Raw genomic sequence first — 113,616 nt, forward strand, 5'->3', positions numbered from 1 at the left:
AGACCAGCAAGGACCTGCCGCCGCAGATCGGCGTCGTCGTGGCCTACACCGGCGACGACGCAGAGACTGCGCGCAGCATCGCGCAGCACATCTCGTTCGCGAACCCGAGCTACCTGTCGCGCGACGACGTGCCCGAGGCCGACGTCGAGAAGGAGCGCGAGATCGTCACCGAGATCTCCCGCAACGAAGGCAAGCCCGAGGCCGCTCTGCCGAAGATCGTGGAGGGGCGCGTGGGCGCCTTCTTCAAGCAGGTCGCCCTGCTCGATCAGGACTACGCGAAGGACAACAAGCTGTCGGTCGCGAAGGTCGCCGCAGACGCCGGCATCACCATCACCGACTTCGCCCGCTTCAAGGTCGGCGCGTAATCATGCAGGGGGTCCGCATCTTCGGATGCGGGCCCTTTCGCATGCCATTCGATAGTCTGCATTCGCGACGAGAGGAAACTCAGTGATCGATGAGACCACCGGACGCCGCCGCGTCCTCCTGAAGCTGTCCGGTGAAGCGTTCGGCGGTGGCAGCCTCGGGGTCAACCCCGACGTGGTCAGCCAGATCGCTCAGGAGATCGCTGCCGCAGCGGACCGCGTAGAGATCTCCATCGTCGTCGGCGGAGGGAACTTCTTCCGCGGTGCCGAGCTCAGCCAGCGGGGCATGGACCGCGGCCGCGCCGACTACATGGGCATGCTTGGCACGGTCATGAACGCGCTCGCCCTGCAGGACTTCCTCGAGCAGGCCGGTGCTGCCACGCGCGTGCAGTCGGCGATCGCGATGACCCAGGTCGCCGAGCCCTACATCCCGCGTCGCGCCGAGCGTCACATGGAGAAGGGCCGCGTCGTGATCTTCGGTGCCGGCGCCGGGCTGCCGTACTTCTCCACGGACACGGTGGCCGCCCAGCGGGCGCTGGAGATCGGCGCGGACGAGGTGCTGGTCGCCAAGAACGGCGTCGACGGCGTCTACACCGCTGATCCGAAGAAGGATGCCACGGCAGAGCGCATCGACACGATCACCTACCAGGAGGCGCTGCAGCGAGGTCTGAAGGTCGTCGACTCGACCGCCTTCAGCCTGTGCATGGACAACGGCATCGACATGCGCGTGTTCGGCATGGAACCGGCCGGCAACGTCACGCGTGCGCTGCTCGGAGAGCGGATGGGCACCCTCGTCACGGTCTGAGCCCGCGCACCATCGCGCACTAGACTTGACCGGACGCAACGACGAATGGAGTGACCGTGATCGCCGAGATCCTGGCAGACACGACCGCACGTATGGACCGTGCCGTAGAAGCCGCGAAGGAAGACTTCGCGACCGTTCGCACCGGCCGCGCGAACCCGCAGCTGTTCCAGAAGGTGCTCGTCGACTATTACGGCACGCCTACACCGCTCGCACAGCTGGCTTCGCTGAACAGCAGCGATGCGCGCACCCTCGTCATCACGCCCTACGACAAGTCCGCGCTCAAGGCCATCGAGCAGGCCGTTCGGGAGATGCCGAACCTGGGCGCGAACCCCACCAACGACGGCACACTCGTCCGGGTGACGATGCCCGAACTGACCGCCGAGCGCCGCAAGGAGTACGTCAAGCTCGTGCGCACCAAGGGCGAGGACTCGAAGGTGCAGCTGCGCGGCATCCGTCGCAAGTCCAAGGACGAACTGGATGCGCTCAAGAGCGAGGTCGGCGAAGACGACCTGGTGCGCGCGGAGAAGGAACTCGACGCTGTGACGCGTGCCCACGTCGACGCCATCGACGAGGCGCTCAAGCGCAAAGAAGCCGAACTCCTCGAGGTCTGAGCCAGATGTCCGACCCCGCCGACGAACGTGCGTCGGACGATCAGCCGCAGACCCGGGCCGAAGCCCGGCGTGCAATGGACGGGGTCGGCTTCCAAGAGCACGTGAGGGAGGCGCGGTCGGACTTCGAGCAGCAGATCGGGAAGGCGAGAGCCGACTTCGAGCAGGCCAATGAGCGTATCAATGCGCGCACCGGCCGCAACCTGCTCATGGCGATCCTCATCGGGCTGGCTCTTGGTGCCGCGGTCCTGGGCTCGCTGCTGTTCGTGAAGTGGCTGTTCATCCTGTTCGCACTGCCGGTGGCGCTGCTGGGCGTTTTCGAATTCTGCCGGGCACTGCAAGCGCACGGCCGCCGCGTCGACGTCATCCCGCAGCTCGTGCTGGGCGGCGTCGTCGTGCTGGCCGGCTTCTTCGTCGGCCACTGGACGCACTGGGTGATCACCTTCACCGCCGTCGCCGCTCTGATCGTCTGGCGACTGCTCGCGCAGATGGCGGCCCGCGACGGGCGCCGGTACGGCGAGGTCGTGACCGATGCGCTCGTGGCCGGCCTGCTTCTCCTGTACGTGTCCTTCCTCGCGAGCCTCTTGCTCGTGCTGCTGCGAGAAGATCAGGGCGAGCTCTGGGTGCTCACCATGATCGCGATCGCCGTGGCATCCGACACCGGCGCGTACGCGAGCGGCCTCGCCTTCGGCAGCCACCCGATGGCGCCGCGGATCAGCCCCAAGAAGACCTGGGAGGGGTTCGCCGGCGCGGTCGTCGCCGCGGTGGCCGCAGGGGTGCTCATGGGCATCTTCGTCCTTCAGGTGCCATTCTGGGTCGGTCTGCTCTTCGGCGTCGGTGTACTCATCTCGGCGACGATCGGCGACCTGGGGGAGTCGATGATCAAACGTGACCTCGGCATCAAGGACATGAGCTCCTGGCTGCCCGGTCACGGCGGTGTTCTCGACCGGCTGGACTCGATCCTCCCCTCGACGGTGGTCGCCCTGGCGATGTACTTCCTCTTCTTCCCCCTGGTGAGCGCATGACCTCTGACACAACCGTCGAACCCGCACCGTTCGAGCGGACCACCGGGCGGACCAAGGGCTACGATCCTGCGTCCGTCGACGCGTTCCTCGAGGCCGCGCGGGTCGCGTTCGAACACGATGACAGCGCTGAGCTCGACGCCGCCGACGTCCGGCACGCGGCCTTCCGGCTTGTCCGGCGTGGCTACGAGATCGCCGCGGTCGACGCGGCGCTCGGGCGCGTCGAGGACGCATTCGCCGCACGCGAACGCGACCGTGCGCTCTCACGCGCGGGGGCTCGCGCCTGGGTCGGGCGGTCGCGCAAGACCGGCCAGGAGATCCTCGATCGGCTGACCCGTCCTCACCGGTCCCGGTTCGCGCGGGTGGGTTGGCTGCACTACGGCTACCGTGTGGACGAGGTGGACCTGGTCGCCGACAAGATCGCGCACTACCTCGAGGCCGGCGAAGGAGTCTCGGTCGACCAGGTGCGCGCGGTCGCGTTCCGGATGCAGCGCGGCGGGTATCGCGAAGACCAGGTGGATGCCGTTCTGGATGCCGTGGTCGAGGTCATGCTGGCGGTCGGCTGACGGCATGACAGGCGGGCGCACACGGGATAGACTCGGTCGCACTGTGACTTCCGGCAACGAGTTGACCCCCACGACACCGCGCCCGGTGGCGATCCGGTCGACGTCCGCCACCCGCGTGCCTGCTCCGGCCCCCAGATGGTCGCGGCGACGCGGTGTCCTCGGGGTCTTCTCGGCGGTGGCGATCGTCGGTTTCATGGGGGCGTACATCGGACCGCTCAGTTCCACCGTCCCGCGCGCGGACGCGAGCCAGATCGAGCCGATCTCGCTGTACGCCGACACGGTCGCCGACGCGCAGCAGTATGTGGCGGCCGCGGACGCCGCGGGACTGGATCTGGACCGCGACGACATCGTCTACACCGTCTACGTCAAGCCCAAGCCGACGCCGACGCCGGTGGTGAGCGCCCCCAAGAGCGGCAGCTCCGCCTCGTCGGGCTGGGCTCCGCCCTTCGTGACGCCCGACCCCGGCAGCGCCCAGGCGATCGCGTACGATATGGTGACCGCGCGCGGTTGGGGCGACAAGGAGTTCGCGTGCCTGGTGGCGCTGTGGAAGAAGGAATCCGGCTGGCGCGTCAACGCCTACAACAAGGGCAGCGGGGCCTATGGCATCCCGCAGGCATTGCCCGGCAAGAAGATGGCCTCCGCCGGATCCGATTGGGAGACCAACCCGGCGACCCAGATCAAGTGGGGCCTCGGCTACATCAGCGGCCGGTACGACACCCCCTGCGGAGCGTGGAACTTCTCGCAGCGCAAAGGCTGGTATTGATCGGATGCCGCGGTCGCATCGTCGCCGGCCGGAACGGCAGGACGACTCCTTCGAGCGCCTGCTGAACGGATTCAAGCGCACCGAGACACGGCGGGGCGTCGAGTGGACCGTGCAGCCGGTGTCGGCGGCGCAGGCTCAGAAGACCTATTCCTGCCCGGGGTGCACGCACGACGTGACGCCCGGAGTCGCGCACGTCGTGGTGTGGCGCGCCGACGGCATCCTCGGCGATGCCGCAGACCTCGCCGCACGGCGGCACTGGCACACCGCCTGCTGGAGGATCGGCTGACATGGAGATTCGGGGCCCCGTCATGCTGCCCGCGCGCCGCGAGGACATCGAGCTGCACACGCTCGACGACCTCACGCTCGTCGGCGAGCTCGCGCTCCCGGCGGGTGACCCCGTCGCCACTCTCGTGACCCTGCATCCGCTGCCCACGGCCGGCGGCTTCATGGACTCGCACATCCTGCGCAAGGCGGCCGGTCGCCTGCCCGCCCTGGCCGATCTCGCCGTCCTGCGGTTCAACACCCGGGGCACCTCGTCCCCGCGCGGCAGGAGCGAGGGCGCGTTCGACGGCGGCGCGGGTGAAGCCTTCGACGTCGCTGCGGCCATGGACTTCGTCCATGAGCGGGCGCTACCGCGGCCCTGGCTGCTGGGCTGGTCGTTCGGCACCGAGCTGGCGTTGAAGTACGGCCGTGATCACGATGTCGAGGGCGTGATCCTGCTGTCCCCGCCCCTGCACCGGGCGACCGACGACGACATCGCCGGCTGGGCGGGCGATCATCGGCAGATGATCGTGGTCGTACCCGAGCTGGACGACTATCTGCGCCCCGCCGAGGCGCGAGCGCGCTTCGCTGCGGTTCCGGATGCCACGGTCATCGCCGTCGAGGGCGGCAAGCACCTCTGGGTGGGCGAGTCCCAGACCCGGCGCGTGCTCACCGAGATCGTCGCCGCCGTCAACCCCGATGCGCTGCCGTTGCCGACCGAATGGACCGACGCGACCGTCGCTCCCGGCTAGAGCTCGTTCTGCCGGGGGATGATGACCTGACGGTAGATGATCAGCACGCTCGCTGCGACGGGAATCGCAATCAGCGCCCCCAGCAGGCCGAGCAGTGAGCCACCCGCCAGCGCGGCGATGACGACGACCGCACCCGGCACCGACACCGCACGGTTCATGATGCGCGGCGACAGCACGTATGCCTCCACCTGCATGTAGATGACGTAGTAGATGAGGGCGACGAGCGCGGTGAGCGGTGAACCCAGGCCGGGGATGAGACAGGTCAAGACGATGATCGCCGAACCGGTGAGCGTTCCCACCAGGGGGATCAGCGAGAAGAAGAACGCCACGACGGCGAGGACGGCCGGGAAGGGTGCGTTGATGATCGTCAGGAAGATCGCACTGAGGACACCGTTGATGAAGCCGAGCGTCACCTGCCCCATGACGTAGAAGCCGACCGAGGCGGTGATCTGCTCGGACAGGTCGATGAAGCGCTCTCGGCGCGATGCCGGCACGAGCTGGTACATCGCCGCCTTCAACGACGGCGTGGACGCGGTGAAGTAGATGGTCAGGATCAGCACGATGATCGCACCGGTGAAACCGGCGATGACCGCTCCGCCGATGCCGATGACCGTGGTGCCCACCCCGGCGCCGATCTCGCCCATATCGAGGGTCTCGTACCAGTCCGACACGTACTGGAACACCTGGTCGACGTTCAGCAGCGGGAAGGTGTCGCCGAGCCATTGCCTCGTGGCGGCAACCGGGTCCCAGCTTCCGTCGATCACGTTCTCGACGAGATCCTGAATCTGGACGACCAACTGCGTGATCTGTTCCACGATGATGGGCACGACCATCAGGATGATGCCCGCGAAGGCGGCCAGGACGGCGGCGAACGTGACCACGAGCGCCCCCCAGCGGGGGAGGCCGCGCCGCTCGAGCCAGGAGACCAGCGGGTCGAGACCGAGCGAGAGGAACAGCGCGGTGCCCACGTACAGCAGCACGGTGGACAGGGTCGTGATCCCGGTGAGGATCACGATGCCGACGCCCACGCCCAGTGTGGCGATCAGGGCGGTGCGGAATGGATGCTGGATCTTCACGCGCGACTTTCTGTTCGGCAACGGTGCTGTGGTGTCGTCAGAATAGCCGCGGTGAGCCGACATAGGCGGTACCCGGGCCGCTCCCGGGCGACATTCAGGTCGTTTTCGCTAGTCTGGGATGTCGATTGTCACGCCGGGCGGATCCGAGCTCGGGTGCAGAGAGGTGTCGTTTCGTGCGTTTCGTGTGGGCAGTGGTCGCCTTCGTGCTGGCCACCGTCATGATCGGTGCCGGCATCGCCCAGCGCACCGTCCTGCATGCTCCCAAGACCGCGAGCCAGGCGATCGAGATCGACCAGGAGGTGCCGTTCATCCTCATCGACGGCGCCGTCTTCAACACCCACGACGGCTCGCAGACGCTGCGCGCGCAGGGCGAGGGCACCATCTTCGGCGCCTATGGCCGCACCGCCGACATGACCGCGTGGCTTTCCACGAGCGATTACGTCCACGTCACGGTGGACGACGGCGACGTCGTCGCGACCACCGTCTCCGCGCCGATCCCGGAGACACCGACGGACGACTCGGCCGCAGAGGACGCACCCGCGGCCGATGCCGACGCAGCCGCCGGCGGCGAGGCCGCCGGACTGAGCCCGGTGGACTCCGATCTCTGGCTCGCCCAGTTCCAGCAGGAGGACGTGCTGATCGAGGCGCTGCAGCTGCCCGAGGACGTCAGCATGCTGGTGGCCTCGGACGGCACCGCCCCCGCGCCCACCGAACTGTCCCTGACCTGGCCGACCGGCGCCACCACGCCATGGGCCGGGCCGCTCATGGTCGGCGGCGGGATCCTCATGGCGCTGGGCATCGTGCTCTACCTCCTCGGCCTGCGCCATGTGCGACGATCCCGGGGGCCTCGGCGCAAGGGCCTTCCGCTTGCGGAGACCGAGCCGATCGATCTCTCGGTGGTCGAGGCAGACAAGGGCGTCATCAGTGCGGCCCCCACCCGGCGGCAGATATCCTCTGGCAAGCGCGCCTTCGCGCTCGTGCCGGTGGTGGCCGTCTCCGCGCTGCTGCTCAGCGGTTGCAGCGCCGACGCGTGGCCTCGGTTCGACTCGACTCCGACCCCCACGCCGAGCGACACGATCATCGTTCCCGAGGGGCAGGGCCAGCCTGCCGTCACCGAGACACAGGCCGAGCGCATCCTCGCGCGCATCTCACAGCAGGTGGCCGACGCCGACGAGGCGCTGGACGCCGACGCCGCGGCTGTGCGCCTCACCGGCCCGGCACTTGCCGCACGACAGACCAACTACTCCCTGCGGGCGAAGCTCGACACGGAGGCCCCCCTCGACCCCGTTCCCGCGACACCGCTGACCACACTCCTGCCGCAGGCCTACGACGGCTGGCCGCGCACGTTCATGGCTGTGGTCGAGGCAGAAGACGGCCACGCCACCGTCATGATGGCTGCACAGGACGATGCCTGGTCGGACTACAAACTCGTCTACACCGCGAGTCTCACCGCGGGCGCGAGCATGAACCTCGCACCGCCGTATGTCGGCGCGATCGCCATCGAGCCGAGCTCGCCCTTCCTCGTCCTGCCACCGGATCAGGTGTCCGCGGCGTATGCGGACGTGCTCGACAAGGGCGAAGCGAGCGAGTATTCCCAGTACTTCGACCTCGAGTCCGACGCGTTCCTCGCGCAGATGGCCTCGAATCGCGCCGACCGGCTCAAGACCTTCGAAGAGACGGGCAAGGAGACGGGAACCCTCACGTTCTCGGCGGCCGCGGGCGCGCAGGCGCCGGTGTCCCTGGCGACTCTCGACAGCGGCGCGATCGTGGCCGTCACCGTCAACGACAGTGATACGGTGATGGCGACCGACGAGGACGCGGTGATCAAGCTGGATGACAGCCCGAGGGTCCAGACCCTCACGGGAGCGACGCAGTCAGCCGTCGGCTTCACGACGGTCTTCGCGGATCAGCTCTTCTTCTTCGTCCCGGCACAGAGTTCGAGCGAGCGCATCCAGGTCTTGGGATACACGTCCAACATCCTTTCGGCGAAAGTGGAGAAAGAGTGACCGACACGACTCCCGGCGCCGTGCTGCGTGGCGCGGTGGACCTGTCCAGTCTGCGTTCCCGCGCGGCGGCACCGGCCGCACCCGCTGAAGGTGCCCCGGCACGCTCAGCGGCACCCGGGCTCGTGTTCGATGCCACCGACGAGAGCTTCGGCGACGTCCTCGAACTCTCCCAGCGCGTGCCCGTGGTCGTCGACCTCTGGGCCGAGTGGTGCGGGCCGTGCAAGCAGCTCAGCCCCGTGCTCGAGAAGGTCGTCACCGAACTGGCCGGTCGCGTCGTGCTGGCCAAGGTCGACGTGGACGCCAACCCGCAACTCGCGCAGGGATTCCGCGCCCAGTCGATTCCGATGGTGGTCGCTCTCGTCGCGGGTCAGCCGGTGCCGCTGTTCACCGGCGCCGTGCCCGAGCAGCAGGTGCGAGAGGTGTTCGGGCAGCTGCTGCAGCTCGCGGCCCAGCACGGCGTGACCGGCACGGTCCCGGTCGACGGCGCACCCGATGCGGACGCCGACCCCGAACCCGCCGAACCTGAGCTCCCGCCGCTGCACCAGGAGGCGTTCGACGCCATCGAGGCCGGTGACTACGCCCGCGCCGCGGACGCCTACGAACGTGCCCTCGCCGCCGATCCGCGCGATGAGGATGCGCGCGCCGGGCTCGGTCAGGTGCGCCTGCTCGCGCGCGTACAGGGCGCCGATCTGCCGGCGGCACGTGCCGCCGCAGCGGCAGACCCGACGGATGTCGACGCGCAGTTCGCCGTCGCCGACCTCGACGTCGCCGGCGGTCACGTGGAAGACGCGTTCGCGCGCCTCCTCGATCTGTTCGCGGCGCTCTCCGATGATGACCGCGCCCCTGTGCGCGAGCGTCTGCTCGAGCTTTTCGGCCTCGTGGGCGACACTGATCCGCGTGTGATAAGCGCCCGCGGCCGGCTGTCATCGCTCCTGTTCTAACCTCGTCCGGCCGCCCTCAGCGCCGGTGGCTCAGCCACAGTGCCCCGAGCGGCGGCAGCACCAGCGTCGCGCGTCCCGCGGCATCCGCATGCACGGAGCCGAAGTTGCCGACGCCGGACCCGCCGTACTCCTGCGCGTCGCTGTTGAGCATTTCGGTCCACTCACCGGTCGCCGGCAGCTCCAGCTCGTAGTCGTACACGGGCGCGCCCGAGAAGTTGCATACGACGACCACGGTGCCACCGTCGTGGTCGCGCCGGGCGAACGCCGAGACGTTCGGGTTCCAACTCGGTGCCCCGAGCCGGGTGAACGCGGTGCCGTCGCTGTCGCGCGCCCACAGCGGCGGGTGGTCGCGGTAGGTCCGGTTGAGGACGCCGACGAACGACTGCAGCTGACGGTGTGGGGGCTGGTCGAGGATCCACCAGTCCAGGCTCCGTCCTTCCGACCATTCCGACATCTGCCCGAACTCCTGCCCCATGAACAGCAGCTGCTTGCCGGGGTGGCCCCACATGTACGCGAGGAACAGCCGCATGTTCGCGAGCTTCTGCCAATGGTCTCCCGGCATCCGCGTGAACAGGGTCCCCTTGCCGTGGACGACCTCGTCGTGGCTGATGGGCAGCACGAAGTTCTCGCTGAACGCATACACGAACGAGAACGACAGCTCTCCCTCGTGATTCGAGCGGTACATCGGATCGCGCTTGATGTACTCGAGCGAGTCGTTCATCCACCCCATGTTCCACTTGAACCCGAACCCGAGCCCGCCGTGGTCGGTCGGGGTGGTGACGCCGGTGTAGCTGGTGGATTCCTCCGCGATCATCGCTACCCCGGGGAAGCGCTTGTAGACGGTCGCGTTGACCTCCTGCAGGAAGCCGATCGCCTCGAGGTTCTCCCGTCCGCCGTGGATGTTGGGCTCCCACTCACCCTCCTCGCGGGAGTAGTCGAGATAGAGCATGGATGCCACGGCATCCACCCGCAGCCCATCGACGTGGAACTCCTCGAACCAGTACAGCGCGTTCGCGACGAGGAAGTTGCGCACTTCGCGACGACCGTAGTCGAAGATGTACGTGCCCCAGTCCTTGTGCTCGCCGCGACGGGGATCGCCGTGCTCGTAGAGCGGGCGCCCGTCGAAGCGGGCCAGGGCGAAGTCGTCCTTCGGAAAGTGGCCCGGCACCCAGTCCATGATCACGCCGATGCCGGCCTGGTGCAGCCGGTCGATCAGGTACCGCAGGTCGTCGGGTGTGCCGAACCGGCTGGTCGGGGCGTAATAGCCGGTGACCTGGTACCCCCAGGAGCCGCCGAACGGGTGCTCGGCGAGGGGCATGAACTCGACATGGGTGAAACCCTGATCCTGCACGTACGCGATGAGCGGGTCGGCGGCGTCGCGGTACGACAGCCCCGGCCGCCAGGACCCGAAGTGCAGTTCGTAGGTCGACATGGGGCGATCGAGCGGGTTCTGCGCGGCGCGCGCGGAGATCCACGCGTCGTCGGCCCACTCGTGGCCGCTCTCGGTGACGACCGAGGCGGTGGCCGGCGGGACCTCTGCCCATCGCGCCATCGGATCGGCCTTCATCACCCAGCCGCCTTCGGGCGTGCGCAGTTCGTACTTGTACGACGCGCCGGCCTGCAGGCCGGGAACGAACAGCTCCCAGACGCCGCTGGATCCGAGCGACCGCATCGCATGACCGGCGCCGTCCCAGCCGTTGAAGTCCCCGACGACACGGGCGGCGCGCGCATTGGGCGCCCACACCGCGAACGAGACTCCGTCGACGCCCGGGAACCGGCGGACGTGGGCGCCGAGCACATGCCAGAGCTGCTCATGCCGGCCCTCGCCGATCAGGTGCATGTCGAACTCACCGAGAGTCGGGAGGTGCCGGTAGGGATCGTCGGCCCGGTGATCGGGTCCGCCCTCGTACGTGGCGAGCAGTTCGTATGAGGGCGGCTGGATGCCGGTGCGACCCTCCCAGATGCCCGATCGAACGTGCTCCAGTTCGACGGTGCTGCCGTCGTGGGCGACCGCGGTGACCGTCGCCGCCAGTGGGCGCCTCGCGCGGATCACCCACTCATCGCCGTCTGGGTGCAGGCCGAGGACATCGTGCGGGGCGTGATACGAGCCGTCCGCGATCTGGTCGAGCACGGCGTCGGAGGGACGGGTCATCGTGAGCCTTTCACGTGCAGGATGTGGACGGGTTCGACGAACGCGTCCAGCCGGACGAAGTTGTCCTGGTTCCAGGTCCACCGGGCGCCGGTGACCAGGTCCTCGACTTCGTAGTCGTGCCCGCGGGGGATGCCGAATGCCGAGGAGTCGACGTGGACCGTGGTCTGGCGCATCGAGTGCGGGTCGACGTTGGCGACGACGATGATCGTGTCGGCCTCGCCCGTCTCGCTCAGTGCGGCCGGCAGATGCTTGACGTACACGAGGATCGCCTCGTCATCGCTCCAGTGGATGCTGAGGTCGCGCAGCTGTCGCAGCGCGGGGTGTGCGCGGCGGATCTCATTGAGCCGGCGCAGATACGGGGCGAGGGAGTCACCGGTCGCTTCGGCACCGCCCCAGTCGCGGATCTTGTACTCGTACTTCTCGTTGTCGATGTTCTCCTCGGAACCCGGCCGTGCGACGTTCTCATACAGCTCGTATCCGGCGTAGACCCCATAGCTCGCCCCGCCGGTGGCGGCGATGGCGGCGCGGATCTTGTACGCGGGGCGTCCGCCGTACTGCAGGTACTCGGTCAGGATGTCGGGGGTGTTGACGAACAGGTTGGGTCGCATGAAATCGGCGGTCGAATCCGAGATCCAGCCGAGGAACTCCTCGAGCTCGGCCTTCGTGTTGCGCCAGGTGAAGTACGAGTAGCTCTGCTGGAATCCGGCCTGGGCGAGTGCCTGCAGGGGAGTGGGCCGGGTGAACGCCTCGGCGAGGAAAACGACGTCGGGGTCTTCTGCGTTGACGGCCGCGATGAGCCACTCCCAGAACCAGAGCGGCTTGGTGTGCGGGTTGTCGACCCGGAAGATCCTCACACCCTGCGCGATCCAGTGCCGCACGATGCGGAGGACTTCGGCCCGGATGCCGTCGGGGTCGTTGTCGAAGTTGATCGGGTAGATGTCCTGGTACTTCTTCGGCGGGTTCTCGGCATACGCGATCGTCCCGTCCGGGAGCGTCGTGAACCACTCCGGGTGGGTCGTGACCCAGGGGTGGTCGGGCGCGGCCTGGAGCGCGAGGTCGAGGGCGACCTCGAGGCCCGCGTCGCGGGCTGCGGCGACGAACCGGCGGAAGTCGGCGAGGGTGCCGAGGTCGGGGTGGACGCTGTCATGTCCGCCGTCGGCGGACCCGATCGCCCACGGCGAACCGGGGTCGCCGGGGCCGGCGGTCAGGGTGTTGTTGGGACCCTTCCGGTTCCGGTGCCCGATCGGGTGGATCGGCGGCAGATAGATGACCTCGAAGCCCATGTCGGCCACGGCGGGCAGGCGCTTCGCGGCGCTGCGGAAGGTGCCGCTGACGATCGTGCCGTCCTTGCGGCGCTTCGCGCCTTCGGAGCGGGGGAAGAACTCGTACCAGGCGCCGACGCCGGCGCGCTCGCGCTCGACGAGGAGCTCGTGCGACTCACCGAGGGTGAGCAGCGACTGCAGGGGGCGGTCGGCGAAGAACGCGGCGATCGTGGGGTCTCGGACGAGCACCAGGGCGCCCTCATCCGTGGTCGCGGGGTCGCGCAGCGCCGCCGCCGCGGTCGCCAGTGCGCGGCGCTGGGCGGCCGGCCGCGTCGTGTCGGTGCCGGCACGGTCGAACAGGAGGGCGCCCATCTCGCGCATGAGGGCGGAGTCGACGCCGGCGGCGATCTTGAGCTCGGCCGCATGCTCCCAGGTGGCGAAATCATCGCCGAAGGACTCGAAGCGGTAGGTCCAGACGCCCTGCTCGAGTGGTGCGATGACCGTTCGCCAGCGGTCGAATCCGTCGCCGAGCGCCGTCAGCCGGTGCAGTGTCTCCGCGCCGCCGGGCGCGGTGAGGCGTACGTGGACGCCGATGAGATCGTGGCCCTCGCGGAATGCTGCGATCTCGAACGGGACGGCTTCGCCGGCAAACGCCTTCGGGCGGAAGCCGGGCGTCGGGGTGGCGGGGCGCGGTCCTGTCATCGGCACGCGCCCCGACACGCGGTCGTGCGTGTCGGTGGGCCTGCCGGCGGGACGGAGCGGTATCTGCGTGCTGCTCCGGACGGAGACGGGGGATGCTGTTCGCGTCGTGGTGGCCACGTCTCGAACCTACCGCCGATGCGGCGGGTCGACTATGCGGACGCCTGCTCTGCGCGGAACAGCCGCATCGATGTCCCCGGCATCCGGATCTCCGTCCCCGGGGCGAACGCCTCCTCGTCGTCATCGGGCACCTCGTCGGCGCTGGACCAGAGCGAGACGAAGCCGGCGACGCCGTCGACGCGCGGAAGCGTCACATCGATGGGCTGCTCATTGCCGTGCACGATCAGCAGCACCCGGTTGGCCGGCTCGCCGTTCGGTGTCGAGCGCGCGTCGTACTGCAGGGTGCGGTGGTCGGGGCTGGTCCAGCGCTCGTTCGACATCGTGTCACCGTGCGCGTCGTACCAGTCGATCACCGAGGCGTCGGGCACTTCGACCACCGCATGGTCGAAGCGCCGGGGCCGCAGGGCCGGGTTCTCCGCGCGCAGACGGATCAGCCGCCGCACATGCGCCGCGAGGTCGCGCTGCCAGTCCGCGTGCTCCCAGGACAGCCAGGTCAGCGGCGAGTCGTGGCAGTAGGCGTTGTTGTTGCCGTGCTGGGTGCGCCCGAACTCGTCACCGGCCGTGAGCATGGGCACGCCCGCCGACAGCAGCAGGGTGCCGAGGAGGTTGCGCATCGCCTTGCGGCGCGTGGCGAGCACGCCTTCGTCGCCGGTCGCGCCCTCCGGGCCGTGGTTGAACGACCGATTGGTGTCGGCGCCGTCACGATTGTGCTCGCCGTTGGCGTCGTTGTGCTTGACCTCGTACGAGACGAGGTCGTGGAGGGTGAATCCGTCGTGCGCCGTGACGAAGTTGACCCCGGCGAGCGGGCCGCGGGCGCGAGTGAAGGTCCGCGCCGACCCGGCCAGCCTGGTGGCGAATCCGCCGATGCCGACCGGTGACACCGACGCGCGGCGGGCGTAGTCGATATCGCTCAGCCAGAAGTTGCGCACCCGGTCGCGGTACCGGTCGTTCCACTCGAGCCAGCCGTCCGGGAAGGCACCGGTCTGCCAGCCACCCTGCCCCACGTCCCAGGGCTCGGCGATCTTCTTCACGCCGGCCAGGGCGGGGTCGTCGACGATCGCGCGCAGCAGGGGATGGTCGGCAGTGAACGCGTGGGAGTCGTCGCGGCCGAGCGTGACGGCGAGGTCGAACCGGAATCCGTCGACCTGCACGTCATTTGCCCAGTACCGGAGCGAGTCGAGGATGAGCCGCGACACCGCGGGGGTGGCCGTGTTGACGGCGTTGCCGCAGCCGGTCTCGTCGATGTACGCGCCGTCCGGGTCCTGCCGGTAGTACGCGCGGTTGTCGATACCCCGCAGACTCGTTCGAGGGCCGCCGATCTCGAGCTCTGCGGTGTGGTTGTACACCACGTCGAGAATCACCTCGAGGCCGGCTTCGTGCAGCGCCTTGACCATGTCCTTGAATTCGCGGAGCACGGCGGTCGGCCCGGCGATGCGGCTCGCGGCGGTCGCATAGGGCGAGTGGGGCGCGAAGAATCCGACGCTGTTGTACCCCCAGTAGTTGGTCAGCCCCAGCGAGCGGAGGCGGGGCTCGGTGGCGAACGCGTGCACGGGGAGCAGTTCGACGGCGGTGATCCCGAGAGTGAGCAGGTGATCGATCGCGGCCGGGTGTGCCAGCCCGGCGTAGGTGCCGTGCAGCGCCGGCGGCACACCGGGGTGACGCTTGGTGAGACCCTTCAGGTGGGCCTCATAGATGACGGTGCGGTCCAGCGGCGTGGCAGGCTTGGCGACCCCGCCCCACTCGAAGGCGGTGTCCACGACCGACGACCGCCAGTTCTCGGACTCCACGCCGACGAGGCCACGTGCGTACGGATCGAGCAGCAGCGTCAGCGGGTTGAACATGTTGCCCGGGCCGAGCGGGCCGGCCACCCGCAGCGCATAGTGCGCGCCGGGACGCAGCCCGGGCGAGGTGGCCTGCCAGACACCGTCACCGACCGGAGTCAGAGGCACGGTGTCGACGATCCAGTCGATGTCGGTCTCGTCGAACAGCACGAGTTCGACCGCTTCCGCCCGGTGCGACCACACCCGCAGGGTGCCGCCGCCGTCGTGCAGCGTGACGCCCAGCTCGTTCCACCCGGGTGAGTTCAGGTCCGGGCGGACGGCGGACGGCGACAGGGAGTGCTCGGGAAGCATGCGCTCTACAGTAGTAAGCGCGCGGCGTGACGCGGGGAGGAGCAGCGATGACCGTCTACCTCGACCACGCGGCGACCACGCCGCTGCGGTCCGAAGCGCGGGACGCGTGGCTGGCCGCAACCGAGATCCTCGGCAACGCCTCGTCCGTCCACGGCGCCGGCCAGGCCGCGCGCCGCGCGCTCGAAGACGCCCGCGAGCGCATCGCGCGGGCACTGGGCTGCGACCCGATCGAGGTGGTCCTCACCTCGGGCGGCACCGAGTCGATCAACCTGGCGCTCAAGGGGCTGTGGTGGTCGCGCCCAGCGGGGACGGATGCCGTCGTGCTGCCGGACGGCGAGCATCACGCGACGATGGAGGCCGTCGCCTGGCTGGTCGCGCACGAGCGGGCGCAGGTGCGCCACGTGGGACTCGACGCGCACGGCGCGATCCTCGGGCCCGCCTTCGCCGATGCGCTGCCCGGGGCCGCCGCGGCCACCGCGGTCGTGGCCAACAACGAGGTCGGCACGGTGAACGACGTCGCCGCTGTCGCCCAGGCGGCGGCGGACGCCCGGACCGCCCTGCACCTCGACGCGGTGGGCGCCGTCGGGTGCCTGGACATCTCGTTCTCACGTCTGCGCGGCCGGGCGGTCGGGCCGACGGGACTGGTCGCGCTCAGCGTCTCGGGCCACAAGGTCGGCGCACCGGTCGGCACCGGCGCTCTCGTCGTGTCGCGCCACGCGCAGCTCGCCCCGCTCATCCACGGCGGCGGGCAGCAGCGCGGGCTGCGCGCGGGCACCCAGGATGTGGCCGGCGCGGCGGCCCTGGCGGTGGCGCTGGAATGTGCGGTCGACGAACGGGAGACCGAGGCGGCACGGCTCGTGGACCTGCGCGAGCGGCTCATCGCCGGCATCCATCGCGATCTTCCCGGCGCCCACCTGCTGGGTGACCCGGTCCGCCGCCTGCCCGGCAACGTGCACATCCTGCTGCCCGGGATCGTGGGGGAGTCGATGCTGTTCCTGCTCGATCAGGAGGGCATCGCCGCGTCCACCGGCTCGGCGTGCCAGGCCGGTGTCGCCGAGCCGTCGCACGTCGTGCGCGCACTCGGTTTCGACGAGCGCGCGGCCCGCTCCGTCCTGCGACTGACGCTGGGTCGCACCACGACGGTGCAGGATGTGGATGCCGTGGTCGCCGCACTGCCGGATGCGTACGCCCGCGCGGTCGCGGCGTCGAGCCTGTAGCGGGCACAGCCCGCGCAGAGGTACCGGCCCGTAGAATCGTGGCATGCGGATCCTGGCGGCGATGAGCGGTGGCGTCGATTCCGCCGTCGCGGCCGCTCGTGCCGTGGAGGCGGGTCACGACGTGGTCGGCGTGCACCTGGCGCTCTCGCGCGCGGGCGGAACCCTGCGCACCGGCAGCCGCGGCTGCTGCACGATCGAAGACGCCATGGACGCCCGTCGCGCGGCAGACAAGCTGGGCATCCCGTTCTACGTGTGGGACTTCTCCGAGCGGTTCCGTGACGATGTGATCGAGGATTTCGTCTCCGAGTATCGCGCCGGACGCACACCCAACCCCTGCATGCGGTGCAACGAGAAGATCAAGTTCGCGGCGCTGCTCGACCGCGCCCTCGAGCTCGGCTTCGACGCCGTGTGCACCGGCCACTACGCCCTGCTGGTCGACGGCCCCGCCGGTCGCGAGCTGCATCGCGCGGCCGATGATGCGAAAGACCAGTCGTACGTGCTCGGCGTGCTCACCGCCCCGCAGCTGGCGCACACCTACTTCCCGCTGGGCGACACGCCCTCGAAGGCGATCGTGCGGGCCGAGGCGGCCGAGCGCGGACTGACGGTCGCCCAGAAGCCGGACAGCCACGACATCTGCTTCATCCCCGACGGCGACACCCGCGGCTGGCTGGCAGAGCGGGTCGGCGCCACCACGGGTGACATCGTCGACCGCACCGGCGCAGTCGTCGGCTCGCACGAGGGCGCGCACGCCTTCACCGTGGGCCAGCGTCGCGGACTGCAGCTGGGCACGCCGGCACCCGACGGCAAACCGCGGTTCGTGCTCGAGGTGCGCCCGGTGAACAACACCGTCGTCGTCGGCCCGAAGGAGGCCCTCGCCACCGCCCAGATCGCCGGCGAACGGTTCACATGGGCCGGGCGGGCGCCCGAGCAGCCCGAATTCGGCTGCCACGTGCAGATCCGCGCGCACGCGGAGCCGGTGCCGGCACGCGCCGAGCTGCGGGGCGGCGTGGTGACGGTCACCCCGGATGAGCCGTTCGACGGCGTCGCCCCGGGCCAGACCGCGGTGCTCTACGACGGCACGCGCGTCATGGGGCAGTTCACAGTCGACCGGACGACCTCGGCGGTGCCGGTCTCGGCGTGAGCGCGCGCACGGGACGCCGTCTTCCCGGCCCGCGTTCGGTATCCCACGCCCGCGCGATGTCCGGGCCCGGACATACACTTGCCGGGTGACGGATGCCGCTGACTCCCCGCTCCCGACCCTCGACTCCGCGCGGGCCGAAGCCGAGGCCCTGACCGGTCAGATCCTCGACGCGCGCGACGCCTATTACGGCCGCGACGCGGAACTGGTCGACGATGCCACGTACGACGGCTGGATGCACCGCCTGGAAGAGCTCGAACGGCTCTACCCCGAACTGCAGGGGCAGGACTCGCCGACGCTCACAGTGGGTGCGGCGGAGAGCACCATGTTCGCCCCCGTGGAGCACGCCGAGCGGATGCTGAGCCTCGACAACGTGTTCAGCCCGGAGGAGCTCGCCGAGTGGTGCGTGAAGGCGCAGGCGTCCGCCGGCCGGGCCGTGCGCTGGCTGACCGAACTGAAGATCGACGGGCTCGCGATCAGCCTCCGCTACGAGAACGGTGTGCTGACCTCGGCCGCTACGCGCGGTGACGGCCGCGTCGGCGAAGATGTCACGTTCAACGCCGTGCGCGTCACCGGCATCCCGCAGCGACTTTCGGGCACCGGGCACCCTGCTGTGGTCGAGGTGCGCGGCGAGGTGTTCATCCCGGTCGCGGCCTTCGCCGAGCTCAATGCGCTGCAGTCACGGCTGCGCGACCAGGTGGTCGCCGACAGCACCGCGCGCGGCGTCGACGAAGAGAAGGCGACCCGCAGCGCGCAGCGCCGGTTCCCGGCATTCGCGAACCCACGCAATGCCGCGAGCGGGGGACTCCGGCAGCAGCTCGACAAGAAGTCCGGACTCGAGCATGAAGCCGGTCTGGCGCGCCTGCAGTCGCTCCGCCTCTATGTGCACGGCATCGGCGCCTGGCAGGATCCCCCGGTCGCCGCACAGAGCGAGGTCTACGCGCTCCTGGCCGAATGGGGGCTGCCGACGAGCCCGAGCTTCAGGACCGCCGACGACGTGGGCGGCGTCCTCGACTTCGTCGCCCATCACGGTGAGCACCGGCACAGCGTCGAGCACGAGATCGACGGGGTCGTCGTCAAAGTGGACGAGCTCGCCCTGCACGATGAGCTGGGCGCGACCAGCCGCGCACCGCGCTGGGCGATCGCGTACAAGTACCCGCCCGAACAGGTCAACACCACGCTGCTCGACATCGTCGTATCCGTCGGGCGCACCGGGCGCGCGACGCCGTTCGCGGTGATGGCGCCCGCCCGGGTCGCCGGCAGCGTCGTCCGGCAGGCGACGCTGCATAACCAGGACGTGGTGAAGGCCAAGGGCGTGCTCATCGGCGACACCGTCGTGCTGCGCAAGGCCGGCGACGTGATTCCCGAGGTGCTCGGCCCCGTCGTCGAGCTGCGCGACGGCAGCGAGCGCGCCTTCGTCATGCCCACCCACTGTCCCGAGTGCGGGGCCGCGCTCGCTCCCGCGAAAGAGGGCGACATCGACCTGCGGTGCCCCAACACGCGCACCTGCCCCGCGCAGGTGCGTGGACGCGTCGAGCACATCGGCTCACGCGGTGCGCTCGACATCGAGGCTCTCGGTGAAGTCACCGCCGCCGCCCTGACCCAGCCGTCGTCTCCACAGGCGCCTCCGCTCGAGAGCGAAGCCGCCCTGTTCGAGCTGACGCTGGAGCAGCTGGTGCCGATCGAGGTCGTCGTGCGCAACGCCGAGACCGGTGAGCCGCGGATCGATCAGACCACCGGTGAGATCGTGCGACGGGCGCCGTTCCGCCGCAATCCTTCCGCGGCCGAGAAGCGCGAAGGGCTGACCGGTCCGCAGCCGTCCGCCCAGGCGCTCACGCTGCTCGACGAGCTCGAGAAGGCGAAGACGAAGGAGCTCTGGCGCTTCCTGGTCGCCCTCAACATCCGTCACGTCGGCCCGGTGGCCGCCCGCGCGCTCGCCCAGTGGTTCGGCTCGGTCGCCGCCATCCGGGGCGCGGGCCGCGATCAGCTCGCCGCCGTCGAGGGCGTCGGCGGGATCATCGCCGACTCGCTCATCGAGTGGTTCGAGACCGACTGGCACGCCGACATCGTCGCCCGGTGGGAGGCCGCCGGCGCCCGCCTGGAGATCCCCGGCCACCCCGGGCCGGGTGCGGCGGCCGCGGCCGGGGGAGTCCTCGACGGCGTCACGGTCGTCGCGACCGGGTCGCTCGAGGGCTACACACGCGAAGGCGCACAGGAGGCCATCATCGCGGCCGGTGGCAAGGCGGCATCCAGCGTCTCGAAGAAGACCGACTTCGTCGCCGCCGGCCCCGGGGCGGGATCGAAGCTCGCGAAAGCCGAGGTTCTCGGTCTGCGCATCATCGACGCCGCGCAGTTCAAGGTTCTCGTGGAGCAGGGCCCCGCTGCCCTCGAGGCGCCTGACGCCGACGCGGTATGAGGTCGGCATGAGCGTGCAGTGGCTCTACCGCATCGTGCCGGTTCGCCCGGGAATGGTGGACACCATCACGCCCGACGAGCAGTCGGCGGTCGCCGCGCATTTCGGCTACCTGGTCGACCTCCGCAACCGCGGCGTGCTGATCCTCGCGGGCCGCACGCAGGAGGCCGACCCCTTCGGGATCGTGATCTTCGAGGCCGATGACGAGGACGCCGCGCGGGGGATCGCCGAGGCCGACCCCGCCGTCGCCGCAGGGGTGTTCGCGATGACGCTGCACCCCTACGCCGTCGCGGTCGCCCGCCCCGGGTTCGACCTTCCCGGCTGACTCGGCGCGTCAGCGGCGCGGAGTTCAGCGGCGCGAGGTCACGCCCCGCTGTTGAGCTGAAGCAGCGATTCGCGCACCTGGCGCCGGAGCACCTTGCCGATCAGGGACTTCGGCAGCTCGTCGACGACGAAGACCCGTCGCGGGACCTTGTAGGGGGTCAGGATGCCGCGGGCCCACTCCCGGAGCTCTTCGACGTCGAGATCTCCCTCGCCGTCGGCGACGACCGCCGCGACGACCTCCTCGCCGGAGTGCTCGCTGGGCAGCCCGACCACTGCGACATCGGCGACCCGTGGGTGCTGACGCAGGGTGTTCTCGACCTCGGTGGGTGCGACGTTGAACCCGCCGGTGATGATGAGCTCTTTGATCCGGTCGACGATGCGCACGAAGCCGCCCTCGTCGATCGTCACGATGTCCCCGGTGCGGAACCAGCCGTCCACGAAGACGCGCTCGGTCTCCTCGGGCTTGCCGTAGTAACCCGCGAACACCTGCGGTCCTCGGACGAGGAGCTCGCCGCGTTCGCCCGGTGCGACATCCTTCGTCGGCTCGTCAGGATCCACGACACGACACTCCGTGCCCGGCAGCGGCAGCCCCACGGTGCCGGGCACGCGGTGGGTGGCGACGGGGTTGGCCATCAGCACGGGCGAGCACTCCGACAGACCGTAACCCTCGACGAGGTAGCCGCCCGACGCCTCCTCGAACGGCACGACCAGCTCGTGCGGCAGCGCCATGGCCCCCGAGATCGCGACCTCGGTACCCTGCAGCGAGACCCCCTGGGCACGGGCCGCAGCCAGCAGCCGGTCTGCGATCGGCGGGACGAGCGGCAGCAGGGTCGCCGGATGCTTCTTGGTCACCTCCAGCACCATCTCGGGCTCGAACTTGGGGAACAGGACCAGCCGCGCGCCCATGGACATCGCGAAGGTGAGGCACAGCGTGAGGCCGTAGGCGTGGAACATCGGCAGTACCGCGTAAACCACGCAGCCGTGACCGCGCTGGATCGCGGGCACCCACACCTGCGCCTGGCGCGCGTTGGAGAGCAGGTTCCGATGGGTGAGGGCCGCGCCCTTGGGCGTGCCGGTGGTTCCGCTGGTGTACTGGATGATCGCGAGGTCGTCGGTGGCCGGCTGCGGGAACGTCGCCGGCAGTGGTGGTGACGTGAGCAGCCTCTCCCACGTCACCGTGCCCGAGACACGGTCGGTGAGCGCTTCGCGCGACTCGCGCGCCTTCGCGATCGGGAGCTTCAGCGCGAGCCGCAGGGATGCCGGCATCGCGCGGGTGATGTCGACCGAGACGAGGGAGTCCACGGCAAGGTCGGCCGGGAAGGCCTGCACGGTGGCGACGACCTTGTTCCACACGATGGCGGTCTTGGCGCCGTGATCCTCGAACTGCTTGCGCATCTCGCGGGGCGTGTACAGCGGGTTGTGCTCGACGACGACAGCTCCGAGCCGCAGCACGGCGTAGAACGCGACGATGTGCTGCGGGCAGTTGGGCAGCACGATCGCCACGGGGTCGCCGGCGCCCACTCCGAGGGCCTTGAGACCGGCGGCGGCGCGGTCCACGGCATCCGACAGCTCGCGGTAGGACGTCGTGCGTCCGAAGAACTGCAGCGCCGGGGCGTCGGGGTAGTCGCGGACCGACGCGGCCAGGATGTCGCCGAGGTTGCCGGTCACCGGATCCAGATCGGCCGGCACCCCCTCGGCGTAGCTGGCGATCCAGGGACGAGGCGGGTCGTATGTCTCCACCGCTCCACCCTACGCCGGGGCGGCGAGGCGGCGCCGGTGGCGACCGTAGACTGGTGGGGTGTCTGAAATCACCCCTGATCTCGTGCGCCATCTCGGCGTCCTCGCCCGGATCCAGCTGAGCGACGAGGAGGTGGAGCGTCTCACCGGCCAGCTCGACGTGATCGTCGACAACATCGCCAAGGTCTCTGAGGTCGCCACCCCCGACGTTCCGGCCACGAGCCACCCGATCGCCCTGTCGAACGTGTTCCGGCCCGACACCGTCGGCGACATGCTGACGGTGGAGCAGGTGCTGCAGAATGCTCCGGATGCCGCGGACAGCCGTTTCCGGGTGACCGCGATCCTCGGTGAAGAGCAGTGAGCGGCGCGGACATGACAGACCTGACCCGGCTCACCGCCGCCGACCTCGCCGTGAAGCTCGCCGCCGGCGACGTGTCGAGCGTCGAGGCGACGCGTGCCCACCTCGACCGCATCGCCGCCGTCGACGGCGATGTGCATGCGTTCCTCCACGTGAGCGACCAAGCCCTCGACGTGGCGGCCGACATCGACGCGCGACGGGCCGCCGGCGAGCAGCTCGGCGCGCTGGCCGGCGTTCCGCTGGCCATCAAGGATGTGCTCGTCACGACCGACATGCCCTCCACGAGCGGATCGAAGATCCTCGAGGGCTTCATGTCGCCGTACGACGCGACCGTCGTCGCCCGGTCCCGTGCTGCCGGCCTCGTTCCCCTCGGCAAGACCAACATGGACGAATTCGCGATGGGCTCGTCCACCGAGCACTCCGCGTACGGTCCGACGCGCAACCCGTGGGACCTCGGCCGTATCCCCGGCGGTTCCGGCGGTGGCTCCGCTGCGGCCGTGGCCGCGTTCGAGGCCCCGATCGCGCTCGGTTCCGACACCGGTGGGTCGATCCGCCAGCCGGCCCACGTGACGGGGACGGTCGGCATGAAGCCCACCTACGGCGGCGTGAGCCGCTACGGCGCGATCGCCCTGGCATCCAGCCTCGATCAGGTCGGCCCCGTCTCACGCACCGTGCTCGACTCGGCGCTGCTGCACGATGTCATCGCCGGACACGACCCGCACGATGCGACGTCGCTGACCGATCGGTGGCCCTCGTTCACCGCGGCGGCCCGAGAGGGCGCGAACGGCGACGTGCTCAAGGGACTGCGTATCGGCGTCATCAACGAGCTGCCCGACAGCGGGTTCCAGCCCGGCGTGGCGAGCTCGTTCCGCGCCTCGCTGGCCGTGATGGAGGCTGCCGGGGCGGAGATCGTGGACATCAGCGCACCGCACTTCGAGTACGGCGTCGCCGCGTACTACCTGATCCTGCCTGCCGAGGCCTCGAGCAACCTCGCCAAGTTCGACTCGGTGCGCTTCGGCCTGCGTGTCGACGTGCCCGGAGGGACGGTCGAGGACGTCATGGCGGCGACCCGCGACGCCGGGTTCGGCGATGAGGTCAAGCGCCGCATCATCCTGGGCACTTACGCGCTGTCGGCCGGCTACTACGACGCCTACTACGGCAGCGCTCAGAAGGTGCGGACGCTGATCCAGCGTGACTTCGACGAGGCGTTCGCCCGGGTCGATGTCATCGCGACCCCCTCCGCGCCGACGACGGCGTTCCGGTTCGGCGAGAAGATCGACGACCCGCTGCAGATGTACCTCAATGACGTCACCACGATTCCGGCCAACCTCGCCGGCGTCCCGGGGATCTCGATCCCCTCGGGTCTCGCGGAGGACGACGGGCTGCCCGTCGGCATCCAGTTCCTCGCCCCCGCGCGCGAGGACGCCAGGCTCTACCGCGTCGGTGCCGCTCTGGAGGCGGCACTGGTCGCCGAGTGGGGCGGATTCCTGCTGGATCGCGCCCCCGCGCTGGGCGGTTCGACACCCGGCGGTTCGAACGGAGGGGCCCGCTGATGGCCAAGGTCGCACTGATGGACTTCGACAAGGCGCTCGAGCAGTTCGAGCCGGTGCTCGGCTTCGAGGTGCACGTCGAGCTGAACACCCGGACCAAGATGTTCTCCGCGTCGGGCAACCCTGCGTTCGAGGGCAACCACGACGCCGCGCCCAACACCCTGGTCTCGCCGGTCGACATGGGTCTGCCCGGTTCGATGCCGGTGGTCAACGAGACGGCCGTGCGGTACTCGATCAGCCTGGGGCTCGCCCTCGGCTGCTCGATCGCGCCGTCGAGCCGGTTCGCACGGAAGAACTATTTCTACCCGGACCTCGGGAAGAACTATCAGATCTCTCAGTACGACGAGCCGATCGCCTTCGAGGGCATGGTCGAGATCGAGCTGTCCGACGGTACGCGTGTCGAGGTGCCCATCGAGCGGGCGCATATGGAGGAGGATGCCGGCAAGCTCACCCACATGGGCGGTGCGACCGGACGCATCCAGGGTGCGGAGTACTCGCTGGTCGACTACAACCGCGCCGGCGTACCGCTGGTGGAGATCGTGACCAAGCCGATCTTCGGCGCGGAGCACCGCGCGCCCGAGATCGCGAAGGCGTATGTCGCCGCCATCCGCGACATCGTGATCGCGCTGGGCATCTCCGAGGCGCGCATGGAGCGCGGCAACCTGCGCTGCGACGCGAACGTGTCGCTGCGCCCACGGGGTCAGGAGAAGCTGGGCACCCGCACCGAGACCAAGAACGTCAACTCCATGCGCTCGGTGGAGCGTGCGGTGCGCTACGAGATCCAGCGTCAGGCCGCGATTCTCGCCGCCGGCGGCACGATCACCCAGGAGACCCGGCACTGGCACGAGGACACCGGCACGACCTCACCGGGCCGGCCGAAGTCCGACGCCGACGACTACCGGTACTTCCCCGAGCCCGACCTGCTGCCCGTGGAGCCGTCGCTCGAGCTGATCGAAGAGCTCCGCGCCGCGCTGCCCGAAGCCCCCTCGCTGCGGCGTCGCCGGCTGAAGGCAGACTGGGGGTTCACCGACCTCGAGTTCCAGGACGTCGCCAACGGCGGTCTGCTGAGCGAGGTCGAGGCGACGGTGGCCCTGGGCGCGAGTCCCGCTGCAGCGCGGAAGTGGTGGACGGGCGAGGTCACCCGCATCGCCAATGCGACGGGCGTCGAGGCGACCTCGCTGGTCTCGCCGTGGACCGTCGCCGAAGTGCAGAAGCTGGTGGATGCCGGCACTCTGACCGACAAGCTCGCCCGCCAGGTCTTGGAGGGCGTCATCGCCGGGGAAGGTACGCCGCAGGAGGTCGTGGACGCCCGGGGCCTTGCAGTGGTATCGGACGACGGCGCCCTGATCGCCGCGATCGACGAGGCACTGGCGGCACAGCCCGACGTGCTTGCGAAGATCCGCGACGGCAAGGTGCAGGCCGCCGGCGCGGTGATCGGCGCGGTCATGAAGGCGATGCGCGGTCAGGCCGACGCCGCACGGGTGCGCGAGTTGATCCTGATCCGCGCCGCGGAGTAGCGCCGGGCCCCGTGCGGCGCTCGACGTCGGCGGGGGAGCGGACAATAGATCCATGGGACGCGGTGACGGGACGGGGCGGGTGGTCTCCGCCGACGAAGCCGACGACACAGGTACCCGTATCCTCCACGTCGACATGGATGCCTTCTACGCGGCCGTCGAGGTCCTCGATGACCCCACCCTGGCCGGCAAGCCGTTGATCGTGGGCGGTGCCGAAGGCCGTGGCGTCGTGTCCAGCGCGTCGTACGAGGCCCGACGGTTCGGTGTGCGATCTGCGATGTCCGTCGGTGTCGCACTGCGGCTGTGCCCGCAGGCGATCGTGGTCGTCCCCCACTTCGATCGCTACTCGGCGCTGTCTCGACAGGTGATGCAGCTCTTCCACGACGTCACCCCGCTGGTCGAGCCTCTCTCGATCGACGAGGCATTCCTGGACGTGGGCGGCGTGCGGCGCCTCTGGGGGACCCCGGGCGAGATCGCACGGAAGCTGCGCCGCACCGTGAAGGAGCAGACCGGCCTCACCTGCAGCATCGGCGTCGCCTCGACCAAGCACGTCGCCAAGATCGCCTCCACCCTCTCGAAGCCGGATGGCCTGCTCATCGTGAGCGCCGCCGACACAGCACGGTTCCTGGCCGAGCGGCCGGTGCGGGCGCTCTGGGGCATCGGCCCGAAGGCCGCCGAGGCGCTGGAGGGGCGCGGCATCCGGATGGTCTCGGACATCCTCGACACGCCCCGCTCGGTCCTCGATCGCGCGCTCGGGCCCGCCGGGAGCAGCCGCATATGGGAGCTCGCGCGCGGTCACGATCCGCGCGAGGTCGACCCGGTGCACATCGAGAAGAGCGTGGGGCACGAAGAGACGTTCCTCGAGGACATCACCGACCCCGCGGTCCTGCGCTCAGAGCTTCGCCGGCTCGCCGATCGCGTCGCCGCGCGGCTGCGCGAAGGCGGCTGGGAAGCGGGCACGATCGCGCTCAAACTCCGGTTCGCGGACTTCACGACGATCTCGCGATCGCAGTCGCTTCCTGAAGCCACCCATGTCGGGCAGCGCATCGGTGACATCGCCATCGACCTGTTCGGCCGGGTCGACCTCGCGCAGCCGGTGCGCCTCATCGGTGTGCGCGGCGAGAAGCTGCGCGGTGCGGGCGGCGGGTTGCTCGCGCTGTGGGACGACGACGAGCACTGGCGCCGCGTGGACGAGGCGCTCGACGGCGCCCGCGCGCGATTCGGTCGCGCCGCCGTCACCCGTGCGAGTGTGCTGGGCGGACGCCGCGATGTGAACGCGCTGCCGACCAACCCCCGCCCCGAGCACCGACCGGACGCGTGACCGTTCCGCGATGTGCCGCAGCGCAGTACGGTGGAGACATGGCCAAACTCGCAGTTGAACTCGGCAAGCAAGCCGCCGCACTCGGCGTCACCAGCGTCTACGGTGAGCAGCAGGATGTCGACGGCGTGCGGATCATCCCCGTCGCCCTGTCCTGGTCCGCGTTCGGTGCCGGTGAGGACACCGCCGAGAACGGCGGGGGCGGTGGCGCCGGCCTCGCGATTCCGGTCGGCGCGTACATCCGGAAGGGCGACGATCTGCGCTTCGAGCCGAACCTGATCTCGCTGCTCGCGGTGGCCACTCCGTTCGTCTGGGTCGCAGGACGCGCGCTCAGTCGCTTCATCCGTGCCCTCAAGCGGTGACCGGCTCGACCCGGTCGGATCGGCGCTGAGGCGCGCAGCAGACTGGGTCTGCGAGGCGGTGGCCGGTTCGCCCACGCCGGCACCGGTCGTGCTCATCGACGGACGCTCCGGATCGGGAAAGTCGTCGCTGGCCCGAACCATCGCGCAGGACTGGCCGGGGCCGGGCACCGTTCAGGTGCTCGCCCTCGATTCCCTGTACCCGGGCTGGGACGGTCTCGCCTCCGCCGGCGTCATGCTGCGCGACGACGTCCTCGCTCCGCGCTCGGCGGGGGAGCCGGGCCGATGGCGTCGCTGGGACTGGGTGCACGATGTGCCCGCTGAGGAGCATCGGGTCGATCCCGGTGCCGCACTGATCGTCGAGGGCGCCGGCGCACTCACCGCCGGGACCGCTGCACATGCGGATATCCGCGTATGGCTCGAATCGCCGGCGGCGTCTCGTCGCGAGCGCGCGCTCAGCCGCGATGGCGACGGCTACCGCCCGCATTGGGATCGCTGGGCGGTGCAGGAGAGGACGCACATCCTCGAGAACACCCCCGCTCGCCGCGCGACCCACGTGTTCGTGGTGCCCTGATCGGGTCTGGCTATCAGGCGTCCAGCGCCTGTACCAGGCCGTCGAGCCGGTATCCGAGCCAGTCGTAGATCGCGTAACGCTGGTCGTCCGCGTCGTGGTCGTCCTCGGTCTCGATGCCCAGACGCGAGGCGAGGACGAGCCGCAGAGCCGAGAGGGTTCGCAGCCAGGCGCCGGAGTGGTCCGCATCGAGCGCGACGGCGAACTCCTGCTGCGCGTCCCCGGCATCCATCTGTGCCGGGTCCAGTGTCTCGCCGTCGGCGAGAAGGGATGCCAGAACGAGTGCCGCGTCGTCGGCACGACGGTGCAGCAGGTCGGCTTCGGTGAGGGAGCGGAACTCCTGGGCGGCGTCGGCGTCGTCGCGGTACGCGTCGGGCACGAGGCGCGCCACGGCAGGGTCCGCGGTCGCGTCGACCGTGTCCGCGACCAGGTCGGTGAACTGCGTCGTGAGCGCCGTCAGATGGGCCGCTTCGAGGCGGCTCAAGACGATCACTGCGACGGGCCCGCTCATGGTGCCTCCCGCACGGTCGCCCAGAGCCCGTAGTCATGCATCGCCGCCGCGTGCAGTTCCATCTGCTCGCGGGCGCCCTCGGCCACGATGGCATGTCCCTCGTGATGCACGGCAAGCATCAGCGTGTGCGCGCGTTCGGACGTGAACCCGAAGTATTCGCGGAAGACGTGCACGACGTAGCTCATCAGGTTGACGGGGTCGTTCCACACCACGGTCTGCCAGGGACCGGCCGTCGAGGCCGTCAGCTCGACATCGAGGTCTTCGAGGGGGAGTGTCACCATCACGCCCACCCCAGTTCGTGCAGTCGCGCGTCGTCGATGCCGTAGAAGTGGGCGATCTCGTGCACGAGTGTCGTGTGCACCTCGTCGCGCAGGTGATCCTCGTCGTCGCACACGTCGAGGTGCGGCTCGCGGTACACGATGATCCGGTCAGGCAGGTCGCCCATGCCGTACTGGGCTCGCTCGGTCAGGGCCAGTCCGTCGTACAGTCCGAGCAGATCGAGGCTGCCGTCTTCGGGGCGGTCTTCGATGACGAAGACGACGTTGTCGAGCCCGCCGACCATGTCGTCGGGAAGACGGTCGAGCTCGTCCGAGACCAGGGTCTCGAACGCCTCGGCATCCATCTCGATCACACGAACCTCCCGAAGGGGGTATTGGGGTGAGTAACGGGGCTCGAACCCGCGACATCGGCCACCACAAGGCCGCGCTCTACCAACTGAGCTATACCCACCATGTGCCCTCGCAGGCAACCCCGACAGTCTATTACAGTCCGGCCGCAAACGACGAAACGGCCGCCGCCGCGGCGCCCCGAGCCGTCTCGCTCGTAGGCCCCGGCTGCGGGACGAACACCGCCTCGCGGTAGTAGGCGAGCTCGCGGATCGACTCGCGGATGTCGGCGAGCGCGCGATGACCGCCGTTCTTCTCGGGAGCGTTGAAGTAGGCACGCGGGTACCAGCGGCGTGACAGCTCCTTGATCGTCGACACGTCGACGTTGCGGTAGTGCAGCCAGCGGTCGATGCGCGGCATGTACTTCGCCAGGAACATCCGGTCGGTGCCGATCGTGTTGCCTGCCAGCGGCGCCTTGCCCTCGGGCACGAACCGCTGGATGTACTCGAGCACCTCGAGCTCGGCCTCGGCCAGGCTCACCCCGTTCGGGATCTCCTCGAGCAGCCCCGAGGTGCGGTGCATGTTCGTCACGAAGTCGTTCATCTGGTCGAGTGCGGACGGGTCGGGCCTGATAACGACCTGGAACCCGGCATCGAGCACCTTCAACTCGAAGTCCGTCACGACGACGGCGATCTCGACGAGTTCGTCGACCGCGAGATCAAGCCCCGTCATCTCGCAGTCGATCCAGACGAGACGATCGTTCTCAGCGGCAGAAACCATGCCGTCCATCCTAATCGCCACCTCCGACGCGACCCGGCGCGGCCGGTAATGTGGGACTGCGCCTCCGTAGCTCAGTGGATAGAGCAGCGGCCTTCTAATCCGTTTGTCACAGGTTCGAATCCTGTCGGGGGCACCAGCGGGTCTGGCTTTGCCCGGCGTGGCGGCGTAGCGTCAGTCGCATCGGAAGGAGTCGAAGTGAGCATCACGTCACCGACATCAACGCTCTGGGTCGCCTACGGCTCGCAGGGCAGGGTTGCGGGAACCGTGCGCAGGACCGAAGACGGCTACATCGTCACGATGGCCGCCGCCGACGCGTCCGTGGGCACCTACCCCTCGATGGAGATCGCCAAGAGCGCGTTGCACAGCCATATGCCGCCCGGTTCGGACTGGCCGATGTTCCGGGAGCATTGACCGTCACGCCACAGCGTCACGCCGCCGTCTGCGCCATCCGTGCACGGGCGGCGGTCGCACGCCGGCGGTGATCGAACACGGGCAATGCGAGGTGCACCAGCGGGCCGATGAGCGCGGCGAACAGGATCGTGCCCAGACCCACTGTCCCGCCGAGCAGCCAGCCTGCGCCGAGCACCGCGATCTCGACGCCCAGTCGGCTCGCCCAGATCGGCCAGCCGAAGCGCTGGTTGAGGCCGGTCATCAGGCCGTCTCGCGGTCCGGGCCCGAAGTTCGCGCCGATGTAGAGGCCCGAGGCGATGGCCACCACGATCACGCCGAGCACGAACACCGTCAGCTGAAGCCACCAGCCATCGACCGCAGGCACGATCGCGAGCGTGCCCTGCATGCTCGTCCCGACCAGCAGGATGTTGGCGACGGTGCCGACGCCGGGCTTCTGCCGCAGCGGGATCCACAGCAGCAGCACGAGGAAGCCGACGATGTTCGTCACCCAGCCGATGCCGATCCCGGTCTGCTTCGACAGTCCCTCGGCGAACACGGTCCACGGGTCCAGCCCGATGCCGGCCCGCACCATGATGGCGCAGCCGGCGCCGAACAGGGCCAGTCCGATGAGCAGTTGCACGAATCGTAGAAGCACACTCACATCCAAGCGTATTATTGGACTCTTGCCTGCAGTCCAATTCGGGTAGCGTGGCCCCATGGACTCCCGTATCACCGCTCGTGCACTCTCGCATGCGCTCGGAGGCTGGCGCACGCGCGAGCCCGCGTACGAAGCGCTTGCCGATGGCATCCGTCTGCTGTGCCTCGACAATCGGCTGGCCCCTCGCACTGCCCTGCCGGCCGAACGGGAGCTCGCCGCAGCATTGCACGTGAGCCGGACCACCGTGGCCGCGGCCTACCGGAGTCTGCGCGAGACAGCGCACATCGAGAGCCTGCGCGGTTCGGGCAGCGTGACCCTTCCGCTGGGGCGCCGTGAGCCCGGCCGGATCGCCGTCGCCGACGATGACATCGACCTCCAGCAGGCCAGTCCGGCGGCGTGGCCCGGCCTCGCGGGCATCATGAGCGAGGTGGCTCAGGATGCCGCCGCTCTGGTCGCGCGCCCCGGATACGACATCGTGGGCAGCCGCGCCCTGCGTGCAGCGATCGCTCAGCGGTACTGCGAGCGGGGGCTCGAGACCACTGCTGATCAGGTGATGGTGACCAGCGGCGCTCAGAGTGCCATCCACCTGCTCGCCCGGGTACTGATCCGGCGCGGCGAGCGGGCGATGATCGAGACCCCGACGTATCCGCATGCCGCGGAAGCGCTGCGGGGAGCGGGGGCTCGACTGGTCGGCGTACCCGTGACGGTCGAAGACGGCTGGGATCTCGACCGCGCCGTCCAGGCGTTCGCCCGCACACAGTCGACGATGGCGTATCTCATGCCCGGCTACCAGAATCCGACGGGCGGCTGCATGACGGTGCATGAGCAGACGGTCGTCGCCGACGCCGCCGCCCGCGCCGGCGCCACGCTCGTCATCGATGAGACGATCAGCGAACTGGCCATCGACGCGGAGCCGCCTTCGGTGCCGTTCGCCGGCGAAGACGTCGTGCGCCTCGGCTCGCTCGGCAAGACGGTGTGGGGCGGACTTCGCGTCGGGTGGATCCGCGCGGATCCGCCGCTCATCCGCCGACTCGTCGCGGCGCGCCCGCAGCACGACCTCGGCACCCCGGAGTTCGAACAGGCCGTGGCCGCGCGAACCCTTCCGCTCATGCCGGAGATCCTCGCCCAGCGCGCCGGACTGCTGGGATCCGGGCGCGACGAGCTGTGCGCGGCCCTGGCTGCCGGGCTGCCGGAGTGGCGCGTTCCATCGGTCGCAGGAGGCGTCGCCCTGTGGGTCGAGCTCGACGCGCCGCTGAGCTCGAGCCTGGTGCTGGCGGCGCGTGCGCAGGGCGTCTATCTGTCTGCCGGGTCGCGCTTCGCGGTGGACGGCGGTCACGATCGCCACCTCCGCCTGCCGTTCACCGCGCCCGCCGAGCAACTGCACCGAGCCGCCGACGTGCTCATCCGCTGCTGGCCGATCGTGCGCGCCGCCGCGCCGGCCGAACACACTGACCTGCTCGACGCCGTGGTCTAGCGCGAGAGCCGCAAGCACTCGACGGCCTCCGCCGCCGACCAGAAGATGCCGATCTGCCGGAACGATCGACTGGGTACATGGAACCGGCGGGCCTCCCACCCTCCACCGGCATGGATGGAACGCTCCGCGAGATGCCCGACGGCGCGCCCTGATCGGTCGACGACGCGCCACAGACCCGGTCCGACGGGCAGCAACGCGACGGTGTGCGGCACGACGGGCGTCGTCACGCCGGTCCTCGCTCGTACAGCAGTCATGATTCTCTCCCTCCGCTGTCGAACATAACTACGGCCACCGACATGGATGCGGCCGTGCCTCCTCACGCCCACGCTTCAGCGCCTCCTCCCCAACGGTGTGTTCGGGCGCGCTGTCCACAGATGTCGCCGCTCGCATCCGGACGACAGGCCCGGTCGGTCACGCTGGTGGTGCTTCGGCACCCGTGGGGCACGCGGGTGCCGAAGCGGGGCGAGGGAACACCGTCGCCCCCGTCTGAGAGGAGACCGCAATGAAGGACCGCATCACCGTCATCGGAAACATCGCCAACAGCCCGGAACAACGTCGAACCGCGGCGGGCGACACCGTCGTGAACTTCCGCCTGGCCACCAACCAGAGCCACTACGACACCCGGACCGGCAAATGGGTCGAGGGTGAGACGAACTGGTACAAGGTCTCCGCTTTCAGAGCACTGGCGGAGCACGCACTCGCCTCCCTGCACGTGGGTGAGCGGGTGATCGTGACCGGCACCTTCCGGCTGCGGCAGTGGGACAACGGCGAGAAGAAGGGCACGGATGCGGAGATCGACGCCGACGCCGTCGGACACGACCTCCGGTGGGGGACGACCGTGTTCCGGCGGGACCAGTCGAACGTCGACGCGGGTCGCGATCCCGGCGCCACCGGCGCCGAACCGTCGAACGGCAATGACGCAGGAGCGGGGGATCCTCCGGTGCAGACGTGGCCGACCCCGCCGATCGCGGGGGAGTCGCAGGACGCGGCGAACGGCGACCACCGTGCGCTGGTCGGTGCGAACGCCGACGCCTCCCCGGCCTGGCGCACGCCCGGAGTCGACGACGACACGCCGTACTGAGAGTGGGTGTCAACCCTGACACCTAGAATCACTGGGTGCCCCGATACGACGTCCGCCCGCCCCGTCGCTACCGGGCCCGGCTGCTGGCGCTGATCGCGGGTGCGTCCCTGGCTGTGGCGGCCTTGGCCGGCTGCACGCCCGTAGCCCCTGCTCCGACCGCACCGCCCAGCACGAGTCCCCCGCCGGCGGCGACGCCGACCCCGACTCCGACGGGGCCGGTCCTGTTCCCCGATGGCACGGCTGACGACAACCTTCCCCTGTTCGCCCACGTGGTCGAGACGGTGGCTGCGGGCGAGGACGCGGTCGCGGGCCGGGCGTACGTCGATGCGCTCGTGGCCGCCGGCTTCGACAAGACGGCGATGCAAGTCACGAACGACCGTACGACGGTGGGCAACCCCGCCGACAGCATCCAGTTCTCGGTGCTGTGGGACGGCGAATGCCTCGTCGGCCAGGTCGGGCCGTCGACGCCCGCACCCACCGCCGTCGTCCTTCCCGAGCTGCCCGAGGGCGGCTGCCTCGTCGGGGTCACCCGCGACATCGACTGGTGAGTCGGCGCCCCGGCACGCCGGAGACGGCTCTCATGGTTGCGCCGGTAGGCTGGAGGGCGAACTTCCGCCGCATTCGGCGATACCACCCACACCGTGAGCAGTAAGGGGCGTGCATACGCATGGCCGAGTACATCTACCAGATGGTCCGTGCCCGCAAGGCGGTCGGCGAGAAGCTGATCCTCGATGACGTGACGATGGCGTTCCTCCCGGGCGCGAAGATCGGCATGGTCGGCCCGAACGGCGCGGGCAAGTCGACGATCCTCAAGATCATGGCGGGACTCGATCACCCCTCAAACGGCGAGGCGAAGCTGACCCCGGGCTTCAGCGTCGGCATCCTGATGCAAGAGCCGGTGCTGGACGAGACGAAGACGGTCCTGGAGAACGTCCAGGACGGCGTCGCGATCAAGGCCAAGCTCGACCGCTTCAACGAGATCTCGGCGCTCATGGCCGACCCGGACGCCGACTTCGACGCGCTCCTGGCCGAGATGGGCATCCTGCAGGAGGAGATCGACGCCGCCGACGGCTGGGATCTCGACTCCCAGCTCGAACAGGCGATGGACGCCCTGCGCACGCCCCCGGGCGACGCCGAGATCGCGCCGCTCTCGGGCGGTGAGAAGCGTCGCGTGGCCCTTGCGAAACTGCTCCTGCAGAAGCCCGACCTCCTGCTCCTCGACGAGCCCACCAACCACCTCGATGCCGAGAGCGTGCAGTGGCTCGAGCAGCACCTGCAGTCCTACAAGGGCGCGGTCATCGCGATCACCCACGACCGGTACTTCCTCGACAACGTCGCGGAGTGGATCGCGGAGGTCGACCGCGGTCGCCTCATCGGCTACGAGGGCAACTACTCCACGTACCTCGAGAAGAAGGCCGAGCGCCTCGACGTCCAGGGCAAGAAGGACGCCAAGCTCGCCAAGCGGCTCAAGGACGAACTCGAGTGGGTGCGCTCCAGCGCGAAGGGCCGCCAGACCAAGTCGAAGGCGCGTCTGGCCCGCTATGAGGAGATGGCCGCCGAGGCGGAGCGCACCAAGAAGCTCGACTTCGAAGAGATCCAGATCCCGGCCGGACCCCGCCTGGGCAGCGTCGTCATCGAGGCGAAGAACCTCCAGAAGGGGTTCGGCGACCGCACCCTCATCGACGGTCTCAGCTTCAGCCTGCCCCCCAACGGCATCGTCGGCATCATCGGCGCGAACGGCGTCGGAAAGACGACGTTGTTCAAGACGATCGTGGGCATCGAGCCGCTGGACGGCGGCACGCTGAAGATCGGCGAGACCGTCAAGATCAGCTACGTCGACCAGACCCGCTCGAACATCGACCCCAGCAAGAGCCTGTGGGAGGTCGTGTCCGACGGGCTGGACATCATCACCGTCGGCAAGACCGAGATCCCCTCCCGCGCCTACGTCTCGAAGTTCGGCTTCAAGGGACCCGACCAGCAGAAGAAGGCGGGAGTGCTCTCCGGTGGCGAGCGCAACCGGCTGAACCTCGCGCTGACGCTCAAAGAGGGCGGCAACCTGCTGCTCCTCGACGAGCCGACCAACGACCTGGACGTCGAGACCCTGAGTTCCCTCGAGAACGCGCTGCTCGAGTTCCCCGGCTGCGCCGTGGTCATCACGCACGACCGCTGGTTCCTCGACCGCATCGCCACGCACATCCTCGCTTACGAGGGCACAGACGAGAACCCGGCCAAGTGGTACTGGTTCGAGGGCAACTTCGAGGCGTACGAGGCGAACAAGATCGAGCGCCTCGGCCCGGACGCCGCCAACCCGCACCGGTCCACGCACCGGAAGCTCACACGCGATTGAGCCGAGCGCAGCCGGGCATGCTCGGCTGCCGAGGCGATTGAAGCGTGGTGACGAACGACGTGAGGATCACCCATGACTGACACCCGCGCAGGCGATGCGCCGGCGCGCATGCATGTGCCCATCCATCTGCGGTGGGGCGATCTCGACGCGTTCAACCACGTGAACAACACGTCGATGCTGAAACTGCTCGAAGAGGCCCGTGTGCGGGTGTTCTGGCTGCCGCAGGCCGGCGAGGCGGCGCCCGCGACGGCAGTGGTCGACTCGAGCCTGGCCGCGGGCACGGTGACGCTCATCGCCCGGCAGGAGATCGAGTACCTCGCGCCTGTGCCCTACCGCCGCGAGCCTCTCGACGTGCAGATGTGGTTCGGCAAGATCGGCGGCTCGAGCGTGGAGGTCTGCTACGAGGTGTTCAGCCCCCACGGCGAGTCGCCGCAGGTGCTGTACGCCCGGGCCACCTCGGTCGTCGTGATGGTCGATGTCGCCACCGGCCGGCCCACGCGCCTGACCGCCGAGATGCGCCGGGTGTGGGAGCCGTACCAGGGCCCGCCGATCGTGTACGGGCACCGTCGCTGAGCGCTACTGGCCCGGGATCCGCGCCATGATCTCCTGCGCCACCGTGGCGATCAGGACACCGTCGCGGGTGAAGATGCGGCCGGTGGCAAGACCTCGTCCGCCACGCGCGCTGGGCGACTCCTGATCGTAGAGCAGCCAGTCGTCCACGCGTCCCGGGCGGTGCCACCACATCGCATGGTCCAGGCTCGCGACCTTCAGCCCCGGGTGCGACCACGTCACCCCGTGGGCACGAAGAACGGACTCCTGGATCGACAGGTCGCTCATGTACGCCAGCGCCGCGCGGTGCAGCCGCGGGTCGTCGGGCAGTTCACGACGCGTGCGCATCCACACCGCCTGCCGCGGGGCCGGGGGGCCCTCGACCGCGCCGTAGATCGGCGACGGGATGTGACGCAGCTCGACGGGCCGGTCGGTGAAGAACCGCTTGGTCATCGGGTGCAACCCGCTCAGGTGGTCTTCGACGTTGGGCAGATCCTCCGGCTGGGGGATGCCGGTGGGCATCGCCGCCTGATGATCCAGCCCCGGGCTGTCTGTCTCGAACGACGCGATCATCGAGAAGATCGGGAGGCCATCCTGAAAGGCCTGTGTGCGCCGGGTCGAGAACGATCGGCCGTCGTGGATGCGGTCCACGGAGAAGGTGATCCCGCTGGACGCATCGCCGGGTCGCAGGAAGTACCCGTGCATCGAGTGCACCGTCCGGTCGGGCGGCATCGTGCGCTCCGCCGCGATGACGGCCTGCGCCAAGACTTGTCCGCCGAACACCCTGCCGGTCGGCATGACCTGCGAGACACCGGTGAAGATGTCCTCGGTGGTGCGGGCATCACCGGAGTCGAGCGTCAGCACCGCCAGCATCGCAGCGACGGGGTCGACATCCTCGGACACACGGTCTCCGCTCCTGCCGGCGCCGCGTGCACCGGTCCTCGATAGTCTAGAGCGGATGTCTGCCCGCCTCCTCTTCCGCGACGCCCCCGCCGCCGCGGACGCGCTCACGTTCGCGCAGCGAGCATCCCGCCTCGGCGATGGTGCGGTGCGGCTGCGCGGTGCCGAGGGAGTGCTGGCCATGACGGCCGCGCCCATTGCCCCACGCGGGCTGCTCGACTCGACCCCGACGGTCATCGGCATGCGGGTTCTGCCGGTCGATCCGGAACTCGTGTGCGACCTCATCGTGGATGCGACCGCACTGTCGCGTGACGACGACGCTCTCGTGCTGCCCGACAGCGGCGTCAGCGCGCCGTGGGCCGGCATCGCCCCGCCCCGCGCCGGGTGGGAGGTGACCGGCGAGCTGAAGGCTTCGGTGCTGGCCACCCGCGCCCAATGGGGCATTGCCGCCGTCGCGGGGAATGTGCCCCGGGATGCCGGAGATGACGCGGTGCACGCCGTGCGCGCGTCGGTGTGGGGCGTCGATGATCCCGAACTGGCAGACCTGCCCCGTGGCGTGGCGTTCGCCGCGTTCGGACTGGGCTTCATCGGCGGCGACGAGACGATCACCGTGAGGCAGTCGGGCATGTGGACACGGCTGACGCTGGTGCGCGGCCACATCCTGGTCCGCCGTCAGCAGCTGCCGGGCCTGACGCCGGTGCGGCGCACCGGCAGCTGAGTCAGACCGCGGCCGCCGCTGCCCGTCCGGCGGTGCGGCCTGTGAAGAGGCATCCGCCGAGGAACGTGCCCTCGAGAGCGCGGTACCCGTGCACGCCGCCCCCGCCGAAACCGGCGGCCTCGCCGACCGCGTACAGCCCGGGGACCGGTGCGCCGTCCGCCCCGAGCGCACGGCCCGAGAGGTCGGTCTCGATCCCGCCGAGGGACTTGCGCGTGAGCACATGGAGCTTGACCGCGATGAGGGGACCGGCCTTCGGATCGAGGATCCGGTGCGGCGCGGCGGTGCGCACGAGGCGGTCTCCGCGGAACGCGCGCGCCGAGCGGAGCATCGCGATCTGGGCGTCCTTGGTGAAGTCGTTGGCCATCTCTCGGTCGCGGGCCTCGACCTCGGTGCGCACGCGGCCCGCGTCGAGCACGTCGCCACCGGGCAGTGCCTGCATGCCCGCGATGAGCTCGTCGAGGCTGTCGCGCACCACGAAGTCCGCGCCGTGGTCGAGGAACGCCTGCACCGGGCCTGCCGCGCCCTTGCCCAGTCGCGTCTTGGCGAGCAGGGGGATGTCTTTGCCGGTCAGGTCGGGGTTCTGCTCACTGCCCGAGAGGGTGAACTCCTTCTCGATGATGCGGTGCGAGAGCACGAACCACGAGTGATCGTGGCCGGTGCGGCGCAGGTGGGCGAGCGTGCCGAGCGTGTCGAACCCGGGGAACAGCGGCACCGGCAGACGCTGCCCGGTGGCATCCAGCCACACAGATGACGGACCCGGCAGGATGCGGATGCCGTGCTGGGGCCACACCGGGTTCCAGTTCTGGATGCCTTCGACGTAGTGCCACATCCGGTCGCCGTTGATGAGCCGGGCTCCGGCGGCGGCCGAGACCGGCTGCATCGAGCCGTCGACGTATGCGGGGACGCCGGTCACCATCGACTCCGGTGCCGTCCCGAGTCGCGACGGCCACTGCGCGCGCACCAGGTCGTGGTTCCCGCCGATCCCGCCGGAGGCGACGATCACGGCGGATGCGGCGATCTTGAAGTCGCCGACCACCTCCCGCGACGATGCGACACCGCGTGCCGCGCCCGAAGGCGCGAGGATCTCGCCGGTGACACCGGTGACGGCACCGTCGGTGATCGTCAGCTCGGTGACCCGGTGGCGTGCGAGCACCGTGACCCGGCCGTTGCGCTCACCCTCTTCCACGGCGCGCTGGAAGGGGGCGACGATGCCGGGGCCGGTTCCCCACGTGATGTGGAAGCGGGGGACCGAGTTGCCGGGCCCGGTGGCGGTGTAGCCGCCGCGCTCGGCCCAGCCGACGATGGGGAAGAACGAGACGCCCATGCCGCGCAGCCACGCGCGCTTCTCCTCGTGCGCGAACTGGAGGTAGGCCTCGGCCCAGCGTCGCGGCCAGAGGTCCTCGTCACGGTCGAACCCGGCGGTGCCGAACCAGTCCTGGCGGGCGAGATCGACGGAGTCCGCGATGCCGAGGCGACGCTGCTCGGGCGAGTCCACGAAGAACAGCCCGCCGAATGACCAGTGCGCCTGCCCGCCGAGGTTCGTGCGCGGCTCCTGGTCGACGATCGTGACCCGCTTGCCGGCCGCCAGCGCCTCACCGGCGGCGACCAGCCCGGCGAGCCCCCACCCCACGATCAGGACGTCGGTGGTGCGGGGCTGCTGGTTCGGGTCGGTCATGGCTACTCCTTCGTAGGCCTTGGGTGCACTATCAGGGTGGTGGCGCCGGGTGTCTGCGCGGGACCGATGCCGGTGGGTTCGAATGTGTTGACCATCGCGTGCGCCGCGCGCTCGAAGTAGTCCCAGAGCGTGGCCTCGTGCAGCGCGGAGAGCTCGAGCGAGTCCACGGCGGCGCGCATGTGCGTGAGCCAGCGGTCGCGGGCGTCGGGGTTCACGTGGAAGGGCACGTGCCGCATGCGCAGCCGCGGGTGGCCGCGCTGCTCGCCGTACGTGGACGGCCCGCCCCAGTACTGCTCCAGGAACATCCGCAGGCGGTCGGCGGCGGGTCCGAGGTCCTCCTCCGGGTACATGGGCCGGAGGACCTCGTCGCCGGCGACGCCCTGATAGAACACCTCGACCAGGCGCGCGAAGGCGGGGTGCCCGCCGATCTCGTCGTAGAAGCTGGTCGGGGTGGCATCGGTGGTCATGACGGGGTGCTTTCGGGGGAGTCGTCGGCCGGGGGCGGGGTGGATGCCGGTGCCTCGGCGTCGGCCGGCCGACTCTTCTTCTTGGGCTTCCAGACCGGCCGCTCCGGGATGTTGGTTGCGACCGGGGTGGGCCGCGTGCGCGGCGGATTGGCGCCCCGGACGCGCTGCGCGCCCTCGAGACCCTCGAGCGTCACGGCGGCCAGCTGCGGAATCGGCAGACCCATCTCGTCCATGGCGTGCTTCAGCCGCATCCGCAGTTCGAGGGCGACATCGTCCTTGGCGTTCGCACGCGTCTTCATCACCACTCGGATGACGAGGGCCTCTTCGGCGATCGACTCGAGGCCCCAGACCTGCGGCTCCTCGAGGATGCGCGTACGCCACTTCGGATCGCCGGCGATGCTCTTCGCGGCATCCATCATGGCCTGCTCCACCGCATCGATGTCCGCGTCCACGGGCACGGACAGATCGACGATGACCCGGGCCCAGCCCTGCGACAGGTTGCCGATCCTCGTCACCTCGCCGTTGCGGACGTACCAGAGCGTGCCGTTGACGTCGCGGACATGGGTGATGCGCACGCTCACGTACTCGACGATGCCGGTCGCCAGGCCCAGGTCGACGACGTCGCCGATGCCGATCTGGTCCTCGGCGACGATGAAGATGCCGTTCAGCACGTCCTTCACGATGTTCTGCGCCCCGAAGCCCAGTCCGGCGCCGATGGCCGCGGACAGGAGCGCGAACGATCCCAGCACACTCGCGTCGATGACATTGACGACCAGGAGGAGGGCGATGATCACGATCGTCACGTTGACGATGTTCTGCAGGATGGAGCCGAGCGTCCGGGTGCGCTGGACGACACGGATCGCCGCGAGCGGCGAGCGTTCCAGCGCCTGTGTGTCGTCGACGTTCGCCTTGGTCTTGGCGCCCGACACGATGCGGCTGACGACCCGGCGGATGACCAGTCGCAGCACCCAGGACAGCAGGAACGCGCCGACGATGATTCCGGCGATGGCGAGCAGCTTCCAGCCGGTCACCGTCACGATCTCCAGCCACCACCCCCAGGACCACTGGTCGGGGGGCGCGGTGGCAAGCGGAGCGATGATCATCGCATCGATCCTAATGACCGATCCCCTTGCGTGGCCTGAATGCCGCGGGCTATTCGGCGCCGGGCGGGACGATGCCCGAGCGGTGCGCCATGATGACCGCCTGCACGCGATCACGGGCCCCGAGCTTGGCCAGGACCCGGCCGACGTGGGTCTTGACGGTCGACTCGCCGAGGAACAGCTCGGCGGCGATCTCGGTGTTGGTGAGCCCGCGCCCGATCGCCGCGAACACCTCGCGTTCGCGCTCGGTCAGCACCGCGGCGGGGTCCGGCCCATCGGCCGGCGGGGGCGGCGACTGAAGCATGGTGTCCAGCAGCCGCCGCGTGACGCTGGGCGCCAGCACCGCATCGCCGCGATGGGCCGCGCGGATCGCGCCGACCAGCTCGTGACGCTGCGCATCCTTGAGCAGGAAACCACTGGCGCCGGCGCGGAGTGCTCCCAGCGCATACTCGTCGAGGTCGAAGGTCGTCAGCACGAGCACGCGCGTCGCCGGCTGTGCCGCCACGATGCGTGCGGTCGCGGCGACGCCGTCCATGCGCGGCATCCGGACATCCATCAGCACGACGTCCGGCTGCAGGCGCGCGCTCAGTGCGATCGCCTCGTCACCGTCGCGGGCCTCTGCGACGACGTCGAGGTCGGGCTCGGCCTCGAGCACGAGGCGGAACCCGACGCGGATCAGCTCCTGATCGTCCACCAGCAGCACCCGGATCGGCAGTGTCATGAGTCCTCCCGTGCGTCGGTCATCGGCAGTGTGGCGTGTACCCGCCAGCGGCCGTCGCCCTCGGGGCCGGCCTGCAGAACACCGCCGACGTGATCGATGCGCTCGCGCAACCCGCGCAGCCCGTACCCGGCGATGGCGGCATCCGGCTCCGCGGCGGCGAGAGCCCCGTCATTGACGACGTCGACCGTGATCTGCGCGGGGGTCGCGGTGATCGTGACGTCTATCGTGCTTGCGTACGGTGAGTGGCGCATCGCGTTCGTCAGCCCCTCCTGCACGATGCGGGCGACGGCCAGCCGGACGGGCCGCGGCGCGGCAGACGCATCTCCGCGGATGTGCAGGGACACGGGGAATCCCGCCCGTCGGGCCGCGGCCACGGCATCGGGCACGGTGTCGTCGTCGACGGGGGTGAGCGGTGCATCGGGCGCCGCCGTCTCGTCGCGGAGCACACCGAGCATCGCGCGCATCTCGTGCAGGGCGGCGCGGGCCGTGGCGGCCGCCTGCCCGCTCGCCGCGCGCGCCCGGTCGCGGTCTTCGGTGGCGGTGGCACCGTCGGCAAGGGCGACGATGACCGTCAGCGAGTGCGAGACGACATCATGCATCTCCCGGGCGATGCGGGCCCGCTCGGCAACCGCCGCCAGCTGCGCCTGCTGATCGCGTTCGACCAGCAGCTGCCGCGACCGCGCGATGATCGCCTCGAGATACCGCTTCCGGTTGCCCACGTTGACGCCGATCAACGCCCCGATCAGCGCCAGGATGGCCTCGCCGACCACGGCGTTCGCGGCCACGGCAACGCTGATCGTCCCGGTCGCGGAGAGCCCGATCGCCACGGTCGTCAGGGTCGTCAGACCGATGATCAGGCCGACGACGCACGCGCGGGTCGAGCGGTAGACGGCGAGGGTGTAGCTGGTCACCAGCAGCAGCGGCCCCCCGACCGCCACCGGTGACAGGAGGTACGCGGTCGCCGCGACGAGGGAGGCGACGAAGACAGCGGTCGGCCAGCGGCGACGCCAGACCAGCAGGACGCACGCAGCCACCACCGTGGCCGTGATCACCGCCGAAGCCCATGCGCGCGCCACCGGGTCCGCACCGCCCGCGTCGGTGCCGATGGTCGTGGCCGGGACGAGCGAGAACACCAGGCAGACGAAGGCGATCAGCACATCGGCCAAGACGTGGTGCCGGGACCAGAACCGGCGGATGACCCCTGGGGGACGCGGCAGCCGCAGCTCGTCCTCCACGACGGAGGACGGGCTGCGGCTGACGTCCGACACCCGTTGAGCCTACGCGTCGCGGGTGCGCAGCACCGCCCACGCACCGAGCAGACCGGCGACGACCCAGGCGAGAAGCGCGATGAGGGCCGCGCCCATGTCCGGCGCATTCGGCGTCGTGAGGGTCTGCGAAGCCATCATCGGCAGGTACTGACCGGCATCCACCACCCACCGCCAGCCCTCGCCGGCCATCGCGAACATGCTCGTCACGATCGGCAGCACGAACAGCAGACCCACGGTCGCAGCGATGGCTCCCGAGCCGTTGCGCACGATGAAGCCCCAGCTGAGGCCGATCAGCGCGAAGGCCGTCATCGACAGCACACCTGCGGCCAGCGGCACAAGGGACCGGGACGCGTCGGACCACACGATCCCGTCGTCTCCGAGAATCGGCGCCGTCGCGACGATCGCAATCGCGTAGGTGAGGGCGGTGGCCACCGCGATCACGACGATCAGCACGACGGCTTTGGCGGCGAGGACCACGCCGCGGCGCGGCTCGGCCGTCAGAGTCGAGCGGATCATTCCGGTGGAATACTCGCCGGTGATGGCGATCGCACCGAGGACTCCCGCGACGAGCATCGTGAACTGCGTGGGGGCGAGGATGGTCATCACCGACTCGTAGCCGGGACCGAAGTCGCGTGAGGCCGCAGCCATCATGAGCGAGATCCCGACGGACAGGACCGCGGCGATGGCCAGCGACCACCAGGTCGAGCGCAGCGTGGTGATCTTGATCACTTCGCTCCGGATCACGCGGGGCAACGTCAGTCGGAAGTCGGTGGCGTGCGCCGAGGCGGGCGCGGTGAGCGCGGTCATGCGAGTTCCTTCGTCTTGTACTCGACGGACTGTTCGGTGAGGGCCAGGTAGGCGTCTTCGAGCGATCCGGACGTGGGCGTCAGTTCGTGAATCGGGATGCCGCCCTCTGCCGCGATGTCGCCGATGGTCGCCGCGGGCAGGCCCGTGACCCGCAGCCGTCCCGGCTCGTGGGTGGTGATCTCGATGTCGGGGCCGCTGATGGCCTGGGCGAGCTCGGCGGGCCTCGGAGTCGCCACCGTGACGACACTCGTCGTCCACGCCCGCACGAGTTCGGGGAGCGCCGCGTCGGCGAGCACTCGACCGCGCCCGAGCACGATGACGTGATCGGCGGTCTGGGCCATCTCGCTCATCAGGTGACTCGACAGCAGCACCGTGCGCCCCTCGGCTGCCTGACGGCGCACGAACTGCCGTACCCACCGCACGCCCTCGGGGTCGAGCCCGTTGACCGGCTCGTCGAGGATCAGCGTCTGCGGGTCGCCGAGCAGCGCTGCCGCGATGCCCAGTCGCTGACCCATGCCGAGCGAGAACTTGCCGGCGCGCTTGCGCGCCACGCTCGCGATGCCGGTCAGCTCGATGACCTCGTCGACGCGGCTGCGTGGGATGCCGTGCGTCGCGGCCATGGCGCGAAGGTGGTCGCGCGCGGAGCGGCCGGTGTGCACGGCCTTGGCATCCAGCAGCACGCCGACCTCGGTCAGCGGGGAACGGCTGGTGCGGTAGTCGTGACCGCCGACGGTGACGCTCCCGGCCGTCGGGCGGTCGAGCCCGACGATCATGCGCATGGTGGTGGACTTGCCGGCGCCGTTGGGACCGAGGAATCCGGTCACCTTGCCGGTGGGGACGGTGAAGGAGATGTCGTCGACGGCGGTCTTGTCGCCATACCGCTTCGTCAGGTTCTCTGCGAGGATCATGCTTCGAACCTACGGGCCGCCGTCACCGGCGGCGTCCCCCCGCGGTACCGTCCCGCGACGACGTCGTCCCCCTGCAGGATGATTTCACGCAGGGGGACGACGGGTGCTGCAGGTGCTACTGCGCGTCGCGCTCCTGCACCGACAGGGCGCGCTCGACGCCCGCGAGGTTCTCGGCGACCAGACGGCGCAGCGCCGGCGATGCGTCCTCGTGCTCCTTCAGCCAGGCACGGGTCGCGTCGCGGAGGGCGACATCGGCCAGGGCGGCCGGGTACAGCCCGGTGATCAGGTAGTTCGCGATCTGGTAGGTGCGGCTGTTCCACACCGGGAGCAGCATCTCGAAGTAGGGGTCGATGAACGCGGACAGCGCGTCCACGCCCGCCGGGTGCACCAGCCCGAGCGCGGCCGAGCGGATCACCGTGTTGGGCAGGTCGGCGCTGTCGACCAGCGACGACCAGGCGGTGCGCTTGGCCTCGACGCTCGGCAGGGCGGCCTTGGCCTGCGCCGCGAACTCGCCGCCCTTGGCGGTGTTGTCCTCGGCGAGGGCGGCGTCGATGTCGGCGGCGGTGACGAGTCCGCCCGCCGCGAGGGAGACCAGCAGCGCCCACGACAGGTCGGCGTCGATCTCGAGCCCGGAAAGGGTGTTCTCGCCGTCGCGCAGCGCGCGGACCTGTTCCCAATGGGTGGGGAGGGCGGCCGCCGACGCGAACGCGGTCACGAACTGCAATTGGCTGTCGCTGCCGGCATCCGCCCCCTGAGCGAGCTCCCACAGCGCATCGGCGACCTTGCTCCGGGCCGCCTCCCGACGCTCGGGTGCGACATACGAATTCGCCGTCAGCTGCAGCTGGGCGAGCGTCGTGCGCACCGTGGTCGACTCGGTCTCGGCGCCGATGTTGCGGAGCACGAGATCGATGTAGTCGGATGCCGACGCCTCGGCATCACGGGTCTGATCCCACGCCGCACCCCATACCAGCGAACGGGCCAGCGGGTCGGAGATCGTGCCGAGATGGGCGATCGCCGTGCCCAGCGACCGCTCGTCGAGGCGGATCTTCGCGTACGCGAGGTCGTCGTCGTTGAGGAGGATGAGGTCGGGCTGGGCGAATCCCTTGAGCTCGGGCACCTCGGTGAGGTCACCGTCGACGTCGATCTCGATGTGGTGGGTGCGCACGAGCGCGCCGCCGTCGAGGTCGTAGAACCCGACGCCGAGGCGGTGCGGACGGATCGTCGGATAATCCGCCGGCGCGGTCTGCACGATCGCGAAACGGGTGATGTGACCGTCGACGTCGGTCTTGAGCTCGGGGGAGAGCGTGTTCACGCCGGCGGTCTCCAGCCACTTCTTCGACCACGTGTCGAGCTCGCGGCCGCTGGTGGCTTCGAGCTCGACGAGCAGGTCGCTCAGCTCGGTGTTGCCCCACGCGTGCTTCTGGAAGTACGCCGAGACGCCCGCGAAGAACGCCTCGATGCCCACCCAGGCCGCGAGCTGCTTCAGCACCGAGCCGCCCTTGGCGTACGTGATGCCGTCGAAGTTGACCTGGACGTCCTCGAGGTCGTTGATGGTCGCGACCACCGGGTGGGTCGACGGAAGCTGGTCCTGGCGGTACGCCCAGGTCTTCTCCATGGCATTGAACGTCGTCCAGGCGGCAGTCCACTCGGTGGCCTCGGCCGTGGCGATGGTCGACGCCCATTCGGCGAACGACTCGTTGAGCCACAGGTCGTTCCACCATTTCATCGTGACCAGGTCACCGAACCACATGTGCGCGAGCTCGTGGAGGATCGTGACGACCCGCCGTTCCTTCACGGCATCGGTCACCTTCGAGCGGAACACGTAGGTCTCGGTGAAGGTGACCGCGCCCGCGTTCTCCATGGCCCCCGCGTTGAACTCGGGGACGAACAGCTGGTCATACTTCGCGAACGGGTACGGGACGCCGAACTTGTCCTCGTAGTAGGCGAAGCCCTCACGGGTCTTGTCGAAGATGTAGTCGGCATCGAGGTGCTGCCACAGGCTCTTGCGGCCGTAGACGCCCAGCGGGATGACCCGGCCGGAGGAACTGGTCAGCTCGGAGAAGGTCGACTCGTAGGGGCCGGCGACCAGCGCGGTGATGTACGACGAGATGCGCGGGGTGGGCTCGAAGGTCCACGTGGCCGTGCCCTCACCGGCGGCGACCGGGGCAGGGGTAGGCGAGTTCGACACGACCTGCCACTGCGCGGGAGCGGTGACGGTGAACTGGAACGCCGCCTTCAGATCGGGTTGCTCGAACACCGCGAACACGCGCCGCGAGTCGGGCACCTCGAACTGCGAGTAGAGGTAGACCTCGCCGTCGACGGGGTCGACGAAGCGGTGCAGGCCCTCGCCCGTGTTCGTGTAGAGGCAGTCCGCGTCCACGACCAGCTCATTGTCGGCGGCGAGCGAGTCGAGGGCGATGCGCGAGTCGGCGAAGGCCGTGGCCGGGTCGATCGCCTGGCCGTTCAGGGTGATCTCGTGCACCGTGCGGGCGATGAGGTCGATGAAGGTCGAGGCCCCCTCGGTCGCGGTGAAGCGGATCACCGCACGTGAGCGGAACACCTCCGGACCGGTGGTCAGATCGAGCGTGACCTCGTATGAGGTGGTGTCGATGATCGCGCGGCGCTCCTGCGCCTCGCTGCGGGTGAGATTCTCTCCAGGCACGTGCGTGACTCCCATGGGTTCGGGTGGATGCCGACGATCGACGCTGCTGGCGCCGACGGCAACCTGTAAAGCCTACGCTGTCCGTCCCTCGGGCTCCCGCCGGATATGACTGCGTGCGTGCTCGATCGCCGGCGGCAGTTCGGCGAAGAGGTGATTGGCATGACGCAGCGATCGCAGCACGCCCACCGTGCGCATCAGATCCTCGTGGCGCGCCTGGACCCCCTTGATGAGCACCGTGACCCCGCGCCGCTCGAGGCTCTGCACGATGTCGCCGAGGATGCGGGCGCCGGTGGCATCGAGCAGCTCCAGCTGCGACATCCGCAGGATCACCACCGAGACGCCCTTCAGGGACTGCACCTGAGCGAAGATCCGGTCGGCCCCGGCGAAGAACAGCGGACCGTCGAACCGGATGATCGCGATGCGCTCGTCCCCGGCATGCCTCTCACCGGCGATCTCTTCGCGATGGACCCCAGAGGCCCGTGACAGGCTCCGCAGCGCGAGGACGCCGGCGAACACGACGCCGATGATCACCGCGACGATCAGGTCGAACGACACCGTGATCACGGCCGTCAGGACGAAGGCGACGGCGTCGGCACGCGTGGAGCGGAGGATCGCCCGGACCGTGTCGCGGTGGACCATGCGGACCGCGGTGAGCATGAGGACACCGGCCAGTGCCGCGAGGGGGATGCTGCCGACCGGGCCGGAGGCGACGAGCACCACCAGCAGCAGCACGACCGCGTGGAAGGCCGAGGCGATGCGCGATCGGCCGCCCGAGCGGATGTTCACGGCGGTCCGGGCGATCGCCCCGGTGGCCGGCATGCCGCCGAACAGGGATGCACCGACCGACGCGAGGCCCTGCCCGAACAGCTCACGGTCCGGGTCGTAGGGACCGGTATCGGCCATGGATGCCGCGACGCGGGCCGACAGCAGCGACTCGATCGCGGCGAGGGCGGCGACGGTGACAGCGGGCAGGAGCAGGTGCGACAGCAGCGCGGGGTCGAGGTTCGGCAGTGCCGGCGCCGGGAGAGAGGAGGGCAGTGTGCCGATGGTCGCCAGCGGTGTCGGCAGCACGAGCGCGAGCACGGCGACCACGGCGATGCCGATGAGCGAGCCGGGAATCGCCGGGTGCAGGCGGGGGAGCAGCAGCATGCACGCCACCACGATCGCGGCGGCGCCCAGCGCCCAGAGGAGGTAGCCGAGGTCCGCGCCGGCGAGCGCCTGGACCGCTGCGACGAGCGCATTGGAGCTGTGCTCATCGGCCCGTGCCGTGTGAGCAGACGTGAGCAGCGGGATCTGCTGGGCGAAGATGATCACCGCGATGCCGAGAGTGAACCCCTCGATGACCGGCCAGGGGATGAAGGACACGGCGCGGCCGAGCCGCAGGACGCCCGCGGCGATCACGATGACCCCGGCCATGAGCGCCACCGTGACCACCGCACCGGGACCGTGGATCGCCACGATCGGAACGAGGACGACCACCATCGCGCCGGTCGGGCCGGAGACCTGGACGTGCGATCCTCCGAAGACCGCCGCGATGAACCCGGCCACGACCGCGGTGATCAGCCCCGCTTCGGCGCTGAGCCCCGAACTGACGCCGAATCCCAGTGCCAGCGGCAGTGCGACGATGCCGACGGTGATTCCGGCGATCAGATCGCCACGCCACGTGCGTCCGGCGTGCGCATAGTCGGCCCTGCTCGGAAAGAGCGCGGCGATGGCCGACACGAACCGGCGGCCCCGGGCCGGTGACGTCGTCACCGCGGCGCCTCCGGCAGCGCGGGCAGGTCCTGGGCGCCGCGCAGAAGGTCGCCGTCGGTGGCGAGCACGGCCCACAGCAGTTCGCGAGCGGTTGCCAGCAGCTGCGCGACCTTCGGATCGGCGAGGCGGTAGTAGACGTGGCTCGCGCGGCGTTCGGACTCTACGAGCCGGTGTCGGCGGAGCACCGCGAGGTGCTGGGACAGGTGTGACGCTTCGAGGCCCGTCTCGGCCTGCAGTTCGGCCACGCTGCATTCCGGGGTGGCCGACAGCAGCTCGAGGATGCGGATGCGGAAGGGATGAGCGAGCCCCTTGAACAGGTTGGCCTTGACTTCGTAGAGCGGTCTCTGCGTCTGGGTTAGTGGCATGATGGAAACATCATATCGCGGCATCCATCGACCGGCACTGTCAATAGGATTGAGGCATGCGCATCCACATCGCGACGGACCACGCCGGCCTCGAATTCTCCACGCAGCTGCAGCACCACCTCGCCGCGCAGGGTCACGACGTGGTCGATCACGGTCCGATCGAGTACGACGCGCTCGACGACTACCCGTCCTTCTGCATCCGGGCGGCGCAGGCGGTCGTGCGTGACCAGGCCGCGGGCATCGAGACGCTCGGCGTCGTGTTCGGCGGCTCGGGCAACGGCGAGCAGATCGCGGCGAACAAGGTCCGGGGTGTCCGCGCCGCGCTCGTCTGGAATCTCGCCACCGCCGAGCTCGCGCGTGAGCACAACGACGCGAACGTCATCTCGATCGGCGCCCGTCAGCACACCTTCGATGAGGCGGTGACCTTCATCGACCGGTTCATCGCGACGCCGTTCACCGGCGAGGAGCGTCACGCGCGCCGCATCGGCCAGCTCGCCGCGTACGAGATCGACGGGTCGCTCGAGCCCGACCCGCGCAGGAACCTCCGCGGCGGCGAGTCCGCCGACGCGATTGATCCGGAAGCGGGCTGATGCCCGAGGGTCATTCCGTCCACCGCATCGCCCGTCAGTTCGACCGGAACTTCGTGGGGCGCGCGGTGACGGCATCCAGCCCGCAGGGACGATTCGTCGAGGGCGCCTCGGTCATCGACCGGCGCACGCCCACCGAGGTCCGCGCCGTCGGCAAGCAGATGTTCCTCGAGTTCGACGACGACATCTGGCTGCGCGTGCACCTGGGCATGTACGGCGCGTGGGACTTCGCCGGTGAGATCCTCGTCGACCCGACCATCGCGTCGGCCAACGGGCGGATGGGGCAGACGAACCAGCGCGGCACCGACCTCGAGCCGGTCTTCGACACCGCCGGCGAGAACTCGCTGAGCTCGATCGGCGCGCCGCGACGCACCCGCGTGCACGTGCGCATGAGCGAGCAGACGAGGGGCCTGGCCGACGAGGGCGACCAGTGGCCGCCGCCCGTGGTCGGCCAGGTGCGACTGCGTCTGATGACGGATGCCACCTGCGCCGACCTGCGCGGTCCGACCGCCTGCCAGCTGCAGACGCCGGACGAGATGCTCGCAACGGTCGCGAAGCTCGGCCCCGATCCGCTCGTGGACGACGTCGCGGAGGGCGAGGAACGATTCGCCGCGGTCGTCCGGCGCAAGCCGACGCCCATCGGACTGCTGCTCATGGACCAGACCGTCGTCAGCGGCATCGGGAACGTGTACCGCGCCGAGATGCTGTTCCGGGCACGTCTGAACCCCCACACCCCGGGGCGGGATGTGCCGGAGGAGACGGTCCGAGGACTGTGGCGGGACTGGGTGCGACTGCTGGCCATCGGCGTGGAGACGGGCCAGATGATGACGATGGACGACCTGAACCCCGACGCCTATCGGCTCGCGATGGCGCATCGCGACGACCGGCACTGGGTCTATCACCGCGCGGGGCTGCCGTGCCGCGTGTGCGGGACGGCGATCGTGCTCGAAGAGATGGCGACGCGCAAGCTGTACTGGTGCCCGAGCTGTCAGGCGTGAGTCGCTCGTCACCGCCCTAGGCTGGTGACATGCGGCAGAACCCGAGCTTCGCGATGACCGACGTGGCGGAGCTGCGCCGTGTCATCGATGCGCACCCGTGGATGACACTGGTGAGCAACACCCCTGATGGACTGGTGGCATCGCACTACGCGGTGCTGCTGGACGAAGACCGCGACGACCTCACGATCGTGGGGCATGTCGGCAGACCTGACGACGCGATCCTGGGCCTGGGTGAGCACGAGCTGCTGGTCGTCGTGCAGGGACCGCACGGGTACGTCTCGCCCGGCTGGTACGGCGATGTGCAGGCCGTCCCCACGTGGAACTTCGTCTCGGTGCACCTGAGCGGAGTCCCTGAGCTGCTGTCCACCGAGGAGAACCTGAAGGTGCTCGACAGGCTCGTCGCGCGATTCGAATCCGCACTGCCGCAGCCGCGACTCATGTGGGAACCGCCCAACGACGAGAAGTTCGTGCGGGGTCTCGAGCGCGGGACGGTCGGTTTCCGTCTGACACCCACCAAGGTCGTGGCCAAGCGCAAGCTCAGTCAGAACAAGCCAGACGAGATGGTCGACACCATCATCGCCGAGCTCGAAGCCGGCCACGGTCCCTACACGGACCCGCGACTGCCGGCCGAGATGCGTCGTGCGCACGAGAGCATCCGTGCCGCGCGGGACATTCGATGAGCCTGCAGCGCGCCGACGGCGTCGACGTCATCGCGAACGCGCGGCTGACGGGCGGCGACCGCCTCGATCCGTTCGGCACCGAGCCGGTCGATGTGCACCTCGACGGCGGCCGGATCGCCGACATCGCGCCGGCACGAGCGCTGCCCCGCCGCGGCGCCGTCCTCGACGCCGACGGTTCCTGGGTGATCTCCGGCCTGTGGGATCACCACGTCCACACCGTCCAGTGGGCGCTGGTCGCCCAGCGGATGCCGGTGGGCGCGGCGGCGACGGCGGCCGAGGCGGCGACGATCATGTCCACCGCCCCGCTCCTCGCGGACGGGCGGCGCGTGGGCACCGGCTTCCGCGATGCTCTCTGGCCGGACACGCCTTCCCTTGCCGTGCTCGACGCGGCGACGGGCGAGGTGCCCACCTACCTGATCAGCGCGGACGTGCACTGCGTGTGGCTCAACTCGGCCGCACTCCGGCGCGAAGGGTTCCCGCCCGATGACACCGGACTGCTACGCGAGGCGCCGGCGTTCGAGATCTCACGGCGCCTCAACGCCGTCGACCCGGTCGCCGGCGACGCCCTCGTCGAGCACGCGTTGCGCGAGGCCGCCGCGCGCGGCATCGTGGGCGTCGTCGACTTCGACATGGCCTGGAACGCCGAGGCCTGGGCACGACGACTCGATGCCGGCTTCGACGCCACCCGCGTGTCGTTCGCGGTCTACCCCGAGCTTCTGGACCGCGCGATCGCCGAGGGCCTGCGCACCGGTGACGCCCTGGATGCCGCGGGCCGCGTGCGCATGGGGTCGCTGAAAGTCATCACCGACGGGTCGCTCGGCACGCGAACGGCGGCATGCTCGCACCCGTATCCGGGCGATCCGCACAACCGCGGCGTGCTGACCGTTCCGCCGCATGAACTCGTGGATCTGCTCATGCGGGCGACCGGAGCGGGCCTCGCGTGCGCGGTGCATGCGATCGGCGACCTCGCCAACACGCACGCGCTCGACGCGTTCGCCGAGACCGGCGCGTACGGCACGATCGAGCACGCGCAGCTGGTCGCACACGCCGACATCGCCCGGTTCGCGCGCCTGGGCGTCGCGGCGAGCGTGCAGCCCGAGCACGCGCTCGACGACCGCGACCTCACCGACACGATCTGGGCCGGTCAGACTGCCCTGCCGTACCCGCTGCGGTCGATGGCCGATGCCGGGGTCAACCTGCTCTTCGGCTCCGATGCACCGGTCGCGCCGCTGGACCCCTGGGCGGCGATGGCTGCCGCGGTCCTGCGCACGCGGGACGACCTGCCCGCATGGCGTCCGGATCAGGCGGTGTCACCCGCAACCGCACTGGCCGCGTCGACGGCCGGCGGCTCGGACGCCGGCTCAGCCCTCGACGTCGGCGACATCGCCGACCTCGCGCTCGTGGACCGCGACCCGCTGACGGCCGGACGGACGCTGGGTGCGACGCAGACCCGCGCAACCCTGATCGAGGGCGTCCTGACGCACGTCGCCCACTGACTGCACGACGAAGCCCCGGACCGATCGGCCGGGGCTTCGTGCTGCTCAGGAGTGGGCGCCTGCCGGCATCCACTCGTCTGCTGTCAAGAGGCGAGGTGCGCCGAGAGGAACCAGCGATCCTTCTCGAGGCTCGCCTTGATGCCGATCGCGATGTCCTGGCTGGTCAGATCGATCTCGTCGAGGCCGTCGATCGCCGCCTGCACGTCGGGCAGGACCGCGTCGATGTCGGAGACGATGGCCGCGATCTGCTGCTCCCACGGGGTGAACCCGGCAGGAACCGCCGTCGCGGCGACCTTAGCGGCCACCGTGGCGACGCGGGCATCGACAGGAAGGCCCAGAGCGACGATCCGCTCGGCGGCCTCGTCGGCAGACGCCTGCGCGTGTGCGACGACCTGGTCGAGAAGCTCGTGGATCGCGATGAAATTCGCGCCACGGACGTTCCAGTGGGCCTGCTTGCCGTTGACGGCGAGAGCCTGCAGTCCGAGAACGACCGGCGCGAGGAACTGTGCGGTGCCGGCGGCCACCTCAGGGTCGGCCGCGGTCGCTGAAATCGTGTGTGTCTTGGTCATATCTACTCGCCCTCCACTCAGCGGGAAATGCCCCGCACTGAATCCAACGCTACTCAGCACCAGGCATTCCGCAAGCAAGCAAAGGCTGGGCTAACCGGGAGTTCTCGGGTGTCCGGCTGTGTAGTGTCGGAGCCATGACCGTCGCCGCCGATGCCTCCGTTCTCGCCGTCTCGGGCCACGCGCCCACTCTCGATCCGACCTCCTTCGTCGCACCCGGTGCGCGGGTGATCGGCAACGTCACCCTCGAGGCCGGCGCGAGCGTCTGGTACAACGCCGTGGTGCGCGGCGACAGCGCCTCGATCACGCTCGGCGCCGGCAGCAACCTGCAGGACAACGTGTCGGTCCACGTCGACGACGGGCACCCCGTGATCATCGGCGAGAACGTCTCGGTCGGCCACAACGCCGTGGTGCACGGCTGCACGATCGGCGACGGCTCGCTCGTCGGCATGGGCAGTGTCGTGCTCTCCGGCGCCGTCATCGGCAGCGGGTGCCTCATCGCCGGGGGAGCGGTCGTCCTCGAGGGCTCCGTCGTGCCCGACGGCTCGCTCGTCGCAGGCGTGCCGGCCAAGGTCCGGCGTGAGCTCAGCGACGACGAGAAGGCGGGGATCCTGCGCAACGCCGAGATCTACCGGGCGCACCTGGCCGCGCACGCGGGCGCCGAAGACGCACGCTGACGGGGTTCGTGGAGGGGCTGACGAGAATCGAACTCGCATCATCTGTTTGGAAGACAGAGGCTTTACCACTAAGCTACAGCCCCGGATCCGGCGGAATCCGGCCGGGTTTTCAGTTGTCGGGCGATGCCGCCGAGAGTGTCGGTGCAGACGCCTCGAAGAGTCTACAGCGCAATGTCGGCTAGACTGACCAGCGGCCGTTTTTCGGCGTTCGCATGCGTGCGTGCGCGCCCGGGGCGTAGCTCAGCTTGGTAGAGCGCCCGCTTTGGGAGCGGGAGGTCGCAGGTTCAAATCCTGTCGCCCCGACACACGGCCCCCCAGACCCAGACATACCGAACCAGCGCCCGCGCATGCGTGCGGGACTTGAGGAGAACACAGGCATGGTCACCAGCACCGTCGAGACGCTGAGCCCCACCCGGGTGAAGCTGCACATCTCGGTCACCCCCGAGGAGCTCAAGCCGAGCATCGCGCACGCCTACGAGCACATCGCTCAGGACGTGCAGATCCCCGGCTTCCGCAAGGGCAAGGTGCCGGCGCCGATCATCGACCAGCGCATCGGCCGCGGCGCCGTGCTCGAGCACGCCGTCAACGAGGGCCTCGACCAGTTCTACCGCGCGGCCGTCAACGACAACGAGGTCCGCATCGTCGGGCGTCCGGCCGCCGAGATCGTCGAATGGCCCAACGAGAAGGACTTCTCGGGTGACCTCAAGCTCGAGGTCGAGGTCGACGTGCGTCCCGAGTTCGACCTGCCGGCGTACGACGCCGTGAAGATCGAGGTCGACGTCGTCGAGACCGACGAGTCGGCCATCGACGCCGAACTCGACAGCCTGCGCGCCCGCTTCGGCACGCTCGTGACCGTCGACCGCCCCGCCGCCACCGGCGATTTCGTCGAGCTCGACCTGGTCGCCACCATCGACGGCACCGAGATCGACCGCGCCCAGGGCGTGTCGTACGAGGTCGGCTCGGGCGAGCTCCTCGAGGGCATCGACGAGGCCGTCGAATCGCTCACCGCCGGTGAGGACACCACCTTCCGCTCGACGCTGGTCGGCGGCGACCATGCGGGTGAAGAAGCCGAGGTCGCCGTGACCGTCACCGCCGTGAAGGAACGCGAGCTTCCCGAGGCCGACGACGACTTCGCCCAGATCGCCAGCGAGTACGACACGATCGCCGAACTGCGCGAGAGCCTGGTCGAGCGCGTCTCGCAGCAGGCCGTGTTCACGCAGGGTGCCGCCGCGCGCGACAAGCTCGTCGAGACGCTCATCGAACTCGTCGACATCCCTGTGCCCGAGAAGCTCGTCGAGGACGAGGTGCACACCCACCTCGAGGGTGAGGGCCGTCTCGAGGACGACGTGCACCGCGCCGAGGTCACCGAGGCCAGCCAGAAGCAGTTCCGCACCCAGATGATCCTCGACAAGATCGTCGAGCGTCACGAGGTGCAGGTCTCGCAGGAGGAGCTGACCCAGTACCTCATCCAGTCATCGGCCCAGTACGGCATGCCGCCGCAGGAGTTCGTCGACGCGCTGCAGCAGAACGGCCAGCTGCCGCTCATGGTCGGCGAGGTCGCCCGCAACAAGGCCCTCGCGATCGCGCTGGGCAAGGTCGCCGTCGTCGACACCGCCGGCAACACGGTCGACCTGTCGGGCTTCGCCGCCGTCGAAGACGAGGACGAGTCCGCCGAGGACGCGCCGGCCGAAGCGGCCGCAGCCGAGGAGGCGCCCGTCAAGAAGGCGCCGGCCAAGAAGGCTCCCGCCAAGAAGCCGGCCGCGAAGAAGGCTGACGCCGACGAGGCCGCAGCCGAGAAGGCACCGGCCAAGAAGGCGCCGGCCAAGAAGCCGGCCGCGAAGAAGCCTGCAGCGAAGAAGTCCGACGCCGAGTAATCGACGTCTCGAGAGGGGTGGCTGCCGGAGCACCGGCATCCACCCCTCTTGTTCGTCTGCGCAGACACGACGTATGCCGACGGCGAACACGGCCGGGGCATCGTCTGAGCGTCGGTAGATTCGTTGCGTACGGATACCCGGAATCAGGAGCATTCATGGCTGAACCACTTGTCGCGACCAGCGTCTTCGACAGACTGCTGAAGGACCGCATCATATGGCTGGGGTCGGAGGTGCGCGACGACAACGCCAACGAGATCTGCGCGAAGATCCTGCTGCTGGCCGCCGAGGACTCCGAGAAGGACATCTTCCTCTACGTCAACTCGCCCGGCGGGTCGATCACCGCCGGCATGGCGATCTACGACACGATGCAGTTCGTCCCGAACGACATCGTCACCGTCGGCATCGGCATGGCCGCCTCCATGGGCCAGCTGCTGCTGACAGCCGGAACCAAGGGCAAGCGCTACATCACCCCGAACGCCCGCGTGCTGCTCCACCAGCCGCACGGCGGCTTCGGCGGCACCGCCAGCGACATCCAGACGCAGGCGCAGCTGATCCTCGACATGAAGAAGCGTCTCGCCGAGATCACCGCATCGCAGACCGGCAAGACGGTCGAGCAGATCAACGAGGACGGCGACCGCGACCGCTGGTTCAACGCCCAGGAGGCGCTGGAGTACGGCTTCGTAGACCACATCCGCGAATTGGCCACCGACGTCATCGGCGGCGGCGGAACCGACCAGTGAGCACCGGAGGACCGAACGCAATGAACACCCCCACCTTCGGCGCACCGCAGCACTCCGTGCACGGCGTGCAGATGCCCTCGAGCCGGTACATCCTGCCGCAGTTCGAAGAACGCACGGCCTACGGCTACAAGCGTCAGGACCCGTACAACAAGCTGTTCGAGGACCGTGTCATCTTCCTCGGCGTGCAGGTCGACGACGCGTCGGCCGACGACGTGATGGCCCAGCTGCTCGTGCTCGAGTCGCAGGACCCCGACCGCGACATCGTCATGTACATCAATTCGCCCGGCGGATCGTTCACGGCCATGACCGCGATCTACGACACCATGCAGTACGTGTCGCCCGAGATCCAGACCGTCGTGCTCGGCCAGGCGGCCTCGGCCGCCTCGGTGCTGCTGGCGGCCGGGGCCCCCGGAAAGCGCCTCGCGCTGCCCAACGCCCGGATCCTCATGCACCAGCCCGCGGTCGGCGAGTCGGGCCATGGCCAGGCGTCGGACATCGAGATCCAGGCGGCGGAGATCCTCCGCATGCGCACGTGGCTCGAGGAGACGATGGCGAGGCACACCAACCGCACCCAGGCGCAGGTCAACAAGGACATCGACCGCGACAAGATCCTCTCGTCCGAGGAGGCCCTCGAGTACGGGATCGTCGACCAGGTGCTGACCTCGCGCAAGCGCACCCCGGCCGCGATCACCTCCTGAGGTCCGCGTCCGAATGCCCCGCCGAGTACGTCGGCGGGGCATTCGCGTTCGCGCCCGTAAGACACCGCGCGTCGCAAATCCGCCGCGATGTCGCCGTGTGCAGTTAGGCTCGAACACGTCCCGCATGGCTCTGGAGGAGGCGCAACATGGCTCGCATCGGTGAAAGCGCCGACCTGTTCAAATGCTCCTTCTGCGGAAAGAGCCAGAAGCAGGTCCAGCAGCTCATCGCCGGTCCCGGTGTGTACATCTGCGACGAGTGCGTCGAGCTGTGCAACGAGATCATCGAAGAGCGCATGGCCGAGGCCGGCGACGGAGCCGTCGCAGACTTCGATCTGCCCAAGCCGCGTGAGATCTTCTCATTCCTCGCCGAGTACGTCGTCGGTCAGGACCCCGCCAAGAAGGCGCTGTCGGTCGCCGTGTACAACCACTACAAGCGCGTCCGCGCCCACAGCACCCTGCAGCCCGCCGAGCACCGCGCCGACGAGGTCGAGATCGCCAAGAGCAACATCCTGCTGCTGGGCCCGACCGGCTGCGGCAAGACCTATCTCGCGCAGACGCTGGCGAAGCGGCTGAACGTCCCGTTCGCGGTGGCGGATGCCACGGCGCTCACCGAGGCGGGATACGTCGGCGAAGACGTGGAGAACATCCTCCTCAAGCTCCTGCAGGCCGCCGACTTCGACGTGAAGCGCGCCGAGACCGGGATCATCTACATCGACGAGGTCGACAAGATCGCCCGCAAGGCGGAGAACCCCTCGATCACTCGCGACGTGTCGGGGGAGGGCGTGCAGCAGGCGCTGCTGAAGATCCTCGAAGGCACCGTCGCCTCCGTGCCGCCGCAGGGCGGCCGCAAGCACCCGCATCAGGAGTTCATCCAGATCGACACGACGAACGTCCTGTTCATCGTGGCCGGTGCGTTCGCCGGGCTCGAAGAGATCATCTCCGCCCGCGTCGGCAAGCACGGTGTCGGCTTCGGGGCCCCGCTGCATGAGAAGGGCAAGGACCTCGAGCTGTTCAGCGAGGTCGAGCCCGAAGACCTGCACAAGTTCGGGCTGATCCCCGAGTTCATCGGCCGGCTTCCCGTGGTCACCTCGGTCGCACCGCTCGATCAGGAGGCGCTCATCGAGATCCTCACCGGACCGAAGAACGCCTTCGTGAAGCAGTACCAGCGCATGTTCCAGCTCGACGGTGTCGAGCTGGAGTTCGACGACGACGCGCTGCGGGCCATCGCCGATCTGGCCGTGGCGCGCAAGACCGGCGCCCGTGGCCTGCGTGCGATTCTCGAGGACGTGCTCGGGCCGATCATGTTCGAGATCCCCTCGACCGAAGACGTCGAGAAGGTCATCGTCACCCAGGACGCCGTCACCACCGGCGCTGCGCCGACCCTCGTACTGAGCCAGCCGAAGCGCAAGAGCGCCTGACACGAGCTGCGTGTCGCAGGCACGCCATAGCGTCGAGGCATGACGCTTCAGCCCTTCCGCATTCAGGTCCCTGACGCCGACCTCGACGACCTCCGGGCGCGGTTGGCCCGCACCCGATTCCTCCCCGACTCTGCGGGGCGCCCGGCCTCGGGCATGTCCGCCGGCTATCTGCGGGCGCTCACGCAGTCATGGCGGGAGTTCGACTGGCGCGCACGCGAGGCGTGGCTGAACGCGCACCCGCAGTTCCTGGCCGATGTCGACGGCGTCCGGCTGCACATCACCCACCTGCGTTCGGCACGGGTCGATGCGCCGGCGCTGCTGGTCATGCACGGCTGGCCCCACACCTTCGCCCTCCAGCTGGAGTTCGCCGCGCTGCTCACCGACTTCCACGTCGTCCTGCCGAGCTTTCCCGGGTTCGGGTTCTCTCCACCGGCCGACGCCACCTTCGACGAGGCGGCGATCGCCGCCCTGATGCATCGCCTCATGACCGACACCCTGGGATACGAACGCTTCCTGACCTACGGCGAAGACATCTCGGCCAACGTGAGCGATCTCATCGCGGCCGCGTATCCGGGAGAGGTCCTCGGAATCGTCGCGACCCACGCGCACTTTCCCACGGACGCCGAGCGTGCCGCCCTCACCGCCCCGGACGAGCGTGCCTTCTTCGACAGGCTCGCCGCCGACGGCGGTGCGAACGGCGGCTATGCGCATGAGCAGGCGACCAGGCCCGACACCCTCGCCGCCGCGCTGAACGACTCGCCGGCAGGACTGCTGGCATGGATCGCGGAGAAGCTCGTCGAGTGGAGCGATACCCCGGCCGGTGACCCGGCACACCTCGAGCGGCGCATCGCGCGCGAGCGGGTTCTCACTGAGGCCACCATCTACTGGGCGACGCAGTCGATCGCGTCGTCCTTCCGGCCCTATTTCGATCGAAGGGATGCCGCGATCCCGCCTGTGGCGGTGCCCGCGGCCGTCGCGATCCAGCGTCATGAGCATGACTATCCGGAATCGGTCGCGCGAGCCTTCTACCGTGACCTGCGTTCGTTCGACCGTCTTCCGGAAGGCGGACACTTCGCTGCGGCAGAGGTACCCGGCCACCTCGCCGCCCGAGTGCGCGCCTTCGCAGAGGAGATCGGTGCGCTGCCCCGAGGGGCCTGACCGAGCGATGTCGGGACCCCTGCCTAGCCTCGCGATATGGGGCGCATCATCTTCGACACCGCGACGGCACTCAACGGGTGGATCGCCGACCGGAACAACTCTCTCGGCTGGCTGTTCGCGGTGGAGGGCGGAACGACACCGGCGCCCGAACTGCTGCCGCCCCACGCCCGCGTGCTGGTCGAAGGATCCACGACCTACGAGTGGCTGCTGGCCGAGTCAGACATGATCGCCCACCCCGAGAAGTGGCGCGAGTTCCACGGTGACCGCCCGACCTTCGTCTTCACCACCCGGGCTCTGCCCGTTCCCGAAGGCGCGAACGTCACGTTCCTGTCCGGACCGGTCGCCGATGCGCTGCCGGCGCTGCGTGCCGCAGCCGGCGGGTCCGACATCTGGGTGGTCGGCGGGGGAGACCTCGCCGGGCAGTTCCTCGACGCCGGCGCGCTCGATGTGATCGCCGTCTCGATCGCGCCCGTGCTGCTCGACGGCGGCGCACCGCTGCTGCCCCGCCGCCTCGATTCCGACCGGCTGCGTCTGATCTCCGCGAAAGCCGTCGGTCAGTTCGCCCGACTCGTCTACTCCGTCACGCCATCAGCGGATGCGACCGGGAGCGGACGCCGTCCGTGACACCCCGGTCGACGGTCAGCCCGTGAGCCCCCGTCGCTTCAGCAGCGGCTCGATGTCGGCATCCCGCCCCCGGAAATCGCGGTATGCCGCGAGCGGGTCCTTCGATCCGCCCACGCCGAGCAGCCGATCGCGGAAGCGGTCGCCGTTGGCCCGGGTGAGACCGCCGTTCTTACGGAACCACTCCACGGTGTCGGCATCGAGCACCTCGCTCCAGATGTACGAGTAGTACCCGGCGCTGTAGCCGCCCGAGAACACGTGCGCGAAGTACGTCGACGCGTATCGCGGGGGGACGGCCGGGTTGTCCAGGCCGATGTCGGCGAGGGCTTCCGCTTGGAACGCCGCGACATCGTCGACGGCTGCGGCTTCCTCGCTTGTCAGTGAGTGCCACACCTGGTCGATCCACGCGGCCGCCAGGTACTCACTCGTGGCGAAACCCTGATTGAAGGCCTCCGAGGCGGTGAGCTTGTCGACGACCTCGGCGGGCAGCGGCTCGTCGGTGTCGATGTGCCGGGCATAGGCCGCAAGGATCTCAGGCCAGTAGATCCACATCTCATTGACCTGACTCGGGAACTCGACGAAGTCGCGGAACACCGCGGTGCCCGCGAAGTGCGGGTAGGTCACCGTCGCGAACAGGCCGTGGAGCGCGTGGCCGAACTCATGGAACAGGGTCGTGACCTCGTCGAGCGTCAGCAGCGTTGGCTTGCCGGGCGCCGGCTCGGGGACGTTGAGGTTGTTGACGACGATGGGCTGCGTCCCGCGCAGGCGGGACTGCGACACGATCGAGTTCATCCACGCTCCGCCGCGTTTGGTGTCGCGCGTGTACAGATCGAGGATGAACAGTCCCAGCGGCGATCCGTCGGCGTTGTGGAGTTCGAACACGCGCGCGCCGGGGTGGTAGGCCGGCAGATCGGCGCGCTCGGTGAACCTCACCCCGTACAGTTCGGTCGCCGCGCGGAACACTCCGTCGCGGAGCACGCGCTCGGCCTCGAACCAGGGGCGCAGTGCGGTGCGGTCGAGGTCATACTCCGCCGCTCGCACCTGCTCGGTGTAGAAGGCCCAGTCGTGTGCCTCGAGTGCGAACGCGTCGTCACCGTCGTCGATGATCGACTGCAGCGCCTCCTGCTCGCGGCGGGCATTGGCCGCCGCCGGCGCAGCAAGCCGTCGCAGCAGCGCGTGCACCGCCCGGGGCGAGCCGGCCGTCTGATCACTGGTGACGTAGGCGGCATGGCTCTCGTAGCCCAGCAGTGCTGCGCGCTCGGCGCGCAACCGGACGATCTCGCGCAGAACACCGCTGTTGTCGTGCTCGTCACCGCGCGACCCTCTCTGCCGCGACGCCGCCATCAGCCGCTCGCGCGACGCCCGGCGCGTCAGCGTCGAGAGGTACGGGTGACCGGTGAACAGGGTCAGCGTCACGACGTATCTGCCCTCGAGTCCACGGTCGGCGGCGTTGCGCGCCGCTGCCGACAGTTCGCCCTCGGTGAGACCATCCAACTCGGCGGCGTCATCGAAAACGACCGCGAGATCGTTGGTGTCGGCGAGCAGGTTCTTCTCGAAGGTGGTCGTCAGCACCGACAGCCGCTGGTTCAGGTCGGTGAGCCGCTGCTTCTGCTCGTCGTCGAGACCCGCACCCGCGTGGGTCATCTCGGTGTAGTGCCGTTCGACGAGGTAGCGCGCTTCCGGGTCCAGATCGAGCTGTCCGAGCTGTTCGTGCACGCTTTTCACCCGCCAGTACAACCGACCGTCGAGCTGGATCGCGTCCTGGTGCGCCGACATGAGCGGAGCGAGCTTCTCCTCGATCTCCTGGATCGCGGGCGTCGCGTCGGCCGACGAGACCGTGTAGAACGTGCGGGCGACTCGGTCGAGCGTCTCGCCGGCACGCTCCAGCGGCACGAAAGTGTTCTCGAACGTCGGCATCGACCGAACACGCGTGATGGCGTCGATCTCGCCGCGATGCTCCGTGAACGCCGCATCGAACGCCGGCAGGTAGTGCTCCGGCAGGATCTGCCGGTAGTCCGGGAGCCCGCAGGGAAGGGCACTGGGGGAGAGCAGGGGGTTGGTCGCGGCATCCGTCATTCCCTCACCCTATTGCGGTCGGGACAGTCGATCGAGAAATATGCAAAGAAACCCTTGCATAGACTTCTTTGCAAAGGTATCTTTGCTGTTATGGACGCGAACGAGACCGAGAATCGCCCCCCGCAGACCCGCGAGATGCGCGTACTGGACACGGGGGCCCTCAAGGCGCTCGCTCACCCCGTGCGTGTCGAGATCTATGACATTCTGAGCTCCTTCGGGGCGCAGACGGCCAGCTCGCTCGCCGCGCGGCTGGGCGAGTCATCGGGAGTGACCAGCTATCACCTGCGCGCCCTCGCCAAGCACGATCTCATCCGCGAGGTGCCCGATCGAGGCACCGGTCGCGAACGGTGGTGGGAGCGCCCGCCGGGTGGCGTGTCGTTCACGAATCCCGACGCGATGAGCACTCCCGCCGGAAAGGCCGCCTCGCAGGTGGTCATGAGCGAGTACTACGAACGCAGGCATCGTCAGCTGCGCGACTTCCTGGCGACCGCCCTCGACAACGAAACCGAAGAGTGGCAGGACGCGACCATGCTGTCCACCGCCACCGCGCGGCTCACCGCCACTCAGCTGCACGAGCTCTCCGAGAAGATCATGGAGCTCGTCGACGAGGTCGTGGACAACTACCGCGACCAGCAGGGAGAGGGCGTACGTCCCGTCTCCATCCGCACCGATCTGTTTCCTCTTGATGAAGGAAGGTCATCATGACCGTCATCTCGATCCCCGTCACGACGTCCGTCCGTCCCACCCGCGTCGAAACCGTCATGCTGCGCACTGTCACCGCCGTCGGTGGGTACATCGCGTCACGCATGGCCCGCCGCGCAGCTCGTCTGGACGTGAGGGTTGCGCAGGATGCCGTCGTCGAGCACGCGCGCGACGCTGCGTCCGCCCGCGCGCTCGGACTGTATCCGCGGTGAGCGAGCCGGTGGCCAAGCGCTCGTCTCGGACAGCGCTCGGCCCCGACTTCCGCAAGCTGTGGACCGCCGCGGCGTTCAGCAACCTCGCCGACGGGCTGGGGAGGACCGCCGTCCCCCTCGCCGCGATCGCGCTGACGACGGACCCGCTCGCCATCTCGGTGATCTCCGCGCTCGCCTTCGTCCCTTGGCTGATCTTCGGGCTGCCGGCGGGAATGATCGTCGACCGGTTCGATCGCCGGATCGTGATGGCCGTCGCGAACACCATTCGCGGTGGCGTCGCATTGTGGCTGGCGACCCTCGCCGTCACCGGCACGCTCAGCCTTCCGGCTCTGTTCATCGGCACCCTGGTCTTCGGACTGGGCGAGACGATGTTCGACAACGCCACCAACGCGGTGATTCCGGCGGTGGTGCAGCGCAGTCAGCTCGACCGCGCCAACGGCTGGATGCAGGCGGCGCAGGTCACGATCGACAGCTTCATCGCGACACCGATCGCCGGTCTGCTGTTCGCGGTCGCGCTGGCTCTGCCCCTGTGGGCCGGTGCGGTCGGCTATCTCGCACCGATCGTCCTCGCCCTGCTGCTGCCGGTCTCGGCCGCGCGGGCACTGCGGGACGAGCGCGGGCCCAGCGACGCGCGTGCCGATCGTGCCGTCGCGCACCGGGTGCCGGCACGTGAGGCATTCGACTATCTCTGGCATCACCGATATCTGCGAGCCATGGTCGTGTTCACCTCGTTCACCGGGTCGGCACTGTCGTTCGCCCAGGCGACGGCGATGCTGTTCTTCCTCGAGACGATGAAGGTTCCGGTCGCGGCGGTCGGCTTCGTGACCGCCGGCATCGGGCTCGGTGCATTGGCCGGGGCGACCATCGCGCCGCGCCTGGTGGCCCGGTACGGCCGGGGCCCGGTCATGCTCGTGGCGACGATCAGCGCGGGGCTGACACTCCTGCTGACCGGCCTGGCGCCGAACGTGTGGACCACTGTGGCGGCGTACGCCGTCGCCGCCGGGTCCGTGTCGGGGTGGAATGTGCCGTGGGGCGCCCTGCGTCAGCAGATCGTTCCCGCGCACATGTTCGGGCGCGTGCTCGGCGTGATCCGCTCCTTCACCTGGGGGCTGTTCCCCCTTGCGACGCTTCTGGGCGGCTGGGTGGGGAGGGTCGATCTGCGCCTGCCGTTCGTCATCGGCGGCGCGGCGATCGTCGTCGTCACGCTCACCGCGACGCCGCTGCTGATCGGGGGCACGCGACGTGCCGGGGCCGACCTCGCCATCACGACCGACGACTGAGCCCGATCAAGCCCGACGCGTCACGCGAATCCGTCGCCGTCGTCGTGACGGACCACAACCCCACCCGATGCATCGACCTCGACCAGAATCCCGGTGTCGAGCTCGGCGATCGGACGGCCCTCGAGCCAGGTCAGCGTCCAGCGTGGGCGCGGCTGACCCAGCGCATCGCCGGGGATCGCGGCATCCACTGTCGCAATCTGCCCGCGGAGCACGTCGGGCACCGCCCGGGGCGGTTCGTCGCCACTGGTCCAGCGTGTGCCGAGCTGCATGTCAGACCTCCTGCGGTGCGAGTTCGATGGCCTCGATGACGAACTCGTCCGAGCCACCCCGCAGCTCGAGGCGATCGATGCGCCCCACGGCCTTGAGATCGCCCTCGGCCAGTCGCAGGGCGGCGATGGTCTGGTCGTTCGCGCGCAGCGTGAGCGAGGCCACCGGCGTCTTCTGCGAGGCCTTGGCTTCGGTCTTGGCCCGGCGGATGCCGATGAGGGCCTCGCTGGCCGCGATGAGCACGGCGGGGTCGCCCTCGAGCCCGAGCGGCTGCGGCCAGGCGGCCGTGTGGATCGAGCCCTCCTCGAACCACGACCACGCCTCTTCGGTGGCGAACGCGAGCACCGGCGCGAGCAGGCGCAGCATCGTCGACAGCGCGAGCCGCAGGGCCAGCGCCGCCGAGGCCTGGCCGACGTCGGCCTGGTTGTAAGCACGCTCCTTGACCAGTTCGAGGTAGTCGTCGCAGAACGTCCAGAAGAAGGCTTCGGTCAGCTCCAGCGCGCGCGCGTGGTCGTAGTCCTCGAACGCCCGGGTGGCGTCGCGCACGACCTGGTCGAGGGTCGTGAGCATCGACGCATCGAGCGCATGGGTGATCTCGGCACCCTCGGGCACCGGGAACGACAGCACGAACTTCGCGGCGTTGAGGACCTTGATCGCCAGACGCCGGCCGATCTTGACCTGCGTCGGGTTCTGCGGGTCGAATGCGGCATCGGCTCCCAGACGGCTGGAGGCCGCCCAGTAGCGCACCGCGTCGGTGCCGTGCCCGGCAAGAACGTCCGCCGGCGTCACGACGTTGCCCTTCGACTTCGACATCTTCTTACGGTCGGGGTCGACGATGAAGCCCGAGATGGCGGCATCCGTCCACGGCGCACGGTCATCTTCCAGGGCGCTGCGCAGCATTGTGGAGAACAGCCAGGTGCGGATGATGTCCTGACCCTGCGGGCGCACATCGAACGGTGCCACGAGGTTCCACAGTTCCTCGTCGCGCTGCCAGCCGCCGGCCAACTGCGGGGTGAGCGAGGACGTCGCCCAGGTGTCGAAGATGTCCTTCTCGCCCTCGAACCCGCCCGCGACGCCACGCTGCTGCTCGGTGTATCCGGGCGGGACGTCGATGGTCGGGTCGACGGGCAGGGCTGCCGAGTCGGGGGTGAGCACGCGGTCGTGATCCCGCTCGCCGTTCTCGTCGAGGCCGTACCAGACCGGGATCGGCACGCCGAAGAAGCGCTGACGAGACACGAGCCAGTCGCCGGTGAGACCGTTCGTCCAGTTCTCGAAGCGGATCCGCATGAAGTCCGGATGCCAGTTCATCGTCTGGCCGAGCGCGATCAGCTTGTCGCGCAGCTCTTCATCGCGCGCACCGTTGCGGACGTACCACTGGCGGGTCGAGACGATCTCGAGGGGACGGTCGCCCTTCTCGTAGAACTTCACGGCGTGCTGGAAGGGTGTGGACACCTCGAGCAGCTCGCCGGACTCGGTCAGAAGTTCGGCGACGCGTTTGCGGGCGCTGAACACCGTCTTGCCGGCCAGTTCCGCGTAGGCGGCACGTCCGGCCTCCGACGCGATCGCCTCGGGCGTCTCGGCCATGACGCGACCGTCCTTGCCGAGAATGGTCCGGTTCGGCAGCTGCAGCTCGCGCCACCAGATGATGTCGGTCACGTCGCCGAAGGTGCAGATCATGGCGATGCCGGTGCCCTTGTCCTGCTGGGCGAGAGGGTGCGCGAGGACTGGCACCTCCACATCGAACAGCGGTGTGCGCACCGTGGTCCCGAACAGGGGCTGGTAGCGCTCGTCGTCGGGGTTGGCCACCAGCGCGACGCACGCGGCAAGCAGCTCGGGGCGCGTCGTCTCGATGTGGATGTCACCGTCGCCATCGGTGCGGTGGAACGCGATGCGGTGGAACGACGCGGCCTGATCGCGGTCTTCGAGTTCGGCCTGCGCGATCGCCGAGCGGAAGTCGATGTCCCACAGCGTGGGCGCCAGGGACTGGTAGGCCTCGCCCCGATCGAGGTTGCGGAGGAAGGCGAGCTGACTCGTGCGCATCGTGTCGTCGGAGATGGTGCGATAGGTCTGCGTCCAGTCGACCGAGAGCCCCAGCTGACGGAACAGGCTCTCGAAATGCTTCTCGTCCTCGAACGTGAGCTCTTCGCACAGCTCGATGAAGTTTCGACGACTGATGGGCACCTGGTCGGCGGGCTTCAGGCTCTTGGCGTCGCCGTGGAACGGCGGCGTGAAGTCGGCGTCGTACGGAAGCGAGGGATCGCAGCGCACGCCGAAATAGTTCTGCACCCGGCGCTCGGTCGGCAGACCGTTGTCGTCCCACCCCATGGGGTAGAAGACGGTCTTGCCCTGCATGCGCTCGTGCCGCACCTTGATGTCGGTGTGCGTGTAGCTGAACACGTGGCCGATGTGCAACGAGCCCGACGCGGTGGGCGGGGGAGTGTCCACCGAGAAGATGCCCGCGCGTCCCTTGGCCCGTGCGGCGTCGCGGTCGAACAAGTACGTGCCCTGAGCCGCCCATGCGGCATCCCACTTCTGCTCGAGGCCTTCCAGTGCGGGCTTGTCCGGAATGTGCGCGTCGGTCATGGGTACTCCTCGAGCGATATATGCGGCACTGTGTGAGCGTGCCTGAGTGTGGGTTCCGGGCCCAGTCTACCGGGCCGGGAGATCAGGCGCCCGCGACGTCGATGCCGAGTGCGGCGGCGAAGGAGGCCGCGTGCATCTCGGCCTGACGCACGTCGAGCGTCGCGCCACGAAGGCCCGTCGGATCCGTGAAGCCCAGAGCCTCGAGACCGCGCAGATCGAGGTCGCGCGCACGCAGCTCCCGCGTGTCGACCTCGTCGACCTGACAGTCGGCGAAGGCGACCCGGGTCAGCGTCGCCTGCGGTATGTCGAGCGTCCCGATCCGGCAGCCTTCGAACCGGACATCCAGCACCCGCGCAGAGGGCAGCGAAAGGTAGTCGATGCGCACCTCGCGGAAGACGACGACGTCGAGCTCGGCGCGCAGCAGGTCGAGTGTGCCCACGCGCCCGCCGACCAGCTCGACCGTGCGCCAGCGCGCGTCCCGCGCGACGACCTCGGCGGCGCTGAGCCCATCGAACCTCGCATCGGTCACCGCCGCTCCGCTGAGATCGAGTCGGTCGACGGATGCCGTGATGACACACTCGATGAGACTGGCGTGCGCAGCGTCCACCGTGCCGCTCAGGCCGCTGATGCGCGCACCCTGCACGTCGGCGTGGCGCTGAAGGGAATGCACCTCTTCGAAGACGACCGGCAGATCGGGCGGGCTCACGCGCGGAGCGGCGGGCTGGGCGGTGCGTCGCGGCATGCTCCTCACCCTACGCCGCGCGTATGATGGGACGACCAGCATCGATCCGGCCATCACCGGGGAGCTCTCGGAAGAAACCTCAGGGGTGACCCGCGGGGAGTAGAACCGAGCGGGGCAGGCCCGTCACAGCCGCAGAAGAGAGGCCGGGAGGTGCGCCGAGAGGTTCGCCCCGGGCAACGCGGGGTGGTACCGCGGTTCTCCCGTCGGGAGGGTCGTCCTCGCAGGAAGCATCGCAACCTGCTGGAGTGACATGACCTACCCGAAGCCCTCTGCTTTCGGCCCCGCCGCCGACGTCGTCCCGAGCCCGCGCTTCCCCGAAATCGAGCGCGAGGTGCTCGATTTCTGGCAGCAGGACGACACGTTCCGCGCCTCCCTCGCGCAACGCGAGGGCGCCGCGGAGTGGGTGTTCTACGACGGCCCGCCCTTCGCGAACGGCCTGCCGCACTACGGTCACCTGCTCACCGGCTACGCGAAGGATGTGTTCCCGCGGTTCCAGACCATGCGCGGCCACAAGGTCGACCGGGTCTTCGGCTGGGACACCCACGGTCTGCCTGCCGAGCTCGAGGCGATGAAGCAGCTGGGCATCACCGAGAAGAGCGAGATCGAGGAGATGGGCATCGCCTCGTTCAACGAGAAGGCGCGCGCATCGGTGCTCGAGTACACCCACGAGTGGGAGGACTACGTCACCCGGCAGGCGCGCTGGGTCGACTTCGAACGCGGCTACAAGACGCTCGACGTCGGCTATATGGAGTCGGTTCTCTGGGCGTTCAAGAGCCTGTGGGACAAGGGTCTCGCCTACGAGGGCCACCGCGTGCTGCCGTACTGCTGGCGCGACGAGACGCCGCTGAGCAACCATGAGCTGCGCATGGACGACGACGTCTACCAGATGCGTCAGGACCCGTCCGTCACCGTCACCTTCCCGCTCGTCGGCGCCAAGGCGGAGGCGCTCGGGCTGACCGCCGTGCGCGCCCTGGCGTGGACGACCACCCCGTGGACGCTGCCCACCAACCTGGCTCTCGCCGTCGGACCCGACATCGCGTACGTCGTCCTGCCGGGCGGGCCCGACGGCGCCGCGGACGTGCACGAAGACCGCTCCGAGGCCACCGGACACCGGTACCTGCTGGCATCCGATCTGCTCGGGAACTACGCGAAGGACCTCGGATACGCCTCGGCCGACGACGCCCGTGCCGCGGTCGAGCGGACGTTCACCGGCACCGAGCTCGCCGACGTCCACTACGACGCACTGTTCGACTACTACGCGGACGCCGAGACCTGGGGCACCGAACGGGCCTGGCGCATCCTCGCCGACGACTACGTGACCACGACCGACGGCACCGGCATCGTCCACCAGGCCCCCGCCTACGGCGAGGACGATCAGCGCGTGACCGCCGCCGCCGGCATCCCGCTCATCATGAGCCTCGACGACGGCGGGCGGTTCCTCTCGCACGTCACCGATGTCGCCGGCGAGCTGTGGATGGATGCCAATCGTCCGCTCATCCGGCTGCTCAAGGCCGAGGGGCGACTGCTGCGCGAAGCCAGCTACGAGCACTCCTACCCGCACTGCTGGCGATGCCGGAACCCTCTGATCTACAAGGCGGTCTCGAGTTGGTTCGTGCGCGTCACCGAGATCAAGGACCGGATGCTGGCGAACAACGAGCAGATCACGTGGGCGCCGGAGAATGTCAAGCACGGCCAGTTCGGCAAGTGGCTCGAGGGCGCACGCGACTGGTCAATCAGCCGGAACCGCTTCTGGGGATCGCCCATCCCGGTGTGGAAGAGCGACAACCCGGCCTACCCGCGCGTGGATGTCTACGGCTCCCTGGCCGACCTCGAGCGCGACTTCGGGCGCCTGCCGCGAGGCGCGACGGGGGAGGTCGACCTGCACCGCCCGTTCATCGACGAGCTGACCCGGCCGAACCCGGACGACCCGACCGGCGCTTCCACCATGCGCCGCATCGAGGACGTCTTCGACGTCTGGTTCGACTCGGGGTCCATGCCGTACGCGCAGGTGCACTACCCGTTCGAGAACCGCGAGTGGTTCGACGAGCACGCACCGGCGGACTTCATCGTCGAGTACATCGGTCAGACCCGCGGCTGGTTCTACGTCATGCATGTGCTGTCCACGGCACTGTTCGACCGGCCGGCGTTCACCGGCGTCGCGTGCCACGGCATCGTGCTGGGCAGCGACGGCCTGAAGATGTCGAAGTCGCTGCAGAACTACCCCAGCGTCTCCGAGGTGTTCGACCGCGACGGGTCGGATGCCATGCGCTGGTTCCTCATGGCATCCTCGGTGCTGCGCGGAGGCAATCTGATCGTGACCGAGGAGGGCATCCGCGCCGGCGTGCGCGAGTTCATGCTGCCGCTGTGGAGCGCGTGGTACTTCTTCGCGACCTACGCCAACGCTGCGGGCGGGCCGGGCGGTGAGGGCTACACCGCGACGTGGCGCACGGACTCGACGCACGTCCTGGACCGCTACATCCTCGCGCTCACCGGAGACCTGGTTCGCGATGTCGCCGCCGATCTCGACGCGCTCGACTCGACGACCGCCGCGGCCAAGCTCCGCGACTTCGCCGAGGCACTCACGAACTGGTACATCCGCCGCTCCCGCGACCGGTTCTGGGTCGGCGTCGCGGACGATCCGGCCAGTCGCGAGGCGTTCGACACGCTCCACACGGTCCTCGAGACGCTGACACGCGTGGCCGCGCCGCTGATCCCGCTCGTGGCCGAGCGCGTCTGGCAGGGCCTGACCGGCGGGCGCAGCGTCCACCTCGAGGACTGGCCCGACGCTGACGCGTTCCCGCCGGCGACCGACATCCGCACGGCGATGGACACCGTGCGCACGGTCTCGTCCGTCGCCAACGCCCTGCGCAAGAAGGAGGGCAAGCGCGTGCGACTTCCGCTCGCCTCGCTCACCGTGGCCGTGTCCGGCGCAGACGGCCTGGCGCAGTTCGAGGAGATCCTGCGCGAGGAGCTCAACGTCAAGGACGTCGAGCTGGTCGAGCTGTCCGACGGCCTCGCCTCCAGCTACGGCATCAGCCAGCGGCTCAGCGTCAACGCGCGAGCGGTGGGGCCGCGACTGGGAAAGCAGGTCCAGCACGTCATCGCCGGCGCCCGGGCGGGGGTGTGGACCGTCGAGGGCGACACCGTCGTCGTCGACGGCATCGCCCTGCTGGAGGGGGAGTTCGAGCTCACCCTCGAAGCGGGGGGCGTGGCCGAGGGCACCGCGATCGCATTGCTGCCCGACACCGGGGCCGGACAGGGCGGCTTCGTCCTGCTCGACACCGTGACCACACCCGAACTCGAGGCGGAGGGCCTTGCTCGCGACGCGATCCGCATCGTGCAGGAGGCGCGCAAGAATGCCGGCCTCGAGGTCAGCGACCGCATCGTGCTCGCACTCAACGCCCGTCCGGCAGAGGCACAGGCGCTGCAGGCGCACGCCGACTTCATCGCCGCCGAAACGCTGGCCATCGGCTTCACCGTGCAGGCGACCGATGAGCTCGACCGCCTGGTCGATGAGGTATCCAGCCTCGGCGACGGAGTGTTCGTCAGCGGGGTCAGGGCGCTGGGAACGGACAAAGCGCCGATGATCGTGACGATCGACGCGACCGGAGTGGGAGAGGCGAAGGCATGAACGACCGCACACGTGCCGACGCGGTGTACGCCGCGCTGATGACCCGTCAGGGCGAGCAGTGGGTGCAGCCGCGCGTGGAACGCACCCGCCGGGTGCTCGAACTGCTCGACGACCCGCAGCGCACCTACCGCGTCGTCCACGTCACCGGCACCAACGGCAAGACGTCGACCAGCCGCATCGTGGAGAGCATCGTGCGCGCCCACGGGCTGCGGACGGGCATGTTCACGAGCCCTCACCTCGAGCGGTTCACCGAGCGCGTGATGATCGACGGCGCGCCCATCGATGACGGCCTGATCGCCGACGCCTGGGATGAGATCACGCCGTTCATCGACCTCGTCGATGCGGAGCTGGCCGCTGCCGGCGACGCCGCGCTCACGTACTTCGAGCTGCTGACCGTGCTCGCCTTCGTGGCGTTCGCCGACGCGCCCGTCGACGTGGCCATCGTCGAGGTCGGCATGGGTGGGGCGTGGGACTCGACCAACACCGCGGACGGCGACGTCGCGGTGTTCGCCCCGATCGACATCGACCACGCCGACCGCCTCGGCTCGACGATCGCCGAGATCGCCGGAATCAAGGCGGGGATCATCAAGCGGGGCGCCGCGGCGGTCTCCGCCGTCCAGCCGCCCGAGGCGAAGCCCGCGCTGATGGATGCCGCGGCCGCACAGGACGCGACACTGGCGTTCGAGGGCGAGGCGTTCGCGCTGACCGTGCAGCGGCTCGCCGTCGGCGGCCAGCAGATCTCCGTCCGAGGAGTGGCCGGCACCTACGACGACCTCTACCTGCCGCTCTACGGGGCGCACCAGGGCCACAACGCGGCACTGGCGATCGCCGCGGTGGAGTCGCTGATCGGGGCCGGCTCCCAGCCCCTGGCATCCGATGTCCTCACGGAGGGACTCGCCCAGGTGACCTCGCCGGGCAGGCTGCAGCTGCTCGGCATCGCGCCGACCGTGCTGGTGGACAGCGCGCACAACCCGCACGGCGCGAAGGCGCTCGTCCAGGCCCTGGGCGCATCGTTCGACTTCGACGAGTGGGGCGTCGTGCTCGGGGTGCTGGGCGACAAGGATGCCGCCGGCATCGTCACCGAGATCGCCCCCGCCGCCGCGCACGTGTTCGTCACGGCACCGGACTCCGAGCGCTCGAGCGACCCCGATGCCCTCGCCGACCTGGTCGAGGCGTCGGGCGTGCCGGTGTCCGTGCACATGGACCTGCGCGATGCGACGGACGAGGCCCGTCGGTGGGCGGCCGGGTCCGACCGCCGCGCCGTGGTGATCGCCGGGAGCGTCGTGCTGGCGGGCGAGGCGCTGAGCCTTGCTGCCGAAGAGGACTGGAAGGACGGTGCCGGGGCATGAACGCCCGCGCGCGACGGGCCCGCGGTGCGCGGGAGTCCCTCGCCTCGGTGGTCCTGGGCCTGGAGTCGCTCATCGTCTTCCTCGCAGGCCTCGCCCTGCACGGCCTCGACGCGTTGCCGGGCATGCCTTCCTGGTGGGGGATCATCGCCGGGGTGGTCTTCGCCCTGGCGATGCTGGCCACGATCGGCGTGCTGCGCTACCGGTGGGGCATCATCCTGGGCTGGGTGTGGCAGGTCATCATCGCGCTGGGCGGGGTCCGCGTTCCGGCGCTCATCTTCGTCGCCCTCATTTTCGGCGGCATGTACGCGTATGCGACGATCAAGGGCGGCGCGCTCGACGCGCGCAATGCCCGGATCGCCGCGGGCACGGACGACACGAATGGAGAACCCGCATGACCACCGAAGAGACCCTCGTCCTCGTCAAGCCCGACGGCGTCGCCCGTGGCCTCACCGGGGAGATCCTCGGCCGGATCGAGGCGAAGGGCTACGCCCTGGTCGACATCAAGCTCGTCGAACCCGACCGCGAGCTGCTCGAGTCGCACTACGCCGAGCACGCCGGCAAGCCGTTCTACGAGCCGCTTCTGGACTTCATGATGTCCGGTCCGTCGGTCGCGATCCGGCTGGCCGGCAACCGCGTCATCGAGGGCTTCCGGTCGTTGGCCGGGACGACCGACCCCACGACTGCCGCACCGGGCACCATCCGCGGCGACCTGGGCCGGGACTGGGGTCTGGCTGTGCAGCAGAACCTCGTCCACGGCAGCGACAGCCCCGAGTCGGCGGCACGCGAGCTCGGCATCTGGTTCGCCTGACGCCCGATCGAGCGCACCCGCCCCCAGGTGGGACGCGGGTGCGCTCATCTCATGATGTGAACAACGCAATGACCGACGTTCTCGGGCATGCGGCTCGATGCGACCATCACCGGGCGTGTCGCCGTCCCGGATGGTCGGAACGCGACTACAGCGTGCTGATCCAGTCGAGCCGGAGCTGTGCGATCAGCGCGATGATCGCATAGCTCACGATCGCGAGCAGCGGGACCCAGCCCATCAGTGTGTCGGCGACCTTGCGCACCGCGTCGGGGGCGGGCACGACACCGCTGCGCAGCAGGTGGAGGGTGACCGCGTAGAAACTCGGGATCGTCACGACCCAGGTGACCATGCACCACGGGCACAGCGTGAACAGTTCGAAGATGCTCTGGCTGATCAGCCAGAGCACGAAGCAGAACGCAAAGGCCATCCCCGCCCACAGCAGCCACCAGAACCAGCGCGCGAACCGCGCCCCGGCGAGGATGGCCACGCCCACGACGATCGGCGCCACCCAGCCGGCGAGTCCGACGATGGGGTTCGGGAAGCCGAACACCTCGCCCTGCCACGAGTTGAGATTCTTGCCGCACTGGACAAGGAAACTGATGTCGCACGAAGCGCTCGCCCCGGGGTTGGCCAGCAGGTGGAACTTCTCGACGGTGAGCTGGAAGGCGGCGAACCACCCGATCACTCCGGCGAGGATCAGCCAGATCGCCAGTCCCTTCGGGCGGGTGTGCGTCAGGCGTGTGGGCATGCGGGAATTATCCCATCCCGGGCTGTGACGACCCGCGGCGCAGCGACCGTTGACGCAATCGGAATGCGAAAGTGCGATAATGGTCCTCGATACCCCGCCGCGGCCGCGCCGTGACCAGGATCACCGAAGACTTCGGGCGATGAACGCCCTTAGCAGTCCGCGATTTCAGCCAGCGAGCGAGATGCGACTGCAGACCGAGTGAGTACGCGGCTCCTCCGAACCGGAGCAGCGCCGCCAGAGTTTCGCCGGATGGCACGCGGAGCCATCCCGCTAGGAGTAAGCCAGTGATGGCCGATGAGCACACCGAGAAGCCCACGACCGACAACGAAGAGACTGCTCAGCAGCCCGACACGGTGACCGAACCGGCCGCCGGAGCTCCCGACGCCGCAGCGGCGGATCTCGCCGAAGCGGATGCCGCGGAGCCGACGTCCGACGTGGATGCCGGTGCCGAGCAGACGCCGGATGCAGAGTCGGCGCCTGTGGCACACGCGGAGTCTTCGCCGATCGCTGCCGGTGCGCCCGAGCCTGCCGCAGAAGCAGAAGCTCCGGCATCCGATCAGCCGCTGACCGCCGTGACGCTGGGCCTGCTGCCCGAGACATTCGTGTCGGCAGTGTCGACGGACCTTCACTTCTACGCGCCGGCGGTCATCGCACTTCCCGCCCGAGAAGAGGTGCGCGACGAGCAGCCCGCCGAGTCGTCGTCGAACACGCGCCGCCGCAACCGTCGCCGCGGGGGCGGCCAGGGCGAGGGCGGCAACGACGAACCGGCCGCATCCGGCCAGCACCAGCCCCGCCGCCGCGCGGTCGAGCTCATCACCGAGCCGCAGCGCATCAAGGGGTCCACGCGACTCGAGGCGAAGAAGCAGCGCCGCCGCGACGGCCGCGAGGCCGGCCGGCGTCGTGCCGTTGTGACCGAGGCGGAGTTCCTCGCGCGCCGTGAGTCGGTCGACCGCGTCATGGTGGTCCGCTCCAAGAACGGGCGCGTGCAGATCGGCGTGCTCGAGGACAACGTGCTCGTCGAGCACTACGTCGCCCGCAACCAGGACGCGTCGCTGATCGGCAACGTGTACCTCGGCCGCGTGCAGAACGTGCTGCCCAGCATGGAAGCCGCGTTCGTCGACATCGGCCGTGGCCGCAACGCCGTGCTGTACTCCGGCGAGGTCGACTGGGACGCGGTGGAGACCGGCAACCAGCCCCGCCGCATCGAACTGGCGCTCAAGACCGGCGACCGCGTGCTCGTGCAGGTCACGAAGGACCCGGTCGGCCACAAGGGCGCCCGCCTCACCAGCCAGATCTCGCTGCCCGGGCGCTACCTCGTGTACGTGCCCGGCGGGGCCATGAACGGCATCTCGCGCAAGCTCCCCGACACCGAGCGTGCACGACTGAAGCGGATCCTCAAGGAGGTGCTGCCCGAGTCGAGCGGCGTCATCGTGCGCACCGCGGCAGAAGGTGCCACCGAGGAGCAGCTCACCCGCGACGTGCAGCGACTGACCGCACAGTGGGAGCACATCAGCGCCCAGACCGAGTCGGGCAAGGCTCCGTCGCTTCTGCACTCCGAGCCCGATCTGCTGGTCAAGATCGTCCGCGACGTCTTCAACGAGGACTTCACGAAGATGCTGATCCAGGGCGAAGAGGCGCACGAGACGATCACCTCGTACCTCACCGGCGTCGCGCCCGACCTGCTCGAGCGCGTCGAGCGCTACGAGGGCGAGGCCGACCCGTTCGACCAGTTCCGGATCACCGAGCAGATCGAGAAGGCCCTCGATCGCAAGGTATGGCTCCCGTCGGGCGGATCGCTCGTCATCGACCGCACCGAGGCCATGACCGTCGTCGACGTCAACACCGGCAAGTTCGTCGGGTCGGGCGGAAACCTCGAGGAGACCGTCACCAAGAACAACCTCGAGGCCGCCGAGGAGATCGTCCGCCAGCTGCGGCTGCGTGACATCGGAGGAATCATCGTCGTCGACTTCATCGACATGGTGCTCGAATCGAACCGTGACCTGGTCCTGCGCCGGCTCGTGGAGTGCCTGAGCCGCGACCGCACGAAGCACCAGGTCGCCGAGGTCACCTCACTGGGCCTGGTCCAGATGACCCGCAAGAAGCTGGGTCTGGGCCTGCTCGAGACCTTCAGCGAAGCCTGCGAGGTCTGTGCGGGCCGCGGCGTGATCGTGCACCACGACCCGGTCGTGAAGCACCGCTCGGCGCAGAACGGCGGAGGATCGCAGCGCCGCCCCCGTCAGAGCCCCGCCGCCTCGACGGGCAACGGCGGAACGCACGTGATCACCGAGGGCGCCAAGTCTGCGCTCGCGCAGATCGCGGCATCCACCATTCATCCGACCGTGGAGGAGCAGGCGGTTGAGCCTGCCGCAGCCGCCGAGCGCCCGAAGAAGGTCCGCAAGAAGAAGCCGGCGGCCCCGCCGGCGCCCAAGACCGAGAAGGACCTTCTGCTGGACTCGGTGCTCGACGCGCTGCCCGAGCCGAAGGCGCCGGGACAGGGACGCTCGCGTCGCCGTGTGACCACCGCGGCGCTCAGCGGCACGCCGGTGTCGGCAACTCCTGCTGCGGGCGAGGAGTGATCCTCACCGCCCGCGCCGCTGGCGGGCGGTGACCCGCAGGCCGGAGGCGATCAGCCGGCGCACGAGTTCGTGGGCGCTCACATGGTGGGCGCCGCCGGCGATCAGTCTCGCCACCGCGTCCTCCGGGACGTCGTAGTGGTCCAGATCGAAGGCGCGCGGCGGGATGCCGTGGGCCTCGGCGAACCGGTGCAGCTCGTCCAGATCGGTGTCGCTGACCAGGTGCGCCCACAGCCGGCCGTGTGCCGGCCAGCGCGCGTCGTCGACGAGAATCACCACACGCCAGATCCTACGGCGGGGCGCGGCGGGCGACACGCCCCAGGTCGCTTTTGGCGTCAGGCCCGGCATCCGGTAAAGTAGACCCTTGGTGCGTCGCGTGTCGCCAGTCTCGGCATGCTCGGACGAGGTGCAGCGGTCAGATTCGCTCGGACTTCCCGCACCAGAACTTTCCCCGTCTGACAAAGACAATTCGGAGCCGAGCGCTCCACTGAAGAAGAACAGGTGTGAAGTGGTTTACGCAGTTGTGCGCGCCGGCGGCCGCCAGGAGAAGGTCGAAGTGGGCACCATTGTGGTGCTCGACCGCCAGGCCGCGAAGATCGGCGAGAAGCTCGAGCTGGCCGCTGTGCTGCTGGTCGACGGCGACGCCGTGACCACCGACGCGGCCAAGCTCGCGAAGGTCAAGGTCACCGCCGAGGTGGTCGGCGAAGAGCGCGGCCCCAAGATCGTGATCCAGAAGTTCAAGAACAAGACCGGCTACAAGAAGCGCCAGGGGCACCGCCAGGACCTCACGCGCGTCAAGATCACCGGCATCAAGTAAGCCAGGGAGAGACGCAGATGGCACATAAGAAGGGCGCAAGCTCCACCCGTAACGGTCGCGATTCCAACGCTCAGCGACTGGGCGTCAAGCGCTTCGGCGGCCAGGCCGTCGGCGCGGGCGAGATCATCGTCCGCCAGCGCGGCACGCACTTCCACCCCGGCGCCAACGTCGGACGTGGCGGCGACGACACGCTGTTCGCCCTCGCCGCCGGCGCGGTCGAGTTCGGCACGAAGGGCGGCCGCAAGGTCGTCAACATCGTGACCGCCGCAGCGGAGTAATCACACAGCTTCCCATGGCGAGGGGCGGGCTTCGGCTCGCCCCTCGCTTATTCACATTCAGGAGAACCGCATGGTCACCTTCGTCGACCGCGTCACGCTGCATCTTCGCGCGGGCAAGGGCGGGAACGGCTGCGTCTCCGTGCGCCGCGAGAAGTTCAAGCCGCTCGCCGGCCCCGACGGCGGCAACGGCGGCAACGGCGGTGACGTCGTGCTGGTGGCCGACCCGCAGGTCACCACGCTCCTGTCGTACCACCACTCACCCCACCGGGGCGGCGGCAACGGCGGCTTCGGCATGGGCGACAACCGCTCCGGCGCGCTGGGGGAGTCGCTCGAGCTGCCCGTCCCCGTGGGCACCGTCGTGAAGGACACCGCCGGCTCGGTGCTCACCGACCTCATCATCCCCGGGACGCGCTTCGTCGTCGCCCCCGGCGGGCAGGGCGGACTCGGCAACGCCGCGCTCGCCTCACCCAAGCGCAAGGCCCCCGGTTTCGCGCTGCTGGGGACCCCCGGCTGGGAGGGCGATGTCGTCCTCGAGCTGAAGACCGTCGCCGACGTGGCGCTGGTGGGATACCCGTCGGCCGGCAAGTCCAGCCTCATCGCCGCGATCTCGGCTGCGCGGCCCAAGATCGCCGACTACCCGTTCACGACACTCCACCCCAACCTCGGCGTCGTGCAGGCCGGGGATGTCCGTTACACCGTCGCCGACGTGCCCGGACTGATCGAGGGCGCGAGCGAGGGCCGCGGACTCGGCCTCGAATTCCTGCGTCACGTCGAGCGGTGCACCGCGCTCGTCCATGTGCTCGACTGCGCGACCCTCGAGCCCGGCCGCGACCCGCTGTCCGACCTCGACGTCATCCTCGCGGAGCTCGCCGCGTACCCGGTGCCCGAGGGACAGGTGCCCCTCATGGAGCGTCCCCAGCTCATCGCGCTCAACAAGATCGACGTCCCCGAGGCTCAGGAGCTGGCCGAGCTCGTCCGCCCCGATCTCGAAGCCCGCGGCTACCGGGTCTTCGAGATCTCGACCGTCAGCCACGCCGGCCTGCGTCCGCTCACATTCGCCCTCGGCGAGGTCGTCACGCAGCATCGTGTCGCTCTCGAGGCAGAGCCGGTGGCCGAGCGCGTCATCATCCGGCCGAAGGGCTCCCAGAAGGAGTTCACCATCCGGGTCGAGGGCGGCACGTACGGCAACATCTATCGCATCCTCGGCGACAAGCCGCTGCGCTGGGTGCAGCAGACTGATTTCCAGAACGAAGAGGCCGTAGGCTTCCTCGCCGACCGGCTCGACAAGCTCGGTGTCGAGGACGAACTGTTCCGCGCCGGCGCCGAGGCGGGCTCGACCGTGGTCATCGGCGAGGGCGACGGCGTCATCTTCGACTGGCATCCCTCGCTGTCGTCGGCAGCCGAGCTGATGAACGCACCGCGCGGCACGGACCCGCGCCTCGACCTCAACCCGCGACGCACCACCGACCAGCGTCGCGAGCGGTACCACGAGCGCATGAACGCCAAGGCGGCTGCGCGTGCCGATCTCGAGGCCGAGCGGCTCAGCGGGGAGAGCGAGAGCGACCTGTGAGCTTGCGCGAGCGCGGCGAACTGCTCGGCGTCCGCCGCATCGTCGTCAAGGTCGGCTCCTCGTCCATCAGCGGTGAGCACGCGCACAACATCCAGCCGATCGTCGCCGCTCTCGCCGCTGCGCATGCGCGCGGGACCGAAGTGGTCCTCGTGTCGTCGGGTGCCATCGCGACCGGCATGCCGTTCCTCGCACTCGACTCGCGTCCCGTCGACCTCGCGACCCAGCAGGCCGCAGCGGCCGTCGGGCAGAACGTGCTCATCTACCGCTATCAGGACGCCATGCGCCCGTACGAGATCGTCGCCGGGCAGGTGCTGCTGACGGCCGGTGACCTGGAGCACCCCACGCCCCGCTCGAACGCCCGCCGGGCGATGGAACGTCTGCTGGGGCTTCGGATCCTGCCGATCGTCAACGAGAACGACACCGTGGCGACACACGAGATCCGCTTCGGCGACAATGACCGCCTGGCGGCAATGGTCGCGCAGCTGATCGGCGCAGACGCGCTCGTGCTGCTCAGCGACATCGAGTGCCTCTACACGCTCCCGCCGGACCAGCCGGGCGCGACCCCGATCCACCGCATCGAGTTCGGCGAGAACCTCGACGACTTCGAGTTCGGCTCCGTCGTGGTCAACAGCGTCGGCACCGGGGGAGCAGCCACCAAGGTGTCGGCGGCGCGACTGGCCGCGGCCACCGGCGTCGGAGTGCTCGTGACCAGCGCCGAGCGGGTCGATGATGCCCTGTCCGGCGCCGACATCGGCACCTGGTTCGCCCCGAACCCCGAGGCCGAGCCGACGTCCACGACCGCGTCGATCCGCGTCGCCGCCGATCGCTGACGCCGACGTCACGCCCCGTCGTGCCGTGCCGCCCGATCGCTAGACTGGCGCAATGACCGTGACCGCCACCACCGCCCGCGAGCGGATGCTCCTGGCGAAGGACGCCTCCCGCAGCATCGGGCTGCTCAGCGACGTAGAGAAGGCCGACGCGCTGCGGGCCATCGCCGACGCGATCGACGCCGCCGTGACCGAGATCGTGGCCGCCAACGCCGAGGACCTCGAGCGTGGTCGTGCCGACGGGCTTACCGAGGGCCTGCAGGACCGGCTGCGCCTGGACGCGTCGCGCGTTGGCTCCCTGGCATCCGCGGTCCGCGATGTCGCAGACCTCCCGGACCCCGTGGGCAGGGTGCTCGATGAGCGCACGCTGCCGGGCGGCGTGCACCTGCAGAAGGTCTCGGTGCCGTTCGGCGTCGTCGGCTCGATCTACGAGGCGCGCCCGAACGTCACGGTCGACATTGCAGCGCTGGCGCTGCGTTCGGGCAACGCGGTGGTCCTCCGGGGCGGCACCGCAGCGCAGTCGTCCAACGCAGAGCTCGTCCGGGTCATGCGCGGTGCGCTGGCCGGTCGAGGCATCGATCCCGAGGCGATCCAGACCGTCGACGACTTCGGCCGTGACGGCGCCCGTGAGCTCATGCAGGCTCGCGGCCTGGTCGACGTTCTCGTGCCGCGCGGCAGCGCCCAGCTCATCGAGACCGTCGTCACCGAGTCCAGCGTCCCCGTCATCGAGACCGGCGCGGGCATCGTGCACATCGTGATCGACAGCACCGCCCCGCTCGAGTGGGCGCGCGACATCGTCGTGAACGCCAAGGTGCAGCGGCCCAGCGTGTGCAACGCGGTCGAGACGGTCCTCGTCCTCAGAGACGCCGCCGACCGGCTCGTCCCACCCGTGGTGGAAGCCCTGCAGGACGCGGGGGTGACCGTGCACGGCGACCAGGCGACGCAGGCGCTCGCGCACGACGTCGTCCCGGCCACCGATGCGGACTGGGCGATCGAGCACATGAGCCTCGATGTGTCCGTGCGCGTCGTCGACGACCTCGACGCGGCGCTCGACCACATCCGCACCTACTCGACCCAGCACACCGAGTCGATCGTCACCGCCGACGAGGCTCGGGCCGAGCGCTTCCTCGCCGAGGTCGACTCGGCCGTGGTGATGGCCAACGCCTCCACGCGGTTCACCGACGGCGGCGAGTTCGGGTTCGGCGCCGAGGTGGGCATCTCGACCCAGAAGCTGCATGCCCGGGGTCCGATGGGCCTGCCCGAACTGACCAGTACCAAGTGGCTCGCCCGTGGTGCCGGGCAGATCCGTCGCTGACCACCTAAACTGGGGTTTGCCACCCGAGCAACGAACGGAGCACGAATGACCACCGCCACGATTGTCGCCCTCGCCGCCGCCGAGGAGCACCACGTCGGCCTCTTCGACAACGTCGGCTACGGCATCATCGCGCTCGTCGTGTTCCTGCTGCTCGGTTTCGTGACATTCTCCTACCGGAACGTCGCCAACCGTCACTCAGCGAAGGCCGAGGCCTACGCCCAGCGCCGAGGTGCCCACGTCGAGCAGGCAGGACACGGCCACCACTAGGCCGCTCGGATGCCAGACACGCGCCCTCCGCGGATCGGGGTGATGGGCGGAACCTTCGACCCCATTCACCACGGCCACCTGGTCGCCGCGAGCGAGGTCGCCCAGTCGTTCGACCTCGACGAGGTCGTGTTCGTGCCCACCGGGGTGCCGTACCAGAAGCGGGACGTCACCGAGAGCGAGCATCGCTACCTCATGACGGTGATCGCCACGGCATCCAACCCCCAGTTCACGGTCAGCCGCGTCGACATCGACCGCACGGGGGCGACGTACACGATCGACACACTGCGCGATCTGGCGAAGATATATCCCGGGGCCGAGCTCTTCTTCATCTCCGGTGCAGACGCCGTCGCGCAGATTCTCAGCTGGAGGGACCATGATGAGCTCTGGGATATGGCACACTTCGTCGCCGTCTCCCGCCCCGGCCACGTGCTCAGCACAGCCGGACTGCCCAAGGACAATGTGAGTCTGCTCGAGATCCCCGCATTGGCGATCTCGTCGACGGACTGCCGGGACCGAGTGCATCGGGGACACCCCGTCTGGTATCTCGTCCCCGACGGCGTCGTCCAATACATTGCTAAGCATCATCTCTATCGGAGCGAGGCATGAGCACACCCGAACAGCCGGAGTCTCCGCAACTGACCCGTCGGAAGCTGCGCGAACTTCGCAACACCGCCTCGACGCCGATCATCACGCCCGACTTCGAGGCGCCGGAGGACGCGCCGGCGCCGTCCGCACCGCTGCCGCGCGCGGCTGAGCCCGCGGAGGTCGCCGAGGCACCCGTCGCAGACGCGGCGGTGGACCTGAACGCCCCGGCGATGACACGTCGGCAGGCGCGGCTGCAAGAGAAGCTGCGCACCGCGTCGGTTCCCGTCATCACTGTGGGGATGGATGCCGCCACCTCGGCGTCCACCGATGCTTCGGACGCGCCCGCAGGAGCCCCCGCCGAGAGCGAACCTCCCGCTGACGAGGCCGGTGCCGCCGCGGGGGAGCCGGAGCTCATCGCCGAGGAGCTCGAGACCGGCTCCGACGCCGAAGACGCTGCTGACGACGAGGCGACCGTCGTCGTCCTCACCGACCTCGAGGTCGAACTCGACACCGGCGTTCCCGCTGCGGTCGAGACCGCCGGCGAAGAGGGGCTCTCCGTCGCGTCGGGCGCTGAAGCCGACGTGGCCGAGCCCACGGATGCCGAGTCGCCTGTCGAGACCACCGACGACGAGTCCGCGGACGCGGTGTCTGCCGTCGACCCTCACGATGAGTCCGCGGACGATGCCGAGCAGGCGGCCCCGCGGGTCCTCGGCGCGGCATTCGGAGCCGAACTGCTTGCCGGCCAGCAGCCCGCCGCCCTCGACCTGCCGCCGTCATTCGACCAGCTGCTCGCACGCGGTACGAGCGCGACCGGGTCGCTGTCGGTTCCCAACGCGCTCATCCTGTCGCAGACGCCTGAGGCGGGCTCCCTCGTCTCGCCGGTCACCGCGACCGGAGAGGTGCTCATCACCGGTGCGTTCTCGCTGCCCGACAACTACGGGTCCACCGGCCGTGCGCCCGGAACGTCGGACGGCAAGGAGATCGACGCGACGCTCGTCGACGGTGAGCTTCCGCCGGCCTCGTCGCCGACGCCGATCGCCGCCAGCGCCGCGATCAGCACGATCAAGAGCGCCGAAGACATCATCAAGCCACCGGCACCCGAGAAGGACAGTCGCCTCATGATGGCACTGGCGATCACCGCCGGCGTGCTCGCGCTGGCCCTCGCCGGGGTCCTGATCGTCGCACTCGCGACCGGAGTTTTCAGATGACGGCTGCGCCGCGCACCCACGAACTGGTCCAACTGGCCGCCGAGGCCGCCGATTCGAAGGGTGGGGAAGACCTCGTAGCCTTCGACGTGTCCGAACCGCTGCCGTTGGTGGACGCCTTCCTGCTCGTGACAGGTCGGGGTGAGCGGAACGTCGCCGCCATCGCCGACGCGGTCGAGGAGAAGATGCTCGAGGCCGGATACAAGCTCCTGCGCCGCGAGGGTCGCTCCGAGGCCCGCTGGGTACTGCTCGATTTCGGCGACCTCGTCGTCCACGCCTTCCACGAAGAGGAGCGCGCCTACTACGGTCTGGAGCGGCTGTGGAACGACTGCCCGGTCATTCCCATCACGCTGCCGGCGCCGGCTTCCTCCGAATAGCCGGACGTGGTTCGGAGCACCGTCTGGGATGTAGTAATCTGGAACGGTTGCCGCGAGCGGCGATCAAGGGCCTGTGGCGCAGCTGGTAGCGCACCTGCATGGCATGCAGGGGGTCAGGGGTTCGAGTCCCCTCAGGTCCACGAAATCCCCGGTTCTGCCGGGGATTTCGCGTTTCCGGATCACTCCGCAGGTTCGATGAGTTCCGGCGAGTTGTTGCGGACGTTGCCGACCGCCGTGCCGACGACGTACGCGTCCAGCGTGTCGGCCAGCGCCGGTGCGGCATCGATCGCGGCATCCAGCACATCGCCGACGTTGTCCGTCGTCGGGTCGAGCCAGGCGTCGGCGTAGTCCGAGTCGACGAACAGCGGCATCCGGTCATGGATCGAGCCGAGCGACCCCACCGCGTCACGGGTCAGGATCGTGAAGCTCAGCAGCCAGCGCGCCGGGTCGTCGTCGGCCTTGGCCGGGTCCTTCCACCACTCGTAGAGTCCGGCGAACAGCAGCGGCGAGCCGTCGGCGGGGTGGATGTAGTGCGGAGTCTTGACGCCCTCGTGAGTCTTCCACTCGTAGTACCCGGATGCCGGGATGACGGCGCGTCGCTTGATGAGCGCCTGCCGGAACATCGGCTTGTCCTCGACCTCCTCGGCACGCGCGTTGATGGCCCGCGCGCCAGTCGATGGGTCCTTCGCCCACGAAGGCACCAGACCCCACCGCGCGGACTCCAGTCGACGGGTCGGCGGCTCGGTCTTGATCGAGTCCAGGACGATCGCGGCACGATCGGTTGGCGCGACATTGAACGACGGCCCGGGGAGGTCATCGCCCTCGACATCGACGCGCAGCACGCCGACCAGCTCGGAACCGACATTTGCCACGACGAAGCGTCCGCACATGCCTGCCAGCGTACGCGGGGCCACCGACACCCCGTGCCGGCGTTCAGCTGGGAGGGAGCACCCCGACTTCGCCGAGCCGGTCGCGCAGCGCAGCGCCGTCGTCGCCGGTCACCCAGGGGACGGTGGCCGCAGAGTGATCGTCGACGGCGGTCCGGCCACCGGCGAGCACTGCTTCGGCAGGGGACAGCCGGCGGATCGCCACGGCCGTCACGTGCTCGGGGAAATCGACGGTGAACGAGGTGTACAGGTCGTCGTCGTGCTGCCCGTCGTCGCCGATCAGCAGCCACTTCACCTGCGGGAACTCGTGCGCCAGGCGCCGCAGGTTCTCGTGCTTGTGCGCTCTGCCGCTGCGGAACCACCGATCATGCGTCGGCCCCCAATCGGTGAGCAGCATCGCGCCCAACGGGAACAGGTGACGGCCGAGGAAGCGCTCCAGGGTGGGGGCGATGTTCCAGGCGCCGGTCGACAGATAGACCACCGGTGCGCCTGGGTTGTCGCGCACGAGTCCCTCCAGCAGCACAGCCATCCCCGGTACGGGCTGGCGGGCATGCTCATTGACCACGAAGGAGTTCCACGCCGCGACCAGGGGGCGAGGAAGCGCGGTCACCATCACGGTGTCGTCGACGTCGCACACCACGCCGAATCGGGTGTCGGACGCCACGATGAACACGCGCGTCTCGATGGGATCAGAGCCCTCTACGGTCATCGTGAGCGTCTGCCAGCCAGGCGCGAGCTTGGCCGGCAGCACGGTGTCGATCACGCCGCCGCGATCGGAGACGACCTCGTGCGTGATGCCGTCGACGGTGACCGAGACCTGTGCGAAGCCGACCGGGACGGCGGCGAAGCTGCGCCAGCCGCGCACGCCGATCTCCTTGCCGCTGCGTCGTGTGCGCACCGGCGGGACGATCAGCACGCGTCCGAGCACCCGGACCCAGTCCTCGCCGCCGTAGCCGGGGAAGGCCGCGACGGTCGGCTGATGGCCGCGGCGGCGCGCGCGACGCTCACGCCAGGCATGCAGCCGGTACTCGAGGCGCGCGAGCCAGAGCACCTTCGTGTCCGGTTCGGGGGAGGAGGACATCGCTATCAGTGTTGCATGCCGCCCTGGGAATGATCTGGCTCTGTCTGCTCGACATCCGCCGGAATCCGCAGGTGACGGGCCTCACGGGCGACGATCACGCGCTTGGCGACCCACACCAGCAGGAGGAAGACGACGATGACGCCGACGAAGAGATACCCGGCGAAATGCAGGCGGTCGGCGAGCTCTCGATACGAGCCGGCCGCGGCCGCCGCGACGCCCACGTAGGCGAACGCCCACAGTGTGCACGCCGGAGCGGTCCACAGCAGGAATCGCCGGTAGGCGAACCCGCTCATCCCGACCGTTAGAGGCACGAGCGAGTGCAACACCGGCAGGAACCGCGACAGGAAGATCGCGGGCCCGCCGCGGCGGCGCAGATACAGCTCCGCACGCGTCCAGTTATGGTCGCCGACCTTGCGTCCCAGCCACGAGAACCGGATCCGGGGCCCGAGCCACCGCCCCAGGAAGAACCCGATACTCTCGCCGATCAGCGCGCCCACGATCACGACCAGCACGAGGAGCAGTCCCTCCAGCGGCGAGGCGACGGCGGTGCCGGCGACGATCACGACGGTGTCGCCCGGCACGATGAGGCCGATCAGCACGCTCGTCTCGAGCATGATCGCGAGTCCCGCCAGCAGCGTCCGCACGACCGGGTCGACGGCCTGCACGGCGTCAAGCAGCGACGTGAGGAACTCGTTCACGCATCAAGGCTATGGCCTGCCGGTTCACCCTAACCTGTGAGGGTGCCTCCCTTTCTCGCCGCGCGCGCCCTCGACGCCTGGGCCGACCCGGAATCCGTCTACCTGGGCGGGCCGGCGGCCGCGCCGCACAGCTTCTGGCTCGACGCCGGACCGGACGCAACCGACGGCTGGAGCTGGGTGGGCGAAGGCACCCCCGGGCCCGGACCGCTGCACGTGCAGTTCCCGCGGGGGCAGCAGGCGATGGATGCCGCTGACGCGCCGCCCGGGCCGTTCCACGGCGGCTGGGTGGGCTGGCTCGGATACGACACCGCCGCCGGCCGGGCCGGCGCGCCCGCCACCGCCGAGCCCACCGGCGCTGATCTGTGGCTGGCGGTGGACCGGTTCGTCGCATTCGACCACGCCGCACGCCGGGTCTGGGCGATCGCACCGGCCGAGGACCTGGACCACCACACCGCACGTGTGACCCGGTGGGCGTCGGCACCCGCCGCCGCCGCACCGGTCGGTCACGCCGGCCTCCGCACGGTCACCGCTCGCCACTCCGCCGCCGAGTACGCGGCCCTCATCGAGCGGTGCCGCGACGCGATCCGGGCCGGTGATGCCTACCAGCTGTGCTTGACCACGCGGTTCGAGGTGACGGCATCCGGCCCCCTCGACCCGGTCGCCGCCTTCCTGACGCTGCGGCGGCACACGCCCAGCCATCACGGAGGGCTCGTGCGCAGCGGGCCGGTCGCGCTCGCCTCCGCGAGCCCCGAGCGTTTCCTCCAGATCGCCGACGGCATCGTGCGCACCCATCCCATCAAGGGGACGCGGCCACGCGGCGACGATCCGGCCTCCGACGCGGCCCTCGCCGGTGAGCTGCTGGCCAGCCCCAAGGAGCGCGCCGAGAACGTCATGATCGTCGACCTGATGCGCAACGATCTGCAGCGGGTCTGCACCCCCGGGACGGTGGCGACCGAGGCGCTGCTGCAGGTCGAGTCGTATCCCGCCGTGCACCAGCTCGTCAGCTCGGTCGGCGGCCGCCTCAGCCCCGGCATCCACTTCGCCGACATCGTCGCGGCGGCGTTCCCCGCCGGCAGCATGACCGGCGCGCCGAAGCTCTCGGCCATGACGATCCTGCACGGACTCGAGCGGGGTCCGCGCGGGGTGTTCGCCGGGACGTTCGGATGGGTGGGCGCCGACGGTGCGGCCGACCTCGCGATGGTCATCCGCTCGATCGTGACCCATCCCGGCGGCGCGTACGTCGGCGCCGGGGGAGGGATCACATGGGGGTCGGATGCCGCTGCCGAAGTGGCCGAGGTCGCACTCAAGGCCCGTGCACCACTGGCGGCGCTGGGCGCGGGACTGCCGCCGGGCTGGTGACACGCCGGGTCCGGTAATCTGGAGAGACGTGCTTTCGCACGCCACCCCAAGACGCATGATTGGTTCTCCGTGTCCTCGACCAGCAGCCCCGTGACCGCAGCCGAAGGCGATGCCTTCGACCCGTATGCCATCCAGCAGAAGTGGCAGGCGCGCTGGGCTGAGTCCGACCCATTCCGCGCGGGTGACGCCGACGACACCCGACCGCGCAAGTACGTCCTGGGCATGTTCCCGTACCCCTCGGGCGACCTGCACATGGGACACGCGGAGAGCTACGCATACGTCGACGTCGTCGCCCGGTTCTGGCGCCACCGCGGGTACAACGTGCTCAACCCCATCGGGTGGGACTCGTTCGGCCTGCCCGCCGAGAACGCCGCCATCCAGCGCGGCGCCGACCCGCGCGAATGGACCTACGCGAACATCGCGCAGCACAAGAAGAGCTTCCGCGAGTACGGCTCGTCGTACGACTGGTCGCGCATCCTCCACACGAGCGACCCCGACTACTACCGCTGGAACCAGTGGCTGTTCCTCGAGCTCTACAAGCGCGACCTCGCCTACCGCAAGGACAGCCCCGTCAACTGGTGCCCCAATGACCAGACGGTGCTCGCCAACGAGCAGGTCGTCGACGGCCACTGCGAACGCTGCGGTGCCGAGGTGGTCAAGAAGAAGCTCACCCAGTGGTATTTCAAGATCACCGACTACGCCGACCGTCTGCTCGACGATCTGAACCAGCTCGAGGGGTTCTGGCCGTCGAAGGTGATCCGGATGCAGCGCAATTGGATCGGCCGTTCGGTCGGCGCCGACATCGACTTCGAGATCGAGGGGCGCGACGAGAAGGTGACCGTGTTCTCGACGCGGCCCGACACCTTGCACGGGGCGACGTTCTTCGTCGTGGCCCCCGACAGCGACCTGGCCGCCGAGCTGGCCGCCGGTGCGTCGGCGGAGGTGCGGATGCGCTTCCAGGACTACCTCGACAGCGTCGGCCGTCAGAGCGAGATCGAGCGGCAGAGCACCGACCGTCCCAAGACGGGTGTCTTCCTCGAGCGCTTCGCGGTGAACCCGATCAACGGCGAACGGCTGCCGATCTGGGCCGCCGACTACGTGCTGGCCGACTACGGTCACGGTGCCGTCATGGCGGTGCCCGCCCACGATCAGCGCGACCTCGACTTCGCCCGCGCCTTCGATCTGCCCGTGAAGGTCGTCGTCGACACGACGGCACCGGTCACCGGCGCCATCTCGGTCATCGAGGTCGACGACGACGGCGTGCCGATCGATCCGGCCGGCGAAGCGCCGGATCTGACCGCGCTCGACCCTGCCGTGACCGGCACCGCGCTGACCGGCGAGGGCCGCCTGATCAACTCCGGCTCGCTCGACGGACTCAGCAAGCGCAACGCGATCGCGCGCAGCATCGAGCAGCTCGAATCGCTCGGCACCGGCCGCGCGGCCAAGTCGTACCGCCTGCGCGACTGGCTCATCTCGCGTCAGCGCTTCTGGGGGACGCCGATCCCGATGATCCACACGCAGGACGGGCGCATCGTCCCCGTCCCGGACGAGCAGCTCCCACTCACCCTCCCCGACGCGCAGGGGCTCGACCTTGCGCCGAAGGGGACCTCGCCCCTGGGCGGAGCGGCCGAGTGGATGCAGACCACCGACCCCGAGACCGGCGAGCCGGCTCTGCGCGACCCCGACACGATGGACACGTTCGTCGACAGCTCGTGGTACTTCCTGCGCTTCCTGTCGCCCGGCGATGAGACCGAGGCGTTCTCGACCGCCCAGGCCGACAGGTGGGCCCCGGTCGATTCGTACATCGGCGGGGTCGAGCACGCCATCCTCCACCTCCTGTACGCGCGCTTCATCACCAAGGTCCTCTTCGACATGGGACTGATCGACTTCACCGAGCCGTTCTCGAGCCTCATCAACCAGGGCATGGTGCTGCTGGACGGCTCGAAGATGTCCAAGAGCAAGGGCAACCTCGTCGAGTTCGCCGCGAGCATGGTCGACCCGGGCGCGGACGCGGTCCGTGTCGCGATCGCGTTCGCAGGACCGGTCGAGGATGACATCAACTGGGAGGACGTCTCCACGACCGGCGCGCAGAAGTTCCTCGCCCGCGCGTGGCGGGTCGCCCACGACGTGACGAGCAGCCCCGACGCGGTCTGGGCAGAGGGCGACACGGCGCTGCGCCGCGTCACCCACCGGGTGTGGGCCGACGTGCCCGGACTGGTCGAGCAGACCAAGTTCAACGTCGTCGTGGCCCGGCTCATGGAGCTCGTGAACGCCACCCGCAAGGTCATCGACACCGGCGCCGGTCCGGCCGATCCCGCCGTCCGCGAAGCGGCCGAGGCGACGGCGATGGTGCTCGATCTGTTCGCCCCGCACATGGCCGAGGAGATGTGGGAGATGCTCGGCTACGAGCCCTTCGTGGGACTCGTGCCGTGGCGTCAGCCCGACGCCACCCTGCTGGTGGACGAGACGCTGACGGCGGTCGTGCAGATCGACGGCAAGGTGCGTTCCACGCTGACCGTTCCGGCCCGCATCTCCGCTGCCGAGCTCGAAGCGCTCGCCCGCAGCGACGAGAAGGTGCTGCGATCGCTGAGCGGCCGTGAGATCGCGCGCGCGGTCGTGCGGGCTCCGAAGGTCGTGAGCTTCACCACCGCGTAGCCTCCTCCCCAGCGGGGCTTTTCGCGGACCCGTCCGCAGATTGCGCACGTGCCCGTCCACGGCGGGCGGGCGGGTGTCAGTCTTGCGCGGTGAGCGGACCTTCCGAGCCTCGACGTGCACGCCGCCGACTGGGTGTGGGCGCCGCGATCGTCGTCGTCCTGGCTGCGGTGGCGGTCACCATCGTGGTCGGGCTGGTGCGCACGACGGCGGCGTCCGTCGAAGAGGTCCCGGCACCCGACGTGGCAGTGCACGATGCCGTGATCTACGTGCATGTCTCGGGTGCCGTGCTCAGTCCGGGGCTGTACCGCCTGGCCGACGGGTCGCGCGTGGTCGACGTCATCGCCGCGGCCGGCGGGTTCGCCGACGACGCCGATCCGGCTGCCGTCAACCTTGCGCGGCTGCTGACGGACGGCGAGCAGCTCCACGTCGGCATCGCGGGGGAGTCGCCGGCAGCTCCCGCCGCCGGCGACGGGCGGATCGACCTGAACGCGGCCGATGCCGGTGCGCTCGAGACTCTCCCCGGCATCGGTCCGGCACTGGCCGGGCGGATCCTCGCGTGGCGTGAGGAGAACGGCCGGTTCACAAGCGTCGACGACCTTCTCGCCGTGCCGGGCATCGGCGAGAAGGTGCTCGCCGCGCTGCGCGAACTGGTGCGGGTGTGAGCCAGCGGTCGGCGCGCCGCCGCGACCTGCGCCTCGTCCCGGTCGCGCTGACGGCATGGCTGACAGCCGCCATCGCGATCCAGCTGCCCGGCTCGGCGGGACCGGTGGCGGCCGGATGCGGCGTGACGGGCATCGCCGCTCTCGTGATCGCGTCGCGCCGCGCTCGCTGGCGCACCGTCCTGTCGCTTGCCGCGGTGTCGCTCGCCGTCGCCGGGGCCGCGGCGGCACATGTCGCGATCGCCGAGCCCGCTCGTGCCGCGGTCGTGAGCCTGGACCATTCCGGCGGGCGCGTGCTCGAGATGCGCATGCTCGTCGTCGGCAAGGTCGAGCGCAGCGGCGACGGCTGGCGATTCGACGCGCAGGCACACCGCATCGCGTACGGGCAGCACGTGCACACCGGGGTGGTGCCCGTGGAGGTCCACGTCGACGACGCGCCTCACGGGCTCGATCTCGGCGCAACCGTCCAGACGCGCGGCACAGCGTTCCCGGCCGATGCCGGTGAGCGCGCCGTCCTGGTGGTGCGCACGGTCGAGTCGCCGGTCGTCGTGGCAGGTCCAACGGGTGCATTCGCGGTGGCATCCGCTCTGCGCGACGGTCTGCAGCAGGCGATGGACGGTCTTCCGCAGCCGGCCGCGGGCCTCGTCTCCGGTCTCGCCGTCGGCGACACGTCGGCGGTGACCGCCGAGCTGGATGCCGACATGAAGACGTCGTCGCTGTCCCACCTCACCGCCGTCTCCGGGGCGAACTGCGCGCTCGTCGTGGGCATCGCGTTCGCCCTCGCGGGCCTGGTCGGCGCGCCGCGCGGCATCCGCGTGGCCGCGGGACTGATGACACTCGCGGCGTTCGTGCTGCTGGTGTCGCCGGAGCCGAGCGTGGTGCGGGCCGCGACGATGGCCGCCGTCGCGATGCTCGGCGTCCTCCTCGGCCGGGTCGGCGCCGGCGTCTCCGTCCTCTCGCTCGCGGTCGCCGTGCTGCTGGTCGTCGACCCGTGGCTGGCGGCATCGCTCGGGTTCGCCCTGTCAGCGGCGGCGACCGGGGCGTTGCTGCTGGCGGCAGGCCCCCTGGCCGACGGCCTGACGAGATGGATGCCGGGGCCCGTCGCCCTCGCCCTGTCGGTGCCCCTCGCGGCGCAACTGGCCTGCGGGCCGCTGCTGGTGCTCATCGACGCCCGTGTGCCGCTGTACGGCGTGGTGGCGAACATCCTGGCGGCACCGGCCGCGCCGGCGGGCACGGTCGTGGGGCTGCTGGCGTGCCTGCTCGCGGGTGTGCCGGTGGTCGGCGCCGGGCTGACAGCGCTGGCCTGGGTGCCTGCGGCGTGGGTCGCCGCGACCGCGACGACCATGGCACAGCTGCCCGCGAGCAGTGTGCCGTGGCCGGAGGGATGGGTCGGTCTGCTGTTGCTCGGGCTGCTCGGTGCTGTCGTGCTGGCGCTCATCGCCCCGGCGCCCGCGCGAGTGCGGCACGCCGCGGTGCTGGTGCTCGCCGCCCTCGGCGGGCTCGGGCTGGGTGCGGGCCCCATCGCGGGTGTGGTCGACCGTGCGGCCACCCCGGGCGGATGGGCGATCGTGGCCTGCGATGTCGGGCAGGGAGACGCCGTGCTCGTGCGCTCGGCCGCCGCCGTGGCGCTCATCGACGCCGGTCCCGATCCGGGGCCGCTCAGCCGCTGCCTCGACCGCTTCGGCATCGACCGCATCGATCTGCTGGTGCTCACGCACTTCGACGCCGATCATCGTGGCGGCAGCGACGCGGTCGCCGGGCGGGTGGACCGCGTGCTGCACGGCCCGTCTTCGGGGGCGGCGGACGACCGGCTGCTGGCGCAGCTCGCCGACGCCGGCGCATCCCTCATGCCCGCGCAGGCCGGCCAGAGCGGGAACCTCGGCGACGCGCACTGGCGCGTCTTGTGGCCGCGGCCGCGGGATCGTGTCTACCCGTCCGGAAACGACGCGAGCGTCGTGATCTCGGTCGCCGGCGGCGGCGTGCCGGCGACGATCTTCCTCGGCGACCTCTCGGCGGCGTCGCAGCGCGCGCTCCTGGCCACCGGCCGGGTGCCGGCGGCGGCGATCGTGAAGGTCGCCCATCACGGCAGCGCCGATCAGGACGACGCTCTCTACCGCAGCATCGGCCCCCGCCTCGCCCTGGTGACCGTCGGGGAGAACGACTACGGCCACCCGCGGCAGGAGATCCTGAGCACGCTCACCTCGCTCGGCGCGACGATCGTCCGCACCGACGTGGCGGGAGACGTGGCGGCGTGGGTGGTCGGCGAGCGGCTCCAGGTGTGGCGATCGCGGGCGGAGGCCGGCTCGCCCGACGCTCAGATGTCTCCGACCCTCAGTAGGCTGGGACCATGACGCCCGCTCCGCGACGCCCCGCCGCGCGGAGCGCGTCCGCCATCCCGCAGCTGTCCTGGCGTGCGCCGCAGCCGGCCCCGATCGTGCTGGTGTCCGGGCCCGAAGAGGTCTGCGCCGAACGCGCGATCAGCGGTGTTCGCGACTACCTGCGCGCCGAGGACCCCAGTCTCGAGGTCTCGGACCTGCGCGCCGATGACTACGAGTCGGGCTCGCTGCTGGGGCTGACCTCGCCGTCGCTGTTCGGGGAGCCGCGTCTCGTGCGGGTGAGCGGTGTCGAGAAGTGCAGCGACACGTTCCTGACCGAGGCGATCGCGTACCTGCAGACTCCGCAAGACGGTGCGACCGTCATCTTGCGGCACACCGGGGCCAGCGTCCGCGGCAAGAAGCTGCTCGACGCCATCCGCTCGGGGTCCGGAGGCGGCGTCGAAGTGGCGTGCCCGGCGATCAAGCGCGACTCGGACAAGTACGACTTCGCCGCGGGGGAGTTCTCCGCCGCGAGCCGTCGCATCGCCCCCGCCGCGCTGCGCGCGCTCGTGTCGGCGTTCTCCGACGACGTCACAGAGCTCGCAGCGGCCTGTCAGCAGCTCATCGCCGATGTTCCCGGCGACATCGGCGAGCAGGTCGTCGAGCGCTACTACGGCGGCCGGGTCGAGGCCACCGCGTTCACCGTCGCCGATACGGCCATCGCGGGCCGGTACGGCGATGCCCTGATCGCCCTGCGGCATGCGCTGACCAGCGGCGCCGACCCGGTGCCGCTCGTCGCCGCGATCGCGTCCAAGCTGCGGACGATGGCGCGGGTCGCCGGCACACGTGAGCCCGCCCGGGAGCTGGCCGCACGGCTCGGCATGAAGGACTGGCAGATCGACCGCGCACGGCGCGACCTCGCCGGCTGGAACCAGGGTGCGCTGGCGATCGCCATCCAGGCCGCCGCGCGCGCGGACGCCGAGGTCAAGGGCGCGTCACGTGACCCGGTGTTCGCCGTTGAGCGCCTCGTCACCGTCGTCGCGACGCGCGCCCCGTACGGCGCCTGACGCGCGGGGTCCGCGCCGACCCGGCGGCACCGGCCACCGGCATCCGACGATGAAGGCCCGCCCCCGGAGGGACGGGCCTTGATCAGCGTGCGCGGCTCAGAGAGCGGCGACCTGCTTCGCGATCGACGACTTGCGGTTCGCGGCCTGGTTCTCGTGGATGACGCCCTTGCTCACGGCCTTGTCGAGCTTCTTGGTGGCCGAAGCCAGCGCCTTCTCGGCGGCGGCCTTGTCACCGGCGGCGACGGCCTCACGGGTGCGGCGCACCTCGGTCTTCAGCTGGCTCTTGACGGCCTTGTTGCGCTCGCGCGCCTTCTCGTTGGTCTTGTTGCGCTTGATCTGCGACTTGATGTTCGCCACGGTAGACGTATCTTTCGTTCGGAGTTATCAGTGGATGTGCCGAGCGACAGAAGAGGGCTGTCACACCGGCGGTCGTGTGAGGGAGGAACCCACACGCAAGCCAATGAACGAGTCTACCAGGTCCGCTCGCACCGACCGACCGCGCGTCCTCGCGCCGCAGCGCCGGGAGTGCGGCATGATCGAGGACGCCGCACCCGACGCGGCACCAGAGCGAAGGAGCTCACGTGTCCACTGGCGATCCTGCCGCACACCCGCCCCGCCGAGTGGGCGCGGGCTGGTTCACCCTCTTCACCCTCGCCTGGCTCGCGCTGTGGATGGTGCAGCTCACGCCGCTGCAGCTGCTGATCCCGTTGCAGCTCGACACCCCCGACGATGCCGGCGGGTGGATCTCGGGCGTCGTGACCTCGGGTCTGATCCTCGCCGCCGGGGGACTGGCCGGAGTGGTGGCCGGGCCGCTGTCCGGTGCCCTGTCGGACCGCACCCGCGGGGCCTTCGGCCGTCGCCGCCCGTGGGCCCTGGGCGGAGTCGTCCTGGCATCGGCATCGCTCGTCGGCATCGCCTTCGCGTCCGGCCCCTGGGGAGTCGGCGCGGCATGGATCGGGGTGTCGATCGGCACGGCCGTCGCCTCCGCCGCCTTCACGGCGCTGATCGCCGATCAGCTCACCTCGCAGCGCGGCACGGCTTCGGCGGCGGTCTCCTCGTCACAGGCCCTCGGGATCGTCGTGGGGGTGGGAGTGATCACCCTGCTCGAGCTCGGCGTGGTGACCGGATACCTCGTCCTGGCGGTCTTCCTCGCCGTCGTGGGGGTGATCGCCGCCCTCGTCCTGCCTGACCCGCCGGCGGCGGCCGCCGTGCCGCGCCCCAAGCGCACCGTCTCCGCGCGCCTGGCCACTCTGGCGCGCGGGGACTTCTCGTGGCTGCTCACCAGCCGGCTCGTGGTCAACATCGGCAACGCCCTCGGCACGAGCCTGCTGCTGTTCTTCCTCCTGTACGGGATCGGCTCCGAACCCACCGGGGCTGAGGACCAGCTGCTGCTGCTGATACTCATCTACACGCTGTTCGTCGTGATCTCCTCGATCGCAGCGGGTATGGTATCCGACCGCACCGGCCGACGCGTCCCGATCGCCGTTGGCTCGGCGGTCATTCAGGGCATCGCGGCGATCGTCCTGGCCGCCCTGCCGACACTGACGACGGCGATGCTGGCGGCGGGTCTGCTCGGTGTCGGGTACGGCGCGTACATGTCGGTCAGCCTCGCGCTGGGCACCGACCTGCTCCAGGATGAGGAGGACCATGCCCGCGATCTCGGGTTCGTCAACGTGGCCGCCAATCTCGGCCAGCTGCTGGGACCGCTGATCGGCGCCGCGCTGGTGGCTGCCGTCGGAGGATTCTGGCTGCTTTTCGCGGCTGCGGGAGTGATCTCGATCGTCGGCGGCGTGATGACGCTGGCGATCCGCGGTGCCGACTGGCGCGAACCGGTCTCAGCGCTGCGCTGAATCCAGCGTCGCGATCGCGACGCCGAGCAGTGCGTTGAACACCTGAGGCCGCATCGCGGTGACCAGGTGGGTGGTGCGCGGCACGACGAACAGCTCTGAGTCGGGGACCTGCGACACGAACAGCTTCTCGTTCACCCGCAGCTGGTCGTACTGGCCGTTGATGAACCATGTCGGCACATCGATGCGGCGCAGCGCCGCCAGCAGGTCGAGGATCGACAGGCTCGTCAGCGCCGCATCCTGCGCGTCATAGGCATAGCCGCCGGCACCGAAGTCCTGCCGGGTCTCCAGCGGCAGGGTCCCTGCGAGCACCCGGTCGGTGAACCACTGTCCACGGCCGGGAAGCCGGTTGAACCCTCGCGCGAGCGCCCGGTAGGCCCCGAGCCCCACACCGCGGGGGATCGCCGTGCACGAGGCCGCGATGAGCGCATCGACGGGCGGGCGGTTCTCGTCTCCGACATAGGCGGTGCAGAGCAGCCCGCCCATGGAGTGCCCCACAAGCAGCACCGGACCCGCGTCCGCCGCCTCGCGGACAGCCCGATCGATGGTGACGAAAGCGCCCTCGAGCGCGAAGGTCTCGCCCAGACGCGTGCCGTGCCCAGGCAGATCCACGGCCACGGCAGCGACTCCCCGGTCGCGCAGATACTCCAGCTGCGCCCGCCACATGGTCGCGGACGTCCGGATGCCGTGCACGAACACGACCTGGACCGCCATATGCGTCACCCTAACGGGCCCATGAGGGATGCCGGGACGAACGTGCCGCCCCGGCATCCCTCATCGGGATTCAGGTCAGAACAGCACCCGCACCGACACCTGGCGACTCTGCGAGCCGGCAACGTCCGTGGGGCTGGCCGGCACGAACACGGCGGTGTAGCTGTGCGTGCCCCGGCTCAGCTTGCCGAGTGTGTGCGAGGCGGTGCCGCCCTTGACGTCGACGGTGGCGATCACCGTTCCGTCGGCGCCGCCCTCATGGAACTCCACGACGCCTTGAGCCGAGCCGCCGGATATGCCGACGATGGCGACGAGCCGCGTGGGCAGCAGTCCGTTGACGTGGATGGGGAGCAGCGGCAGCAGAGTCGTGCTCGTCGTCGCCTGCGTGACCGTGAAGGTCACCGCCGCCGACGTCGAGCCCGCCACGTCATCCGAACCGGTGAACCGCGCGGTGACCTGGTACTGACCCGTGCCCCGGTCGCCCGGCAGCGGCAGGTCGGCACGCGCCGTTCCCGACCGGCCGAGCTCGGCCGTGGCCACCACCTCGTCGCCCACCAGGAACTCGACCGTGCCGCCCCGGACGGCCGCGCCGTCGCTGGTGACCTGCGCCGTCGCGCGGACCCGGGTGTTCGACCCATACGCGGCGGAGGTCCGGTTGAGCTCGAGCGTGGTGGCCGAGGCCGTCTCGCTCTCCTCCACGGTCAGCGGGACGGTGACCGTCGTGCCGCTCTCGGCGGCGACGAGCGTCAGTGCGGTCACGCCGGCGGCGAGGTCGCCGGGGAGGGTGACCGACACGGTTGCCGCGCCGGCGCTGACCGGGAAGGTTCCCAGTTCCACGTCGCCGAGGCTCGCCGTGAGGGTCGTGTTCTCCGGGGCGCCGCGGCTGGTCAGGTTGATGCCGGCCACGTCGAACGTGACCTCGGCGCCCGCGGCGACGACCTCGGGAACACCCGCGACCTCGACCGCGTGCTTCGCATAGGAAGGCTGCACCGGAGAGTTGTCGGCCAGGAAGTCCACCCATGCCTCGTAGTCCAGCAGTCCGGTGTCGACGTAGCCGGTGCCCTCGGTGAAGGCGCGGAAGTTGTCGCCACCGGTCGCGAGGAACGAGAGGGTGCCGATGCGGTATTCCGCGGCCGGGTCGAGGCGCTGCCCGTCGACGGTGACCGAGGTGACGCGCGAGCCCTCGGGCAGTGCGGGGTCGTACGTGTAGGTCACGTTGTCCGACAGCCCGAGCTGCAGGTAGGGCCGCGACGGCACGTTGCCGGCCGCGTCACGCTGCCACTGCTGCTCGAGAAGCGTCGTGAACTGCGCGCCGGTGAGCGTGATGAGCGCCATCGTGTTGTTGAACGGGAGGACGGCGTTGGCCTGCGAGAACGAGATCGTGCCGTCGGCCATGCCGGGCACCGCGTTCTCGCCGAACTCCGCCTGCGTGTCCCACAGATCCGAACGCAGCCCGCCCGGATTGGTGACACCGATGACCGCCCCGTTGGGCAGGTCGGCGAGGGTGTCACGGATCGAGTCGGCCACGAGGTTGCCGAGCGTCGACTCCGAGGCCCGGTCGTCCCGGGTGCCACCGGTCCACACGCCGTCGACGAACGAACCGCCCGAGTGCGCGGTCGTGATGTCGGTGGCGACCTCCGCGACGGCCGTGTTGCCGACCTCGGCGGCGGCGTCGAGGGCCGCGGTCACGATGCGGTCGACCTCTGCCACCCGGGGGTAGGCGGCGATGAGTGCGTCGTCGGCCGTGGTCGTGCGCGGCACGTTGCGCTCGGTGTGCGCCGTGACGGCCTGGGTCTCGGGGTCGATCGTCAGGACGATCTCGCCGATGTTCGAGCCGTACGAACCGGTCTGCACGATGGGGCGGGTCCGGTCGGTGCCGGGGATCGCCGCAGACCACGCATACTCCTTGTGCGTGTGCCCGGTGAAGATCGCATCGACCTCGGCGTTCGTGTCGTTCACGATCGCCGCGAACGCACCGCCACCGGCGATCTCCTCCTCGAGGGTCGCGCCGTCCGGCGTGCCGGCTCCGGCGCCCTCGTGGTACAGCGCGATCAGGATGTCGGCCTCGCCGTTCGCGTCGTCACCGTCGCTCAGCTGCGCGGCGACGCGGTTGACGGCCTCGACCGGGTCGCCGAAATCGAGTTCGGTGATGCCGGCGGGGGAGACGAGCGCCGGCGTCTCCTCGGTGACGGCGCCGATGACGCCGACGGTGAGGTCTCCGGCATCCAGCACGGTGTACTCCGGCAGAGCGGGGGTCTCGGTGCCCGCCAGATACACGTTGGCGCCCAGCTGGTCGTAGTCGGACGCCGGCTGCACCCGATCGCGCAGATCGGCGAACCCGCGGTCGAACTCGTGGTTGCCCACGGCACTGGTCTGCAGGCCCAGGGCGTTCAGGACATCGATCGTCGGCTGGTCCTGCGCGACCGACGAGGCGAACAGCGAGGCTCCGATGTTGTCACCCGACGAGAGGAACAGCACCGGTCCGGTCGCCTGCTCGCGCAGCTGCTCGACCGTGCCGGCGAAGCGCACCGTGTCGGTGTTGATGCGGCCGTGGAAGTCGTTGATGCCCAGCAGGGTCAGCTCGACCGGCGCCTCCTGCGCCGTCAGCCCCACCTTGACCGGGTCATGGTCGGACGACCGGTACGCGTCGGGCGCGTAGAACAGCGTGCCGTGCACGTTGTAGCGGCTGTACTCGAGGGCGACCGCCTCACCGGAGTTGATGTTCCAGATGTCGCCGCCGGTGGCGCGCGCCAGCGCGGCGTCGTTCAGGAGGATGTGGTCGAGCGACCCCGACTGTCCGTCGAAGCTGTACGACGCGGTGTCGATGCCGAGGGCCGTTGCCGCGTTCGCATACCCGGCGTCGTAGAGCACCTGCAGCGGGTCCTCGTGGGTGTACGAGTTGAAGTCGCCGGCGAGGACGACCGCGTCGACGTCACCGCGGATCTCGTCCACCCACTCGTTCAGCGCGGTGGCCTGGCGCACGCGCGACTCGTTCGACGCGCCCTGGCCGTCGCCGGCGTCCGCGTCACCGGGCCAGGGGCCGGGGGAGCCCTTGGACTTCAGGTGGTTGACGGCGAACAGGAACGGCGCGCCGCCGTCGAGGCTCTCGAAGACCTGCGCGATCGGCTCCCGGGCGTTGCCGAAGGCCTGGTCGGCGCCGCTCTGCGAGCCCAGCGCCCGCGACGCTCCGACGGTGGTGACGGCGGCCGGCTGATAGATGATGGCGTTGGTGATGACGTCCTGCTGCGCGGGATCGGGCAGCTCCGCCGACGAGGGCACGTACGCCCACCGCTCGGTGCCGGCGGCGATGTTCAGCGCGTCGACGAGCGTCGAGGTCGCCTCGTCGGGCTGCTCGCCGAGGGCCGCCGAGTTCTCGATCTCCATGAGTCCGACGACATCGGCGTCGAGGGAGTTGATCGCCTCGACGATCTTGTCCTGTTGCCGCTGGAGGTCCGCCTCGTCCCACGCACCGCGCTGGGCGCAACCGGTGCGGACTGAGATGCCGTCGCCGGTGCGGTCGCTGTAGGCCTGGCAGGTCGTGCTCTCGGTGCCGAGCGTCGTGAAGTAGTTCAGCACGTTGAACGACGCCACCGACAGGTCGCCGCCCACGGCCTCGGGTGCCGCAGTGCGGACGTCCGTGAACTGCACGCCGTCGTCGCCGCTCCCGTCGCCCACCAGCGGCGCGGTCGGGTTGAACTTCCAGTCGCCGTTGCGCCAGTCGACGATCACCGGCTCGCGGAAGGTGACGCCGGCGCCGACGACGACGGGCTCGGTGAGCGAGACGTAGTTCGGGGTGAGGGCGCTGTTGGCGGCGGCCAGGAAGTCGGTCGAGACGCCGTCGTCCAGGATGACGCCCCGGGCCTCGTTGTCGGCCGCGACCGCCGCCGCCTCGGTCGATCCCGGGCGGGCGAGATCCGTCGGCTGCCACAGCGGAGTGTCGCCGGCGGCCAGGCCGACGCTGCCGTACTGGTTCGCCTGGTAGGTGTTGCTGACGGTGAACGCCCCCTGCGGCGCCACGAGCATCGATTCGAGCGTCTCGCGGGCGGCGTCGGTCGCCGGCCAGGTGATCGTCGCCGCGACCGGGGCCTCGACGGCCTCGTCGAGCACCGTCACGTCCGCGGCTGCCGCAGCGGTGATCTCACTGAGACCGAAGTACTCGCTGACGGCACCGGTCACCTCGACGTACTCGCCGATGGCGGCCGGGGCGGATGCCGGGGTGTACACGAAGATCGCGTCCGAGGCGGTGTGGCTGCCGAGGTCGAGCCCGCCGCCGGTGCCCGGAGTCTGGATCACGAAGCCGTTGAACCCTCCGGTGGGGTAGCTCGCCGTCACGACGCCACGGGTGGTGACGGTCTGGCCCGCAAGCGCCGCGTCGGCACCGGTGCCCTGGATCTCGGCGATGCTGGCATCTGTGGGATCGGTGGGCTCCTCCGGCTCCTCCGGCTCGTCGCCGCCCGACGACGTCGGCGTCGCCGTGCCCGCGGTGAAGTCCGCCGCGTTGTCGGGGGTGTTCGTGTGCTCGGCGTCGCGCGACACGCTCGTCGAGTTGGTCGTCGCCGGGGCGGGCGCCGCGCCGGCGAAGTCGGAGGCGCTGGGGCTCCAGCCCACGAAGTCCACCACCGTGTCGGCGCCGGCGGCGTTGCCGGTCGATCCGACCAGGGCGATCGTGGACGACACGAGCGCGATCTTGCCGCCCGTTCCGCTGAGGGCGAGGGTGCCCGCGTCGTCGGGCGTCGGCAGCGGCGCAGCCGTTCCGCCGGTGTTGGCGCCCTCGGCCTGCTGCACCAGGAAGTAGCCCCCCGGCTCGATGACGCCGGTGAGGGTGTCGACGTTGCTGAAGCTGCCGGCGCTCGACGCGTACTGCAGGCTCCAGCCGTTCAGGTCGACGGCCTCGTCGCTCACGTTGAACAGTTCGATGAAGTCGTGCGTGTGCGTGGCTCCGTTGTTGCCGCCGCCGCCGTAGACCTCGTTGATCACGACGGCCGCGTCCGCGGACACCACGGCCTGCGCGGCGGTCGGCGTCAGCGCGACGCCGGCCACGACTGTCGCCGCAGCGGCGAGGGTCGCGGTCCAGCGACGCAGTGGTCGATGTGCGGACAGGGGTCCAGGTGCGGACGAGGGGCCAGCGCGATGCATCACGGTCTTCTCCCGATGCGGCTCGGGCGCGTGGGTATCGCGCAGGTGCCGGCCGCTGAGAAGAGCTTCGGCCCGCGCGCTCGGCGGGGGCAAGGGTCCAGTGGGTTAACTCTTTCTCACGCGCACAGATCCTGGCGGGTCGCTCGACCGTCCGGCTAGTATCTGCCGACGCGCCTGGCGCCGGCGGGCACGGCTCGCGCCGGTAGACTGGCCGGGACATGTCACCCCGTGCCCTCACCCCCCTTCAGCCTGCCGCGACACCGCCCGAGCTGATCCGCAATTTCTGCATCATCGCCCACATCGACCACGGCAAGTCCACCCTGGCCGATCGCATGCTGCAGACCACCGGCGTGGTCGCCGACCGCGACATGCGCGCGCAGTACCTCGACCGCATGGACATCGAGCGCGAGCGCGGCATCACGATCAAGTCGCAGGCGGTGCGGATGCCGTGGGCATCGGCCGACTCCACGTTCGCACTGAACATGATCGATACGCCGGGGCACGTCGACTTCACGTACGAGGTGAGCCGGTCACTGGCGGCCTGCGAGGGTGCGATCCTTCTCGTCGACGCCGCGCAGGGCATCGAGGCCCAGACGCTCGCGAACCTCTACCTGGCTCTCGAGAACGACCTGCACATCATCCCCGTGCTCAACAAGATCGACCTGCCGGCCGCCGACCCCGAGAAGTTCGCGCTCGAGCTCGCGAATCTGATCGGCGGCGACCCCGACGACGTGCTGCGCGTGAGCGGCAAGACCGGCCAGGGCGTCGATGAGCTGCTCGACCGCATCGTCCGTGACATCCCCGCGCCGACCGGCGATGCCGACGCACCCGCACGCGCGATGATCTTCGACTCGGTCTATGACTCGTACCGCGGCGTGGTCACCTACGTCCGCATGATCGACGGCAGCCTGCAGCCGCGTGAGCGCATCCAGATGATGTCGACGCGGGCGACGCACGACCTGCTCGAGATCGGCGTGTCCAGCCCCGAGCCGGTGCCCTCCAAGGGTCTCGGCGTCGGCGAGGTGGGCTATCTCATCACAGGCGTGAAGGACGTCCGCCAGTCGAAGGTCGGCGACACGATCACGACGCATCGGAACCCGGCATCCCTCGCTCTGGCGGGCTACACCGACCCGAAGCCGATGGTCTTCTCGGGCATCTACCCGATCGACGGCAGCGACTACGGCGACCTGCGCGAGGCGCTCGACAAGCTGAAGCTGTCGGATGCGTCGCTGCAGTACGAGCCCGAGACCTCGGTCGCGCTGGGGTTCGGCTTCCGGTGCGGGTTCCTCGGGCTGCTCCACCTGGAGATCATCACCGAGCGCCTGTCGCGCGAGTTCGACCTCGACTTGATCACGACCGCGCCGAGCGTGATCTACGAGGTCACCACAGACACCGGCGAGACGGTGACGGTCACCAACCCCAGCGAGTACCCCGACGGTCGCGTCGAGTCGGTCAGCGAGCCGATGGTCAAGGCGGCGATCCTCACGCCGAAGGACTACACCGGCACCGTCATGGAGCTGTGCCAGTCGCGGCGCGGGACCCTGCTGGGCATGGAGTACTTCAGCGAGGAGCGCGTCGAGCTGCGCTACACCATCCCGCTGGGCGAGATCGTGTTCGACTTCTTCGACCAGCTGAAGTCGCGCACCCAGGGCTACGCGAGCCTCGACTACGAGCCGGCCGGCCACCAGGTCGCCGACCTCGTGAAGGTCGACATCCTGCTGCAGGGCGACAAGGTCGATGCGTTCAGCTCCATCGTCCACCGCGACAAGGCGTACGCGTACGGCACGATGATGACCGAGCGGCTGCGCAAGCTCATCCCGCGCCAGCAGTTCGAGGTCCCCATCCAGGCCGCCATCGGTGCGCGCATCATCGCCCGCGAGAACATCCGCGCCATGCGCAAGGACGTGCTCGCCAAGTGCTACGGCGGCGACATCAGCCGCAAGCGCAAGCTCATCGAGAAGCAGAAGGAGGGCAAGAAGCGCATGAAGATGGTCGGACGCGTCGAGGTCCCCCAGGAGGCGTTCATCGCCGCCCTCTCGGGCGATGTCGAGGGCAAAGACAAGAAGTAGGCTGGAGTCCATGCGTCGCGGAACCTTCCAGGACGGCACTGTCGACTACGCCGCCGTCGGGGCCACCCAGGCGGCAGACCTCATGGGCTATCCGCCCGAGAAGTCGTTGCCTGCCGAGGCGTCCTGGCGCATCGGCAGCGGCGAGGAGCGGTTCGCCGGGTCGTCCGATGCGCTGCTGTCGTGGGCCGCGCTGCGCGGCGCGGGACTGACCGTCACCGATGTCCGGCCGGCATCCGGACCGATGTACGCCGGCGTCAGCTTCGACGCCGAGGGAAACCCGATCGAGCCCAGCCGGCTCGAGGCCGATCAGCGATTCGACGCCGACGGCACGCCGTATGCCGCCGCCGGCACCACCGTCCACCTGCACGGCCGTGTGAAGGGCCATCGCGCCGACGCCGAGCTGCGCGTGATCTACGTCGCCGAAGAGCCGCGTCGCGTCGCGTTCGCGCTCGGCACGATCCGCGGGTCGGTCGTCAGCGGTGAGGAGTCCTTCGTCATCGACTGGCGGGACAACGACGAGGTGTGGTTCACCGTCCGCGCCTTCGACCGCCCCACCTCGTTGGTCTACCGGCTGCTGCCTCCGATGGTGCGCCGCCGTCGCCGCGAGCTGTTCCAGGGGTACCTGCGGGCGATCTCGCCGCTGTACACCACCCCGTCCTGATGGGCTCCGCTCTCCCCGACGGCGACCCGGCACCCCGCAGCGGCGAACTGCCCGCCGATCTCACGGTCGCGCAGGACACCGACTTCGGCGCCTACCTGCACGTCCCGTTCTGCCGGGTGCGATGCGGCTACTGCGACTTCAACACCTACACGGCCACCGAGCTGCGCGGCGCCCGGCAGGACGCGTACGCCGACGAGGTGCTGCGCGAGATCGACCTCTCGCGTGGCGTGCTGTCCGCACACGGACCGCTGCGCCGGGCGCAGACCGTGTTCTTCGGCGGGGGCACCCCGACACTGCTGCCGCCGGGCGACCTCGCACGCATGCTCACCGGCATCCGCGACGCATTCGGTCTTGCGCCCGATGCGGAGGTGACCGTCGAGGCGAACCCCGACACGGTGACGGATACGGTGGCCGCCACCCTCGCCGACGCCGGCGTCACGCGGCTGTCGATCGGCATGCAGTCCGCGGTGCCGCATGTGCTGGCCGCCCTCGATCGCACGCACGACCCCGCGGGGGTCGCGACCGCGGTGACCGCAGCCCGACGCGCCGGGCTCGATGTGAGCGTCGACCTCATCTACGGAGCGCCGGGGGAGTCGCTCGAGGACTGGCGCCGCTCGGTCGAGACCGCCGTGACACTGGCACCCGACCACATCTCGGCCTACGCGCTGATCGTCGAGCAGGGCACCAAACTCGAACGGCAGATCCGCCGGGGTGAGGTGCCTGCGCCCGACGACGACCTCCAGGCCGACATGTACGAGCTGGTGGACGAGCGGCTCGCCGCAGCGGGGTACGACTGGTACGAGGTGTCGAACTGGGCGACCGCCGAGGCACACCGCTCGCGCCACAACCTCGCGTACTGGCGCGGGACGGACTGGTGGGGGTACGGCCCGGGCGCGCACAGCCACGTCGCGGGGCTGCGCTGGTGGAACGTGAAGCACCCGGCGGCCTACGCCCAGCGGCTGGCCGACGGGTCGTCTCCCGCCGCCGCGCGCGAACGTCCCGACGAGGCCGCCCGGCGGCTCGAGCGAGTACTGCTGGGCTCGCGTATCGCCGAGGGACTGCCCGTGGCCGAGGTCTCCGGCGAGGGGCGCCACGCCGTGGCCTCGCTCATCGCCGACGGCCTCATCGACGGCACCGCCGCGGTCCGAGGCCGCATCGTGCTGACGCGGCGCGGCCGGCTGCTGGCCGATGCCGTGGTACGCGCCCTGACCGTGTGACAGGCACACCCACCGCCGTCACACGCGCCGGGTCCGGCCCTCGCGCTAGAATTGGCACTCAGACATATCGAGTGCCAGCGAAGGAGGGCCCATGGTCTCGGAACGCGGACTCCAGGTCCTCCGCGCCATCGTGCAGGACTACGTCGACACGAAGGAGCCGGTCGGCAGCAAGGCGATCGTCGACCGCCACCGCTTCGGCGTGTCGGCGGCGACCATCCGCAACGACATGGCGCTGCTCGAAGACGAAGAGCTCATCGCGGCCCCGCACACCTCATCGGGGCGCGTTCCCACCGACAAGGGCTACCGCGTGTTCGTCGACCACCTCGCCGAGCTCCGGCCGCTGACCTCGGCCCAGCGCTCGGCGATCTCGTCGTTCCTCGAGGGCCCGGTGGACCTCGACGATCTGCTGGTGCGCACCGTCCGCTCGCTGACGCGCCTCACCGGGCAGGTCGCGATCGTCCAGTACCCCTCGTTCGCGCAGGCGAACGTCTCGCATGTCGAGGTCGTCCACCTCGGGGCGACCCGGGTCGTCATCATCGTGGTCACCGACACCGGCCGTGTGTCGCAGCGGGTGGTCTTCCTGCCGTTCGAGCCCGACGAGATCGAGTCGGCGCGGCTGAAGACCGCCATCAACACGCTCGTCACCGGCCGCAGCGTGCGCGAAAGCGCGCAGGCGATCGCCGAGCTGCTCGCCACTGCGACAGCCGCAGACCGTCACGACGACGGTCTGCGCGTGATCGCACGCATCGTGGGCGAAGAGCTGGACGAGTTCCGGCAGGACCGCATGGTCATGGCCGGCAGCGCCACGCTCGCGCGCCGCGAAGACGACTTCCGCGGGAGCATCTATCCGCTGCTGGCGGCGATCGAGGAGCAGGTCACGCTCCTTCGCCTCATGGGCGAGATGGTCGCCGACGATCAGGGGCTGGCCAGCAGCATCGGGCGCGAGAACGAGCCGTTCGGGCTGTCCGAGGCCTCCGTGCTGGCCAGCGACTACGACGTGACCGGCTCGCGTGCCCGCGTCGGGATCCTGGGTCCGACCCGCATGGACTATCCCACCAACCTCGCGGCGGTCCGCGCCGTCGCGCACTATCTCAGCCGTCTGCTCGACGAAGACGAACAGGCGCGCTGACCTCTACCGACGCACCCGACGGTGCAGATGAAAGGCGAAAGTGGCAGACCACTACGAAGTACTCGGCGTGTCGCGGGAGGCGACGCCCGATGAGATCAAGAAGGCGTACCGGCGGCTTGCGCGCGAACTCCACCCCGATGTGAACCCGGGGGAGGACGCGTCCGAGCGGTTCAAGCTCGTCACGCATGCGTACGACGTGCTCAGCGACCCCGAGCAGCGTCAGCGCTACGACATGGGTGGTGACGGCAGCGCGTTCGGCGGTGCCGGATTCGGTGGCTTCGGCGACATCTTCGAGACGTTCTTCGGCGGGGGCGGTGGAGGCCGTGCGGGCAGGCCCCGCTCACGACGCGAACGCGGCCAGGATGCCCTCGTACGCGTGAACCTCGAGCTGGGGGACGTCGTCTTCGGCGTGCACCGCGACCTCGACGTCGACACCGCCGTGGTGTGCGAGACGTGCGACGGATCATGCTGTCAGCCCGGCACGCAGCCGGTCACCTGCGACATCTGTCATGGCGCCGGCAACGTCCAGCGCACGGTGCGGAGCCTGCTGGGCAACGTCGTCACCTCGCAGCCGTGCACCACCTGTCAGGGGTACGGCACGACCATCCCGTACCCCTGCACCACGTGCCAGGGGCAGGGCCGCGTACGCGCACGCCGCACCGTCTCGGTCGACATCCCCGCCGGCGTCGAGTCGGGACTGCGCCTCCAGATGCCCGGCTCCGGCGAGGTCGGCCCTGCGGGCGGCCCCAACGGCGACCTGTACCTCGAGATCAACGTCGCCGCTCACCAGGTCTTCAGCCGCGAGGGCGACGACCTGCTCGCGACCCTCGAGGTGTCGATGCCCGATGCGATTCTCGGCACCGAGGTCACCATCGAGTCGCTCGACGGTGCGGTGCCGCTCGAGATCCGCGCCGGCGTGCAGTCCGGCGATGTGCTCACCATCAAGGGGCGCGGCATCACGCCGCTGCGCGGCACTCAGCGCGGCGACCTCCGCGTCGGCGTGCACGTGGTCACCCCGACGCGACTCGATGCCAAGCAGCGCGCGCTCATCGAGGACTTCGCCAAGAAGACGAAGGCGCCCGGCCCGCAACTGGCCGAGTTCCACCAGGGCCTGTTCTCGAAGCTGCGCGATCGGTTCCGGACCGGCTGAGCGATGGCACTGCACTTCGTGGTGACGGATGCCGGTGCCTCCCAGCCCGGCGACACCGTCGTGCTGTCGGGGCAGGAGGCGCATCATGCGGCGTCGGTGCGCCGGGTGCGCCCCGGCGAAGAGGTCACCGTCGGCGACGGTCGCGGGGTCTGGCTGACCGGCACGGTCGAGGCGGCCGCGCCGCGCGAGGTGGTGGTGCGTGTGGACAGCCGGCGCGAGGTGCCGGCATCCACCCCCCGGCTCGTGCTCGTGCAGGCGCTCGCGAAGGGCGACCGCGACGAACTGGCGATCCAGGCGGCCACCGAGCTCGGCGTCGACGAGATCGTGCCCTGGCAGGCCGCGCGCAGCGTGTCGCGATGGGACGCGCAGAAGGCGGCGAAGGGCGTGGCCCGGTGGGCCACGATCGTACGCGAGGCCGCCAAGCAGGCGCACCGCGCCTGGCTGCCCGATGTCACCGATCCCGTGACGACCCGCGTCCTCGCCGAACGCACGGCGACGTCCCAGGTGCTGGTGCTGGAGCCGGCGGCATCCACCGCACTGTCCGAGGTCGACACCGACGAGCGCGATATCGTCCTGGTCGTCGGGCCGGAGGGCGGGATCGCGCCGGAAGAGCTCGAGTCTCTCGCGGCGGCCGGCGCCCAGCCGGTCCGGCTGGGTGAGACGGTGCTGCGCACCTCGACGGCGGGCCCGGCGGCACTCGCTGTGCTCAATGCGCGTCTCGGTCGCTGGTGAGCCGTACCACCCCGCTGACTACACTGGGGACATGAGCGAACCGTCGATCTTCACGCGCATCCTCGAGGGTGAGATCCCCTCCGAGATCATCGCCGAGACCGAGAACGTCTTCGCGATCCGCGACATCAGCCCGAAGGCGCCGGTGCACCTGCTGGTGATCCCGAAGTCCGCCGAGTACCGCAACGTCGTCGAACTCGCCGCCGGCGATCCCGCTCTGCTGGCGGAGGTGGTGGCGCTGGCCGACCGGCTCGCCGCCGAGCATACGAACGGACAGTTCCGTCTGATCTTCAACACCGGCCCGGAGGCCGGGCAGACCGTATTCCACGTGCACGCACACGTGCTGGGCGGCGGGCTGTCGGAGGGGAGCATGGGTGCCTGACGATTCCGAGCGCACCGTGGAGCGCGTCTACGCCGACGGTGTGGCCATGGTGCAGCTGCTCGGCCCGCAAGACCGTCTGCTGCGCGTCGTCGAACGTGAGCACCCCGACGTAGAGGTGCATGTCCGCGGCAACGAGATCACCCTGACGGGGGAGTCGGATGCCGTGGTCTCGGCGCGCGCCCTCGTCGACGAGCTCATCGCGCTCGCGCGCTCGGGCCAGGGGCTCGACCCGGCCGACGTCAGCGCGTCGCGGCGCGTGCTCGATGCAGGCCAGCGGCCCAGCGAGGTGCTCGGCGAGGCGATCCTGTCCAGCCGCGGCAAGGTGATCCGCCCCAAGACCCTGGGACAGAAGGCCTATGTCGACGCGATCGAGGAGCACACGATCGTGTTCGGCATCGGTCCCGCCGGCACCGGAAAGACCTACCTCGCGATGGCCAAGGCCGTGCAGGCGCTGCAGCGTCGCGAGGTCAATCGCATCATCCTGACGCGTCCCGCCGTCGAGGCCGGCGAACGGCTCGGCTTCCTGCCGGGCACGCTGAACGACAAGATCGACCCGTACCTGCGCCCGCTGTACGACGCGCTCAACGAGATGATGGACCCCGAGATCGTGCCGCGGCTCATGGCTTCGGGCACGATCGAGGTGGCACCTCTGGCGTATATGCGCGGTCGCACTCTGAACGATTCGTTCGTCGTGCTCGACGAGGCGCAGAACACGACACCCGAGCAGATGAAGATGTTCCTGACCCGGCTGGGCTTCGGCACTCGCATGGTGGTCACCGGCGACATCACCCAGGTCGACCTGCCGCAGGGCGCGTCGGGGCTGCGGCTGGTCACCCGCGTGCTCAAGAACATCGACGACATCCACTTCGCCATGCTCACCAGTGACGATGTTGTACGCCACAGCCTCGTGGGCCGCATCGTCGACGCCTACACCGAGTACGACGAGCAGCGGCTCGCGGCCCGGCGCGAGCGCGATGAAGCGACCGAGTTCGCCAATCGCGCCGAACGGCGCACCGACCACCGCTCACGCGGACCCCGTGACCACCTGCCCAAGCGAGGACGCACATGACGATCGAGATCACCAACGAGTCCGGGGTCGAGATCGACGAGACCGTGCTGCTGCGCCTGACCGAGCACAACCTGGGACAGCTGAACGTGAGTCCGGAAGCCGATGTCGCGATCCTGCTGGTCGACGAGGGCGCGATGGAGTCGCTGCACGTGCAGTGGATGGACGAGCCCGGGCCCACCGACGTGCTGAGCTTCCCGATGGACGAACTGCGTCCCGGCACCGAGGAGTCGCCGACGCCGCCGGGCCTGCTGGGCGACATCGTGCTGTGCCCCCAGGTCGCCGAGACCCAGGCACAGGCCGCCCGGCACTCGACGCTGGATGAGCTCATCCTGCTGACCACGCACGGTCTGCTGCACCTGCTCGGCTTCGATCATGCCGAGCCCGCCGAGGAGCGCGAGATGTTCGGGCTGCAGCGCGAGCTCATCGTCGCATTCCATGCGGCGGAGCGTCGACGACGCGCATGACCGAGATCCTCCTGCTCGTCGCTGCCGTGCTGCTGGTCGCACTCGGCGGCCTCATGGCTGCCCTCGACGCGGCGCTGAGCGTCACCTCACGCGGCGATGTCGCCGAGCTGGCCGTCGTCGCCCGGCGCCCGGCATCCCTCGCCAGGATCGCAGCCGACCCCGACGCGCACGCCGATGCCGTCGTGTTCATCAGGATCCTCGCCGAGACGACGGCCGCGGTGCTGGTCACTGTCGCCTTCACCATCATGTTCGACAGCATCTGGTGGGCCATGCTGGCGGCCGCGATCCTCATGACGGCGGTGTCGTTCGTGCTCGTGGGCGCAAGCCCGCGCAGCGTCGGGCGCCAGCACGCCAAGACGCTGCTGCGCGTCTGCGCGCCCGTCGTGCGCGGTGCGCGGATCATCCTGGGGCCGCTGGCCCACCTGCTCGTTCTCCTCGGCAGCCGGCTGACCCCCGGCATCCAGCGCGGAGGCTCCTTCGCCTCCGAGGAGCAGCTGCTGAGCATGGTCGACGAGGCCGCCTCACAGGATCTGATCGAAGAGGACGACCGCGACCTCATCCACTCGGTGTTCGACTTCACCGACACCATCGTCCGCGCGGTCATGGTGCCGCGCACCGACATGGTGACGATGGATGCCAGCTTCACGACGCAGCAGGCCATGCGCCTGTTCCTGGACAAGGGCGTCTCCCGCGTCCCGGTCGCCGACGACGAGTCCGACGACATCACCGGTGTCGTGTACCTCAAGGATCTCGTGCAGTTCGCGTTCCGGGACGAGACCGCGTGGCGGTCGGCACCGGTCATCCAGATCGCCCGGCCGGCGGTGTTCGTGCCCGAATCGATG

General features: G+C 69.7%; 106 protein-coding genes and 5 tRNA genes (2 of these 111 running past the window's edge). 74 read left to right on the forward strand and 37 right to left on the reverse strand.

What is annotated here, in order from left to right; genetic code table 11:
* From tsf to BKA10_RS03880, 8 genes are all read left to right on the forward strand, one after another.
* Nucleotides 1–365, forward strand: partial view of a translation elongation factor Ts gene (gene tsf / locus BKA10_RS03845; RefSeq protein WP_183498675.1) — the final stretch only. Its footprint begins 463 nt before the window's first position; only the last 365 of its 828 coding nucleotides appear in the window; its start codon lies beyond the left edge, outside the window; the stop codon is at nt 363–365.
* A gap of 82 nt (nt 366–447) precedes the next feature.
* Nucleotides 448–1,167, forward strand: coding sequence for a UMP kinase (gene pyrH / locus BKA10_RS03850; RefSeq protein ID WP_183498676.1), 720 nt, complete (start codon nt 448–450; stop codon nt 1,165–1,167).
* A gap of 56 nt (nt 1,168–1,223) precedes the next feature.
* A complete protein-coding gene (gene frr / locus BKA10_RS03855) occupies nt 1,224–1,778 on the forward strand; it encodes a ribosome recycling factor (RefSeq protein WP_183501048.1) in 555 nt (184 codons plus the stop codon).
* A 5-nt stretch (nt 1,779–1,783) separates the two neighbouring features.
* Complete coding sequence (locus tag BKA10_RS03860; protein WP_183498677.1) at nt 1,784–2,800, forward strand: phosphatidate cytidylyltransferase; 1,017 nt, start codon at nt 1,784–1,786, stop codon at nt 2,798–2,800.
* Nucleotides 2,797–3,363 carry a DivIVA domain-containing protein gene (locus BKA10_RS03865; RefSeq protein ID WP_183498678.1) on the forward strand — a complete coding sequence of 189 codons (567 nt, stop codon included), beginning with the start codon at nt 2,797–2,799 and terminating at the stop codon, nt 3,361–3,363. Before BKA10_RS03860 ends, BKA10_RS03865 begins: the two co-directional genes overlap by 4 nt.
* A 43-nt stretch (nt 3,364–3,406) precedes the next feature.
* The gene (locus tag BKA10_RS03870; RefSeq protein WP_183498679.1) at nt 3,407–4,126 is read left to right on the forward strand and encodes an aggregation-promoting factor C-terminal-like domain-containing protein; all 720 of its coding nucleotides are present in this window, start codon (nt 3,407–3,409) and stop codon (nt 4,124–4,126) included.
* Between the two features lie 4 nt (nt 4,127–4,130).
* Nucleotides 4,131–4,412 (forward strand): Rv1322 family protein, encoded by a 282-nt coding sequence (locus tag BKA10_RS03875; RefSeq protein ID WP_183498680.1) that lies wholly within the window; start codon nt 4,131–4,133, stop codon nt 4,410–4,412.
* A gap of 1 nt (nt 4,413) precedes the next feature.
* Nucleotides 4,414–5,139 (forward strand): alpha/beta hydrolase, encoded by a 726-nt coding sequence (locus BKA10_RS03880; RefSeq protein ID WP_183498681.1) that lies wholly within the window; start codon nt 4,414–4,416, stop codon nt 5,137–5,139.
* Here BKA10_RS03880 and BKA10_RS03885 read toward each other — a convergent pair.
* Nucleotides 5,136–6,215, reverse strand: coding sequence for an AI-2E family transporter (locus BKA10_RS03885; RefSeq protein ID WP_183498682.1), 1,080 nt, complete (start codon nt 6,213–6,215; stop codon nt 5,136–5,138). The two genes, BKA10_RS03880 and BKA10_RS03885, sit on opposite strands and share 4 nt — an antisense overlap.
* A 173-nt stretch (nt 6,216–6,388) precedes the next feature.
* Here BKA10_RS03885 and BKA10_RS03890 point away from each other — a divergent pair, with 173 nt between their 5' ends.
* The gene (locus BKA10_RS03890) at nt 6,389–8,221 is read left to right on the forward strand and encodes a DUF8094 domain-containing protein (RefSeq protein ID WP_183498683.1); all 1,833 of its coding nucleotides are present in this window, start codon (nt 6,389–6,391) and stop codon (nt 8,219–8,221) included.
* On the forward strand, nt 8,218–9,162 hold the full coding sequence (locus tag BKA10_RS03895) for a tetratricopeptide repeat protein (protein ID WP_183498684.1): 945 nt from the start codon (nt 8,218–8,220) through the stop codon (nt 9,160–9,162). Before BKA10_RS03890 ends, BKA10_RS03895 begins: the two co-directional genes overlap by 4 nt.
* Before the next feature lie 16 nt (nt 9,163–9,178).
* On the opposite strand, the gene glgB is transcribed toward BKA10_RS03895, so the two are convergent.
* The 3 genes from glgB to glgX form a co-directional block, all read right to left on the reverse strand.
* The gene (gene glgB / locus BKA10_RS03900) at nt 9,179–11,314 is read right to left on the reverse strand and encodes a 1,4-alpha-glucan branching protein GlgB (protein ID WP_183498685.1); all 2,136 of its coding nucleotides are present in this window, start codon (nt 11,312–11,314) and stop codon (nt 9,179–9,181) included.
* On the reverse strand, nt 11,311–13,278 hold the full coding sequence (locus tag BKA10_RS03905; protein WP_183501049.1) for an alpha-1,4-glucan--maltose-1-phosphate maltosyltransferase: 1,968 nt from the start codon (nt 13,276–13,278) through the stop codon (nt 11,311–11,313). Before BKA10_RS03905 ends, glgB begins: the two co-directional genes overlap by 4 nt.
* A gap of 149 nt (nt 13,279–13,427) precedes the next feature.
* Nucleotides 13,428–15,527, reverse strand: a complete 2,100-nt coding sequence (glgX, locus tag BKA10_RS03910) for a glycogen debranching protein GlgX (RefSeq protein WP_183498686.1) — start codon at nt 15,525–15,527, stop codon at nt 13,428–13,430.
* A gap of 47 nt (nt 15,528–15,574) precedes the next feature.
* On the opposite strand from glgX, the gene BKA10_RS03915 reads away from it, so the two are divergent.
* The 4 genes from BKA10_RS03915 (at nt 15,575) to BKA10_RS03930 (ending at nt 20,620) form a co-directional block, all read left to right on the forward strand.
* Nucleotides 15,575–16,744, forward strand: coding sequence for a cysteine desulfurase family protein (locus BKA10_RS03915; RefSeq protein WP_183498687.1), 1,170 nt, complete (start codon nt 15,575–15,577; stop codon nt 16,742–16,744).
* A gap of 43 nt (nt 16,745–16,787) precedes the next feature.
* Entirely contained in the window at nt 16,788–17,885 is a 1,098-nt protein-coding gene (mnmA, locus tag BKA10_RS03920; RefSeq protein WP_183498688.1) for a tRNA 2-thiouridine(34) synthase MnmA, read from the forward strand.
* Between the two features lie 85 nt (nt 17,886–17,970).
* The gene (ligA, locus tag BKA10_RS03925; RefSeq protein WP_183498689.1) at nt 17,971–20,298 is read left to right on the forward strand and encodes an NAD-dependent DNA ligase LigA; all 2,328 of its coding nucleotides are present in this window, start codon (nt 17,971–17,973) and stop codon (nt 20,296–20,298) included.
* A 7-nt stretch (nt 20,299–20,305) separates the two neighbouring features.
* Nucleotides 20,306–20,620, forward strand: coding sequence for a YciI family protein (locus BKA10_RS03930; protein ID WP_183498690.1), 315 nt, complete (start codon nt 20,306–20,308; stop codon nt 20,618–20,620).
* 38 nt (nt 20,621–20,658) lie between these two features.
* Here BKA10_RS03930 and BKA10_RS03935 read toward each other — a convergent pair whose 3' ends face one another.
* Nucleotides 20,659–22,359, reverse strand: coding sequence for a long-chain-fatty-acid--CoA ligase (locus tag BKA10_RS03935; RefSeq protein ID WP_183498691.1), 1,701 nt, complete (start codon nt 22,357–22,359; stop codon nt 20,659–20,661).
* A 58-nt stretch (nt 22,360–22,417) separates the two neighbouring features.
* On the opposite strand from BKA10_RS03935, the gene gatC reads away from it, so the two are divergent.
* From gatC to BKA10_RS03965, 6 genes are read left to right on the forward strand one after another with little or no spacing between them, the layout of a single operon-like run.
* Nucleotides 22,418–22,717 carry an Asp-tRNA(Asn)/Glu-tRNA(Gln) amidotransferase subunit GatC gene (gene gatC, locus BKA10_RS03940; protein ID WP_183498692.1) on the forward strand — a complete coding sequence of 100 codons (300 nt, stop codon included), beginning with the start codon at nt 22,418–22,420 and terminating at the stop codon, nt 22,715–22,717.
* A gap of 11 nt (nt 22,718–22,728) precedes the next feature.
* Complete coding sequence (gene gatA / locus BKA10_RS03945) at nt 22,729–24,267, forward strand: Asp-tRNA(Asn)/Glu-tRNA(Gln) amidotransferase subunit GatA (protein ID WP_183498693.1); 1,539 nt, start codon at nt 22,729–22,731, stop codon at nt 24,265–24,267.
* Complete coding sequence (gene gatB / locus BKA10_RS03950) at nt 24,267–25,781, forward strand: Asp-tRNA(Asn)/Glu-tRNA(Gln) amidotransferase subunit GatB (protein ID WP_183498694.1); 1,515 nt, start codon at nt 24,267–24,269, stop codon at nt 25,779–25,781. Before gatA ends, gatB begins: the two co-directional genes overlap by 1 nt.
* A gap of 52 nt (nt 25,782–25,833) precedes the next feature.
* Nucleotides 25,834–27,099 carry a DNA polymerase IV gene (gene dinB / locus BKA10_RS03955; RefSeq protein WP_183498695.1) on the forward strand — a complete coding sequence of 422 codons (1,266 nt, stop codon included), beginning with the start codon at nt 25,834–25,836 and terminating at the stop codon, nt 27,097–27,099.
* Nucleotides 27,100–27,137: 38 nt separating this feature from the next.
* A complete protein-coding gene (locus tag BKA10_RS03960) occupies nt 27,138–27,458 on the forward strand; it encodes a hypothetical protein (RefSeq protein WP_183498696.1) in 321 nt (106 codons plus the stop codon).
* Nucleotides 27,442–28,029, forward strand: a complete 588-nt coding sequence (locus BKA10_RS03965; protein WP_183498697.1) for a nucleoside/nucleotide kinase family protein — start codon at nt 27,442–27,444, stop codon at nt 28,027–28,029. Before BKA10_RS03960 ends, BKA10_RS03965 begins: the two co-directional genes overlap by 17 nt.
* Nucleotides 28,030–28,042: 13 nt before the next feature.
* Here the strand turns inward: BKA10_RS03965 and BKA10_RS03970 are convergent, their stop codons facing one another.
* From BKA10_RS03970 to orn, 5 genes are all read right to left on the reverse strand, one after another.
* Nucleotides 28,043–28,537, reverse strand: a complete 495-nt coding sequence (locus BKA10_RS03970; protein ID WP_183498698.1) for a DUF2017 family protein — start codon at nt 28,535–28,537, stop codon at nt 28,043–28,045.
* Nucleotides 28,534–28,818, reverse strand: coding sequence for an ATP-dependent Clp protease adapter ClpS (gene clpS, locus BKA10_RS03975; RefSeq protein ID WP_183498699.1), 285 nt, complete (start codon nt 28,816–28,818; stop codon nt 28,534–28,536). The genes BKA10_RS03970 and clpS overlap by 4 nt, the downstream gene beginning before the upstream one ends.
* A complete protein-coding gene (locus BKA10_RS03980; protein ID WP_241740006.1) occupies nt 28,818–29,159 on the reverse strand; it encodes a metallopeptidase family protein in 342 nt (113 codons plus the stop codon). The genes clpS and BKA10_RS03980 overlap by 1 nt, the downstream gene beginning before the upstream one ends.
* A gap of 31 nt (nt 29,160–29,190) precedes the next feature.
* Nucleotides 29,191–29,266 (reverse strand) — tRNA-His (locus tag BKA10_RS03985).
* 32 nt (nt 29,267–29,298) lie between these two features.
* The gene (gene orn / locus BKA10_RS03990) at nt 29,299–29,922 is read right to left on the reverse strand and encodes an oligoribonuclease (RefSeq protein WP_183498701.1); all 624 of its coding nucleotides are present in this window, start codon (nt 29,920–29,922) and stop codon (nt 29,299–29,301) included.
* A gap of 60 nt (nt 29,923–29,982) precedes the next feature.
* Here orn and BKA10_RS03995 point away from each other — a divergent pair.
* Nucleotides 29,983–30,058 (forward strand) — tRNA-Arg (locus tag BKA10_RS03995).
* 59 nt (nt 30,059–30,117) lie between these two features.
* Nucleotides 30,118–30,333 carry a methyltransferase gene (locus BKA10_RS04000; protein WP_183498702.1) on the forward strand — a complete coding sequence of 72 codons (216 nt, stop codon included), beginning with the start codon at nt 30,118–30,120 and terminating at the stop codon, nt 30,331–30,333.
* Nucleotides 30,334–30,349: 16 nt separating this feature from the next.
* Here BKA10_RS04000 and yczE read toward each other — a convergent pair whose 3' ends face one another.
* On the reverse strand, nt 30,350–30,967 hold the full coding sequence (gene yczE / locus BKA10_RS04005; RefSeq protein WP_183498703.1) for a membrane protein YczE: 618 nt from the start codon (nt 30,965–30,967) through the stop codon (nt 30,350–30,352).
* Nucleotides 30,968–31,028: 61 nt separating this feature from the next.
* Between yczE and yczR the strand changes: the two genes are divergently transcribed.
* Complete coding sequence (yczR, locus tag BKA10_RS04010; protein ID WP_183498704.1) at nt 31,029–32,444, forward strand: MocR-like transcription factor YczR; 1,416 nt, start codon at nt 31,029–31,031, stop codon at nt 32,442–32,444.
* Here yczR and BKA10_RS04015 read toward each other — a convergent pair.
* Complete coding sequence (locus tag BKA10_RS04015) at nt 32,441–32,698, reverse strand: hypothetical protein (protein WP_183498705.1); 258 nt, start codon at nt 32,696–32,698, stop codon at nt 32,441–32,443. The two genes, yczR and BKA10_RS04015, sit on opposite strands and share 4 nt — an antisense overlap.
* A gap of 248 nt (nt 32,699–32,946) precedes the next feature.
* Between BKA10_RS04015 and BKA10_RS04020 the strand changes: the two genes are divergently transcribed.
* From BKA10_RS04020 to BKA10_RS04035, 4 genes are all read left to right on the forward strand, one after another.
* Nucleotides 32,947–33,525, forward strand: a complete 579-nt coding sequence (locus BKA10_RS04020; protein ID WP_183498706.1) for a single-stranded DNA-binding protein — start codon at nt 32,947–32,949, stop codon at nt 33,523–33,525.
* 35 nt (nt 33,526–33,560) lie between these two features.
* Nucleotides 33,561–34,073 carry a DUF6993 domain-containing protein gene (locus BKA10_RS04025; RefSeq protein WP_248198981.1) on the forward strand — a complete coding sequence of 171 codons (513 nt, stop codon included), beginning with the start codon at nt 33,561–33,563 and terminating at the stop codon, nt 34,071–34,073.
* A gap of 119 nt (nt 34,074–34,192) precedes the next feature.
* Nucleotides 34,193–35,872, forward strand: a complete 1,680-nt coding sequence (gene ettA / locus BKA10_RS04030; RefSeq protein ID WP_183498707.1) for an energy-dependent translational throttle protein EttA — start codon at nt 34,193–34,195, stop codon at nt 35,870–35,872.
* Between the two features lie 72 nt (nt 35,873–35,944).
* Nucleotides 35,945–36,445 (forward strand): acyl-CoA thioesterase, encoded by a 501-nt coding sequence (locus tag BKA10_RS04035; protein ID WP_183498708.1) that lies wholly within the window; start codon nt 35,945–35,947, stop codon nt 36,443–36,445.
* A gap of 3 nt (nt 36,446–36,448) precedes the next feature.
* On the opposite strand, the gene BKA10_RS04040 is transcribed toward BKA10_RS04035, so the two are convergent.
* On the reverse strand, nt 36,449–37,294 hold the full coding sequence (locus BKA10_RS04040) for an acyl-CoA thioesterase (protein ID WP_183501051.1): 846 nt from the start codon (nt 37,292–37,294) through the stop codon (nt 36,449–36,451).
* A gap of 85 nt (nt 37,295–37,379) precedes the next feature.
* Between BKA10_RS04040 and BKA10_RS04045 the strand changes: the two genes are divergently transcribed.
* The gene (locus BKA10_RS04045; protein WP_183498709.1) at nt 37,380–38,039 is read left to right on the forward strand and encodes a DUF8185 domain-containing protein; all 660 of its coding nucleotides are present in this window, start codon (nt 37,380–37,382) and stop codon (nt 38,037–38,039) included.
* Nucleotide 38,040: 1 nt separating this feature from the next.
* Here BKA10_RS04045 and BKA10_RS04050 read toward each other — a convergent pair whose 3' ends face one another.
* The 10 genes from BKA10_RS04050 to BKA10_RS04095 all read right to left on the reverse strand — a co-directional run bounded on the left by BKA10_RS04050 (nt 38,041) and on the right by BKA10_RS04095 (nt 49,767).
* The gene (locus BKA10_RS04050; RefSeq protein ID WP_183498710.1) at nt 38,041–39,714 is read right to left on the reverse strand and encodes an FAD-binding dehydrogenase; all 1,674 of its coding nucleotides are present in this window, start codon (nt 39,712–39,714) and stop codon (nt 38,041–38,043) included.
* A 2-nt stretch (nt 39,715–39,716) separates the two neighbouring features.
* A complete protein-coding gene (locus BKA10_RS04055) occupies nt 39,717–40,181 on the reverse strand; it encodes a globin (protein ID WP_183498711.1) in 465 nt (154 codons plus the stop codon).
* Nucleotides 40,178–41,284 carry a mechanosensitive ion channel family protein gene (locus tag BKA10_RS04060; RefSeq protein WP_183498712.1) on the reverse strand — a complete coding sequence of 369 codons (1,107 nt, stop codon included), beginning with the start codon at nt 41,282–41,284 and terminating at the stop codon, nt 40,178–40,180. Before BKA10_RS04060 ends, BKA10_RS04055 begins: the two co-directional genes overlap by 4 nt.
* Before the next feature lie 49 nt (nt 41,285–41,333).
* Nucleotides 41,334–42,002: a response regulator gene (locus BKA10_RS04065; RefSeq protein WP_183498713.1), complete on the reverse strand. Its 669-nt coding sequence runs from the start codon at nt 42,000–42,002 to the stop codon at nt 41,334–41,336.
* Entirely contained in the window at nt 41,999–43,270 is a 1,272-nt protein-coding gene (locus BKA10_RS04070) for a histidine kinase (RefSeq protein WP_183498714.1), read from the reverse strand. Before BKA10_RS04070 ends, BKA10_RS04065 begins: the two co-directional genes overlap by 4 nt.
* A gap of 9 nt (nt 43,271–43,279) precedes the next feature.
* On the reverse strand, nt 43,280–44,077 hold the full coding sequence (locus BKA10_RS04075; RefSeq protein ID WP_183498715.1) for an ABC transporter permease: 798 nt from the start codon (nt 44,075–44,077) through the stop codon (nt 43,280–43,282).
* Entirely contained in the window at nt 44,074–44,985 is a 912-nt protein-coding gene (locus BKA10_RS04080) for an ABC transporter ATP-binding protein (RefSeq protein ID WP_183498716.1), read from the reverse strand. Before BKA10_RS04080 ends, BKA10_RS04075 begins: the two co-directional genes overlap by 4 nt.
* Before the next feature lie 115 nt (nt 44,986–45,100).
* Nucleotides 45,101–47,647 carry an aminopeptidase N gene (pepN, locus tag BKA10_RS04085; protein WP_183498717.1) on the reverse strand — a complete coding sequence of 849 codons (2,547 nt, stop codon included), beginning with the start codon at nt 47,645–47,647 and terminating at the stop codon, nt 45,101–45,103.
* Nucleotides 47,648–47,719: 72 nt separating this feature from the next.
* Nucleotides 47,720–49,402, reverse strand: coding sequence for a SulP family inorganic anion transporter (locus tag BKA10_RS04090; protein WP_248198976.1), 1,683 nt, complete (start codon nt 49,400–49,402; stop codon nt 47,720–47,722).
* Nucleotides 49,399–49,767: an ArsR/SmtB family transcription factor gene (locus tag BKA10_RS04095; protein ID WP_183498718.1), complete on the reverse strand. Its 369-nt coding sequence runs from the start codon at nt 49,765–49,767 to the stop codon at nt 49,399–49,401. Before BKA10_RS04095 ends, BKA10_RS04090 begins: the two co-directional genes overlap by 4 nt.
* 56 nt (nt 49,768–49,823) lie before the next feature.
* On the opposite strand from BKA10_RS04095, the gene BKA10_RS04100 reads away from it, so the two are divergent.
* The 4 genes from BKA10_RS04100 to BKA10_RS04115 are packed head-to-tail and all read left to right on the forward strand — an operon-like array spanning nt 49,824 to nt 53,528.
* Nucleotides 49,824–50,357: a ribose-5-phosphate isomerase gene (locus BKA10_RS04100; protein WP_183498719.1), complete on the forward strand. Its 534-nt coding sequence runs from the start codon at nt 49,824–49,826 to the stop codon at nt 50,355–50,357.
* Entirely contained in the window at nt 50,357–51,352 is a 996-nt protein-coding gene (locus BKA10_RS04105; RefSeq protein ID WP_183498720.1) for an Fpg/Nei family DNA glycosylase, read from the forward strand. Before BKA10_RS04100 ends, BKA10_RS04105 begins: the two co-directional genes overlap by 1 nt.
* Nucleotides 51,353–51,381: 29 nt before the next feature.
* Entirely contained in the window at nt 51,382–52,032 is a 651-nt protein-coding gene (locus BKA10_RS04110; RefSeq protein ID WP_183498721.1) for an FMN-binding negative transcriptional regulator, read from the forward strand.
* The gene (locus BKA10_RS04115; protein WP_183498722.1) at nt 52,029–53,528 is read left to right on the forward strand and encodes an amidohydrolase; all 1,500 of its coding nucleotides are present in this window, start codon (nt 52,029–52,031) and stop codon (nt 53,526–53,528) included. The genes BKA10_RS04110 and BKA10_RS04115 overlap by 4 nt, the downstream gene beginning before the upstream one ends.
* Before the next feature lie 83 nt (nt 53,529–53,611).
* Here BKA10_RS04115 and BKA10_RS04120 read toward each other — a convergent pair whose 3' ends face one another.
* Nucleotides 53,612–54,097, reverse strand: a complete 486-nt coding sequence (locus tag BKA10_RS04120) for a Dps family protein (protein ID WP_183498723.1) — start codon at nt 54,095–54,097, stop codon at nt 53,612–53,614.
* A gap of 134 nt (nt 54,098–54,231) precedes the next feature.
* On the opposite strand from BKA10_RS04120, the gene BKA10_RS04125 reads away from it, so the two are divergent.
* A complete protein-coding gene (locus tag BKA10_RS04125) occupies nt 54,232–54,771 on the forward strand; it encodes a gamma carbonic anhydrase family protein (protein ID WP_183498724.1) in 540 nt (179 codons plus the stop codon).
* Nucleotides 54,772–54,780: 9 nt separating this feature from the next.
* On the opposite strand, the gene BKA10_RS04130 is transcribed toward BKA10_RS04125, so the two are convergent.
* A tRNA-Gly gene (locus BKA10_RS04130) sits at nt 54,781–54,854 on the reverse strand.
* A 146-nt stretch (nt 54,855–55,000) separates the two neighbouring features.
* On the opposite strand from BKA10_RS04130, the gene BKA10_RS04135 reads away from it, so the two are divergent.
* The 7 genes from BKA10_RS04135 (at nt 55,001) to BKA10_RS04165 (ending at nt 61,283) form a co-directional block, all read left to right on the forward strand.
* Nucleotides 55,001–55,074, forward strand: a tRNA-Pro gene (locus tag BKA10_RS04135).
* Between the two features lie 74 nt (nt 55,075–55,148).
* Complete coding sequence (gene tig / locus BKA10_RS04140) at nt 55,149–56,645, forward strand: trigger factor (RefSeq protein WP_183498725.1); 1,497 nt, start codon at nt 55,149–55,151, stop codon at nt 56,643–56,645.
* Between the two features lie 155 nt (nt 56,646–56,800).
* Nucleotides 56,801–57,385: an ATP-dependent Clp protease proteolytic subunit gene (locus BKA10_RS04145; protein ID WP_183498726.1), complete on the forward strand. Its 585-nt coding sequence runs from the start codon at nt 56,801–56,803 to the stop codon at nt 57,383–57,385.
* A gap of 20 nt (nt 57,386–57,405) precedes the next feature.
* Nucleotides 57,406–58,083, forward strand: a complete 678-nt coding sequence (locus BKA10_RS04150) for an ATP-dependent Clp protease proteolytic subunit (RefSeq protein WP_183498727.1) — start codon at nt 57,406–57,408, stop codon at nt 58,081–58,083.
* Nucleotides 58,084–58,229: 146 nt separating this feature from the next.
* The gene (clpX, locus tag BKA10_RS04155; protein WP_183498728.1) at nt 58,230–59,501 is read left to right on the forward strand and encodes an ATP-dependent Clp protease ATP-binding subunit ClpX; all 1,272 of its coding nucleotides are present in this window, start codon (nt 58,230–58,232) and stop codon (nt 59,499–59,501) included.
* 39 nt (nt 59,502–59,540) lie between these two features.
* On the forward strand, nt 59,541–60,659 hold the full coding sequence (locus tag BKA10_RS04160) for an epoxide hydrolase family protein (protein WP_183498729.1): 1,119 nt from the start codon (nt 59,541–59,543) through the stop codon (nt 60,657–60,659).
* A 36-nt stretch (nt 60,660–60,695) separates the two neighbouring features.
* Nucleotides 60,696–61,283 carry a dihydrofolate reductase family protein gene (locus BKA10_RS04165; RefSeq protein WP_183498730.1) on the forward strand — a complete coding sequence of 196 codons (588 nt, stop codon included), beginning with the start codon at nt 60,696–60,698 and terminating at the stop codon, nt 61,281–61,283.
* 15 nt (nt 61,284–61,298) lie between these two features.
* Here BKA10_RS04165 and BKA10_RS04170 read toward each other — a convergent pair whose 3' ends face one another.
* The gene (locus BKA10_RS04170; RefSeq protein ID WP_183498731.1) at nt 61,299–63,356 is read right to left on the reverse strand and encodes a M3 family metallopeptidase; all 2,058 of its coding nucleotides are present in this window, start codon (nt 63,354–63,356) and stop codon (nt 61,299–61,301) included.
* 90 nt (nt 63,357–63,446) lie between these two features.
* Here BKA10_RS04170 and BKA10_RS04175 point away from each other — a divergent pair, with 90 nt between their 5' ends.
* From BKA10_RS04175 to BKA10_RS04180, 3 genes are read left to right on the forward strand one after another with little or no spacing between them, the layout of a single operon-like run.
* Nucleotides 63,447–64,061: a helix-turn-helix domain-containing protein gene (locus BKA10_RS04175; RefSeq protein ID WP_183498732.1), complete on the forward strand. Its 615-nt coding sequence runs from the start codon at nt 63,447–63,449 to the stop codon at nt 64,059–64,061.
* Complete coding sequence (locus BKA10_RS16600; protein ID WP_241739912.1) at nt 64,058–64,270, forward strand: hypothetical protein; 213 nt, start codon at nt 64,058–64,060, stop codon at nt 64,268–64,270. Before BKA10_RS04175 ends, BKA10_RS16600 begins: the two co-directional genes overlap by 4 nt.
* Nucleotides 64,267–65,550: an MFS transporter gene (locus BKA10_RS04180; RefSeq protein ID WP_248198974.1), complete on the forward strand. Its 1,284-nt coding sequence runs from the start codon at nt 64,267–64,269 to the stop codon at nt 65,548–65,550. Before BKA10_RS16600 ends, BKA10_RS04180 begins: the two co-directional genes overlap by 4 nt.
* Nucleotides 65,551–65,570: 20 nt before the next feature.
* Here BKA10_RS04180 and BKA10_RS04185 read toward each other — a convergent pair whose 3' ends face one another.
* From BKA10_RS04185 to BKA10_RS04195, 3 genes are all read right to left on the reverse strand, one after another.
* Nucleotides 65,571–65,819: a hypothetical protein gene (locus BKA10_RS04185; RefSeq protein WP_183498734.1), complete on the reverse strand. Its 249-nt coding sequence runs from the start codon at nt 65,817–65,819 to the stop codon at nt 65,571–65,573.
* Between the two features lies 1 nt (nt 65,820).
* The gene (valS, locus tag BKA10_RS04190) at nt 65,821–68,400 is read right to left on the reverse strand and encodes a valine--tRNA ligase (RefSeq protein ID WP_183498735.1); all 2,580 of its coding nucleotides are present in this window, start codon (nt 68,398–68,400) and stop codon (nt 65,821–65,823) included.
* 82 nt (nt 68,401–68,482) lie between these two features.
* The gene (locus BKA10_RS04195) at nt 68,483–69,142 is read right to left on the reverse strand and encodes a pentapeptide repeat-containing protein (protein ID WP_183498736.1); all 660 of its coding nucleotides are present in this window, start codon (nt 69,140–69,142) and stop codon (nt 68,483–68,485) included.
* Between the two features lie 250 nt (nt 69,143–69,392).
* On the opposite strand from BKA10_RS04195, the gene ileS reads away from it, so the two are divergent.
* The 4 genes from ileS to ndk are packed head-to-tail and all read left to right on the forward strand — an operon-like array spanning nt 69,393 to nt 74,930.
* Nucleotides 69,393–72,773 carry an isoleucine--tRNA ligase gene (ileS, locus tag BKA10_RS04200; protein ID WP_183498737.1) on the forward strand — a complete coding sequence of 1,127 codons (3,381 nt, stop codon included), beginning with the start codon at nt 69,393–69,395 and terminating at the stop codon, nt 72,771–72,773.
* On the forward strand, nt 72,770–74,122 hold the full coding sequence (locus BKA10_RS04205) for a bifunctional folylpolyglutamate synthase/dihydrofolate synthase (RefSeq protein WP_183498738.1): 1,353 nt from the start codon (nt 72,770–72,772) through the stop codon (nt 74,120–74,122). Before ileS ends, BKA10_RS04205 begins: the two co-directional genes overlap by 4 nt.
* The gene (locus BKA10_RS04210) at nt 74,119–74,517 is read left to right on the forward strand and encodes a DUF4233 domain-containing protein (RefSeq protein ID WP_183498739.1); all 399 of its coding nucleotides are present in this window, start codon (nt 74,119–74,121) and stop codon (nt 74,515–74,517) included. Before BKA10_RS04205 ends, BKA10_RS04210 begins: the two co-directional genes overlap by 4 nt.
* A complete protein-coding gene (gene ndk, locus BKA10_RS04215; protein WP_183498740.1) occupies nt 74,514–74,930 on the forward strand; it encodes a nucleoside-diphosphate kinase in 417 nt (138 codons plus the stop codon). Before BKA10_RS04210 ends, ndk begins: the two co-directional genes overlap by 4 nt.
* A 145-nt stretch (nt 74,931–75,075) precedes the next feature.
* Here ndk and BKA10_RS04220 read toward each other — a convergent pair whose 3' ends face one another.
* The gene (locus BKA10_RS04220) at nt 75,076–75,675 is read right to left on the reverse strand and encodes a vitamin K epoxide reductase family protein (RefSeq protein WP_183498741.1); all 600 of its coding nucleotides are present in this window, start codon (nt 75,673–75,675) and stop codon (nt 75,076–75,078) included.
* Between the two features lie 287 nt (nt 75,676–75,962).
* Between BKA10_RS04220 and BKA10_RS04225 the strand changes: the two genes are divergently transcribed.
* A complete protein-coding gene (locus BKA10_RS04225; RefSeq protein WP_241739911.1) occupies nt 75,963–78,251 on the forward strand; it encodes an Rne/Rng family ribonuclease in 2,289 nt (762 codons plus the stop codon).
* A 3-nt stretch (nt 78,252–78,254) separates the two neighbouring features.
* Here the strand turns inward: BKA10_RS04225 and BKA10_RS04230 are convergent, their stop codons facing one another.
* Complete coding sequence (locus BKA10_RS04230) at nt 78,255–78,527, reverse strand: DUF4031 domain-containing protein (RefSeq protein ID WP_183498742.1); 273 nt, start codon at nt 78,525–78,527, stop codon at nt 78,255–78,257.
* Between the two features lie 229 nt (nt 78,528–78,756).
* Between BKA10_RS04230 and rplU the strand changes: the two genes are divergently transcribed.
* From rplU to BKA10_RS04280, 10 genes are all read left to right on the forward strand, one after another.
* On the forward strand, nt 78,757–79,065 hold the full coding sequence (gene rplU / locus BKA10_RS04235; protein WP_183498743.1) for a 50S ribosomal protein L21: 309 nt from the start codon (nt 78,757–78,759) through the stop codon (nt 79,063–79,065).
* 17 nt (nt 79,066–79,082) lie between these two features.
* On the forward strand, nt 79,083–79,343 hold the full coding sequence (gene rpmA / locus BKA10_RS04240) for a 50S ribosomal protein L27 (RefSeq protein ID WP_183498744.1): 261 nt from the start codon (nt 79,083–79,085) through the stop codon (nt 79,341–79,343).
* Between the two features lie 70 nt (nt 79,344–79,413).
* Nucleotides 79,414–80,913, forward strand: coding sequence for a GTPase ObgE (gene obgE, locus BKA10_RS04245; RefSeq protein WP_183498745.1), 1,500 nt, complete (start codon nt 79,414–79,416; stop codon nt 80,911–80,913).
* Entirely contained in the window at nt 80,910–81,743 is an 834-nt protein-coding gene (gene proB, locus BKA10_RS04250; protein ID WP_183498746.1) for a glutamate 5-kinase, read from the forward strand. The genes obgE and proB overlap by 4 nt, the downstream gene beginning before the upstream one ends.
* A 52-nt stretch (nt 81,744–81,795) precedes the next feature.
* A complete protein-coding gene (locus BKA10_RS04255) occupies nt 81,796–83,055 on the forward strand; it encodes a glutamate-5-semialdehyde dehydrogenase (RefSeq protein ID WP_183498747.1) in 1,260 nt (419 codons plus the stop codon).
* Nucleotides 83,056–83,100: 45 nt separating this feature from the next.
* The gene (locus tag BKA10_RS04260) at nt 83,101–83,322 is read left to right on the forward strand and encodes a hypothetical protein (protein WP_183498748.1); all 222 of its coding nucleotides are present in this window, start codon (nt 83,101–83,103) and stop codon (nt 83,320–83,322) included.
* 9 nt (nt 83,323–83,331) lie between these two features.
* Nucleotides 83,332–83,928: a nicotinate-nucleotide adenylyltransferase gene (gene nadD / locus BKA10_RS04265; RefSeq protein ID WP_183498749.1), complete on the forward strand. Its 597-nt coding sequence runs from the start codon at nt 83,332–83,334 to the stop codon at nt 83,926–83,928.
* Nucleotides 83,925–85,115 carry a hypothetical protein gene (locus BKA10_RS04270; protein WP_183498750.1) on the forward strand — a complete coding sequence of 397 codons (1,191 nt, stop codon included), beginning with the start codon at nt 83,925–83,927 and terminating at the stop codon, nt 85,113–85,115. Before nadD ends, BKA10_RS04270 begins: the two co-directional genes overlap by 4 nt.
* Nucleotides 85,112–85,489 (forward strand): ribosome silencing factor, encoded by a 378-nt coding sequence (gene rsfS / locus BKA10_RS04275; protein WP_183498751.1) that lies wholly within the window; start codon nt 85,112–85,114, stop codon nt 85,487–85,489. The genes BKA10_RS04270 and rsfS overlap by 4 nt, the downstream gene beginning before the upstream one ends.
* A 67-nt stretch (nt 85,490–85,556) precedes the next feature.
* Nucleotides 85,557–85,629, forward strand: a tRNA-Ala gene (locus tag BKA10_RS04280).
* Nucleotides 85,630–85,668: 39 nt separating this feature from the next.
* On the opposite strand, the gene BKA10_RS04285 is transcribed toward BKA10_RS04280, so the two are convergent.
* Genes BKA10_RS04285 through BKA10_RS04295 form a run of 3 tightly spaced genes read right to left on the reverse strand, consistent with a single transcriptional unit; the run spans nt 85,669 to nt 88,155 of the window.
* Nucleotides 85,669–86,379, reverse strand: coding sequence for an SOS response-associated peptidase (locus tag BKA10_RS04285; RefSeq protein ID WP_183498752.1), 711 nt, complete (start codon nt 86,377–86,379; stop codon nt 85,669–85,671).
* Between the two features lie 43 nt (nt 86,380–86,422).
* The gene (locus BKA10_RS04290; protein WP_183498753.1) at nt 86,423–87,457 is read right to left on the reverse strand and encodes an App1 family protein phosphatidate phosphatase; all 1,035 of its coding nucleotides are present in this window, start codon (nt 87,455–87,457) and stop codon (nt 86,423–86,425) included.
* A gap of 5 nt (nt 87,458–87,462) precedes the next feature.
* The gene (locus tag BKA10_RS04295; RefSeq protein WP_183498754.1) at nt 87,463–88,155 is read right to left on the reverse strand and encodes a VTT domain-containing protein; all 693 of its coding nucleotides are present in this window, start codon (nt 88,153–88,155) and stop codon (nt 87,463–87,465) included.
* Between the two features lie 42 nt (nt 88,156–88,197).
* Between BKA10_RS04295 and BKA10_RS04300 the strand changes: the two genes are divergently transcribed.
* The 5 genes from BKA10_RS04300 (at nt 88,198) to holA (ending at nt 96,210) form a co-directional block, all read left to right on the forward strand.
* Nucleotides 88,198–89,514, forward strand: coding sequence for a chorismate-binding protein (locus BKA10_RS04300; RefSeq protein WP_183498755.1), 1,317 nt, complete (start codon nt 88,198–88,200; stop codon nt 89,512–89,514).
* Nucleotides 89,515–89,604: 90 nt separating this feature from the next.
* A complete protein-coding gene (gene leuS, locus BKA10_RS04305; protein ID WP_372491415.1) occupies nt 89,605–92,169 on the forward strand; it encodes a leucine--tRNA ligase in 2,565 nt (854 codons plus the stop codon).
* 89 nt (nt 92,170–92,258) lie between these two features.
* On the forward strand, nt 92,259–92,831 hold the full coding sequence (locus BKA10_RS04310; RefSeq protein WP_248198970.1) for a helix-hairpin-helix domain-containing protein: 573 nt from the start codon (nt 92,259–92,261) through the stop codon (nt 92,829–92,831).
* Complete coding sequence (locus BKA10_RS04315; RefSeq protein ID WP_183498757.1) at nt 92,828–95,179, forward strand: ComEC/Rec2 family competence protein; 2,352 nt, start codon at nt 92,828–92,830, stop codon at nt 95,177–95,179. The genes BKA10_RS04310 and BKA10_RS04315 overlap by 4 nt, the downstream gene beginning before the upstream one ends.
* Entirely contained in the window at nt 95,176–96,210 is a 1,035-nt protein-coding gene (holA, locus tag BKA10_RS04320; RefSeq protein WP_183498758.1) for a DNA polymerase III subunit delta, read from the forward strand. The genes BKA10_RS04315 and holA overlap by 4 nt, the downstream gene beginning before the upstream one ends.
* A gap of 96 nt (nt 96,211–96,306) precedes the next feature.
* Here holA and rpsT read toward each other — a convergent pair whose 3' ends face one another.
* Nucleotides 96,307–96,567 carry a 30S ribosomal protein S20 gene (gene rpsT, locus BKA10_RS04325; protein WP_183498759.1) on the reverse strand — a complete coding sequence of 87 codons (261 nt, stop codon included), beginning with the start codon at nt 96,565–96,567 and terminating at the stop codon, nt 96,307–96,309.
* Nucleotides 96,568–96,791: 224 nt separating this feature from the next.
* Between rpsT and BKA10_RS04330 the strand changes: the two genes are divergently transcribed.
* Entirely contained in the window at nt 96,792–98,060 is a 1,269-nt protein-coding gene (locus BKA10_RS04330; RefSeq protein WP_248198968.1) for an MFS transporter, read from the forward strand.
* Here the strand turns inward: BKA10_RS04330 and BKA10_RS04335 are convergent.
* The gene (locus tag BKA10_RS04335; protein WP_183498760.1) at nt 98,046–98,771 is read right to left on the reverse strand and encodes an alpha/beta fold hydrolase; all 726 of its coding nucleotides are present in this window, start codon (nt 98,769–98,771) and stop codon (nt 98,046–98,048) included. The two genes, BKA10_RS04330 and BKA10_RS04335, sit on opposite strands and share 15 nt — an antisense overlap.
* 75 nt (nt 98,772–98,846) lie before the next feature.
* Nucleotides 98,847–103,904, reverse strand: coding sequence for an ExeM/NucH family extracellular endonuclease (locus BKA10_RS04340; protein WP_183498761.1), 5,058 nt, complete (start codon nt 103,902–103,904; stop codon nt 98,847–98,849).
* Between the two features lie 218 nt (nt 103,905–104,122).
* Here BKA10_RS04340 and lepA point away from each other — a divergent pair, with 218 nt between their 5' ends.
* The 10 genes from lepA to BKA10_RS04390 form a co-directional block, all read left to right on the forward strand.
* Complete coding sequence (gene lepA, locus BKA10_RS04345; protein WP_183498762.1) at nt 104,123–105,973, forward strand: translation elongation factor 4; 1,851 nt, start codon at nt 104,123–104,125, stop codon at nt 105,971–105,973.
* Between the two features lie 10 nt (nt 105,974–105,983).
* On the forward strand, nt 105,984–106,634 hold the full coding sequence (locus BKA10_RS04350) for a DUF1990 domain-containing protein (protein WP_183498763.1): 651 nt from the start codon (nt 105,984–105,986) through the stop codon (nt 106,632–106,634).
* A complete protein-coding gene (gene hemW, locus BKA10_RS04355; protein ID WP_183498764.1) occupies nt 106,634–107,851 on the forward strand; it encodes a radical SAM family heme chaperone HemW in 1,218 nt (405 codons plus the stop codon). The genes BKA10_RS04350 and hemW overlap by 1 nt, the downstream gene beginning before the upstream one ends.
* A 91-nt stretch (nt 107,852–107,942) precedes the next feature.
* On the forward strand, nt 107,943–108,980 hold the full coding sequence (hrcA, locus tag BKA10_RS04360) for a heat-inducible transcriptional repressor HrcA (RefSeq protein WP_183498765.1): 1,038 nt from the start codon (nt 107,943–107,945) through the stop codon (nt 108,978–108,980).
* A gap of 40 nt (nt 108,981–109,020) precedes the next feature.
* Complete coding sequence (dnaJ, locus tag BKA10_RS04365; RefSeq protein WP_183498766.1) at nt 109,021–110,130, forward strand: molecular chaperone DnaJ; 1,110 nt, start codon at nt 109,021–109,023, stop codon at nt 110,128–110,130.
* Nucleotides 110,131–110,133: 3 nt separating this feature from the next.
* Nucleotides 110,134–110,862 (forward strand): 16S rRNA (uracil(1498)-N(3))-methyltransferase, encoded by a 729-nt coding sequence (locus tag BKA10_RS04370; RefSeq protein WP_183498767.1) that lies wholly within the window; start codon nt 110,134–110,136, stop codon nt 110,860–110,862.
* Nucleotides 110,863–110,893: 31 nt separating this feature from the next.
* Nucleotides 110,894–111,241: an HIT domain-containing protein gene (locus BKA10_RS04375; protein ID WP_183498768.1), complete on the forward strand. Its 348-nt coding sequence runs from the start codon at nt 110,894–110,896 to the stop codon at nt 111,239–111,241.
* A gap of 46 nt (nt 111,242–111,287) precedes the next feature.
* A complete protein-coding gene (locus tag BKA10_RS04380; RefSeq protein WP_183501056.1) occupies nt 111,288–112,310 on the forward strand; it encodes a PhoH family protein in 1,023 nt (340 codons plus the stop codon).
* Entirely contained in the window at nt 112,307–112,774 is a 468-nt protein-coding gene (ybeY, locus tag BKA10_RS04385; protein WP_183498769.1) for an rRNA maturation RNase YbeY, read from the forward strand. The genes BKA10_RS04380 and ybeY overlap by 4 nt, the downstream gene beginning before the upstream one ends.
* Nucleotides 112,771–113,616: the 5' portion of a hemolysin family protein gene (locus tag BKA10_RS04390; RefSeq protein WP_183498770.1), read on the forward strand. It continues 510 nt past the right edge of the window; 846 of the gene's 1,356 nt are visible here — the first part of the coding sequence; its start codon is at nt 112,771–112,773; the stop codon falls past the right edge of the window. Before ybeY ends, BKA10_RS04390 begins: the two co-directional genes overlap by 4 nt.

Source organism: Microbacterium invictum, from assembly GCF_014197265.1.
Taxonomy (GTDB): Bacteria; Actinomycetota; Actinomycetes; order Actinomycetales; family Microbacteriaceae; genus Microbacterium; species Microbacterium invictum.

What these genes read in the sequence shown, in the direction of transcription:
- lepA (WP_183498762.1), top strand. Translation starts at nt 104,123, where the DNA reads ATGTCACCCCGTGCCCTCACCCCCCTTCAGCCTGCCGCGACACCGCCC.
- rpmA (WP_183498744.1), top strand. Translation starts at nt 79,083, where the DNA reads ATGGCACATAAGAAGGGCGCAAGCTCCACCCGTAACGGTCGCGATTCC.
- BKA10_RS04205 (WP_183498738.1), top strand. Translation starts at nt 72,770, where the DNA reads ATGAACGACCGCACACGTGCCGACGCGGTGTACGCCGCGCTGATGACC.
- BKA10_RS04100 (WP_183498719.1), top strand. Translation starts at nt 49,824, where the DNA reads ATGCGCATCCACATCGCGACGGACCACGCCGGCCTCGAATTCTCCACG.
- BKA10_RS04160 (WP_183498729.1), top strand. Translation starts at nt 59,541, where the DNA reads ATGACGCTTCAGCCCTTCCGCATTCAGGTCCCTGACGCCGACCTCGAC.
- BKA10_RS04095 (WP_183498718.1), bottom strand. Translation starts at nt 49,767, where the DNA reads ATGCCACTAACCCAGACGCAGAGACCGCTCTACGAAGTCAAGGCCAAC.
- BKA10_RS04120 (WP_183498723.1), bottom strand. Translation starts at nt 54,097, where the DNA reads ATGACCAAGACACACACGATTTCAGCGACCGCGGCCGACCCTGAGGTG.
- BKA10_RS04105 (WP_183498720.1), top strand. Translation starts at nt 50,357, where the DNA reads ATGCCCGAGGGTCATTCCGTCCACCGCATCGCCCGTCAGTTCGACCGG.
- BKA10_RS04020 (WP_183498706.1), top strand. Translation starts at nt 32,947, where the DNA reads ATGAAGGACCGCATCACCGTCATCGGAAACATCGCCAACAGCCCGGAA.
- BKA10_RS04125 (WP_183498724.1), top strand. Translation starts at nt 54,232, where the DNA reads ATGACCGTCGCCGCCGATGCCTCCGTTCTCGCCGTCTCGGGCCACGCG.
- BKA10_RS03860 (WP_183498677.1), top strand. Translation starts at nt 1,784, where the DNA reads ATGTCCGACCCCGCCGACGAACGTGCGTCGGACGATCAGCCGCAGACC.
- ileS (WP_183498737.1), top strand. Translation starts at nt 69,393, where the DNA reads ATGACCTACCCGAAGCCCTCTGCTTTCGGCCCCGCCGCCGACGTCGTC.
- BKA10_RS04380 (WP_183501056.1), top strand. Translation starts at nt 111,288, where the DNA reads ATGGTGCAGCTGCTCGGCCCGCAAGACCGTCTGCTGCGCGTCGTCGAA.
- BKA10_RS04260 (WP_183498748.1), top strand. Translation starts at nt 83,101, where the DNA reads ATGACCACCGCCACGATTGTCGCCCTCGCCGCCGCCGAGGAGCACCAC.
- valS (WP_183498735.1), bottom strand. Translation starts at nt 68,400, where the DNA reads ATGACCGACGCGCACATTCCGGACAAGCCCGCACTGGAAGGCCTCGAG.
- BKA10_RS04195 (WP_183498736.1), bottom strand. Translation starts at nt 69,142, where the DNA reads ATGCCGCGACGCACCGCCCAGCCCGCCGCTCCGCGCGTGAGCCCGCCC.
- BKA10_RS04145 (WP_183498726.1), top strand. Translation starts at nt 56,801, where the DNA reads ATGGCTGAACCACTTGTCGCGACCAGCGTCTTCGACAGACTGCTGAAG.
- gatA (WP_183498693.1), top strand. Translation starts at nt 22,729, where the DNA reads ATGACAGACCTGACCCGGCTCACCGCCGCCGACCTCGCCGTGAAGCTC.
- yczR (WP_183498704.1), top strand. Translation starts at nt 31,029, where the DNA reads ATGGACTCCCGTATCACCGCTCGTGCACTCTCGCATGCGCTCGGAGGC.
- clpX (WP_183498728.1), top strand. Translation starts at nt 58,230, where the DNA reads ATGGCTCGCATCGGTGAAAGCGCCGACCTGTTCAAATGCTCCTTCTGC.
- BKA10_RS03905 (WP_183501049.1), bottom strand. Translation starts at nt 13,278, where the DNA reads ATGACAGGACCGCGCCCCGCCACCCCGACGCCCGGCTTCCGCCCGAAG.
- BKA10_RS04050 (WP_183498710.1), bottom strand. Translation starts at nt 39,714, where the DNA reads ATGACCGACCCGAACCAGCAGCCCCGCACCACCGACGTCCTGATCGTG.
- BKA10_RS04065 (WP_183498713.1), bottom strand. Translation starts at nt 42,002, where the DNA reads ATGACACTGCCGATCCGGGTGCTGCTGGTGGACGATCAGGAGCTGATC.
- BKA10_RS04015 (WP_183498705.1), bottom strand. Translation starts at nt 32,698, where the DNA reads ATGACTGCTGTACGAGCGAGGACCGGCGTGACGACGCCCGTCGTGCCG.
- BKA10_RS04335 (WP_183498760.1), bottom strand. Translation starts at nt 98,771, where the DNA reads ATGGCGGTCCAGGTCGTGTTCGTGCACGGCATCCGGACGTCCGCGACC.
- ettA (WP_183498707.1), top strand. Translation starts at nt 34,193, where the DNA reads ATGGCCGAGTACATCTACCAGATGGTCCGTGCCCGCAAGGCGGTCGGC.
- glgB (WP_183498685.1), bottom strand. Translation starts at nt 11,314, where the DNA reads ATGACCCGTCCCTCCGACGCCGTGCTCGACCAGATCGCGGACGGCTCG.
- BKA10_RS04045 (WP_183498709.1), top strand. Translation starts at nt 37,380, where the DNA reads ATGTCTGCCCGCCTCCTCTTCCGCGACGCCCCCGCCGCCGCGGACGCG.
- BKA10_RS04060 (WP_183498712.1), bottom strand. Translation starts at nt 41,284, where the DNA reads ATGATCATCGCTCCGCTTGCCACCGCGCCCCCCGACCAGTGGTCCTGG.
- BKA10_RS04290 (WP_183498753.1), bottom strand. Translation starts at nt 87,457, where the DNA reads ATGTCCTCCTCCCCCGAACCGGACACGAAGGTGCTCTGGCTCGCGCGC.
- BKA10_RS04285 (WP_183498752.1), bottom strand. Translation starts at nt 86,379, where the DNA reads ATGTGCGGACGCTTCGTCGTGGCAAATGTCGGTTCCGAGCTGGTCGGC.
- BKA10_RS03980 (WP_241740006.1), bottom strand. Translation starts at nt 29,159, where the DNA reads ATGGATGCCGAGGCGTTCGAGACCCTGGTCTCGGACGAGCTCGACCGT.
- gatB (WP_183498694.1), top strand. Translation starts at nt 24,267, where the DNA reads ATGGCCAAGGTCGCACTGATGGACTTCGACAAGGCGCTCGAGCAGTTC.
- BKA10_RS04080 (WP_183498716.1), bottom strand. Translation starts at nt 44,985, where the DNA reads ATGATCCTCGCAGAGAACCTGACGAAGCGGTATGGCGACAAGACCGCC.
- BKA10_RS04210 (WP_183498739.1), top strand. Translation starts at nt 74,119, where the DNA reads ATGAACGCCCGCGCGCGACGGGCCCGCGGTGCGCGGGAGTCCCTCGCC.
- BKA10_RS03865 (WP_183498678.1), top strand. Translation starts at nt 2,797, where the DNA reads ATGACCTCTGACACAACCGTCGAACCCGCACCGTTCGAGCGGACCACC.
- BKA10_RS04110 (WP_183498721.1), top strand. Translation starts at nt 51,382, where the DNA reads ATGCGGCAGAACCCGAGCTTCGCGATGACCGACGTGGCGGAGCTGCGC.
- BKA10_RS04225 (WP_241739911.1), top strand. Translation starts at nt 75,963, where the DNA reads ATGGCCGATGAGCACACCGAGAAGCCCACGACCGACAACGAAGAGACT.
- BKA10_RS03875 (WP_183498680.1), top strand. Translation starts at nt 4,131, where the DNA reads ATGCCGCGGTCGCATCGTCGCCGGCCGGAACGGCAGGACGACTCCTTC.
- BKA10_RS04170 (WP_183498731.1), bottom strand. Translation starts at nt 63,356, where the DNA reads ATGACGGATGCCGCGACCAACCCCCTGCTCTCCCCCAGTGCCCTTCCC.
- BKA10_RS04115 (WP_183498722.1), top strand. Translation starts at nt 52,029, where the DNA reads ATGAGCCTGCAGCGCGCCGACGGCGTCGACGTCATCGCGAACGCGCGG.
- BKA10_RS04185 (WP_183498734.1), bottom strand. Translation starts at nt 65,819, where the DNA reads ATGCAGCTCGGCACACGCTGGACCAGTGGCGACGAACCGCCCCGGGCG.
- holA (WP_183498758.1), top strand. Translation starts at nt 95,176, where the DNA reads ATGACGCCCGCTCCGCGACGCCCCGCCGCGCGGAGCGCGTCCGCCATC.
- nadD (WP_183498749.1), top strand. Translation starts at nt 83,332, where the DNA reads ATGCCAGACACGCGCCCTCCGCGGATCGGGGTGATGGGCGGAACCTTC.
- BKA10_RS04150 (WP_183498727.1), top strand. Translation starts at nt 57,406, where the DNA reads ATGAACACCCCCACCTTCGGCGCACCGCAGCACTCCGTGCACGGCGTG.
- BKA10_RS04220 (WP_183498741.1), bottom strand. Translation starts at nt 75,675, where the DNA reads ATGCCCACACGCCTGACGCACACCCGCCCGAAGGGACTGGCGATCTGG.
- BKA10_RS03960 (WP_183498696.1), top strand. Translation starts at nt 27,138, where the DNA reads ATGGCCAAACTCGCAGTTGAACTCGGCAAGCAAGCCGCCGCACTCGGC.
- obgE (WP_183498745.1), top strand. Translation starts at nt 79,414, where the DNA reads ATGGTCACCTTCGTCGACCGCGTCACGCTGCATCTTCGCGCGGGCAAG.
- BKA10_RS16600 (WP_241739912.1), top strand. Translation starts at nt 64,058, where the DNA reads ATGACCGTCATCTCGATCCCCGTCACGACGTCCGTCCGTCCCACCCGC.
- hemW (WP_183498764.1), top strand. Translation starts at nt 106,634, where the DNA reads ATGGGCTCCGCTCTCCCCGACGGCGACCCGGCACCCCGCAGCGGCGAA.
- BKA10_RS03930 (WP_183498690.1), top strand. Translation starts at nt 20,306, where the DNA reads ATGAGCGTGCAGTGGCTCTACCGCATCGTGCCGGTTCGCCCGGGAATG.
- BKA10_RS04255 (WP_183498747.1), top strand. Translation starts at nt 81,796, where the DNA reads ATGACCGTGACCGCCACCACCGCCCGCGAGCGGATGCTCCTGGCGAAG.
- BKA10_RS04055 (WP_183498711.1), bottom strand. Translation starts at nt 40,181, where the DNA reads ATGACCACCGATGCCACCCCGACCAGCTTCTACGACGAGATCGGCGGG.
- BKA10_RS03880 (WP_183498681.1), top strand. Translation starts at nt 4,414, where the DNA reads ATGGAGATTCGGGGCCCCGTCATGCTGCCCGCGCGCCGCGAGGACATC.
- BKA10_RS04370 (WP_183498767.1), top strand. Translation starts at nt 110,134, where the DNA reads ATGGCACTGCACTTCGTGGTGACGGATGCCGGTGCCTCCCAGCCCGGC.
- BKA10_RS03915 (WP_183498687.1), top strand. Translation starts at nt 15,575, where the DNA reads ATGACCGTCTACCTCGACCACGCGGCGACCACGCCGCTGCGGTCCGAA.
- mnmA (WP_183498688.1), top strand. Translation starts at nt 16,788, where the DNA reads ATGCGGATCCTGGCGGCGATGAGCGGTGGCGTCGATTCCGCCGTCGCG.
- BKA10_RS04350 (WP_183498763.1), top strand. Translation starts at nt 105,984, where the DNA reads ATGCGTCGCGGAACCTTCCAGGACGGCACTGTCGACTACGCCGCCGTC.
- ndk (WP_183498740.1), top strand. Translation starts at nt 74,514, where the DNA reads ATGACCACCGAAGAGACCCTCGTCCTCGTCAAGCCCGACGGCGTCGCC.
- BKA10_RS04075 (WP_183498715.1), bottom strand. Translation starts at nt 44,077, where the DNA reads ATGACCGCGCTCACCGCGCCCGCCTCGGCGCACGCCACCGACTTCCGA.
- BKA10_RS04340 (WP_183498761.1), bottom strand. Translation starts at nt 103,904, where the DNA reads ATGCATCGCGCTGGCCCCTCGTCCGCACCTGGACCCCTGTCCGCACAT.
- ybeY (WP_183498769.1), top strand. Translation starts at nt 112,307, where the DNA reads ATGACGATCGAGATCACCAACGAGTCCGGGGTCGAGATCGACGAGACC.
- BKA10_RS04165 (WP_183498730.1), top strand. Translation starts at nt 60,696, where the DNA reads ATGGGGCGCATCATCTTCGACACCGCGACGGCACTCAACGGGTGGATC.
- clpS (WP_183498699.1), bottom strand. Translation starts at nt 28,818, where the DNA reads ATGGTGACACTCCCCCTCGAAGACCTCGATGTCGAGCTGACGGCCTCG.
- rsfS (WP_183498751.1), top strand. Translation starts at nt 85,112, where the DNA reads ATGACGGCTGCGCCGCGCACCCACGAACTGGTCCAACTGGCCGCCGAG.
- BKA10_RS04040 (WP_183501051.1), bottom strand. Translation starts at nt 37,294, where the DNA reads ATGCTGGCGGTGCTGACGCTCGACTCCGGTGATGCCCGCACCACCGAG.
- BKA10_RS04035 (WP_183498708.1), top strand. Translation starts at nt 35,945, where the DNA reads ATGACTGACACCCGCGCAGGCGATGCGCCGGCGCGCATGCATGTGCCC.
- tig (WP_183498725.1), top strand. Translation starts at nt 55,149, where the DNA reads ATGGTCACCAGCACCGTCGAGACGCTGAGCCCCACCCGGGTGAAGCTG.
- BKA10_RS03970 (WP_183498698.1), bottom strand. Translation starts at nt 28,537, where the DNA reads ATGAGCGGGCCCGTCGCAGTGATCGTCTTGAGCCGCCTCGAAGCGGCC.
- hrcA (WP_183498765.1), top strand. Translation starts at nt 107,943, where the DNA reads ATGGTCTCGGAACGCGGACTCCAGGTCCTCCGCGCCATCGTGCAGGAC.
- orn (WP_183498701.1), bottom strand. Translation starts at nt 29,922, where the DNA reads ATGGTTTCTGCCGCTGAGAACGATCGTCTCGTCTGGATCGACTGCGAG.
- BKA10_RS04175 (WP_183498732.1), top strand. Translation starts at nt 63,447, where the DNA reads ATGGACGCGAACGAGACCGAGAATCGCCCCCCGCAGACCCGCGAGATG.
- dinB (WP_183498695.1), top strand. Translation starts at nt 25,834, where the DNA reads ATGGGACGCGGTGACGGGACGGGGCGGGTGGTCTCCGCCGACGAAGCC.
- BKA10_RS04270 (WP_183498750.1), top strand. Translation starts at nt 83,925, where the DNA reads ATGAGCACACCCGAACAGCCGGAGTCTCCGCAACTGACCCGTCGGAAG.
- BKA10_RS04375 (WP_183498768.1), top strand. Translation starts at nt 110,894, where the DNA reads ATGAGCGAACCGTCGATCTTCACGCGCATCCTCGAGGGTGAGATCCCC.
- glgX (WP_183498686.1), bottom strand. Translation starts at nt 15,527, where the DNA reads ATGCTTCCCGAGCACTCCCTGTCGCCGTCCGCCGTCCGCCCGGACCTG.